Below are 113,201 nucleotides of genomic sequence, written 5' to 3' on the forward strand. Positions count from 1 at the left end.
CGCGCCTCAGTGCGGCCTGCCATGCGCCCGGGTAGCGGGCGCGAAGCCCCTCGCCCGCCCAGCGCGCGCGGTAGGGACTCCATGGATTGAGTGCGGCCAGCCAGAGCGTCCCGCCCGGCGCGAGCACGCGCTCGCACTCACCAAGCATGCGGTCGACTTCCAACCCGTCGTCCAAGGCATGCTGGATCAGCACTGCCCCCATGGATTCACTGGGCAACGGCAGCGGAAAGCCGCATCGCACGGCACCCGCAAGGCCCGCCTCCGCCCGGTGCAACAAAAGGCCACGGCGACTCTCATTGGGCGGCGGTTCGGCCGCCGCCACCCCGATCCAGGTCCAAGGCAGGGCCGGGCAGGCGGCCAGCACCTGTGATCCGGCCGAATACTCCGCCGCGAGCACCCCTTGGCCCGCCAGCGTGCTGAACCAGCTCAGGCCCCTGCGCTCATCCGGTTGACGTGACTGCGCGAGCAAAGGCATGGTCGGCGGCGCGTCCACATGGTTGGGGTTGAGTCCCCAGTCTAGACCGTGGCGACGATCGCCGTCCGCCGGCGCGCACCCGCCCAGGATCCCGCTGATGCACCTCCGCCCCCTGCCCGCCTTCAACGACAACTACATTTGGGCGCTGTCCGACGAAGTCGGCCGCACTCTGTTCGTGGATCCGGGCGACGTCGCGCCGGTGCTCGCGGCCGCGGCCGAAGGATGGGAGCCGGCGGGCATCCTGATCACGCACCACCACCACGATCACATCGGCGGGGTCGCCGCGCTGCGCCAACGCTGGCCCGGCCTGCCGGTCATCGCGCCCAGGGATGATCGCATTGCCGACGCCACCCGACGCGTGTGCGACGGGGAGCATGTCGACATCGCCGGCTGGGGATTCGACGTGATCGAGGTACCCGGCCACACGCGCAGCCACATTGCCTTCCACGGGCATGGCGTCCTGTTCTGCGGCGACACACTGTTCAGCCTGGGCTGCGGCCGGTTGTTCGAAGGCACGGCCGCACAGATGCACGCCTCGCTGGCCCGGCTGGCCGCCCTGCCCGACGCAACCAAGGTGTGCTGCGCCCACGAATACACCCTCGGCAATGCCGCCTTCGCCACGACCGTGGATCCGGACAACCCCGACCTGCAGCGACGCGTGGCCGAGGCCATCGCCCAGCGCCAACGCGGCGAGCCTACCCTGCCCTCCACCGTGGGCAGCGAGCGTGCCTGCAACCCCTTCCTGCGCGTCGAGGACGCCGCGATTCACGCAGCGGTCGCACGCCACCTGGGCCGTTCACCGGAGGGCGCGGTGGACACCTTCGCCGGGTTGCGGCAGTGGAAGGACGACTTTCGCGGATGACGTGCTTCCGCTTCTTCCGCATCGCGACCGGCGGCCTGCTGCTGGCGCTGACTTGGGTCGTCTCTGGGGCGTTTGCCGGCCCGATCTCACCCCGCGCTGCGGACAACGGGATCGACACCGATGCCGGCGATGCGAAAAGCCGCAACGCGATCAATGGACAGGACGTTTACCGGCGTTTCCGGGACGGCCTCGCTGACCGGACCTGCGAACCCGGCGCCAGCGCGCGCTGGAAGCAGCATTTTGCCCACGCCCCGAAACGCCTCGCCCACCGCGACGACGATGCGCTGCCCCTGCTGGGCTACGTCGTGGAGGCACTGGCACGGGCCCACCTGCCGACCGAATACGCGTTGATCCCGTTTGTCGAAAGCGGCTATCGGCCGGCTGCCCGCAGCCCGGCCGGTCCGACGGGCCTCTGGCAGATGGTGGCACCGACCGCACGCCATCACCGGGTTCCCATTCGCCCCGGCTATGACGGCCGCCTGTCACCCGTGGACTCGACTCGCGCCGCCGTGCGCTACCTGCGAACCCTCCACGGCCTCTTTGACGGCAACTGGAAGCTGGTGGTCATGGCCTACAACGCCGGTGAGCACCGCATCCTCGGCGCGGCAAAGCGCACCGGCCGCAAGCCGGCATCCATCGACCCGGACGACCTCACCGGACTGCCTGCCGTTAGCCGCGCCTACCCCCGGAAACTGCACGCCCTGTCGTGCCTGCTGGACCAGGCCGACGAGCGCGATGGTTGGCGGGCCGCACTCAACCGCCCTGTGCCTCACCTGGGGGACGTCACGCTGCCTGACAGCGCCACTGACCTGCGCGATTGGGCCCGCGCCAGCGGCCACGATCCGGAGCTGGTGGCCCGTCTCAATCCGGCCCACGCGGGAGGCCCGCTGCGAAGCAAAGATCGGCGTATCCTCGCCCCCGTTGCCCTCGACGCGGATCCAGACGCCAGCGAATAGGTAGCCCCCGACCCGCCGGCAGGGCAAACTAGAGTCTTTGCTCGACCGTGCTGACGGTCATCGCCCCACTACGAGGTAAGTCCATGGGTTTCCTGCAAGGCAAGCGTGCACTCATCACCGGCGTCGCCAGCCAGCGCTCCATCGCCACCGGCATTGCCGAGGCCATGCGCCGCGAGGGCGCCGAACTGGCGTTCACCTACCAGACCGAGAAGCTCAAGTCGCGCGTCGAAGACTGCGCGAAGGAAAACGGCTCGGACATCGTGATCCCGCTGGACGTGGCCTCCGATGAGCAGATCGACGCCTGCTTCGCCGAACTGGGCAAGCATTGGCCGGAAGGGTTCGACATCCTCGTGCATGCCATTGCCTACGCCCCGCGCGAAGCCATCGACGGCGAGTTCCTGGACGGCCTGACCCGCGAGAACTTCGCCATCGCGCATGACATCTCGGCGTACTCGCTGGCCGCGCTGGCCAAGGCCGCGCGCCCGATGATGAAGGACCGCCACGGCTCGGTCCTGACGCTGAGCTACCTGGGTGCCGAACGCGCGCTGCAGAACTACAACGTCATGGGCGTGGCCAAGGCCAGCCTCGAGGCCACCGTGCGCTACCTGGCGCTCAACCTCGGCCCGGAAGGCATCCGCGTCAATGCGATCTCCGCCGGTCCGATCAAGACCCTGGCCGCCGCGGGCATCGCCAACTTCCGTAAGATGCTGGGCCACTTCGAGAAGTACGCGCCGCTGCGTCGCACCGTCACCATCGAGGACGTGGGCAACACCGCCGCGTTCCTGTGCTCGGACCTGGCCGGCGGCATCACCGGTGAAGTCACCTACGTCGACTCGGGCTACAACATCCTGGGCATGACCGGCATCGGTGACGAAGACTGATCGCTTCGTCGGCGGGCGATCCTGCCGCCGATAGCGTCAATGCAAAGGCCCGCCCATTGGCGGGCCTTTGTTGTTCTGGCTGCCAGGCCAACGCTTTGACATCCATTGGCGAGCCACAGCTTGGCGCGGCGAATTCGGAATGACCGCGCGCGAAAGCGCTTCACTCAGAAAAGCAAAGGCCCGGCGATATGCCGGGCCTTCGCTTAACGCATATCGACGGCCATGCTCGTCAGAGATTGGCCTCGACCACTGTCACCTTCATCTGCTTGCGCAGCTGGCGGGACAGCGCGTCCGCGTCACCCATGCCACGCGCCGTCGACAGCTGCTGGCGCAGCATCGCGCGCTCCTGGGGCGAGGCTTCGGCCGGGTTGCCCGGCTTGACCGCCTGCACCGCGAACAGCGCGATACGCCCGTCATCCATCGCGAGCTTGCCCGGGGTCGTCGCGCCCGTCGCCGGCGCCTTGGCCGAGAAGATGGCGGCATTGACCTTGGGATCGGGAATCGGCATGCCGCGGCGCAGGCCCGGCAGCGCCTGCGGTGCCGGCAGTTGCTTCGAGGCAGCCACCGCCTCCAGCGTTTCACCGGCCGTGATGCGCGCCACCAGCGCGTCGGCTTCCTTCAGCGCCGCCTTCTGCGCACGGTCCGCACGGACGGCCGCAACCACCTGGTCGCGCACCTGCGCCAGCGGCAGGGCACGTTCCGGCGTGTGGTTGGTGACACGGATCAGGACGCTCTGGTTGGGGCCGATCTCGATCGGATCACTGACCGTGCCGTCCTGCACCAGCACCTCTGAAAATGCAGCGCGCTTCACGGCGGCGTGGACGAAGATGCCTTCACTGGAGGCATGCGACACGGGGCCGAGGGTCAGCACCGGCAGGCCCACTTCGCGCGCCGCTGGCGCCAGCGACGAGGGGTTCTTGTAGACCAGGTCCACCAGTCGCGTCGACAGTTCGTTGAACGCACGCTCACGATCGGCCTGCGCCTGTTCGGCGGCCAGGGTCTCGCGCACCGCTTCGAACGGCTGCTGCGCGCTGCCCTTCACCTCACGCAGCTGGATCACGTGCCAACCGAACGCGGACTTCACCGGGCCGCTGATCTCGCCCGCCTTCAGGCCAAACAACGCGCCCTCGAAGCTGGGGTCCATCATGCCCTTCGCCACCCAACCCAGGTCGCCACCGGTCGCCTTCGAACCCGTGTCGTCGCTGTTCGCCCGTGCAATCGCCGCGAAATCCGCACCCGCGGCCTTGGCCTGCGCAGCCAGCTGGGCGGCCTTGGCTTCAGCGGCCTTCTGCGTGGCTGCATCGGCGCCCTCGGCGACCTGCACCAGGATGTGCGACGCGAGACGCTCCTCGGCGCCCGCGAACTTGGCCTTTTCCTGCTCGTAGCGCTGGCGCAGCGTGGCCTCGTCGGCCGGCGCCGGGGCCGGCAACGTGGCGCCATCCAGCGTCACGTACTCCAGGCTCACCGTCTCTTGCGCGCGGTAGTCCGCACCATGCCCGTCGTACCACGCCTTGATCTCGGCATCGGTGACCGGCGCGGTGTCCGGAGCCGGCGGCGGCATGATCAGTACGCTTGCATCACGGGTTTCGCCCAGCACGCGCATGAAGCGGTCCAACTCGGCATCGGTCACGAAGTTGCTCTGGGCGATGCCCGCCACCACCAGCGACTGGCGCAGGCTTTCGCGCACCGTGTTCTCGAAGTCACGCGGCGTCTGCGCAGGCACGCCCGAGGCAAGTGCCAGCTGGTAGCGTTCGGGATTGAACTTGCCGTCCACCTGGAACGCGGACACTTCCTGGATCGCCTCGCGCACCTGGGCGTCACTGACCTCCAGGCCCGCGCGCTCGGACGCCATGCCACGCAGCTTCTCGTCGATCATCGACTCGAGAATCTCGCGCTTGTTGGCCACGCTCTCGAACGCCTTGGCATCGAACGCCTCGCCGTCCTGCTGGCGGCGGCGCTGGCGCTCCTGTTCGAAGCGCGCACGAAATTCCTCGGAGGTGATCTTGTCGTGGTGCCAGAACATCGACACCGGCCACCATGACGGCGCACTGGCCCACCACGTCGGCGGCACGTCGACCTTGGCCACGGCGTCGTCGGTGCGCTGGACCATGTAGTCCTGGAGGCCGAACAGGGCGAAGGGAATGATCAGCAGGCCAAGGATCACCGTGGCGAACCAGCCGGAAGTCTTGTCGCGGAGTGTTTGCAGCATGTCCGGGAAAGAGGAAGACGGAAGCCGGACAGTGTAACCCGGCTTAACCGCGGAATCTGGCGCGGCGCAAAAGGCGGTGCGACCGAGTCAATCGGGCGACGGCGGTGGGTGGCGGTGGAAATCCCGATCGAGCTGAAGGCGTGGGCATTTCCACCACGCAGGCTGACATTCGAGCCAGAAGAACGCGCAAAAACAAAGGCGCCCTTGCGGGCGCCTTTGGCGAAACTGGCGGAGTGGACGGGACTCGAACCCGCGACCTCCGGCGTGACAGGCCAGCATTCTAACCGACTGAACTACCACTCCGCGCTTCAAACTCGAGACCGATATTCTGCAGTACTTTTTCTGTTTTGGGAAGAGCCCGATTCAGAATTTTTTGCAGAAATTTTTCTGTGTACTGCCGGATGCTGTGGTGGGTGCTGAGGGTTTCGAACCCCCGACCCTCTCCGTGTAAAGGAGACGCTCTACCGCTGAGCTAAGCACCCAACTGACTGACCAGACCGAGGCCCGGTCAGCGAGCCGCTTAGTTTACAGCGTCCTTCAGTGCCTTACCAGCCTTGAACGACGGGTTCTTCGAGGCGCTGATCTTGATGGTCTCGCCCGTCTTCGGGTTGCGGCCCTGGCGGGCAGCGCGCTTGCGGACTTCAAAGGTGCCGAAGCCCACCAGCGTGACGGTCTCACCCTTCTTCAGGGTCTTGGTGATCACGCTGATGACTGCGTCGACAGCGCTGGCAGCGTCGGTCTTGGACAGCTCGGCAGCGTCAGCGACAGCAGCAACAAATTCGGCCTTGTTCATTCTTTTGGACTCCGTGTGCGGATGTGACCGCATTCTCTTGAGAACCGGGGCTGCCTGTCTCGACAGTGCAGTCCCCGATCGACCTTGCCGCGCAATAGGGACGCGCGGTTGCGCCCGTTATACCAGCGGCATATTGCCCCCGCAAGCCGCAAACCTAATAACGGCGCGGCTTCCAGAGGATTTTTCTCGCGCGCGACGCGCGGCGGGCGTCAGTGTTTGACGCTCGCCTGCGTACCCGACTTGCGTGCGCGCTTCACCGTCGCAGGCTTTTCGCCTGCGGGCTTGGTCGGCCCCACGGGGCGCTCCAGCGCGATGTCGAGCACCTCGTCGATCCAGCGCACCGGGATGATCTTCAGGCCCTGGGTCACCGCCTTGGGCAGGTCCGCCAGGTCCTTCTTGTTCTCATCCGGGATGACGACGGTGCGGATGCCGCCACGCAACGCGGCCAGCAGCTTTTCCTTGAGGCCACCGATGGGCAGCACGCGGCCGCGCAGGGTGATCTCGCCGGTCATCGCCACCTCGGCCTTGACCGGGTTCTTGGTCAGCATCGACACCAGCGCGGTGGCCATGGCGATACCCGCGCTTGGGCCGTCCTTGGGCGTGGCGCCTTCGGGCACGTGCACGTGCACGTCATGCTTCTGCAGGAAGTCCAGGTCGATGCCGAGGTGCTCGGTGCGCGCGCGCACCACGCTCAACGCCGCCGATGCCGACTCCTTCATCACGTCGCCCAACTGGCCGGTGAGCAGCAGTTGCCCCTTGCCCGGCACCAACGTGGATTCGATCTGCAGCAGGTCACCGCCAACCTCCGTCCACGCCAAACCGGTGACCAGGCCGATCTCGTTCTGCTCCTCGGCACGACCGAAGTCGAAGCGCTGCACGCCCAGGTACTTCTCGAGGTTCTTGGAGTTGACCTTGATCGCGGTGTCCTTGGCCTTCTTCGGCTTCGGGCCCGCGAGCGCGATCTCCTTCACCACCTTGCGGCAGACCTTGGCGATCTCACGCTCCAGGTTGCGCACGCCGGATTCGCGCGTGTAATAGCGCACGATGTCGCGCACCGCGCTTTCGTCCACCTTGAGTTCGCTTTCCTTCAGGCCATTGGCCTTGATCTGCTTGGGCAGCAGGTAGCGCATGGCGATGTTGAGCTTCTCATCCTCGGTGTAACCGGGGATGCGGATCACTTCCATGCGGTCGAGCAACGGGCCGGGGATGTTGAGCGAGTTGGAGGTCGCGACGAACATCACCTCGCTCAGGTCCAAGTCGACCTCGAGGTAGTGGTCGTTGAACGCGTTGTTCTGCTCAGGGTCGAGCACTTCCAGCAGCGCCGAGGACGGATCGCCGCGGAAGTCCATCGACATCTTGTCGATCTCGTCCAGCACGAACAGCGGATTGCGGCTGCCGACCTTGTTGAGGTTCTGGACGATGCGGCCCGGCATCGAGCCGACGTACGTGCGGCGATGGCCACGGATCTCGGCCTCGTCACGCACGCCGCCGAGTGACATGCGCACGAACTTGCGGTTGGTGGCCTTCGCGATGCTCTGCCCCAGCGAGGTCTTGCCCACGCCCGGCGGGCCGACCAGGCACAGGATCGCGCCCTTCATCTTGCTCACGCGCGACTGCACCGCGAGGTACTCAAGGATGCGCTCCTTGACCTTCTCCAGGCCAAAGTGGTCGGCATCGAGCACGTCCTGCGCGGCCTTGAGGTCCTTGCGGATCTTGGTGCGTTTCTTCCACGGCACGCCGAGCAGCCAGTCGAGGTAGTTGCGCACGACAGCGGCTTCGGCCGACATCGGCGACATCTGCTTGAGCTTGTTGAGCTCGGCCTTGGCCTTGGCCTCCACCGGCTTGGGCATGCCGGCCTCGGCGATCTTGCGGGTGAGCTCGTCGATGTCATTGGGCGCCTCGTCGCTCTCGCCGAGCTCCTTCTGGATCGCCTTCATCTGCTCGTTGAGGTAGTACTCGCGCTGGCTCTTCTCCATCTGCGACTTCACGCGGCCGCGGATGCGCTTTTCCAGCTGCTGCACGTCGATCTCGCCATCCACCAGGCCGACGAGCTGTTCCAGGCGCGCGCCGATGGCGTGCGTCTCCAGCAGCTTCTGCTTGTCGACCAGACGCACGCCCAGGTGCGCGGCGATGGTGTCCGCCAGCCGGCCCGGCTCCTCGATGCCCTGCAGGGTCTGCATGAGCTCGGGCGGCAACTTGCGATTGGTCTTCACGTACATCTCGAACTGACCCATCAACGCACGGGCGATGGCTTCCAGTTCACGTTCGGGGCGGTCGACCTCTGGCGCCACTTCGTGCGCGCGGCCGGTCAGCGTGCCGCGGGTCTCGCTGACCGCGTCGACCTGCACGCGCGAGACGCCCTCGACCAGCACCTTGATGGTGCCGTCGGGCAGCTTCAGCAGTTGCAGGACGTGCGCCAGGGTGCCGACGCGGTGCAGGTCGTCCGCACCCGGGTCGTCGGTCTCGGCGGCCTTCTGCGCGACCAGCAGGATGCGCTTGTCGGCCTCCATGGCCATGTCGAGCGCCTTGATGGACTTCTCGCGCCCGACGAACAACGGAATGACCATGTGCGGGAACACGACGACGTCGCGCAGGGGCAGCACCGGCAGGTCAAGCGTTGCGCCGGCAACGGGCTCACGGGGCGTGGATTCGGTCATGGTGCTCTCCGGGGGGACGGCAGGGTCGGACGGCGGGCGCCCTTCCACAGGAAAAACGAGGGGCGCTTCAGCCCTATGGCCTCGGTTATGGGGGCCTCGGCGCGGGTATGCAAGCGCGACGTTGAGTGACACCCCACCCCGACTGCAAACCCGTTCAGGAACATGGACTTGCAAACGAGGACGCCGCCCAGAAGGGCGGCGTCAGGACTGCGCAGGAACCCGTCCCGGCCCGCTTGCGCGAACCGGGCGGCCAGCCGGGCGGGTCAGTCGCCCGCAGCGGCCTTCGGCGCGGCGGCCGGCGGCGTCTGGTAAATCAGATACGGCTCGGACTTGTGGTCAATGACCGACTCGTCCACCACCACCTTGCTGACGTTCTCCAGGGACGGCAGGTCGTACATGGTGTCCAGCAGCACGCCTTCGACGATCGTGCGCAGGCCTCGTGCGCCGGTCTTGCGCTTGAGCGCCTTGCGGGCGATCGCGGTCAGCGCGTCCGGGCGGAACTCCAGCTCCACGCCTTCCATCTCGAACAGCTTCTTGAACTGCTTGGTGATGGCGTTCTTCGGCTCGGTCAGGATCTTGACCAGCGCAGTCTCGTCCAGCTCCTCCAACGTGGCGACCACCGGCAGGCGACCGACAAACTCGGGGATCAGGCCGAACTTGATCAGGTCTTCCGGCTCGACGTCGGCCAGGATCTTGCCGGTGTCGACCTTGCGCTCGGCGCTCTTGACCTTGGCGCCAAAACCAATACCGCCGGCCTCGGTGCTGCGCTGCTGGATCACCTTCTCCAGGCCGGCGAACGCGCCACCGACGATGAACAGGATGTTGCGCGTGTCGACCTGCAGGAACTCCTGCTGCGGGTGCTTGCGACCGCCCTGCGGCGGTACGCTGGCGATGGTGCCTTCGATCAGCTTCAGCAGCGCCTGCTGCACGCCCTCGCCCGACACGTCACGGGTGATGGACGGGTTGTCGCTCTTGCGCGAGATCTTGTCGATCTCGTCGATGTAGACGATGCCCTGCTGCGCCTTCTCGACGTCGTAGTCGCACTTCTGCAGCAGCTTCTGGATGATGTTTTCCACGTCCTCGCCCACGTAACCGGCTTCGGTCAGCGTGGTGGCGTCGGCCATGGTGAACGGCACGTTGAGCATGCGCGCCAGCGTCTCGGCCAGCAGCGTCTTGCCCGAGCCGGTCGGGCCCACCAGCAGGATGTTGGACTTGGCCAGTTCGACCTCGTCGTTCTTCTGCCGGCTCTCGATGCGCTTGTAGTGGTTGTAGACCGCCACCGCCAGGGTCTTCTTGGCGCGCGACTGCCCGATCACGTACTGGTCGAGGACCTCGAGGATCTCCTTGGGCTTGGGCAGGTGGCTCCGCGCCGACTGCGCCTTCTCCTCGAGTTCCTCGCGGATGATGTCGTTGCAGAGCTCGACGCATTCGTCACAGATGAACACGCTCGGGCCCGCGATCAGCTTGCGGACCTCATGCTGGCTCTTACCGCAGAACGAGCAGTAAAGGATCTTGTTGCTGTCGCCGGTACCGCGGCTTTGTCGCTCGTCGCTCATGCTTCTGCCTGTTGTTGCTCAAGTCCCCTGCCCGGCCCGTTCACGGGGCTGGGAGGGTGCTTCGGCCCGAGAATAGCACAGGGCCCCGGCCCGCCAAGGGGCCGGTTCCCGAACCGGGAAAACGGGGGAACGCCCGGTGTGACGGGGCGATAAAGGGGGCTTGCCGTGCCATCCAATCCGGGGGACCGGCCGGTGGATCAGGCCGCCTGGACCGACTCGTCCGGACGGCGCTCCAGCACCTGGTCGACCAGGCCGTACTCGCGGGCCGCCTCGGCGCTCTTGAAGTTGTCGCGCTCGGTGTCGCGCGCGATGGTCTCCAGCGGCTGGCCGGTGTGCTTGGACAGGGTCTCGTTGAGGCGCTGCTTCAGCGACAGGATCTCGCGGGCGTGGATGTCGATGTCTGTGGCCTGACCCTGGAAGCCGCCCAGCGGCTGGTGGATCATCACGCGCGAGTTCGGCAGCGCGTAGCGCTTGCCCGGGGCGCCCGACGCCAGCAGTAGCGCGCCCATCGAGGCGGCCTGGCCGACGCAGATGGTGCTCACGTCCGGCTTGATGTACTGCATGGTGTCGTAGATGGCCATGCCCGCAGTGACGATGCCGCCCGGCGAGTTGATGTACAGGCTGATGTCCTTCTCGGGGTTCTCGGCCTCGAGGAACAGCAGCTGGGCCACGATCACGTTGGCCATGTAGTCGTCGATCGGGCCGACGAGGAAGATCACCCGCTCCTTCAGCAGGCGCGAATAGATGTCATACGCGCGCTCGCCGCGGCTGGTCTGTTCGACCACCATCGGGACGAGGTTCAGGGCTTGGGTTCGGTAATCCATTCGATGGCACCTGTGGAAACTGTGGGGCGTTGCGACCAAATTGGGGCCGACGCGTCGAAAGCGCAAGTGGTGCCCTGCCATCCATGGGTTGTCCGCTTGGGCGGACGACCGGGGTGGGCAAGGACAAAGGGCGCCCCGGGGGCGCCCTTCCTGCCCATTCGCCCGGCGCGAAGCCAGGCGGGGAACGGGTGTTCCGGCGCGGCGCACGCCTTGAGGCGCGACCGCGTCGCGGCCGTTACTGGCGGATCGCCTCGCTGAACGACATCGCCTGCTCGGTGTGCTGGGCGCGCTCGGCGATCCAGTCGATCACCTGCTCTTCCATCACGCGGCTCTGCAGGCCAGCCATCAGCTGCTGGTCGTTGCGGTACAGCTCGATGACCTGCTGCGGCTCCTCATAGGTCGAGGCGATCAGCTGCAGGGTCTCGTTGACGCGCTTCGGGTCCAGGCGCAGCTCGTTGCGGCGGGCCACTTCGCCGACCAGCAGACCGACCAGCACGCGCTTGCGGGCGGCGTCCAGGTAGTTCTGGTACATGTCGGCCGGCACTTCGCCGACGTTGCGGCCGGCGCGCTGGGCCTGCTCGACCACCTGGGCGGCCATGCCGCGGGCTTCGTTCTCGACCAGCTTCGGCGGCAACTCAACGTGCGCGTAGGCGGCAATCAACTGCTCGCCGACTTCACGGCGCAGGCGGGTCATCAGCGCGCCCTTGAGCTCGCGCTCGAGGTTGCTGCGGATGTCCTTGCGGAACTGTTCGGCATCGCCGCTCTTCACGCCGAAGCTCTTGATGAAGGCCGCGTCCACTTCCGGCAGCACCGGCTCGGACACTTCCTTCACCTGCAGGGTCACGGCGACCTTCTTGCCGGCAAACTGCGGCACGCGCCAGTCGGCCGGGAAGTCCACGTCGACGGTCTTTTCGTCGCCGGCCTTCATGCCGGTCAGCGCGGTTTCAATGGCCGGGAACATCACGCCCGAGCCAATGGCAGTGGCGCCACGCTCGGCGCCTTCGGCCGGCAGGCGCTCGCCGTCGACCACGGAGAAGGTCTCCAGGCCGACCAGGTCGCCTTCCTTCGCCTCGCGCTCGACCTTGTTCCAGGTGCGGCGCTGCAGGCGCAGGTTTTCCATCATCGTGTCGATGTCGGCATCGGTGACTTCGGCGGTGTGGCGCAGGACCGTCAGCTTGCTGACGTCGACGTCGCCAAAGTCCGGAACCACTTCGAAGGTTGCGACGAAGTTGAGGTCGCCCTCGCCCTGCACGATCTGCGGGTTGCCAGCGATCTGCAGCGCGTTGTCGCGCACGGCATTGCCGAAGCTCTCGCGCAGCAGGCCATCCATCACCTCGGCGCGGACCTGCGGGCCAAAGCGCTGCTCGATCACGCTGGCCGGTACCTTGCCCTTGCGGAAGCCCTTAAGGTTGGCACCGCGCTGGATTTCTTTCAGGCGACCACCGACGACGGTCTCCAGACGGTCGGCCGGGAGGGTGAAGGTGAGGCGACGTTCGAGATTGCCCAGCGATTCGACCGAAACTTGCATATCCACTCCTGCAACCACGGCTGCCTGCCGCGGCACGATGTTGTTGATCTGGCGTCAGGGCCCGGGCACGGCATTGCGCCTCGGGGACCTGCGAACTTGGTAGTTTCGCTGATTCTGCGCCGGGGTGCCACCGTTGCCCCAGAGTCCCCGCTCGCAGGGCGGCGGGATGAGGGGAAATGCGTCCTGACGGAGCGGCTTTCCCTCGCGACGGCTCGCTTGGGCGGTATGGGCTATTTATTACTGAGTTTGCGTGGTGCGAAAGGGGGGACTCGAACCCCCACGCCTTGCGGCACTGGAACCTAAATCCAGGGCGTCTACCAATTCCGCCACTTTCGCAATGTCGAACCGATCCCATCGATCGCCCTGACCGCAATTCTAGGGCGGGCTTCCGCAAAGAAAAAAGGCACCTGTTGCCAGGTGCCTTTTCCGGGATTGGTGGGCCGTCAAGGATTCGAACCTTGGACCTATTGATTAAGAGTCAACTGCTCTACCAACTGAGCTAACGGCCCGGAACAACTTAGAAGCGAAACTTTACCAGAAAAATTTCGCTTCGCAAATAGGTGGGGTGGCTGAGGGGACTCGAACCCCCGACATCTGGAATCACAATCCAGTACTCTAACCAACTGAGCTACAGCCACCACATGAAACTGCCCTGCCGACTCTGGCGCGCCCGGCAGGAATCGAACCTGCAACCACCGGCTTAGAAGGCCGGTGCTCTATCCAGTTGAGCTACGGGCGCGTGGCGGACATCTTAGCCGAGGCGTGCAGCTCAATTGGTCGGGGCAGAGGGATTCGAACCCCCGACCCTCTGGTCCCAAACCAGATGCGCTACCAGACTGCGCTATGCCCCGGGCCAGCCTTCGAAGTGCGCCAGCACCGCGAAAGGTCGACTATTCTCGGTTGAGCCGGCCGCCGTGTCAATGCGGCTTTTCCGACCCGCCGGCGACAGTCGCCCTGTATGCTCGCGGCTGGACCGCCCTCGGGCAGACAAGGAGCAGACATGCGCAGTGGCAACCCCGCACTGAAGGACAGCACATTCCTCGACCTCGGCACCGGCAGCGTCGTCAGTGGCGCGCAGGATGCGATGACCCTGAACGGCACGGTCAACAAGACCGCGTTCCTGCTGGTGCTGACGCTGGCCGGCGCGATGTACACGTGGTCGCTGTTCTTCTCCAGCAACGGCACCGCCAACCTGATGCCCTATGTCCTGGTGGGCGGCCTGGGCGGCTTTGTCGTGTCGCTGGTGACGATCTTCAAGAAGACCTGGGCGCCGGTCACGGCCCCGCTCTACGCGGCACTGGAAGGCCTGTTCATCGGCGCGATCTCGGCGGTGTTCGAACTGAAGTTCCCGGGCATCGTGATGCAGGCCGTGGGCCTGACCTTCGGCACGCTGGCCGCGCTGTTGATGGCGTATCGCAGCGGCCTGATCAAGGCGACCGAGAACTTCAAGCTGGGCGTGGTGGCCGCGACCGGTGGCATCGCCCTGCTCTACCTGGTCAACATCGTGATGGGCTTCTTCGGCAAGTCGATGCCGTTCATCCACGACAGCGGGCTGATGGGTATCGCTTTCTCGGGCTTCGTGGTGGTGATTGCCGCGCTCAACCTGGTGCTGGATTTCGATTTCATCGAAAGCGGCGTCGAGCAGCGGGCGCCGAAGTACATGGAGTGGTACGCGGCATTTGGCCTGCTGGTGACGCTGGTGTGGCTGTACCTGGAGATCCTGCGCCTGCTGTCGAAGCTGCAGTCGCGCGACTGACGCCGACCCGAGGTCGAAATTGGAAAGGGCGCCCCGTGGGCGCCCTTTCTGTTTTCAGGTCGCAGCACGGCCCGCCTCGGCCTCACGCCCGCGGGATGGACTGGGCACAACGTCTGAAGGCGCTCCCATACGGAGTCAGGGGTGCGGTGCGGATCCTGGCGTCGTATCGGTGATGGCGGCCCCACGCCGCGACGGCAACAGCATGAACACCACGGCCGCCACCGCGAGCAGCCAGCAGTAATACACCTTGCCCGCAATCGCCAACGGTGACAGGCCCGCCAGCGACGCGGCCAGGAGGATCTGTGCGCCGTACGGCAGCAGGCCTTGGGTAACGCAGGAAAAGATGTCGAGCAGGCTGGCACTGCGACGGGGGCTGATGTCGTGACGCTCGGCGATGTCCTTGGCCAGGCTGCCGCTGACGAGGATGGCCACGGTGTTGTTGGCCGTGAGGGCGTCGGCTCCCACCGCGAGGGCGGCGATGCTGGCCTCGCCCGAGCGACGCCCCGTATGACCACGCGCGAACCTGGCAATGACCTGGGCCAGCCAGGCCAGTCCACCGGTGACCTTGATCAACTCGGCAAGACCGCCGATCAGGATCGACAGCAGTGTGATTTCAACCATGCTGTCGAAGCCGGCGTAGATGTCGCCGGCAAACGCGATGACATCGTAGCCGTCGCCCACGAACACGCCGAACAGGCCCGAGAGCAGCAGCCCGACGCCGAGCACGAGCACCACATCGAGGCCGGCCAGCGCCAGGCCCAGCACGAACACGTACGGCAATACCAGCCAGCCGCTGGCATCGGCCTCGGGCGGCGCTACGGGTGCGGTGTCGCCCAGCACGGCCATCAGGGCCACGGTGACGATGGCGGCCGGCAAGGCGATCTTGAAGTTCTCGCGGAACTTATCGCGCATGCGGCAGCCCTGGCTGCGGGTGGCGGCGATGGTGGTGTCGGAGATCACGGACAGGTTGTCGCCGAACATGGCGCCCCCTACCACCGCGCCCAGCACCAGTCCGGCATCCAGCCCGGCGGCGTCGGACACGCCCAGCGCAATGGGCACGACGGCGGCGATCGTCCCCATGGAGGTGCCGATGGCCAATGCCACGAAACTGGCGACCAGGAACAGCCCCGGCAGGATCAGCGCCGGCGGCAGACTGCCCAGCCCGATGGCGACCACGGCATCCACCGCGCCGATGGCCTTGGACACGGTGGCGAACGCACCCGCCAGCAGGAATACGAGGCACATCAACATGACGTTGGCATGGCCCATGCCAGCCAACAGGGTTTCAACCGGGCGCACGCCGCGGCGCCAAGCCAGCCAAGCGCCCAATGCCAGCGCCGGCAGGATCGCCACGGGCGCGCGCAGTTGGTAGAAGCCCATCGCCTCGCCTTGGGCCGTGAAGTAAAGGCCCGCCCCGAAAAACAGGGCCAGGAACAGCAGCAAGGGCGTCAGCGCCAATGCGCTTGGGCGGACGGCATCATTCATCGCTTCATCCGAATGAACATTACAAAGAGTGCCATTCTGGGCTGTGGCCATGCGCCTGTCGAGGCCGTCGGCAGAACAGTGAAGCGCGCGGCGTGCGCCGCTGTGGCGACTTGCGCCGCGCAATGCCGCTGCCCTTTTCGACGGCGTCACTTGCGCCATTCAGCCACGGCCAGGGGAGCATGACGCCTCCCACATCGCCCCACATCGAGCCCTCGAAACGAAACGGGGCACCCAAGGGCGCCCCGTTCGACAGGGGCCGCAGCCCCCGATTCTTCACTTGCCTCAGGCGATCGCGCGCTTGGCGATGGCTTCGGCAAAGGTCTGCGTGGTGCCGGTGCCGCCCAGGTCCGGGGTCAGGTTGTCCTTGGCTTCGAGCGTGGCAATGATCGCCTCGCGCAGCTTGGTCGCCTTCTCCGGCATGCCGAGGTGGTCGAGCATCTGCGCGGCGCCCAGCAGCAGCGCGCAGGGGTTGGCCTTGCCTTGGCCGGCGATGTCCGGGGCGGTGCCGTGCACGGCCTCGAAGATCGCGGCGTCGGTGCCGATGTTGGCGCCCGGCGCGAGGCCCAGGCCGCCGACGAGGCCGGCGCACAGGTCGGAGATGATGTCACCGAACAGGTTGGTGGTGACGATGATGTCGAACTGTTCCGGACGCATCACCAGCTGCATGCAGGTGTTGTCCACGATCATCTCGTTGCACTCGATGTCCGGGTACTCGGTGGCCACGGCGCGCGCGGTTTTGAGGAACAGGCCCGAGGTCGACTTCAGGATGTTGGCCTTGTGCACCACCGTGACCTTCTTGCGGCCGGTCTTGCGGGCCAGCTCGAAGGCGTAGCGCACGATGCGCTCGGAGCCGCGGCGGGTAATCTTCTGGGTCAGCGTGGCGACTTCGCCGTCCCCGGACAGGGTCTGGCCTTCACCGATGTAGGCGCCTTCGGTGTTCTCGCGGACGGTGATCAGATCCACGCCGGACGCGAAGCGCGACTTGGTGTTGGGGAACGACTTGGCCGGACGCACGTTGGCGTACAGATCGAAACGCTTGCGCAGCTCGACGTTGATCGACGAGAAGCCCTCGCCCACCGGGGTGGTCAGCGGCGACTTCAGGGCGATGCGGTTCTTGCGGATCGAGTCCATGGTGGCCTGCGGCAGCAGCTCACCGTGCTTCTCCAGCGCGACCAGGCCGGCGTCGGCGAACTCGTACTGCAGGCCGAGGTTCATGGCGTCGAGCACGTGCAGGGTGGCGTCCATGATCTCGGGGCCGATGCCGTCGCCACGGATGACCGTAATCGTCTGCGTCATAGGGGGTCTTCTTCCGACTGATGGGCGCCGCGGGGGAAGTACGGCGCCGGATGGTTAACCAGCGAATTATGCCCGAAACCGCACCTTCATTTCAGGCGCAACCATTGGCCAATGGTCGGAGGGGCGGCGGGAAGCCTTGCGGCGCAAGGGTTCCAGCCGCCCAGTAGCACCGGAGCCCGGGAAGGGGTTCAGCCGTGGTCGTGCCCGGCGGGTGCCTCGGATTCGCCCTGCTCCAGCCGGTCGAGGAAGTCGACGGCGCGGCGGAGGTGCGGGATCACGATCGAGCCGCCCACGACCAGGCCGACCGAGAACGTTTCGAACATCTCATCGCGGTTGACCCCGGCTTCCTTGCACTGGGCGACGTGGTAGCTGATGCAGTCGTCGCAGCGCAGCACCAGCGAGGCGACGAGCCCCAGCAACTCCTTGGTTTTCACGTCCAGCGCGCCGGCCTGGTACGTCTGGGTGTCGAGGGCGAAAAAGCGCCGCACCACCTGGTTGGGCTCGGCGAGGATGCGTTCATTCATGCGCTTCCGGAAGGCAGTGAATTCGGCTACGCGATCGCCAGCGGGGTCGTTGCTCATGGAGGCTTCCAGTTGGAGAGGGAAAGGAGGCGGCTGCCGTCCCTGAATGGTACGGGCAGGCGGGCGCGGGCCCTAGACCGGCCGCCCCCATGACATGGCTTCCTTGGGAGGGTGCCCGCGTCAGTGTCACCCGGCGAGCAGCGGCTCCAGTCCCCCGGCGCGGTGCAGCGCCATCATGTCGTCGTACCCGCCGACATGGGTCTCGCCGATGAAGATCTGCGGCACGCTGGTGCGCTTGGTCAGGGCCACCATCTTCTCCCGCTCGGTGGGCTCGAGGTCGATGCGGACTTCCGTCCAGGACTGACCCTTGCTCTTGAGGAAGTTCTTGGCCGCCACGCAGTACGGGCAGATGGCCGTGGAATAGATGGTGATCTGGGGGGCGCTGGTCTGGCTCAAGACGGACTCCGTGAACTCATGGGGAGGGCTGTGGTCGAATATGGGTCCGCGTTGGCGGACTTTCCATAACACCAGTAGAACACTGGGGTGCTTAACCGACGATTCACCCGCCTTGCCGCGAGGGACGGCATGCTGGTCTCGCCCCCATCGCGCCACACCCAAAAGGATGACCGCTTGCGCCGCATGTTACCGCTCACCGCCGCCCTGACCGTTGCGCTGGCCAGCCTGGCGGTCCCTGCGCAGGAGTCCCGGCTGCCGGACATCGGCTCGTCGGCCGGCGAGCTGCTGACGCCCTCCCAGCAGGAGCAGTACGGCGGAATGATGCTGGCGCAGCTGCGCCACTACGACTACATCCTCGACGACCCGCTGGTCGAAAGCTGGCTGGACACGCTGGGGACGCGATTGGGCGCCAGCAGCGACAACCCGCGCCAGTCCTACACGTTCTTCATGATGCGCCAGCGGCAGATCAACGCGTTCGCGACACTCGGCGGCTACGTCGGGGTGAATGCCGGCCTGGTGCTGGCGGCCGACCGCGAAGATGAGGTGGCCGGGGTGCTGGCCCACGAAATCGCGCACGTGACGCAGGACCATGTGCTGCGTGGTGTGGAGCGCGCGCAGAAGGACCAGCTCCCGATCCTGCTCGCCATGCTGGGGGCGATCGTCGCGGCGCAGGCGGCGGGCGGCAATTCCGCCGACGATGCCGCACAGGCGGCGATGGCGTCGGCCATGGGCCTGGCGCAGCAACGGCAGATTGACTACACCCGGTCCAACGAACACGAGGCCGACCGCCTGGGCATCCAGTCCTTGGCCCGCACCGGTTATGACCCGATGGCCATTGCCGACTTCTTCGGCAAGCTGCAGCAGCGCTCCCGGGCCAACGGCGCCAATTATTACGGTACCGAGGCGCCTGAATTTCTGATGACCCATCCGGTCACCATCACCCGCATCAGCGAGGCCAAGGACCGGGCACGGCTGATCGCCGGCAGTTCGCGCACCGCGGTGGCCGCGCCGACGGTCGGCAGCAACCCGTTGTTGCCGCCTGGGCTGCAGGTCATGGGCAGCGCCCTAAAGGCGGATGGCACCGGTCGCTTTGAGTTCGCGCGGGAGCGATTGCGCGTGCTGAGTGCCGACACGCCTCGGGACGCCCTGCGGGAGTACGAGCGTCTGGCCAAGGCCGGCAAACTCGACGCATCCCAGGGCTATGGCAAGGCCCTCGCTCACCTTGGCGCCAACGAACCTGCGGTAGCCATCCAGCTGCTACAAGGCTTGCTGGTCGGCCAGCCTGACCACGAGTGGCTGTTGCTGGCACTGGCGGAAGCCGAGGCCAAGGCGGGCCGCCATGCCGCCGCCGATGCCCGTTTCGAAGCGTTGCTGGAGCGCGCCCCCAACGACCGCGCCTTCGCCTTGACCTACGCCCGCACGCTGACCGAGCGCAACAACGCTGAGGCGGGCAAACGGGCACAAGCGCTCCTGCGCCCGCTGATGGCAAGTTCGGCCGAAGACCCGGTATTCCAGCGGACCTTTGCGCGGGCCAGCGAGATTGCGGGGGACCCCGTCCGAGCAGGCGAGGCGTATGCCGAGGCTGCCTACCTGGGCGGCAGGCCCGAGCAGGCCCTGGTGCAGCTCAACACGTTGAAGAAGCGTCCGGAACTCGACTATTACGCCCGGGCCCGCATCGAGTCGCGGATCGCGGCGATCACCCCCGTAGTACTGGAACTGCGCCGCCAGGGCGTGCGGGACGAGGAACTGCAGCGTCGATGACAGTCGTGCGACGCTGTCACAGTGACGTCACAAAACGGTAGTGTACTGGCACGGCTTCAGGAAGCCTGAGGAATCGGGCTTCCGCGGTACAGGACGTACCGCAGGCGATCGCACGCCGGACACGGTGCGCGCCCGCTGGAAGTCGTCACAGCCCAACCCCCCGGTGACCGCGTGCAGAAGCGCATCCTGATCGTCGAAGACGAACCCGCCATCCGAGACATGGTGTCCTTCGCCTTGCGCAAGGGCGAATACGAGCCGGTGCACGCCGGCGATGCACGCGAGGCGCAGGCGGCCATCGCCGACCATGTGCCCGACCTGATCCTGCTGGATTGGATGCTGCCCGGCACGAGCGGGCTGGAACTGGCGCGGCGTTGGCGCAAGGAATCGCTGACGCGCGAAATCCCGATCATCATGCTCACCGCGCGCGGCGAGGAGAACGATCGCGTGGGCGGTCTGGAGGCCGGCGTGGACGACTACGTCGTCAAGCCGTTCTCGGCGCGCGAGCTGCTGGCGCGCATCCGTGCGGTTTTGCGCCGCTCCCGCGAGGACGACGAGGACGGCAGCGTGGCGGTCGGCCCGCTGCGTATCGATGGCGCCGCGCACCGCGTGTTCGCCGGTGACCAGCCGGTGCAGATCGGCCCCACCGAGTACCGCCTGCTGCACTTCTTTATGACCCACCCCGAACGCGTGTACACCCGCACCCAGCTGCTGGACCACGTGTGGGGCGGCAGCGTCTACGTCGAGGAGCGCACGGTGGACGTGCACATCCGCCGCCTGCGCAAGACGCTGGAGCCGCACCAGATCGACGGTATGGTCCAGACCGTCCGCGGCGCCGGGTACCGGTTTTCCGCCTCGTTGGCCGTCTAGACTCGGGGCATGCCTCCTCGCACACGCTCTGCCTGGCTGAAGACACTGGGCCAACTCGCGCTGGTCCTGCTGGTGGCGGCGGCCCTCGGCACGGCGATCGGCCACCCGTGGCCCGTGATCACGTTGGCCGCGCTGGGCGTGGTGGCCTGGCATTACTGGCGACTGCGCAGCGTCCTGCTGCGGCTGACCGCGCGCCAGCGGTTGGCGCCGCCGCTGGGCGAAGGCGTCTGGAACGAGCTGGACCGGCTGCTGTACCGCAGCCAGTCCGAGATGCGGTCGCGCAAACGCCGGTTGATCGAGATGCTGCGCGCCTACCGCGCCGCGGCGGCGGCACTGCCTGACGCCATCGTGGTCGTGGATCGCTTGAGCCAGCGGGTCCTGTGGTTCAACGCGGCCTGCAAGCCGCTATTGGGCATGCACTATCCCGAGGACATGGGTGCACCACTGGTGCAGCGGCTGCAACCCTTGCCGCTGGCCCACTGGCTGGCGGCAGGGCGGCATGCGGAAACCCTGGAAGTGCAGTCGCCGGTGAACTCCTCGGTGACGTTGAGCCTGCGCCTGATCCCCTACTCCGAGAACCTGTGGCTGCTGGTCGCCCGCGACGTGAGCCGACTTCTGCACCTGGAGCAGATGCGCCGCGACTTCGTGGCCAACGTATCGCACGAACTGCGCACACCATTGACGGTGGTGCACGGTTACCTGGACATGCTCGACCCGGAAGAGCACCCCGATTGGGCGCCGATGCTGGCGGAGATGCAACGCCAGTCGCAGCGCATGACGCAGCTCGTCGAAGACCTGCTCACCCTGTCACGGCTGGAGTCGCAGGGCAGCCTGCCCGAGGAAGAGAGCATCGCCATGGGCGCCATGCTCAACACGCTGGCCCGGGAGGCCAATGCCCTGAGCCAGGGCAAGCACCAGGTTACCGTCGACGACACCGCGGGGGTGGACCTGTGGGGGGGCCACAAGGAACTGCACAGCGCATTCTCCAACCTAGTCAGCAATGCGATCCGCTACACACCGGCCGGGGGCAGCGTGCACATCCGCTTCAGGCGCGAAGGAACCGGAGCCGTGCTGGAGGTCAGCGACACGGGCTATGGCATCCCCGCCCATCACCTGCCCCGCTTGACCGAGCGCTTCTACCGGGTGTCGACCAGCCGCTCGCGCGAAAGTGGCGGCACTGGACTGGGGCTGGCGATCTGCAAGCATGTACTCAACCTGCACCAGGCCCGCCTGCAGGTTTCCAGCGAAGTGGGGCGCGGCAGCACGTTTTCGTGTCACTTTGGAAGTGAGCGCGTGCGTCCGCGCGAAGCCCTTGAGGTATTGCCATGAATGTCCAGATGCCACCAGCGGTTTCCGCCGAGTCGACCAAGGAACGCGACCCGCTGCGAGACCGCGCGCTGTACTTCAACCGCGAAGTGTCGCAACTGGACTTCAATTTCCGCGTGCTGGCGCAGGCGATGGACCCGCAAGTGCCCTTGCTGGAGCGGCTGCGTTACCTGTGCATCTCCTGCACCAACCTGGACGAATTCTTCGAGATCCGGGCCGGCACGCTGCACCATGCCCACGACCTTGGGCTGGCGCCGGGCGCGGACGGACTGGCACCGGCAACCGTGCTGACCCGCATCCACGATCGCGCGGCGGATCTGGTGCAGCAGCAGTACGCCTGCTGGAACGAAGTCCTGCGTCCGGCACTGGGCGAGGCCGGCGTGCGCGTGCTCGCGCGAGAAGCATGGAGCGAGCAGCAGACCGAATGGCTGCGGCAGTGCTTCCGTGACGAGATCATGCCGGTGCTGTCACCCCTGGGGCTGGATCCGGCACACCCGTTCCCGAAGATCCTCAACAAGTCACTCAACATCGTGGTGGTGCTGGAGGGCAAGGACGCGTTCGGGCGCGCCGGCAACCTCGCCATCGTCCGCGCTCCCCGCTCACTGCCCCGCATCATCCAGATCCCGCAGGACGTGTCCGGCGGCGAGCATGATTTCGTGTTCCTTTCGGCCATGTTGTCGGCCTTCGTTGACGAGCTGTTCCCGGGCATGCGCGTCAAGGGCGCGTACCAGTTCCGCGTGACCCGCAACTCCGAATTGCTGGTGGACGAAGAGGAAGTGGACAACATCGCGCTGGCGTTGCGCGATGAACTGGTGGGCCGTGGCTACCTGCGGGCGGTGCGACTGGAGATTGCCGAGCAGTGCCCGGATGCGATCGTGCGGATGCTGCTGGAGAACTTCGACCTGGCCGAGCACGCGGTCTACCGCATCAACGGGCCGGTCAACCTCAACCGCGTGATCCAGGTCTATGACCTGGTGCAACGGCCAGAGCTGAAATTCCTCCCGTTCCACCCGCGGGTACCCGCCGGCATCGAATCGATTTTCGACACGGTGGCGCAGGGGGACATGCTGCTGCACCACCCGTTTGAAGCCTTCACCCCGGTGCTGGAGCTGCTGCGGCAGGCGGCGGAGGACCCCAACGTATTGGCGATCAAGCAGACGCTGTACCGCGCCGGCAAGGACTCGCCCATCGTCGAGCATCTGGTGCAAGCCGCACGCAACGGCAAGGACGTGACCGCGGTGGTGGAGCTGCGCGCGCGCTTTGACGAGGAAGCCAACCTCGGCCTGGCCGACCGCCTGCAGGAGGCCGGCGTGCAGGTGGTGTATGGCGTGGTGGGCTACAAGACCCACGCGAAGATGCTGCTGATCGTGCGGCGCGAGGGCCGCAAGCTGCGTCGTTACGTGCACATGGGCACCGGCAATTACCACACGGGCACGGCGCGGGTGTACACGGACTTCGGCCTGATCACGGCCGATCCGGACATCGGCAACGACGTGCACCTGGTGTTCCAGCAGCTGTCGGGTCTGGCGCCGGCGATCAAGCTCAAATGCCTGCTGCAGTCGCCGTTCACGCTGCACTCGGGCGTGCTGAAGCGCATCGATCGCGAGACCAAGCTGGCCAAGGCCGGAAAGCCGGGGCGGATCATCGCCAAGATGAATGCGCTCAACGAGCCGCAGGTGGTGCGCGCGCTGTACCGCGCCTCGCAGGCGGGCGTGCAGATCGACCTCATCGTCCGTGGCGCCTGCACGTTGCGCCCGGGGGTGCCGGGGGTGTCGGACAACATCCGCGTACGCTCCATCGTGGGGCGTTTCCTGGAGCACCACCGTGTGTACTGGTTTGCCAACGACGGTGAGCCGGACCTGTACTGCTCCAGCGCCGACTGGCTGGAGCGCAACCTGCTGCGTCGGGTCGAGACGGGGTTCCCGGTCCGCGACTCAGCGCTGGCACAGCGCGTGTTCGACGAGGCGCTTGACAACTACCTGCGCGACAACGTTTCGGCCTGGACGCTCGAGTCCGACGGCCACTACAAGCGCCTGCAGCCTGCCGAAGGCGAGCTCCCCCATTCCGCTCAGGGCACCTTATTGGCGAAAATCTGCGGATGAATGCCGTCCTCCATGCCGCGCGCCTCCCCCTGAAGGACGGCGACCTGCTCGCCGCCGTTGACTTGGGATCCAACAGTTTCCACATGGTCGTGGCCCAGCAACTGCTGGGCCAGCTGCGCGTGGTGGACCGCCTGCGCGAGACGGTGCGCATGGCGGAGGGCCTGGATCGCAAGGGCGGCATGGCCCCGGAAGTGCGCGACCGCGCCCTGGAGTGCCTGGCCCGGTTTGGCCAGCGGCTGCGAGACGTGCCGCCGTCGCACGTGCGCGCCATTGCCACCAACACGGTGCGAAGGCTGGCGGTGCCGCAGGCCTTCCTGATGCCGGCCGAAAGCGCCTTGGGGCATGCCATCGAAGTGGTGGCCGGCCGCGAGGAGGCGCGCCTGATCTACCTTGGCGTGGCGCACGCGCAGCCGCCCAAGGACGGCCAGTTGCGCCTGGTGATCGACATCGGCGGCGGCTCGACGGAATGCATCATCGGCCGCGGCTTTGACGCGCTGGAACGCGAAAGCCTGCAGCTGGGCTGCATCGCCACGACCCGTCGCTTCTTCGACAACGGAAAGCTGTCACGCAAGCGCTGGAAGGACGCGCTGGCGGAAGTCACGGCCGAGTTCCAGCAGTTTGCGAGCACCTACCGGGCGTTGGGCTGGCAGGAAGCCTTGGGCGCCTCGGGCACCAACAAGGCCATCGGCGAGATCTGCGCGGCCATGAAGCTGACCAAGGGTGCGGTAACCGCGCAGGCGCTGCCGGTACTGCGGGACCGCCTGCTGCAGGCCGACCGCATCGACGCCATCGAGCTGCCAGGCCTCTCGGCGGAACGCCGCCCGATCATTGCCGGTGGCGTGCTCATCCTCGAAGCTGCCTTCAATGCATTGGGCCTGGAGCGCATGGCCGTGAGCAAAGCGGCGATGCGCGAGGGCGTGCTGTACGACATGGTGGGCCGCGGTGGCGCGCATGACCCGCGCGACGCGGCCGTCGCCGCGCTCATGGAGCGCTACGGTATCGACCGGCCGCAGGCGTCGCGCGTGGAGGCGACGCTCATGCAGCTGTTCGACCAAGTGGCAGAAGCCTGGCAGCTGGACGAGGACGACCGCGTGTTGCTGCGCCGTGCGGCGATGCTGCACGAGCTGGGCCTGGTCATCGCGCATAGTCAGTACCACGTGCATGGCTCCTACGTGCTGGAACACTCGGACATCGCGGGGTTCTCGCGGCAACAGCAGCAGTTCCTGGCTGCGTTGGTGCGCACCCATCGGCGCAAGGTGCCCAAGAGCGCATTCGATGCCCTGCCCGACCGCTTGCTGTCGGCGGCACGCCGGAGTGCGGCCCTGTTGCGCTTGGCGGTACTGATCCACCGCGCGCACGAGGCAACCCCGATTCCCAAACTGGAAGCGGAGGCGTCGGCCGCCGGCTTGACCCTGACCCTGTCCAAGCGCTGGCTCGATGCGCGCCCGCTGTTGAAGGCCGACCTGATGGGCGAGACCGAGGACATGGCCGGATTGGGCATCGCGCTCAAGGTCGAAATGACCTGAAGGCGTGACCCGGCCGCGACGTTGGTCACCTGGCGGTCACGCGGCTGACACCACCGATTAACCCTCACGCGCGAGGCTTTCCCAAACCGGGAGCCGCGCATGCGCTACGCCATCGTCACCGAGACCTACCCGCCGGAAGTGAACGGCGTGGCACTCACCGTGCAGGGTCTGGAGCGTGGGCTGCGCGCACGCGGGCATGCGGTGGACGTGGTGCGCCCCCGGCAGGGGACCGAGCGCATCGGCGAGGAGCACGAACTCCTCGGGCCGGGGCTGCCCATCCCCCGGTATCCGGGGTTGCGCTTCGGCCTGCCGATCACGGGCCGACTGATCCGGCACTGGCGCCGGCATCGCCCGGATGCAATCTACGTTGCCACGGAAGGTCCCTTGGGGTGGTCCGCCCTGCGCGCGGCGCGCCGCTTGGGCATACCCGCGGCCACCGGTTTCCACACCCGCTTCGACGAGTACATGCGGGACTACGGCGTCGGATTCCTGGAAGGGACGGCCCTGGGATGGATGCGGCGATTCCACAACACCGGCCACGCCACGCTGGTGCCCACGCGGGAACTGGCTGAATTCCTGAAATGCCAACGCTTTGCCAATGTGGTGCGCCTGCCGCGTGCGGTCGATACCTCGCTATTCGATCCCGCACATCGTGATGATGAACTCCGTGCGCGCTGGGGGGCGGGGCCGGATTCCCTGGTGGTGGTGTACGTGGGCCGCATCGCGCCTGAAAAGAACCTCGACCTGGCCGTGCGGGCATTCCGCGCCCTGCAGGCTCAGCAGCCCGATGCGCGTTTCGTTTGGGTAGGGGGCGGCCCGGCGCAGTCTCGCGTGCAGGCCGCCAATCCTGATTTTGTTTTTGCCGGGGTGCTGCGGGGAGAACCGCTGGCCCGACACTTCGCCAGTGGCGACCTGTTCCTGTTCCCCAGTCACAGCGAAACGTTCGGAAACGTCACGCTGGAGGCCATGGCCAGCGGCGTGGCCACCGTCGCATTCGACTATGGCGCGGCCCGCGAGCACCTGCACGATGGGGTGCATGGCGCCGCCGTCGCCCGTGGTGATGACGAGCGATTCATCCGCGAGGCAGTCCGTATCGCCACGGATGACGAAGCACGCCATGCGATGGCCGCGGCCGCCCGTCGCGCGGTGGAGGGGCTGCGCCCCGAACAGGTGGCCTCCGATTTCGACGACATCCTGCAAAACCTGCGGGCGGGAGGACGTGATGCATCGACTGCCATGGCGTGAACGGTTTGTTGCCGGCGAGTCCGGCTGGTGCCTGCGGGTCAACCGCCTGTGCGCGCGCGGGGCCTCACGTGTGTACTTCGCCGCGGTCAGCCGGCTGGGCGACGGGGTGTTCTGGTATGTGCTGATGGGCGTACTGGTCGCCATCGATGGCATCAACGGGCTCGCGGCGTCCGCGCACCTGGCGGCCACCGGCGTCATTGCCCTGGCGCTCTACCGGGCGCTGAAGCACTGGACCAAGCGCCCGCGTCCGTTCGCCTCCGACCAGCGCATCCAGGCCTGGGTGGCGCCGCTGGACGAGTTCAGCTTCCCCTCCGGACACACGCTGCACGCGGTGGCATTCACCCTGGTGGCGATGGCGCACTACCCGGCCCTGGGCTGGGTGCTGGTGCCGTTCACGGCCAGTGTGGCGGCCTCGCGCGTGGCGCTGGGGCTGCACTACCCCAGCGACGTGCTGGCGGCCACGGGCATCGGCTCAGTACTGGCCGGCATGTCGCTCTGGCTGGTGCCTGGCGTGTCGCTTTTTGGCTGAGGGCCGAAGGCCAATGACCATCAATGACGATGGGCGGCTTTCGGCAATCGGTGTTGCCCAGCCTTCGCGCAGGCCAGCCTCCAACTCACGCCCCGGACGCGTTCAACCGGAAAACTTCACGATGCGGGCGCGTGCAACGTCGGGACGCAATTGCCCCGGCCAGTCTCGATCGACCGCCACCTGGGCTTGATCGCGGGTCGCGAACAGCCGTGCGAAGTCCACTTCGCCAACCGCCCAGCGCTGCGCCCCCTCAGTGCGTGCCAGCACGCCATCCGGGGGCAGCCCGACATCCATCGGGGCGTAGACCGCGGCCTCCCCGGTATTGGTGTCGAGCGCCGGACTCCACGGAGCCTCTCCCGCCGTCACCGATTGCGCGACGAAACAGCGGTTCTCCAGCGCACGCGCCATGCAGCCCACGCGCACCCGAGTGGCCCCCGCCTCGGTGTCGGTGCAACTGGGCACCAGCAGCAGGCGCGCCCCTGCCTCGCACTGGGCACGCACCGGCAACGGGAACTCGCTGTCGTAACAGATGGCGGTGGCAGCACGGATGCCCCCGCCCAATTCGAACACCCTCAACGCATCACCCGACTCAATGACGCCGGTCTGTTTCTCAAAGCTGGTGAGTTGCAGCTTGTCCTGCCACACATGGTTCCCGTCTGGGGCGAACAGGTAGCTGCGATTGCGATAGCGGGCCAGGCCGGTGTCCAGCAGGAAGCTGCCTGCAACGACATGCATGCCGGTGCGGCGGGCCTCTCCGGCAAAGAAGTCCATCCAATGCGGGTAGTACTGCTGCGTGGCAGCCAGCGACGCCAGCAGGTTGCCCTGGACATCGGCTTGGAACGTCGCGGCCAATTCCAGCGACAGGTACTCCGGCAGCACGGCCACCTCGGCGCCGGTGGCACGTGCCTCGTCCAGCCAGGCGGACTGCTTGCGGGCAAACGCCTCGAAATCGGCCGGGGCATCGATGGTGTACTTGGCAACGGCGACTTTCACCAGAATGTCTCCAACGGACGGACCCAGCAGCTCAGGGTGTGCGGCACCTCGCCATCGCGTTCTACTTCCGGCCACGGCAGCGTGACCTGCATGCCGGGCACGGGCGTGTAGCCCCGCTTGCGCCAGAACACGTCGTTGTCACGGTGTGCGGCAGGACGGCGCGGGTCGGCCGGATCCCGGTCGACTGAACAGAACGCCGTCCATGCAAAGCCGCCGAGGGCGCGCGCGTGGGCTTCGCGCTCATCGAAGAACCGGTGCCCCAGTCCTTGCCCGCGGTACGCAGGCAGCAGCACGGACTCTCCGCAGTAAAACACCGTCTCGGGGCGATAGCCCGCCACCGCGAACGGGGTGATGAAGGCTTCCGATTCTTCTGAAAGCGGCAGGCCGGTCGACGCACCCACCACCTGCGTACCATCGAATGCCAGCACCGCGACACTGCGTTTGCTACCGGTGTAGACGCGCAGATATTCAGATTCGTATGCCACGCTGCCCTCATACAGGTAGGGCCATTCGCGGAACACCTGGATGCGCAGTCGCGCGAGGTCGTCCACGAAGGGGGCGATGGCGTCGCCCACCAGCGTATGCACCATGATGGATCGCTTGCTCATGGGCACGATTCTAGGCCACGCGGCCATCGGCCGGTGCCAGGGCGCCAGCGCCATACCAGTCCACCTTGCGGGTGGCGACCATAATGCCGGCCAGAATGCCGAACAGCAGCAGCGACCCCATGAGCAGCGCGTTGTCCTCGGAGATCAACAGGCCGTACAGCGCGGCAAACAGCGCGCCCAGTGTCATCGCGAATCCGATACCTCGCCAGAGACTGCCCAGCACGTGGCACAGGTAGTAGCCGATCAAACCCACGCAGGCGGTGCTCGCAAAGAGGTACGCCAGCCAGAACGCAACGTGCTCGCTGAGACTGACCAGCAACAAGAAGAAAATCGAAAGCGCCAATCCCACTAGCCCGTACTGGATGGGGTGGATGCGCAACTGCAGTAGCAGTTCCAGCATGAAGAAGCCGGTGAAGGTCAGCAGCACGAACAGGATGCCGTACTTGATGGCGCGGTCCGCCTGCGAGTACGGATTGACCGGATCGACCAGCGATACGTTGGCGGCGTCGATCTCGCCAAGCGCGCGCCCGCCGCGGTATTGCCGCTGGGCGTCGGCCGCCAGTGCGGGAATCTCCCACTGGGCGGCAAAGCCGTCGGCTCCTATGCGCGGCTGGCGCGCGGGGAATTTCCCGGCCAGACGCGGATGCGGCCAACTGGAATTGAGCGCGAAGCGGTTCTGCTGCCCCAACGGCACCAGCGCCAACGATTCCGTGCCACCCAGCACCAGGTCGAGCCGGGTGGATACCGTCATCCGCGACCCCGCCAGAGGTGCTGGCAAGCGCGCGTGGACGCCTGCGCCATCGCGGCTCCCCTGGCCCTGCAACACAGGGGCTCGCCTGCCGTTAATCATCAGTTTCGGGGTACCCATCAGGCCCCTGACATCCGCGATGCCATAGCTCAGCCAAGGTTGGCCGACGCGACGATTGGCCTGCGCGTCCCGGGCGGTGGGAATGTCGATGGTGAAGCGCGCATCCGCCCGCCCATTCCACTCATACATCCGCACCGCGTGCAGTCCCAACCGACGCATGGACGGCGTCAATGGACCGCTCACGTCCAGGGACTGGGGGAAATACGTCCAGGTGAACTGCTGGTCGCGGCGCACTTTGCGAGTCGCGCCGCCGGCGTCGGCAACGTCCACTTCCACCGAATCGGTGTAGGGCACCACGAGCACCGGTCCGCCAAAAACCTGCGCGCCGGCGAAGGTCGCGGCGATCTGCTCCACCGCCTGCGCCCGATTGCGTTGCCGGTCATCGATCACGCCGTCGATCAACCCCAACGGCACCAGGATCGCCAAGGTCATGGCGAACACGAAAGCCAACTTGATCCAGAACCGCATCTCCCGCTCCCTGCAAGGACTCGGCGGTCAGGATGGGCACCCCCGGTGCGGGGACGATGTCGCGACAGTGAAGCGGCGGTGAAGTGGACGGTGTCAGCCGCGCCCGCCATGGGCCAATGGCAACTCAAGCGTGGCGACGGCGCCCCCGCCGTCGCGGTTTTCCAGCGTCGCTCGTCCGCCATGCAGGGCCGCCACCTCTGCGACGAAGCACAACCCGAGGCCACTGCTTCGGCTGCCGCCACCGGGGCGCGGCAGGGAGTAGAACCGCTCGAACACCCGCTCGCGCGCGTAGTCGGGGACACCGGGGCCACGGTCCAGGACCTCAAGGCGCGCGTGGCTTCCGACCACGTGGAGGGTCACCTCGACGTCGCCTGTTGAGGGGGAAAAATCCAACGCATTTTCAATCAGGTTTGTCAGGGCCTGCCGCAACAGGAAAGCATCGCCGACGACCACCACGTCGTCGGCAGGCAGCAACGGGCGAATTCGGCCTTCGCCCTTCGCGCCACGCGCATCGCACAGTGCCAGCGCGTCGCGCACGACCTCGGCCAGCCTGACGGGCTCCGGACGCTCTAATTGCTGGCGATGTTCGACCGCGGCAAGTGCGAGCAGCTTGTCGATCATCTGCGCCATGCGTTCGCCTTGCGCGCGGATGTTACCGACGAATCGGGCCCGGTCCTCGTCCGCCATCGGCGATTCCAGCAATTCCGCACTGCCACGGATGGCCGCCAGCGGCGATTTGAGCTCGTGGGTCAGGGCGTGTACGTATTGCTCGATGTACTGCTTGCCCTCCAGCCGCACACGCATGGTCTCCAGCGCGCGACCGAGCTCACCGAATTCGCCCCGCACCGCGGGTAGCACCACGCGCTCGCCCGCCGTGACAGCCTGGGCGTAGCGACGCAGCCGGCCCAACTGCCTCGACAGCCATCCAGCCGCCAGCACACCCACCAGCAGGGAGACGCCCATCAGCACCAGTCCCCAGCGCAGCACCTTCGACTGGCTACGCTCGATGAACGGCGCGATCGTGCGATTGGGCTTGGCTACGGTCAGCACGCCCGCAATCCGGCCTTCCGCGTCGCGGATGGGCGCGGCCACGTGCATCACGCTCGAGTCGGGGTCGCTGGGGTCGGCCAAGGTCGAGCGCGCCCCGTAGCGCCCCCGCAGCGTGAGGTGCACGTCGTTCCAGCGCGAGTAATCCTGGCCGAGCGCGCCGCCATGTCCGGCGCGCGCATCGGTGTCGAACACGACCCTGCCCCTCGCGTCGGTCACGTAGACCCGGTACTGGCTGGCGCGCTTTTGGAAACCCCAGATCTGCGCGCCAAAGTCCCGCTCGGCCAAGGCCCGCATCCGGGTCGCGAACCCGCCCTCGTTGATGCGACCGGCCAGCAGGTCATCGGTGGCCAATTCCGCCAGCACATTGGCGGTGTCCACCAGGGTGTCCTCCATCGCCTGGCGCACCCCGGGCTTCACTTCGGCAACAAACACGCGCCCCAGCAACAGCGCCGCCATCGCCACGACGAGGAAGTACCCGAGGAAGATCCGCAGCCCGATCTTCACGGCCGTCTCAGTCCACCGCCAGCGAATAGCCCAACCCGCGGTGCGTACGGATCGGATCCGGCGCGTCGGTCGCGGTGGCGCGCAACTTGGCCCGCAATGTCTTGATGTGGGTGTCGACCGTGCGATCGCCACTTTCGAGCGCATCGCCCCACACGCGGTCCATCAGCTGCGCGCGGGACAGCACCGCGCCGGGGCGCTGCAGCAGTTGCGCGAGCAGGCCGTACTCATACCGCGTCAGGTCCAGTGCCCGGCCCCGGTAACGAATGCGGTGCCCCTCCGCGTCCAGCTCGAAACCGGCCACCGCCTGCGGCGCGGCCGCCGCCGGCTGCGTCCGGCGCAGCACGACCCGCACCCGCGCGACCAGCTCACGCAGCGAGAACGGCTTGGCGACGTAGTCATCGGCACCGATTTCCAGCCCGAGGACCCGATCGGCCTCGGCCGCCTGTGCCGTCAGGAAGATCACCGGCAGGTCCCGTGCCCGTCGCAACTCGCGGCACAGGGCGAACCCGCCCATGTCCGGCAGCCCGACATCGAGGATCGCCAGGTCGAAGCCTTCCTGCGCCGCCAACCGCAGCGCATCGCTGGCCGTCAGGCAATGGCTCACCGCCAGGCCATCGGCACGCAGCGCGTACACCACGGCCTCGGCAATCGCCACCTCGTCTTCGACCAGCAGGATCCGCGGCATCGCGTCCACACCCATGGGGATGCCGCATTAGAGCAAGGCGGGCGGGCGACGGGCTACCCTATGCACATGAATTACCGCCATGCCTTCCACGCCGGCAACCACGCCGACGTCATCAAGCACCTCACCGCGCTGGCCCTGTGCGACGCACTGGTGGCCAAGCCGGCCCCCGTCTTCGCGCTGGACACCCACGCGGGGCGAGGCCTGTACGCGTTGGACAGCAATTCCGCCCAGCGCACCGGCGAGGCCCAGGGCGGCATTGGCCGACTGATGGCCGAGGAGCCCAGGGACCCACTGATCCAGCGCTACCTGCAGGCGGTACGCGCCTGCCGCAATCAGCACGGCACGACCGCCTACCCCGGCTCGCCCTGGCTGCTCGCCCACGCCCTGCGCGAACAGGACCGCATTGCCGCCTGCGAACTGCACCCCGAGGAAGCCGGACAGCTGAAGGCCAACTTCGCCCGCGAGCCGCGCATGGCCGTGCATGAGCGCGACGGCTACGCCGCGATCAAGGCCCTGCTGCCGCCCCGTATCGGCGAGACCAAGTTTGCGCGTGGCCTGGTGCTCGTGGACCCACCGTACGAGGCCCAGCTGGAAGAGTTCGACGCGGTCCTCTCCAGTGTGCGCGACGGCCTGACGCGCTGGCCGCAGGGCATGTTCGCCGTGTGGTACCCGATCAAGTTGCGCCGCTCGCTGCAGCCGTTCTTCCGCCGCGCCGCCACCCTGCCGGCCAAGTCGGCACTGGTGGCCGAGCTGATGGTGCGCGAAGACGACTCGCCGCTGCGCATGAATGGCAGCGGCATGCTGGTGCTCAACGCGCCGTGGCAGTTGGACCAACAGCTCAAACCCGCGCTGACCAAGGTGGCGAAAGCACTGGCGGAGACGGCAGGCGCCAGCGCTCGCGTGGAGTGGCTCAAGGCGCCGGAGTGACCAGCCTAGGGGCGCGTGTGCGACCACTCGTTCCAGACAGGTCAGCAGCACTGCGTCGCCTACCGGCAAAGATGCGGGACAACGCCGCCACCACGCCCCGCCGCCTGACGCCCGCCAGCGACGCAGCCCAAGTCCACAGGTTCAAGTAGTGAACCGCCGGGGCCGAGGCAGGGGCGGGCGCCCCACCCGGGATCGTTGGTCCAGCGGATTGGATGTGTAAGCACCGGATGAAGATCGGATTAACCGTTAGTGTGCCAATATCCGGCCATGGCCGCGCGAGACCGACTCCCTCCCTGGCACGAAATGCTCGTGCTCCCCAACCGTCGCGAAGTGCTCATCCGTCCGATCCGCCCGGAGGACGCCGAGCCGATTCGCGCCAGCTTCGGGCTGCTTCAGCCGGAAGAGGTGCGTCAGCGCTTCCTGTATTCGATGAAGGAGCTGACGGCGGAAATGGCCGAGCGCCTGACCCGCCTGAACCCCAAGACCGAATTCGCGCTGGTCGCGGCCGAACCCCTGCCACCGGGCGAAGCGCTGGTGGGCGCGGTGGCCCGCATTGCCATTGACGACAATGGCACGGACGCGGAATTCGCCATCCTGGTGAGCCACTTCATCTCGCACATGGGCCTGGGTCGCTACCTGATGACCCGGCTGGTGAAGTGGGCGCGCGGCAAGAAGGTCGAGCGGATCTATGGCGATGTGTTCGAGCACAACCTGCCGATGCTGGAACTGGCGGAGACGATGGGCTTCGAACGGGAGTTCCAGCAGGATGCCCAGGGACTGGTCCGGGTGATCCTCACCCTGAAGGACGTCAAGGACGACTGAGCGTCGCCCGCGCGGCACACGGGTGGCAGCCGGCGCCGCAACGCGCGGCGGGTACCCGTCCGTGCCCATCACGAAGCGCCCCGAACGCACTCGCGTAAACTTGAGCCTTTCGCGCTGACGGTCTGCTTGTCGGCGCTGTCGACGTTGTCCCGGGATTACACCTGATGTCCATGCCGCGGTTCCCTTCTCCGCCCCTGCCCCGCCCGGGCCAGTCCCGCGCCTGGTGGAAGCAGCCGGCCTCGCCATCGGCACTCGCGTTCCATCTGGCGACCGCTGCCGCGGCGCACGCGGGCCCGTTGCTGGTGGTCGCCAAGGACAACCATGGCGCCCACCAATTGGAGACCGACCTGCACACCCTGCTGGGAGCGCAGGCGGACATTCCGGTGTTGGCCTTTCCGGATTGGGAAACCCTGCCCTACGACGTCTTCAGCCCGCACCCGGACATCGTCTCGCAGCGCTTGGCCGCGCTGCACCGCCTGCCCACGCTCAAGCGCGGCATCGTCGTGGTGCCCGTGCAGACGCTGCTTCAGCGCTTGGCGCCGGTGCGTCATGTGGTGGGCGGCAGTTTCGACGTACGCGTCGGCCAGCGCCTGGACCTGGACGCCGAGAAGCGCCGGCTGGAATCCGCCGGCTACCGCAACGTGCCGCAGGTACTGGACCCGGGCGACTTTGCCGTGCGCGGCGGCCTGCTCGACGTGTACCCGATGGGCGCGGACACGCCGTTCCGCGTGGAGTTGCTGGACGACGAGATCGACACCATTCGCGGCTTCGACCCGGAGTCCCAGCGTTCGCTGGACAAGATCGACGAGGTCAGGCTGCTGCCTGGCCGCGAAGTGCCGCTCGACGACGCCGCGCTCAAGCGCGCGATGGACGGGCTGCGCGACCGCTTCGACCTGGATACCCGCCGCAGCGCGCTGTACCAGGACCTGAAGGCCGGCGCGGCACCCGCCGGCATCGAGTACTACCTGCCGTTGTTCTTCGAGCAGACGTCGACCCTGTTCGATTACTTGGCTGACACGGCGCTGCCGGTGATCGCAGATGGCGCCATGGACGCCGCCGACCAGTTCTGGCATCAGACGGGCGAGCGCTACGAGCAGCGTCGCCACGACATCGAGCGCCCCATCCTGCCGCCGGATGCGCTGTACCTGTCGCCCCAGCAGTTGCGCGAACGCCTCAACGAAGGCGAGCGGATCGAGCTGTGCGGCGAAGGCCACCCGCAGCGTGAGCGCGCGCAGGCCTTGGGTGACCAGCCGGCCCCCGCGCTGCCCATTGCCGCCAAGGATGTCGCGCCCGGTGCGGCGCTGAAGTCGTTCCTGGGCAATTATCCCGGCCGCGTGCTGGTGGCCGCAGACTCACCTGGCCGCCGCGAGGCGCTGCTGGAGCTGCTGGCCGCCGCCGAGTTGCGCCCTGCCGTGGTCGCCGACTGGGCCGGCTTTGCGGCGGCCATGCCGTTCACTGGCGAGGGTATTGGCGACCGCACGCGTCCGGGTCCCCATGGAACCGGTGACGTGGGCGCGCGCGACGCAACCGGCCAACCGTCCCCCCGCTTCGCCATCGCCGTCGCCCCGTTCGACGACGGCTTCGCCATCGACGCGCCCGCCATCGCGGTGCTCACCGAGCGCCAGCTGTTTCCGGAGCGCGCATCGCAGCCGCGTCGGCGCAAGCGCGCCGGCCGCGAACCCGAGGCCATCATCCGTGACCTGGGCGAGTTGAGCGAAGGTGCGCCCATCGTCCACGAGGACCACGGTGTCGGTCGTTACCGCGGCCTGATCGTGCTGGAAGCCGGCGGCGAAAAGGGCGAATACCTCGAGATCGAATACGCAAAGGGCGACCGCCTGTACGTGCCGGTCGCGCAGTTGCACCTGATCAACCGCTACTCCGGCGCCTCGCCGGAGACCGCGCCGCTGCACTCGCTGGGCGGCGAGCAGTGGACCAAGGCCAAGCGCAAGGCGGCGGAGAAGGTGCGCGACGTGGCCGCCGAGCTGCTGGAGATCCAGGCCAAGCGCCAGGCCCGCGCCGGCCTCGCCATCGACGTCGACCGCGCGATGTACGAACCCTTTGCCGCGGCATTCCCGTTCGAGGAAACCCCCGACCAGCACGCCGCCATCGAAGCGGTGATCCGTGACCTTGCCTCCAGCCAGCCGATGGACCGCGTGGTCTGCGGCGACGTGGGCTTCGGCAAGACCGAAGTCGCGGTGCGCGCCGCGTTCACCGCGGCGGCAGGCGGCAAGCAGGTCGCGGTGCTGGTGCCCACCACGCTGCTGGCCGAGCAGCACTACCGCAACTTCCGCGACCGATTCGCCGACTGGCCGTTGAAGGTGGAGGTGCTGTCGCGCTTCAAGTCCAAGAAGGAGATCGAGGCCGAACTGGCCAAGGTTGCCGAAGGCAAGATCGACGTCATCGTCGGCACCCACCGCCTGCTGCAACCGGACGTGCGCTTCAAGGACTTGGGCCTGGTGATCGTCGACGAAGAACAGCGCTTCGGCGTGCGCCAGAAGGAGGCGTTGAAGGCACTGCGCGCCAACGTGCACCTGCTGACCCTGACCGCCACGCCGATCCCGCGCACGCTCAACATGGCGATGGCTGGCCTGCGCGACCTGAGCATCATTGCCACGCCGCCTGCCCATCGATTGGCGGTGCAGACCTTCGTGGTCCAGTGGGATGACGCCCAACTGCGCGAGGCCTTCCAGCGTGAGCTGTCGCGCGGCGGCCAGCTGTACTTCCTGCACAACGACGTGGAGAGCATCGGCCGCATGCAGCGCCAGCTCGAGGAACTGGTGCCGGAGGCGCGCATCGGCGTGGCCCACGGCCAGATGCCGGAGCGCGAGCTGGAGCGGGTGATGCTCGACTTCCACAAGCAGCGCTTCAACGTGCTGCTGGCCTCGACCATCATCGAGTCGGGCATCGACATCCCCAACGCCAACACCATCATCATCAACCGCGCCGACAAGTTCGGCCTGGCGCAGTTGCACCAGCTGCGCGGCCGCGTCGGCCGCAGCCACCACCGCGCCTATGCCTACCTGGTGGTGCCCGACAAGAAGTCCATCACCGCCGACGCGAAGAAGCGCCTGGACGCCATTTCGGCCATGGACGAACTGGGTGCGGGCTTCACCCTGGCCACCCATGACCTGGAGATCCGCGGCGCCGGCGAGTTGCTGGGCGAGGACCAGAGCGGCCAGATGGCCGAGGTCGGGTTCAGCCTGTACACCGAACTGCTGGAGCGCGCGGTCAAGTCGATCCGGCAGGGCAAGCTGCCCGACGTGGACGCGCACGAGGCGCGCGGTGCCGAGGTGGAATTGCATGTCCCGGCGCTGATCCCCGATGACTACCTCCCGGACGTGCACACCCGCCTGACCCTGTACAAGCGGATCAGCGGCGCCCGCAATGCCGAGGAACTGCGCGAGCTGCAGGTGGAAATGATCGATCGCTTCGGCCTGCTGCCCGACCCGGCCAAGCACCTCTTCGCCGTGGCCGAACTGAAGCTGCTGGCCACCGACCTGGGGATCCGCAAGCTGGACATCGGCGCCGGTGGCGGCCGTATCCAGTTCGTGGAAAAGCCGAACGTCGACCCTATGGCCATCATCAGGATGATCCAGGGACAGCCCAAGCTGTACCAGATGGACGGACCGGACAAGCTGAAGCTGAAGCTGGAACTCCCGGACGCGACGGCACGGATCAACGCCGCGCGCGGGCTGTTCACCACACTTCGTCCTGGCTGAGCGGTCCATCCGGACCGCCCTGCCGTCGCAGGCCAGCCGTCGCTCCGGCCGTGCGCGCGCCGTATGCTGTCCGGCGACCCCGACGGAGTCCCTGCCTTGATGCCGATCACCACCGAACGCCTTCGCCTGCGCCCCATCACGCTGGACGATGCGCCCTTCATCCTGGACCTGGTGAACCAGCCCTCGTGGCTGGAGAACATCGGCGACAAGGGCGTCCGCAACCTGGACGATGCGCGCGACTACATCCGCAAGGGCCCGCTGGAAATGTATGCGCGGCACGGCTTTGGGCTGTACTGCGTCGAACGCGACGCGGATGGCGCCGTGATGGGCCTGTGCGGCCTGATCAAGCGCGACACGCTCGACGACGTGGACATCGGCTATGCGCTGCTGCCGCAGTACTGGGGCCATGGCTATGCGCGCGAGGCGGCCCGGGCCACGCTTGAACATGGCCAGCGCGAACACCGCCTGCAACGCGTCGTGGCGATCACGTCGCCCGGCAATGCCAGTTCGGCACGCCTGCTCGAGAGCCTGGGGTTCCGCTTCGAGCGCATGCTGCCGCTTACGCGCGACGACGAGGTGAAGCTGTTCGCTTGGAGCGCCGCGTAGGATCGGATCGCCGACGACACCCGCCGCGGTGCCAGCGGCGTCCACCCACATGGAGTGTCCTTGCCGATGATCCACACCCCGCATTGCCGCACGGCGCGTCGAAACCGCCTGCCCCTTGCCGCCACACTCCTGGCGATGGCATTGACGGCCTGCGCCAGCACCTCGATGCGCGCGCGGCCCGGCGCCTCCTTCCAGCTTGCACCGGGACAACAGGTCGTCCTTCCCGATGACGCAACGCTGACCTACGTACACGTCGCGCAGGACTCTCGCTGCCCGCCCAACGTCCAGTGCATTCGCGCAGGAGACGCCGACGTCGTGTTCGAACACCGCCCCGCAGGCGGTGAACCCCGGCGCCTGACGCTCAACCTGCCCGAGGCGCCGGCTGCACGAATTGACGGCTTCACGCTGCGAATCCTCGCACTGGAGTTTGGCGAGCGCCCCAAGGCCACTTTGCGGATCAACGCGACCACGCAGTGAGCAGGCCCGGACGATCGGAGGCGGTGGAACAACCCGTTCCCGCCCTGCCGCCCGCCACTTGGGCGGGACGGTGGCATCCTGTAGGCCTCTCCAACGGAGCACGGCCATGACCACGATCGTCGCCCCCCGCGTGCATGACATCGGCGGCCTGCAGGTGCGGCGCGCGGTTCCCACCCTGCAAGCGCGATCCGTTGGCCCCTTCGTCTTCGTAGACCACATGGGCCCTGCCGTGTTCGAACCCGGCCGGGGCATCGACGTGCGCCCGCACCCGCACATCGGCCTGGCCACGGTGACGTTCCTTTGGTCCGGCACGATCACCCACCGCGATACGCTGGGCAGCCTGCAGGACATCAATCCTGGCGACGTGAACTGGATGACGGCGGGCCGCGGCATCGCCCACTCCGAGCGCACGCCTGCCGCCCTGCGCGAGGGCGAGCACCCGCTGCACGGCATGCAGACCTGGGTGGCGCTGCCCAAGTCGCAGGAAGAGACCGCTCCGGCGTTCTTCCACCATTCGGCCGAGACCCTGCCGCACCTGCGGCGCGATGGCGCCTGGCTGCGCATCGTCGCGGGCCGCGCCTACGGCGAAGAGGCGCCGGTGAAGGTGTTCAACGACACCCTGTACGTCGCCATCGACCTGGACGTGGACGCCGAAGTCGACCTGGACGCAGGCCACGCCGAGCGTGCGCTGTATGTGCTGGACGGTGACGCCCAACTGGATGGCGCCGACATTCCCGAGCGCCACCTGATCGTTCTGGACCCGGGCGTACGCCACTGCCTGAGGGCACGAACCCCGCTCAAAGCCATGCTGCTGGGCGGGGAACCGCTGGATGGGCCGCGCCACCTGTGGTGGAACTTCGTCTCATCATCCCGTGAGAGGATCGAACAAGCCAAGCTCGACTGGGCCGAAGGCCGCTTCGGCAAAGTTCCGGGCGATGACGAATTCATCCCCCTCCCCGACCGTTGACGCTGCCGGGGCCCCGTCCGGGCGGTTACACGCGCAACCTATTGTTAACCATTTGTCAATGACCCCATTTGTGCTTTATGGTCGAAACCGCAACCACGCCGTGGTTGCGACCTGGGGGAACAACCATGATCAAGCGAGTCCTTTGTCTGTCTTTGTTGGCTGCGGCGGGAGCCGCGCAGGCGCAGGATGCCGCCGGCTGTCCGAAACTTCCTGATGGCGCGGTCCTCGCCTGGGAGCACCGCACCACCGCTGATACCGACTTCTGCCGGGCCCTTCGCCCGGACGGCACGGAGGCGTTTGGCGTTTACATCGCGCGCAAGGCACCGTTCGAGCCCAAGCGCGGCAACCGTGTCGAGGAAGACACCATCGATGGCCAGGCCATCTATTGGTATCGCAGCGAGGTGGCGGGCCGCCCCAACGTGGAAACGCGCGAAACGGTTGTGAAACTGACCGACGGCCGCGTCGCCCATATCTGGCTGCAGGCCAGTTCGCCCGAGCGGCTCAAGGAAGAAATCGCCACCGCCCGCGGCATGCGATTCCAGGCCGAGCGGCTCAGCAGCAATTGATGCCCGTGGGCGCCACGGTCGCACCGCGGGTGCGACCGTGCGACCGTGTGGGCGCGCGACGCGCACCGTACGGGTTTCAGCGCGTGTAAACGTACACGGTTGCGGGCGGCATGTTCCGCAGCACGAAGGCGCCGCGCCGAACCTGCAGGTCCAACTCCATCGCGACCTCCCCTGCCACCGGCGGGGACGGACCGTACGTGAACTGCACGAAATGCCCGCCGGGGCGGAGGCACGCGAACGCCGCCGCCATCAGGTCCCGCTGCATGTCCCGCGGCATGGACAACAGCCCCAGGCCGGACACGATGGCATCCGCAGGTCCGGCCGCCAGATAGTCGCCCGCAATGCGCGGCAACTCGCGCGCATCGCCGCGCACGATCCACACGCCAGGGAACAGGGCGTGCAGGTGGGCGTGCAGTTCCTCGTTCAACTCGACGACCAGCAGGCCATCACCGCCCAAGCCGGCTTCCAGCAGCGCAGCCGTGACCGCGCCCGTGCCACCACCCAATTCGATTACCCGCCGCGCGCCATCGGGCAGCTCCTGCAGCATCGCCTTCGCCAGCTCAGCGCTGGAGGGCACCACCGCCGCCGTCCGGCGCGGGTTGCGGAGCCACTGGCGGAAGAACGTCCACCAGTGCGCCCGATGCAACCGCGGCCGGCCGCGCGTCATCTCATCCGGCTCCCGGATGGCGCAACCGCCAGCAGCGGTGGATGCGCGCATCGCGCTCGAAATCGAGGGGAATGGTGCGGGGCGTGATCTCCACGCAGTCGGCAAAAGCAGACACCGCCGCCTCGTCCAACTTGAAACGCCGGAAGTTGTTGGAGAAGTACAGCACGCCACCGGGCGCCAGGCGGGCCATCGCGCCCCGCAGCAGCGGCACGTGCGCCGCCTGCACGTCGAAGTCGTCGGCCCGCTTGGAGTTGGAGAAGGTGGGCGGGTCACAGAAGATCAGGTCGTAAGTACCCTCGTCCTCATCCAGCCAACGCATGACGTCGGCCTGCACCAGGCGGTGACGGTTCCCGCCGATGCCGTTCTCCTGCAGGTTGTCGGCGCACCACTGCAGGTAGGTCCCGGACAGGTCCACCGTGGTGGTCGAGCGCGCGCTGCCCACTGCGGCGTGCACGGTGGCCGCGCCGGTATAGGCGAACAGGTTGAGGAAGCGCGTGTCCTCGGCTTCCTCGGCCAAGCGCAGGCGCATCGGTCGGTGGTCGAGGAAGAGCCCGGTATCGAGGTAATCGAACAGGTTCACGCGCAGCCGCGCGTCGCCTTCGCGCACGGTGATGAATTCGCCGCGGCTGTCGAAGTGGCCGTATTTGCTGCCGCCCTTGCCACGCGAGCGCGTTTTCAGCGCCACCTGTTCGCGGGCGACGCCAAACACCTCACGCGCGGCGGCGAGCAGTTCGTTGAGGCGACGTCGCTGCACGGGCTCGGGAATGGTCGCCGGCGCGGCATATTCCTGCACGTGCAGGAACGTGCGGGGCGACGCTTCGTCCGTCGTGTAGACGTCGATGGCAGCCGCATACTCCGGCAGGTCCGCATCGTACGCGCGGTAGCAGGTGACGTGCTCGCGTTCGCGCCACGCCTTGAGCTTGCGAAGATTCTTGCGCAGCCGGTTGGCCACCATCTGCGCGCCTTCCGACAACGGGCGTGCTTCCAGCGTTCCTTCGGCGATGGCTGCCTCACGCGCCACGTCACGCGCGGATCGAATGGGGTCGACCACGATCAACGCGCACTCGATGGCGCCGTTGAACAGTTGGTACGTCTTGCCCGCGCGCAGGCCGGTCGCGCGCGCCAACTCGGCATCACCGCACAGCAGGCTGGCACGCCAGTCGGGCACGGCGGCCTTGAGTGCGTCGCCCAACGCGCGGTACAGCGCCGGGTCGGCGGCCAGTCGCGCATCGTACGGAGGATTGCAGACCACGAGTCCCGTCGACGGCAGCGCGACAACACCCGCCGGCACATCGACACCGGCCGTTGCCGGCACCGCTGCTTCGGTCATCGTGGGTTCGGCAGCCTCGTCGCAGCCGGAGTCGCTCTCGCCGCCCACCGGCTTCGCTGCCGCTACCACGCGCACGCGCGAAGGCAACTGCGCGACATCCGCCACCGCCCAGTGGATGACCCCCACCAGCCCCGCCATCACCTCGTTGTCGCGTGCGGCACGGATGGCATGCGGGTCGAGGTCGCTGCCAAAGAACACCGGCTTCAGTGCTGCGCGGCCGGCGACTTCACGCTGGCGTGCGGCATTGACCAGCGACTGCCACGCGGCGGCATCAAAGCCACGCCAGCGCGTGGGCACGCGCCCTTCGTGGCGCAACAGCCCGGGCGCCACGTCGGCCGCCATCAGCGCGCCCTCGATCAACAGCGTGCCGCTGCCGCACATCGGGTCCAGCAGCGCGCCACCTTCGGCATACCGCTTGGGCCACTGGCCGCGCATCAGCACCGCCGCCGCCAGGTTCTCCTTCAGCGGGGCTTCGCCCTGCTTCAGGCGCCAGCCCCGCCGATGCAGCGGGCCGCCCCCCAAGTCCACCGACAGGATGGCGCGGCCTTTGCGCACCACCAGGTTGAGGCGCAGATCCGGCGATTCCACGTCCACGTCGGGACGTGCGCCCGTCCGCGCCCGCATCACGTCCACCACGGCGTCCTTGACGCGCTGGGCGGCATAACGCGCATGGGTGATCGCGGTGCCGGACACATGCGCGTCCACGGCGAGGGTATCCCCTGCGCCCAGGTGATCGGGCCAGGCCACGGCGGCGACGCCGCCATACAGCGCGAGTTCGTCGGCGCAGTCGAATTCCGAAAGCGGCCACAGCACGCGGCTGGCCAACCGGGACCACATCACCGCGCGCTGCGCGTCCTGCAGCGAGCCTTCCACGTTGACGCCGGCCATGGTGGCCGTGGCGCGCGTGCAACCCAGCGCGGTCAGCTCATCGGCCAGAAGGTACTCAAGACCCTTGCCGCAACTGGCGAAGAATTTCATCGCAGCTGCTCCAAAAGGGCGGAAAACTCGCTCGCGCTCGTTTCCACATGTTCGGACAGGCGGTGACCGTCGTTGACCAGCAGCAGGCGATCGGCCCGCGGTGCCGCCCACTCCACCACGTGCGCGGCGGGGATCAGTTCGTCATGCCACCCATGGATGATCCCGGTGGGCACGCTGGCGGCCACCAGCGGCTGCGCCTGGCCCATCCGGATCGGTGGCGCCATCAGGAACAGGCCGGCCACGGGCACCTGCAACGAGACCAGCCCGGAGATGTAGGCGCCCAGGCTGGAGCCCGCCAGCACCACCGGACCGCGTGCAGCCGCCGCACGCGCCAGTTCCAGCAACCGTGCGAAGCGCGCGCGTACGTCACCCAGTTCGGTCACCTCACGCCTGGCATCCAGGTCCGTGTAATCCGGACGCTCGTGGGTCCACCCCGCACGCGCGGCCGCCTCCGCCAGCGCCGTCACCTTGGTGGCGTCGGGGCCGCTTTCGAAACCGTGGGAAAGGATGCAGTGTCCGCGCATGGAGGATCCGGCTGGATGACGGGGTCGGGTCTGCGGCGCGGGCAGCGGGCTGGGGGGCGCCGCGTCGCGGCAGGCTCCGGTGCAGGGGCGAATGGTAGCATCCAGGCCATGCTGCCCGACCTGCCGCCGCTGGCCCTCCACGTCGACCCTCTGCCCTACGAAGGCCAACTGGAGGCCCGCCCGCGCGAGCAGGTGGACCTGGTGGTGATCCACTGCACCGAATTGCCCGACTTGGCCATGGCCCGCCGCTTTGGTGAGGAGGTGCTGTACGCCACTTCAGCCACCGGCAACAGTGGCCATTACTACATCGACCGCGACGGCAGCGTGCACCAGTACGTGTCGGTGGAGCGTGTAGCCCACCACACCCGTGGCTACAACCCGCGCTCGATCGGCATCGAACTGGTCAATCGCGGCCGCTATCCCGACTGGCTGGCGGCCGACCACCAGACCATGGACGAACCCTATGCGGCGGCGCAGATCGAAGCGCTGGTGGGGCTGCTGCATCGCCTGCGTGCCGAGAACCCTGGCTTGCGGTTGATTGCCGGCCACGAGGACCTGGACACCACCGAAGTGGAGGCCAGCGACGATCCGTCGCGCAAGGTTCGCCGCAAGCGTGATCCGGGACCCTGGTTCCCGTGGGACGAGGTCCTGCAGGCGGTGCCACTGGAGCGGCTGCAGCCCGACGTGCTGCTGCCCTGAGGCGCTCGGACCGGGCGCGTCGCCCCGGGGTCACGGGAGCCGGACCGGTATACTGGCGAGCCTGCTGCCAAGTCCCCCACGCCCATGACTTCCCACGTCTCCGAGCTGATCGAACTGCTGTCGCTCGAGCGCCTCGAGGACAACCTGTTCCGCGGCCAGAGCCGCGACATCGGCACCAAGTACGTGTTCGGTGGCCAGGTGCTGGGCCAGGCACTGTCGGCCGCGCAGGCCACCATGCTCGACCCGCGCGCGGCGCACTCGCTGCACGCGTATTTCCTCAAGGCCGGCGACATCGAAGCGCCCATCGTCTACCAGGTGGACCGCACCCGCGACGGCGGCAGCTTCTCGGTGCGCCGCGTCACCGCCATCCAGCACGGCCAGCCGATCTTCTTCCTGGCCGCCTCGTTCCAGAAGGACGAGGAAGGCGGCGAACACCAGCTGTCGATGCCGGAGGTGCCCAAGCCCGAGGACATCGAGCCCGCCGCCGCCGTGCCCCCGGAAGTGATGGCCACCCTGCCGATCAAGGTGCAGCGCTGGCTCACGCGCCAGGGCCCGTTCGAGTTCCGCCACGTGTACCCGCGCGATGAGCTCAACCCGCCCAAGCGTCCGCCTTACCAGCAGGTCTGGTTCCGCCTGACCGAGCCGGTCGGTGACGCGCCCGAACTGCACCGCGCCCTGCTCGCGTACGCCTCGGACTTCCACCTGCTGGGCACGGCGACCTTCCCGCACGGCATCAGCTACTACCAGCCCAACGTGTTGATGGCGTCGCTGGACCATGCGCTGTGGTTCCACCGCCCGTTCCGTGCCGACGACTGGCTGCTGTACTCCATCGACAGCCCCAGCGCGCAGGGTGGCCGCGGCCTGGCCCGGGGCCAGGTCTTCGACCGCCACGGCCGCCTGGTGGCCAGCACCGCGCAGGAAGGCCTGATCCGCGTCGTGCAGAAGTCCGCCGCCCCCGGCGCCAAGGGCTGATCCGTGCGGCAGGTCTTCAGCAGCCCCCGCATCGAGAATGTCGAAGCCGTAGCCAAGCTGCTGGCCGACGAAGGCATCGAAGTACGCATCAGCGACGGTCGCTCCTACAAGGGCAACCGCCGCGGCACCTTCAGCTACAGCGACGACAACGCCAAGCGCCCCGCCGTGTGGGTGGTGCAGTCCGAGGACCAGGTGCGCGCACGCGAACTGCTGCGCCAGGCGGGCCTGCTCGACTCCACGCGTCCGGGTGAGTCGAGTTTCCTCGCCCCCGCCTTCCGCAGCGAGGAAACGCGCTACAGCAAGACGTCGGCGCAAAAGCGCGCCTGGCGGATCAAGGCCGGCCTGATGCTCGGCATCGCGGTCATCCTGGGCCTGGCGATGGTGAATTCGCTCAAGCAGGTGGCCACCCCCTCGCCCGAACTGGCCACGCCGCCGTTCAATGGCCAAGTCGCGCCGATGTTGAATGGTGTCGCGATTGCCGTGCTCAACGCCGAGATTCCCAAGACCGTCATGCCGGTCGTGTGCGTCTCGGTGGCGGGCCAGAAGCCGCCACAGGACGTGATGCGCGCCGTCGGCAGCCCGGACCACCTGATCGTGCCCGCCAACCACTGCGTCCGTCAGCCGGACGTGGAAAAGGGCAGCTACCACGGCACGTCTGGTAAGGATGCCGAAATCCTTGATGTCACCGCCTTCCGCCCGAGCGCGCCGGACGCTGGCACGGTCGAGTTCAGTGCGTACCACCACCGCATGTGGGCGCGTTACAAGACCTTCGAGGTGCGGCGCGTCGACGGGCAGTGGAAGGTGGTGAAGACACTGCGCCACGTCTCGACCTGAGCAACGGCGCGGCTGTCTGAACACGGCGACCGTGCGGCCCCGCGACGCCGTGGCGACAATGCCGCAGCGACGTGGCCGCCCTCCCGTGATTTGCCCTCCATCGGGTAGCGCCACGCCTTCCGCGCAGCGCTATGCTGCTGGCATGCGCGACAACCCCGTGCCGCCGCCCGACGACCTCCGCCTGTTCCACACCGGCGAGCACCCGTGCGGCTACTGGCCCAACCGCATCGCCCGCGACCTGGTGTTCGATCCGCGCGACCCCCGCATGGCCGCGCACTACCCGTTGGCGCTGGGCTGGGGATTCCGTCGTTCCGGCGACATCGTGTACCGGCCCCATTGCCCCGGCTGCCGGGCATGCGTCGCGGTGCGCATTCCGGTGGCCCGCTTCGCGCCCGACCGAAGCCAGCGCCGCTGCTTGGCACGCAATGACCGCGTGGAGATGCGCGTGTGCCCGGCCGAGCGCACCGACGAACAGTTCGCGCTTTACCGCCGATACCTCACCGCACGCCACCGCGATGGCGGCATGGACACCCACGGCGCCGTCGAGTTCGACCAGTTCCTGGTGGGAAGCTGGAACGAGGGCCGCTTCATCGAACTGCGCGAAGAGGGCCGCCTGCTCGCCGTCGCGGTCACGGATGTCATCACCCACGCGCTGTCGGCGGTGTATACGTTCTATGACCCGGACCTGCACGACCGTGGTCTGGGCACGCTGGCGATCCTCAAACAACTGGAATGGGCGCGGCGCGATCATCGCACCCACCTGTACCTGGGCTACTGGATCGCCGGACACCCCAAGATGGATTACAAACGCCGCTTCCGCCCGCTCGAAGGTTTCGACGGTCGCAGGTGGCGCGACCTTGATTTCGGAGACTGTGCATGACCCCACCCCCCTTTCGCCACGACCGCCGACGTTGGTGGCTGGCGCTGGCGATCCTTCTGGCAGCCACGGGCTGCGTGCGGGTCAACATCCAGGGCAACCCTGAGGCATGGGCAGGCAGCATGGCGGAACAGTTCGGCGCGGCGGTGCCCGTGCGGGTGGCGACCTACAACACCTCGCTGTACGACGAAGAGACCGGGGGGCTGATCCGCCGACTGGATGCCGGCGACGCCCGTGCGCGGAACATTGCCGCGGTGCTGCAGCGCGTGCGCCCCGACATCGTCCTGCTCAACGAGTTTGATTACGACGCCGCCCACCGTGCGGCCGACCTGTTCCAGCGCCAATACCTCGAAACCGCCCAGGCCGGTGGCGCACCCCTGCACTATCCCTACCGTTACCTCGCGCCGGTCAACACCGGCGTGCCCAGCGGACTGGACCTGGACAACAACGGCGCCACCGGTGGCGCCGGTCGCGACCGCGGCAACGACGCGTGGGGCTACGGCCTGCACCCCGGCCAGTACGGCATGCTCGTGCTGTCGCGCCACCCCATCGACACCGAATCGGTGCGCACGTTCCAGCACCTGCGCTGGAGCCTGCTGCCCGGCGCCTTGCAGCCACAGGATCCGCGTACCGGCCGTCCCTGGTACCCGCCGGCCACGTGGTCAAAGTTGCGGCTGTCCTCGAAGTCCCATTGGGACGTGCCGATCCGCACCCCGGGCGGCATCATCCATCTGCTGGCCGCACACCCGACTCCGCCCGTGTTCGATGGCCCTGAAAATAGGAACGGCGCGCGCAACTTCGACGAGATCCGGCTGTGGAAGGAGTACGTGTCAGGCGAAAGCCAGCCGTGGCTGTGCGATGACAACGGGCGCTGCGGGGGCCTGGCGCCAAGTGCGCAATTCGTGATCGTGGGCGACTACAACGCCGACCCCGACGACGGCAATGGCGTGCCCGGCGCAATCCAGCAACTGCTCGACCACCCCCGCGTGCAGGCGAGCCGCGCGCCGCGCAGCGCCGGCGCGGTGGAACGTGCCACCCAACTGGCGCTGCCACGCAAGGGTGACACCGCGACGCACACCGGCGACTTCGGACCGCGAACGGGGACGCTGCGGCTGGATTACGTGTTGCCATCCCGCGGGTTGCAGCTGCGGGAAAGCGGCGTGTTCTGGCCCGCGGGCCAGGACCCGGACGCCGCCCTTGCCGGCGCCAGCGACCACCACCTGGTCTGGACCGACGTGTCCTGGTCGCAGGACTGACGCGAAGCGGCTGCGCCTCAGTCCGGCTTGGGCGCGTCGCCCAGGATTTCCGGCGGCCCCGACGGCGGCTCATGCGAGGGCATCGCGGGCGTCGCAGGAGCAGGCACGGCCTGCGGTGGCGCGCTCGCCGGTTCGGCGGTCGGCCCCACGGGCGGCAGCATCGGGACCGGCGCCTCGGCGCGCGGGCCAAACCCGAAGGCAGCCTCGCCCCGCGCGGACGCGATCAACCGCACCATGCTCACCGGCACCATCAGCTGCAGCTCGACCGTCTTGCCCTCCGTGTCACGGCCCTCGATGGTCATCTCGATCAGCGACCCGCCGGTATCGATCTCATTGCACAGGATGTGCGGTCCAGCCGGACCCTCCTGCAAATACGGTTTGATCGCCTCGCCCAGCACGTCCAGCGCCTGGGGGAAGAAGAACACCGCGAACCCGCTCACCTCGCTCATGTCGCCTCCGCTCAGCGCAGGTCAATGTGCAACGCCGCCGCGGCGTCACGCGCAATGGCACGCGCGCGGTCCACGTCGTCGCCCAACGCAAGGGTCACGGCAACACGCCGCGAACCCTCGACGCGTGGCTTGCCGAACAGCCGCAACTGCGTGTCTTCGTGCGCCAATGCCTTGTCCACGCCGCTGAATACCGGCACGCCATAGCCCTCGGCCAGCACTGCGCACGAGGCCGCCGCCCCCTTCTGCCGGATCACCGGGATCGGCAAGCCAAGGATTGCGCGCGCATGCAGCGCGAATTCACTCAGGTCCTGCGACACCAGCGTCACCAGCCCCGTGTCGTGCGGTCGCGGCGACACTTCGCTGAACCACACGTCGTCACCCTTCACGAACAGCTCGACGCCAAACACGCCCCAGCCCCCGAGGTCGTCGGTGACCTTGCGCGAAATCTCCTGCGCACGCTCCAGCGCCAACGGCGACATCGGCTGCGGCTGCCAGCTCTCGCGGTAGTCGCCGTCCCGCTGCAGGTGGCCGATCGGGTCGCAGAACGTGGTGCCACCGGCATGGCGCACAGTCAGCAGGGTGATCTCGTAATCGAAATCGACGAAGCCCTCGACGATGGCGCGCCCCGCACCGGCGCGGCCACCCGTCTGCGCATAGTCCCACGCGGCATCGATGGCATCGGCGCTGCGGACCAGGCTCTGGCCCTTGCCCGAGGAGGACATGACCGGCTTGACCACGCACGGCAGGCCCACGGCTTCGATCGCGGCGAGGTATTCCTCCCGCGTATCGACAAATCGGTAGGGCGAGGTCGGCACGCCCAGCGTCTCCGCCGCCAGTCGCCGGATGCCTTCGCGGTCCATCGTCAGGCGCGCAGCCCGCGCCGTCGGAATCACGCGGCAGTGGCTGCCGCGACCGGTGAATTCCTGCTCCAACTGCACCAGCGTCTCGGTGTGGATGGCCTCGATCTCGGGCACGATCAGGTGCGGGCGCTCCTTGGCGACCAGCTCACGGATGGCGGTGCCGTCGAGCATGTCCAGCACATGGCTGCGGTGGGCGACCTGCATCGCCGGGGCATCGGCATAGCGGTCGGCCGCGATCACTTCCACGCCGAAGCGCTGCAACTCGATCACCACTTCCTTGCCCAGCTCGCCGGACCCTAGCAGCAGCACTCGGAAGGCGGAAGAGGACAGCGGCGTACCGATCGTGATCATGGCGTCAGGAACTGTGGACAGAGGCGGCATTGTACCGCCCGCCCATCAACGCACGGTTGCGGTCGCCCCAGGGACCCATGCGATGCTCTGCCCATGCCATTGCTCCGCGTCCCCACTGCAGGGTTGCGCGCCCTGCCGGGCGCAGCTCATGCCACGCCCACGCCCATGCGGGCATGTCGGCGCATGCGCGCGATCCTGTCATCGCTGGGCCTCGCGTCGTGCGTGGCCCTGGTGGCGGCCTGCGCACCGGCGGACGAAGCGCCCGCACGCACCGCCGTTTCCGGCGTCCTGCTCGATCCGCAGTTGGACGAAATCAGCGGCCTTGCGGCGTCCCGGCGGCATCCTGGCACGTTGTGGCTGCATGACGATGGCGGCAACCCGCCAAGGCTGTTTGCCGTCAGCACGCACGGACTTCGCCGCGCCACCTTCCGCGTCGAAGGCGTCAGCAAGACGGATTGGGAGGACATCGCTGCGTTCCGGCTCGATGGCCGCAACTACCTCCTGATCGCGGATACCGGCGACAACGGCGGTTTGCGCCGCACGCTGCAACTGCACGTCATCGAAGAACCCAAGGCCCTGGAGAACGGACGCCTGACGCCGGTCTGGTCGATCGCCTTCCGCTGGCCCGACGGCGCCCGCGATTGCGAGGCGGTCGCCGTCGACACGCGGCGCCGGCAGATCCTGCTGGTGTCGAAGAAGCGACATCCGCCGGAATTGTTCGCGCTGCCTCTGCGGCCCTCGGGCAAGGACGTGGTGACCGCCCGCCCGCTGGGCCGGCTGGCCGGCGTTCCCAAGCCAACGCCCGAGGATTTGCGCCAGCGACCCCAGCGCGCCCGCTACGACGCCCAGGTCACCGCCGCGGACGTGTCGCCCGACGGCCGCATGCTGGCGGTGATGACTTACCGATACCTGTTGTTCTACCCGGCGCTGCCAGCCCAGGGCTGGGGCCAGTCGGTCACCCGGCCGCCTGACATCCGGGTCCTGCCATGGCTCCCGCAGGCCGAGGCGATGGGCTGGTCTGTCAATGGCCAAGCCGTCTACGCCACGGGCGAATTCGTGCCGGCGCCCTTGTATCGGATTCGGCGATAGCGGCACACCGCGGACTGGAGCTCGTGAGAGGGGGCAGTTGACGTGATATCAAATTGATATCACACTGCTGAAAACTCAAGGAGCACGGCCATGAAAGAGAACCCCATTCGTTCCCTCCCCGGCATTCCCATGCTGCTGGCCCTCCTCGCCGCCATGCTCGCCGGTATCTGGATCGTCATCACCGGTGCGGCGGTCGGTCCCGTCCAGATTGTCGGCGGCGTGCTCCTCACGTCCGCAGCCGGCTTCGGTCTCGCGGGGCTGTACATGGTCGAACCCAACCAGGCCGCCGTCCTGAGCCTGTTCGGCAAGTACGTGGGCACGGTCAAGGACAACGGCCTGCGCTGGAACAATCCCTTCTTCGCCAAGCGCAAGGTCAGCCTGCGCGTGCGCAACTTCGAAAGCGGCAAGCTCAAGGTCAACGAGCTGGATGGCAGCCCCATCGAGATCGCCGCCGTCATCGTCTGGCAGGTGGTCGACAGCGCCGAGGCCGTCTACAACGTCGACGACTACGAAAGCTTCGTGCACATCCAGTCCGAGTCGGCGTTGCGCGCCATGGCCACCAGCTACCCCTACGACCAGCACGAGGAAGGCCAGTTGGCCCTGCGCAGCCACGCCACCGAAATCAGCGCCCACCTTCAGAGCGAACTGGCCGAACGCCTCGCCGATGCCGGTGTGCAGGTGATCGACGCGCGCATCAGCCACCTCGCCTACGCACCGGAAATCGCCCAGGCCATGCTGCAGCGCCAGCAGGCCAACGCCATCATTGCGGCGCGCACGCGCATCGTCGCCGGCGCAGTCGGCATGGTCGAAATGGCGCTCGCCGAGCTTGAGAAGAAGGGCACCGTGCAGTTGGACGAAGAGCGCAAGGCCGCCATGGTCAGCAACCTGCTGGTGGTGCTGTGCGGCGAGCGGGCCACCCAGCCCATCGTCAACGCCGGCACGCTGTACTGAGGTCGCGCCATGATCGCCACGCTGATCATCGTGCTGACCATCGCCATCGGCGTGGGTATGGCCCGCCGTCGCCAGGACTGACATGGCCGAGAAGAAAGCCTATCCGCTGCGCATCAACGGCGAGATCCTCGCGGCGGCGCAGCGCTGGGCCGACGACGAACTGCGCAGCCTCAACGCCCAGATCGAATATGTACTGCGCGACGCGCTCCGCAAGGCCGGGCGCCTGCCTGGCCCCACGCACCCCACACCCGAGCAGGAGGAGGACACCCCATGACCCAACGCTGGCAATACCACGTGGTGGATCTGCCGCCGCGCATGTTCGAAACCATGCCCGAGCGCCTGCAGGCCGAACTCGACCGCCTCGGCGAAGACGGCTGGGAACTGGTGAGCGTGGTGCAGGTTCCCACGCTGACCGACTACGCCAGGCTGTTCTTCAAGAAACCGGCATGACTGCTGCCGGCGGTGCCGGCATACGACAAGGAGTGGTTATGACCCGTCCCTCATTGCGGCTCGTGCCCGCGCTCGTGGCCCTGCTGAGCGCCAGCGCGCTGCTGCCCGTCCTGGCCGGCCCTTCGCAAGCGCCGACCGCGCCGGTCACCGCAGGACCCGCACAGGGCGCCATCGCGCTGGCCACCACTTTGCTCGACCATCTCGATGCAGGCCGTTTCGCCCAGGCCGAGGCGTTGTTCTCGCCCGAGATGCGCGCCGCCGTGCCGGCGAACAAACTGCAGCAGGTCTGGGCGTCCCTCGCCCAAAGCGTGGGCCCGGCCGGCCCGCGGGGCACCCCTGCCACAACCGTCCAGGGCGACATGACCGTGGTGTCCGTGCCGCTGCCCTTTACCAAGGCACACCTGGTAGCCCGCGTCACCGCCGATGCCAACGGCCAGATCGCTGGCTTCCTGGTCCAGCCGGCACCCCCGCCCGCCGCGGCCCCAACGACCTCGGCTGCCTATGTCGAGCGCGAAATGACCGTGGGGAACGGCGATCGTGCCCTGCCCGCCACCCTGACGTTGCCAAAGGGCGCGTCCGCGAAGGTCCCTGTACCGGCCGTGGTACTGGTGCATGGCTCTGGACCGCACGACCGAGACGAGACCATCGGCCCCAACCGTCCATTCCTCGACATTGCCCGCGGCCTTGCGGAGAAAGGCATCGCGGTATTGCGCTATGACAAACGCACCAAGGCGCGACCGCAGGATCTGGCCGGCACGGACTTCACCGTGGATGACGAGGTGACGCGCGATGCCGTCGACGCGATTGCGTCGCTGCGCGCGGTGGACGCCATCGACCGCAAACGGGTCTTCGTGCTCGGGCACAGCTTGGGCGGCATGCTGGCCCCGCGCATCGCGGGCCAGTCCGGCCAGGTTGCCGGTGCGGTGCTGATGGCGGCCCCGGCGCGCTCCGTGCTCGACCTGCTGCTTGAGCAGAACCAACGGCTTGCCAACCGCGACGGCTCAGTCAATGCACAGGAGCAAGCGGCCCTGGATGACCTCCAGGCGCGCGTGCATCGGATTCGCACGGTGACCGACGTCGCTGCGCGCGAAACCCCACTGGGGCTGCCCGCAGGCTACTGGCGCAGCCTTGAGCGTATCGACCCTGTCGCGGATGCGAAGGCACTCGACCTTCCCCTCCTGGTGCTCCACGGTGGCCGGGACATTCAAGTAGTCGACGCGGACTGGCAGCGCTGGCAGCGCGAACTCTCGCAGACACCGAATGCACGACTTCGCCTTTACCCGGGGCTCAACCACCTCGGCATCGCCGGGACTGGACCCGGAAATGTCGAGGAGTATTTCGTTGCAGGCAACGTGGAGCCGCAACTCATCGACGACATCGCCGGGTGGATCCACCGGCCCTGACCGGAACGACATGAACGGGGTTCCCCGATGACACCTACGTTTGCCGTGCCCCCACCGCCGTCCCACGCCCGCTGGTTGCTCGCTGGGTTGCTGGCCATCCCGGCCGGAATCATCGTCGCGACGATGTCGCCGGGACTGGCCAAAAGCGATCAGGCGGCGGCGATGCCCGCCCTCGCCTTTGGCCTCGTGATGATTGCTGCCGTTGCCGCGCTCGCGTTCTGGGGACTGGGCCGGCGAGCAGTGGAGCTCGACGGACGCTCCTTGCGGGTGAAGGCCGCCATGTTCAGTCATCGCGTCGATGCCTCGGAACTCGAGCTGGGGAATGCGCGCATCGTGGACCTGGACGAGCGTATCGAATACAGGCCGGTGCTGAAGACGTTCGGCATGGCCTTGCCCGGCTACCAGGCCGGCTGGTTCCGGCTGCGTGACCTTAGCAGTGGCTTCTGCCTGCTGACCTCGCACCGGCGGGTTCTGTGGCTGCCCATGCGCTCAGGCAAGTCGCTGCTCCTGTCGCTGGAACGGCCAGAGTCGCTGCTGGATGCGCTACGCCAAGTCCCCCGGCCGGACGTCCGACACACGTGACTTGGAACCTGCCCGGGTCTACCCTGCCTGCATGCGCGGCCTCCCCCTACGCCTGATCAACACGCCGGACATCGAGATCTGGCCGGCCCGCCTGCTCAAGGCGCGCGGAAACCACGACGCGAGGGCCATCGCGCGGGCGCGGCATGTTCTGCGCCGCAAGCGCGACGGCCGCTACTTGGCGGCCGACCTGCCCGAAGGCCTGCAACCGCTGGTCTGGCAGTTGCGGCTGGAACCCGGCCTGGGTGCGGCCCTCGACGCCATGGAGTCGGAGGTCATGCACCGCCGCCCCGGCCTGGAGCACGTCCGGACGCTGCCGCTGGATCGCCTGCATGAGCGGCTGGACCAGTTGGGGTTGGCCGAGGAGAGCTATGCGGATCGCACCGGCTTGTCACTGGTGGCCGAACCGGACTGGCTGGCCTTCGCCGGCTTTGACCGCTACCGCCGCCCGCTGTGGCTGCACAACGACGCTGCGCGCGCGTGGTCGCACCTGCGTGACGGCGCGCTGCGCGATGGCGTGGTGCTCGAGGCGATCTCGGGCTACCGCAGCCACGACTACCAGCTCGGCATCTTCGAACGCAAACGCGCCCGCGGCCTGTCGGTGGAGGAAATCCTCAACGTCAACGCCGCGCCGGGCTTCAGCGAGCACCACTCCGGGCTGGCGCTCGACATTGGCGCGCCCGGCGAGCCCCCCGCCGAGGAATCGTTCGAACACACCGCCGCGTTTGCCTGGCTACGCAGCCAGGCCGGGGCCTACGGTTTCCAGATGAGTTATCCGCGCGATAATCCCCACGGCATCGTTTACGAACCCTGGCATTGGGCATGGCGCCCACACGACACGACGAAATGACACGCACAATCGGCATTGCCTGGGACAGCGGCACAAACCAGTTCCATCTCATCCGTCTCATCGCTGCTTGGCTAGTGATCTACAGCCACGCCTGGCCCATCACCGGGGCACCGGGCAGTGATTTGCTGGGCCAATTGACGGGCATGCGTACGGCAGGGGCGTTGGCCGTGGACGTGTTTTTCGTCATCAGTGGCTTTCTGGTCGCCGCCAGCCTGTCGCGGCACACCGTACGTGACTTCGTGCTTGCCCGCGCGCTACGGATCTACCCTGCGCTGATTGTGTGCGTCGCGCTCACGGTGTTCCTGATGGCACCGCTGCTCACCACCGCGCCGAAGTACTGGGGCGATCACACCACATGGCGCTACCTCCTCTCCAACATTACCCTCTGGCGTGCGGAATTCTGGCTGCCAGGGGTGTTTGAGGCGCTACCGCGCACGGCCATCAATGGCTCGCTCTGGACGCTACCGATCGAAGCCCGCCTGTACGTGTGCCTACTTGTGGCGGGCCTGCTTGGAATGCTTACCCCACGCCGCTACCTGCCCGCATGGGCATTGGCCCTGGGTGGCGCCGCGGCATACGCGTGGCGATCGGCCCCACTGCCGGAACACCTGATCTACTTGTTGTGGGTGACTTCGTTCTTCATCACCGGCACCCTGCTCTGGGTAATGCGATCCAGGGTGCGGCTGCATGGCGGGGCAGTTGTGGTGCTGCTGGCCTTGACCGCAGTGACGCGCGGCAGTGTTGCATTCATACCCACCTACTTCGTCCTGGTCGCGTATGGCACGTTCTGGCTCGCGTTTCTCGGCCAACGAGCGATTATCCGCCGCACCGACCTTTCCTACGGCCTGTATTTGTACGGCTGGCCTGCGCAACAGCTCGCATTTATGGCGGGAGCCACGGGCGTTGCCAGCAACATCTTCCTTGCCACCATGATTGCGCTGGCATGCGCGGGAGCATCCTGGCGTTGGATCGAAGCGCCCGCCCTTGCGCTCAAGCGACGCAGCCCTTCGACAAGCGCCCCACTGCCGGCCACGGACACGCCCCTATAGCCGGCCTGTCACCGCGGGGCGACCCGAGACACGCCTCATTCCTGTGAACGCTTGACCGGCGCCTGGGGGTTCACGCCCGCATCCGCGATGCGCCACAGGTACAGGCTCGCGTAGGTGCGGTACGGGCCCCACTTCTCGCCACGCTCGGCCAACTCCTTCGGCTTCAGCATTTCATCGCGCCGATCCACGGCCTGCGCGCCCTTGCGGATGCCCAGGTCATCCACCGGCAGCACGTCCGGGCGACCGAGGCGGAACATCAGCATCATCTCCACCGTCCAGCGGCCGATGCCGCGTACCGGCACCAGTGAGGCAATGATGGCGGCGTTGTCCATCGTGGCCATGCGGCGCAGGTCGGGTATCTCGCCACGCGATTCGCGCAACGCAAGGTCACGCAAGGCCAGCAGCTTGTTGCCCGACACACCGCAGGCACGGATCGTGGCGTCATCGCACCGCGTCAGGGTGTCGCAGTGGAAACGGTCACTGTCGATGGCAGCCTCGACGCGCGCGACGATGGTCGCGGCGGCCTTGCCGCTCAGTTGCTGGTACAGGATGGCGCGCGCGAGCGCATCCACCGGGTCGAACGGTTTGCGCCAGCGCGGATCGGCCGGAATCGGCCCCATGCGCCGCATCCACGCGCCCAGTTTGCGGTCGCGCCGCGCCAGGTGTTCGAACGCGGCCTCGGTATCAAATCCGCGAGCAATGCGCGCCATGCCCTAACCTCACTGTCGGACGGCCGCTATGGCCCAGGCCAGCCAGCTCGCCATCATCACGGTGCCGCCCATGGGGGCCAGCGCCGTAGGCCACTGCAGGAAGACGTGCAGGATCAGACTGCCCGAAAACAGCAGCGTTCCGAGCAGCAATCCGGACAATGCCAGCACCCGCCACAGGCGCCCGGCTGCGAGCGGGGCCAAAGCCGCTAGCGCCACACCGTGACCGAACAGAAACAGGGCCGCCGACTGCAGCCGCGACTGCATCTCGCCGTCGGCTCCATGCGAGGCGTAAGCCGCGAGCCCCACGGCCAAGGCCGCCATCACGCCCCCCGCGGCGGCCAGCCAACGGCCTGCCACCACGCGCGCTGGCGCCATCGCCGCGTTCCGGTTTGCGTGCATCGCGTCCACTCCCGATGAATTCTCCTGCCACGATAACAAGTGGCGCGCACTTTCCGTCGCCCAAAACAAAACGCGCCGCGGAGTGCGCGGCGCGTTCTGATTCCGGAAGCCGGAGGGTTGGGCTTACTTGACCGCCCAGACCACTTCGAACTCGCCTTCCTCGGTGAAGCCCTTGTCCAGGCCGCCGATCCAGTTCTCGTACGGACGCTCGGTGGTCTCGTAGCCGCGGGTCATCGCCCAGCCACGCAGCGCGTCGCGGATACGGTTCAAGTTGGCCATGTGGCCCTTGAAGCGGGTCACGGCGATCTTGGTCGGCTCGGTGTAGTTCGTGGTCACCGGGCCTTCGATCTTGATGTCCAGCTTGCCAGTGGCACCGGCCTTGCGGACCGGCTGCACCACGTCGAACGAGTAGGTCTGCGAGCCGAACTCGTTGGTCACGATGCGGACCGGGCCTGCAGCCTCAAGGCCATTGGCAGCCATCACCTTGCTGATCCACTGCATGTTGTTGTTCATGGTGGACTGGACCTTCTCGTTGTTGCGCTCGACGGCGGCAGTCACGACAAGGACATTCTCAGCGCCGCGATCAGCCAGCTTCGGAGCGGCCGCCGGGTCGGTCTTCGCCAACTCGTTGTAGTCGTAGTTGGGAACGGTCGCCAGCATGTTGCCGAGGCGAGCCAGGCCCATCTTGATGTCTTCGCCGACGTTGCTGCTGACGTACATGCCGGCGTAGCGGCCCAGCAGGTTCCAGCCGTAGTCGATGTCGAAGGTCTGGGTGATCTGCACGTTGCGGTTGTTGCGGCCGGTCGGCTGCAGCAGGAACTCCATGCGCTTGTTGCGGCCCGGCTCGACGGTCTCGAGGTCATAGGCGATGCGCTTGTTCTTTTCGCTCTCGACCAGGGTCCAGCTGCCGTTGCCGATGCCGCGCTCCTGCGACTCGTAGTCCAGGCGGGCGCCGACGCCGGCTTCCGGGCCGGACAGCGACAGCTTCACGGCCGGATCGCGCAGCACCAGCGGGTTCCAGTCCTTGAAGCGGCGCAAGCTGTTGAGCGTGTCATACACGATCGTCATCTTGCGGTTGGTTTCCACCGAATGCTCAAGGTGGCGGCTCGACGGCAGCACGATGCCGACAATCAGGAACAGCGCGGCGACGATCGCCAGCGAAATCAGAATCTCAAGCAGACGGGTCATTCAGGTTCTCCAGGGCCGTTGCCCGGGGCGGGTCTGGGCACAGACCTGCCATCGTATCAAGCGCGGGCCGGCGAGGCGAGATGCCAGAGTGCGGCGCCGGTTCACGTTCCATCCGGCGGGCCGGCCCTGCTGGCAAATCACACCAGTTGCAGCTCGAACGCCTTGAGCACGGCGCGCGTACGGTCCCGTACGCCCAGCTTGCTGAGAATGTTGGACACGTGGTTCTTGATCGTGCCCTCCGCCACGCCCAGCGAATTGGCGATCTCCTTGTTGGAGAAGCCCCCGGCCATCAGCCGCAGGATCTCGGTCTCGCGCTCGGTCAGCGGGTCCGGACGGTCCAAGCTGACGAACTCATTGCGCATGTGCTCCAGCCCCGACAGCAGCCGCTGCGTCATGGCCGGCTGCACCAGCGAGCCGCCGTCGGCCACGGTCTGGATGGCGCCCACCAGTTGCTCCAGCGACACGTCCTTGAGCAGGTAGCCCTTCGCACCTGCCTTCAGGCCGGCCAGCACCAGCTGGTCGTCGTCGAAGGTGGTGAGGATGATGGTTGGCGGCAGCTGCCCAAGCCGCGCCAGCGCCTGCAATGCCTCCAGGCCGGACATCACCGGCATGCGCATGTCCATCAGCACCACGTCGGGCTTGGCCTGGGGAATCACTTCCACCGCCTGCTTGCCATCGCTGGCTTCGCCGATCACCTCGATGCCATCGGCCAGCGCGAGCAGCGAGCGCACGCCCTGCCGCACCAGGGTCTGGTCGTCCACCAAATACACGCGAATCATCCACTGACTCCTTCACAGGCAGCGACCTGCGTCGCCGAGGCCGGCAACCGGAGGTCCAGGCGGAAGCCTGCCCCGGGCCGGGTTTCAATTTCGATCGTGCCACCGTATTGGGCCAAGCGCTCGCGCATGCCGCGCAGGCCATTGCCCGCGACCAGCGCATCGGCGCCGCGCCCGTCGTCGCGGGACTTGATCTGCACGCAGCCGTCGTTGCGACGCGCTTCGATCCACAGATGGCGCGCACCGGAGTGGCGCACGGTATTGGTGATGATTTCCTGGGTGCAGCGCAGCAGTACGTGGGCGCGCTCCGGATCGTCCAGGGTCAGCGGAGACTCGATGTCCATGTGGATGTCCAGCGCCGGCACATTCTCGGCCAGTGGCCGCAGCGCAGCGGACAGGTCGATGGCGCCGCTCTCGCGCAGGGTGCTGACGGCCTCGCGGACGTCGGTCAGCAGCAAGCGCGCCAGGGTGTGGGCCTGCTGGACGTGCTCCTTGACCCGCCCTTCCGACAGGTGCCCGGCGACCTCCAGGTTCAGGCTCAGCGCGGTGAGGTGGTGGCCCAGCAGGTCGTGCAATTCGCGGGAGATGCGGGTGCGCTCGTTGATGCGCGCGCTTTCGGCCAGCAGCAGGCGGGTGGCGCGCAGTTCGGCATTGAGGCGGCGCTGGTCCTCGCGGGCCTCGGCCTGCTGCTTGGCCACCAGCGCGGTGACGAACACGAAGCTGGAAAAGCCCATGTAGAGCATCGACTGGATCACCGCGATCAGCAGCGGGAAATCCAGTGCTTCGACGAATACGGGGATGATGGCGAGGTTGCTCGCCACCAACCACACGATCGCCACGCGCAGGGTGAGCAGCCAGGGAAGGAGGCCGGCCATGACCATCAGCAGCGCGCTGCCCAGGCCCGAGCCCGAGAAGAAACCCACGGCGATGGCGCAGACGGTCAGCACCAGCAGCAGCAGGTGGTCGACGTAGCCGGAGACCCGCTGTCCCAGCGACCGGGTCATCCACCAGTACACGCCGCCGAAGGCCAAATAGGCAGCCACCCAGCGCAACACCCGACCCCGGGGATCGAACACCGGCTCACCCGGCTCGGCCAGTTCGGGCGAGAAGAAGGCGGGGTCCAGCCAGACGGACAACAGCCACCAGCCCACCATGGCCCAGGTGAAGAGGCCGGCGTAGCGCAGCAGTCGGGAATGGTTCAGGCGGGCGAGCATGTCCGCATCGTAGCGGCATCCAGGGTACGCCGTGCCGCCCGAAAGTCATGCCTGAACGGGGAAATATTCCCCCCTGGCGCCATCCGGGCCGGGTCGCCCGTCGCCAGCGACCATGCGATAATCGCCGGCGGTGGGCTGCCACATCGCCCCGCCCCACGAAACACTGGAGCCCGGAATGTCGATCGTCGTCCGCGACGTGCGCGAGCACGAGCTGGATTCCGTCCTAGCACTGAACAACGCCGCCGGACCCGCGATCCTGCCGCTGGATGCCGCAAGACTCCGTCACCTCTATGAGAATGCCGAGTACTTCCGCGTCGCCGAGCGCGATGGCACCCTGGCCGGCTTCCTGATCGGCTTTGGCAGCCACGCGAACCACGACAGCAGCAATTTCCGCTGGTTCCGCGAACGGTACCCCGAGTTCTTCTACATCGACCGCATCGTGGTGGCCAGCCGCCGCCGCGGCGGCGGCGTGGGCCGGGCGTTCTATGCCGACGCCCAGAGCTACGCCGAACTGCGTTACCCGCAGATGGCCTGCGAGGTGTTCCTCGAAGGCACCAACGACCCGGTGCTGCTGTTCCATGGCAGCTTCGGGTTCCGCGAAGTTGGCCAGCACGTCATGGAGGAAACGGGCGTGCGCGCCGCGATGCTGATGAAACCCCTGTGCAGCTACGCCTGGGTGCGCGACACCTACGGCGACGCCCTTCCCCATGAGCCCTGGATCACCCAGCCCCGCAGTGCGGCCGCCGACCGCCGGCTCACGGGGACGTGCCCATGAGTGCAAACGTATTCGATTACGAACAGGCAGGTGAACTCAAGATCGGCCAGGTGGGCATCGCCAACCTGCGCATCCGGACGCTGGACGTGCCGCGCCTGGTCGAGGAGATGCGCAGCCGGGTGCAGCGCGCGCCCAAGCTGTTCCAGCGCGCCGCGGTGGTGCTGGACTTTGGCGGACTGACCCAGGTTCCGCTGGCGTCAACGGTCCAGGCCCTGATCGACGGCCTGCGCGAGGCCGGTGTGCTGCCGGTGGCCATCGCGTACGGCACCAGCGAAACCGAGCGCCTGGCCGAATCGCTGGGCCTGCCGCTTCTGGCCAAGTTCCGCGCACAGTACGAACGCGCCGAAGGCGAGGCCGCGGCGGCCGTCGAGCCCCCCGCGCCCTCGCGCCGGGCGCCCGATCCCGAGCCGCAGCCAGCGCGCACCGCGCCCGCCCCCCATGCAGGCCAGCCCGGCTTGATGCATGCTGCACCGGTGCGCTCGGGCCAGCAGGTCTATGCCGACAACCGCGACCTCACCGTGCTCAGCACCGTGGGTGCGGGTGCGGAAGTGATCGCCGACGGCTCGGTGCACATCTATGGCCCGCTGCGCGGTCGCGCGCTCGCCGGGGCACAGGGCAACGACAAGGCGCGGATCTTCTGCCGCGAGTTCCATGCGGAACTCGTCGCCGTGGCCGGGCATTACAAGGTTTTGGACGACATTCCCAAGGACCTGTACGGCAAGGCTGTGCAGGTCTGGCTCGAAGACGGGCAACTCAAACTCGCGGCGTTGGATTGACGCCGCACCACCGGAGGAACATCACTTGGCCGAAATCATCGTAGTCACGTCGGGCAAAGGCGGCGTCGGCAAGACCACCAGCAGCGCCAGCATCGCCTGTGGCCTCGCGCGCCGCGGACACAAGGTCGCCGTCATCGATTTCGACGTGGGCCTGCGCAACCTCGACCTGATCATGGGCTGCGAGCGCCGCGTGGTGTACGACTTCGTCAATGTCGTCAACGGCGAGGCTTCGCTGAAGCAGGCGCTGATCAAGGACAAGCGCTTCGAGAACCTGTTCGTGCTGGCCGCGTCGCAGACGCGCGACAAGGACGCGCTGACCAAGGAAGGCGTGGAGAAGGTGCTCAAGGACCTGGCCGACGACGGTTTCGACTACATCCTGTGCGACTCGCCTGCCGGCATCGAGAAGGGTGCGTTCCTGGCGATGTACTACGCCGACCAGGCCGTGGTGGTGGTGAACCCGGAAGTATCCTCGGTGCGCGACTCCGACCGCATCCTGGGCCTGCTCTCGTCCAAGACCCGCAGGGCCGAGAACGGCGAACGCATCAAGGAACACCTGCTGCTGACCCGCTACAGCCCCAAGCGCGTGGAAACCGGCGAGATGCTCAGCATCGCCGACGTCGAGGAAATCCTGGGTCTCAAGACCATCGGCGTCATCCCCGAATCCGGCGACGTGCTCAACGCCTCCAACAAGGGCGAGCCGGTCATCCTGGAAACCACGTCCGACGCCGCGCAGGCCTACGACGACGCGGTGGCCCGCCTGTTGGGCGACAACCGTCCGATGCGCTTCACCACCGTCGAGAAGAAGGGTTTCCTCAGCAAGATTTTCGGAGGTTGATCCGTGGGTATCTTTGATTTCCTCAAGCCCAGGCAACAGTCCGCCAGCGCCGCCAAGAACCGGCTGCAGGTCATCATCGCCGAACAGCGCGGTTCGGCCGGCGCGCCGGACTACCTGCCGCGCATGCGGCAGGAGATCCTCGAGGTGATCCGCAAGTACGTGCACGTGCCGGAAGACGCGATCAAGGTCTCCAAGGAAAAGCACGGCGACTACGACGTGCTGGACATCTCGATCGAGTTGCCCGAGAACGTGGCGCAGGCCTGATCGATTCGGCGGCGGCCACGACCGCCGCCCGTTCCACGATGCTGACCCTCGCCGACATTGGCTTCGAGGCGCCCACCGCCCTGCTCGCCCGCTATGGCCTGGCGCTGAACCGCGTCCCGGATGGCGACGCCATTCCTGGCAGCTACTGGGGCGAATGCGAGGCAGGAATCATCGGCACGCAGGTTTATGCGCGCGGTGACACCCCGGTGCACTCGCTGTTGCACGAGGCCTGCCACCTGATCGTGCTGCCGCCCGAGAAGCGGGCGCAGGTACACACCGATGCCACCGACTCCATCGAAGAGGAAGATGCGGTGTGCGTGCTGCAGGCGCTTCTGGGCGATGAATTGCCCGGCGTCGGCCGCGAGCGCGTGCTGGCCGACATGGACGGATGGGGCTACACCTTCCGGTTGGGCTCGGCGTCGGCGTACTTCCACGAAGACGCCCACGCGGCATGGGCTTGGCTGCACGAACGCGGCCTTGCCGACTGCGAGACGCGTCGCGCCCGCCTGCCGTCCGGCGCCTGATCCGCGACGCCCGGATAGCGGGTCTTCACGCGAGGAACCGGGGCGGAGATCCGTTTGGTCCGTCAGGGGCCATGCCGACCATCCCTGCCGCGCCGCGACTTGCGCCACCCTCCGGCGCCCACTAGCCTTCGCGGACCAGCGCCTCCGCGCGCCCGCACCCTGAGGAACCATGCGCATGACCCCGATCCGTACGCTGCTCGCACTGGGCGTCACCGCCGCCGTGCTTGGCATGGCCGGCTGCAAGAAGGAGCCCACGCCCGCCACCGGCACCGCCTCCACCGCGCCGGCCGGCGAGACCGCCGACCAGTTCATCGCCCGGGTCAATGCCGAGTACCTCGCCATGTACCCCGAGCTGACCGCCGCGCAGTGGCTGTCCTCGACCTACATCAATGACGACAGCCAGCTGCTGTCGGCGAAGGCCAACGAGCGTTACCTGACCCAGCTCAACAGCTGGATCGAGCAGGCGCGCCAGTACGAAGGCAAGGAGATGTCGCCGGAGACCGCGCGCGCCATCCACCTGCTGAAGCTGGCGACCGCCATGCCGGCACCGAAGGACCCGGCCAAGCTGGCCGAGCTGACCAAGATCGCCACGAAGATGGAAGGCATGTACGGCGCAGGCACCTACTGCACCGGAGAAGGCGAGGCCAAGCAGTGCCGTCAGCTGGGCGAGCTGGAGGACGTGCTCCGCAACAGCCGTGACTACAACGCGCAGCTGGACGCGTGGCAGGGCTGGCACACCATTGCCCAGCCGATGCGCAAGGACTACACCCGCTTCGTCGAGCTGGTGAACGAAGGCGCCAAGGAAATGGGCTTCGCCGACGCCGGCGAGATGTGGCGTTCGGGCTACGACATGACCCCGACCGAAATCGCCGCGGAAACGGACCGCCTGTGGGGCCAGGTGAAGCCGCTGTACGAACAGTTGCACTGCTATGCCGGTACGCGCCTGGACGCCAAGTACGGCGCCGACAAGGGCCACGCGGCTGGCGGCATGCTGCCCGCGCACCTGATGGGCAACATGTGGCAGCAGGACTGGGGCAACCTGTGGGACATCCTGGCGCCCTACCCCAACGCCGGCAGCCTGGACATCACCAGCGCGCTGGCCGCGCAGTACCGCACCGCCTACGACGCCGAGCTGGCCAAGCGCCCCGGCGAACGCTCGCCGACCGACCTGGCGGAGATCGAGCACGCGGCGCAGACGGCGGTCGCCCGCTCGATGACCGAGCGCGCGCAGGACTTCTACACGTCCCTCGGCATGCCGAAGCTGCCGGAGAGCTACTGGACCAAGACCCAGTTCATCAAGCCGCGTGACCGTGACGTGGTCTGCCACGCCAGCGCGTGGGACATGAACATGACCGGCGACGTGCGCACCAAGATGTGCATCAAGCCAAACGAGGAAGACTTCACCACCATCTACCACGAGCTGGGCCACGTGTATTACTACACGGCCTACAACAAGCTGCCGCCGCTGTTCCAGCAGGGCGCGCACGATGGCTTCCACGAGGCCATCGGCGACACCATCGTGCTGTCGATGACGCCCAAGTACCTGCAGTCGATTGGCCTGGTGGGCGAGCAGCAGCAGAGCAACGAAGCGCTGGTCAACGCGCAGATGCGCATGGCGCTGGCCAAGGTGTCGTTCCTGCCGTTCGGCCTGATGATCGACCGCTGGCGCTGGGGCGTGTTCGACGGCTCGATCAAGCCGGGCGACTACAACAAGGCGTGGTGGGAGCTGAAGGCCAAGTACCAGGGCGTGGCGCCGGCCTCCGCGCGCGGCGAGGACTTCTTCGATCCGGGCGCCAAGTACCACGTGCCGGGTAACACGCCCTACACCCGCTACTTCCTGGCGCACGTGCTGCAGTTCCAGTTCTACAAGTCGCTGTGCGATGCGGCCGGCTACAAGGGCCCGCTGCACGAGTGCTCTTTCTATGGCAACCCGGAGGCGGGCAAGCGCTTCCAGGCGATGCTGGCCAAGGGCGCCAGCCAGCCGTGGCAGAAGACGATGAAGGAGCTGACCGGCGGCGAGAAGATGGACGCCTCGGCGGTGCTGGAATACTTCGCGCCGCTGCAGGACTGGCTGAAGCAGCAGAACGAAGGCCGTACCTGCGGCTGGCAGGCTTCTGCCACCGCCACGACCGTGGCACCGGCGAAGGCAGTCACGCCGGCTCCGGCCGCGCCCGCCAAGCAGGGGTGATCACCCTGTGTCGTACCGGAGGGCCGGCCCTGTGCCGGCCCTCCGCGTTTCTGGGGCCAACCACGGCCGTGCGGGTCCACGCTAGGCTAGGCGCATGACGCGAATGCCCCGCCCGGCCACGACGGATCCTGCCTGGCACCAGACCCCCACTTCCGATCCCCGCTACTGGGGGTATGGCCTTGCCGTCTTCGTCGGCATGGGCGCGCTTTACCTGGTCCTGATGCAGGTCGGTTTCTTCCATTGGATGGTCGCCAACGGCGTGCTTTTCGCCGCGCAATGGTGGCTGCCACGGCGCTGGTGGCCATGGTTGTGCGTTGCCACGATCGGCGCCCGGCACGTGAATGGCGCCCTGGTCGCGCTGCACACGGGGGACATCGTGGACGGCTTCCTGGGCTACTGGCCGGGGCCGCTGCAATACGTGCTCGGCAACCTCTTGGAGCCGTGCCTCGTCATGTCCGGCGTGCTGGTGGTGCGACGGCTGTCGTTGCCTCCTGATGGCCCCATGCCCCCGGAGCGATTTGTATCGCTGGTGCTGGGCAGCCTCGTTTCAGGCCTGATGGTGGCGGCAAAGGACCTGGCCTTCGTGGTGTCCGAAGGCCGCGTCGGCGACATCCGCGGCAGCGTGCGCGGCGACTACGTCGCACTCGGCGGACCCGACGATGCAGCGATCCTGGGCTCCTTCACCATCAGCCACGCGCTGGGCACGTCCCTCGCGATCCTGCTGATCGCCCCCTTAGTGCCCTGGCTGGCTTCGGCCGAGCACCGGCGGGGATCGGCGCGCATCCTGCGGGGCGGGCTGCAATGGCTGTTGCCGGCGGTGGCGCTCTACCTGCTGGTCGCGCTGCGGGTCCCGGGCAGCAATCTGTCGGAACTGCTGCGCGTGGTGCTGCTGGTCGCGACCGTCGTGTTTGCGATGCGGCACGGCTGGCGCGGCGCGTTGCTGTCCACGTTGGCCACCAGTGCGGTCATTGCAATGGAGGACCACTTGGGCCAGCCGGCCTACAACCCGATTCGCATGCAGGCCTACCTGGGCATCACCGGCATGATGGGGCTGTTGCTCGGCGCAAGCATGGACACATTCCGGCAGCAGGCCGAAACGCTGCGGGAGGCACGTGAACGCAGCGACCAGCTCGCGCGCGACCTGTACCTGGCCGCCGCGCGCAACCTGTATACCGAAGAACGCGAGCGCCGGCGGCTGGCCAGTGAGCTCCACGATGAGTTCGGACAGAACCTCACCGCCTTGCAGACGCATCTGAAAGTGGCCGAACGCGACGTCGAGGCTACGGGTCGCCCGGCGCTTGCTCCGTTGTTCCATCTGACCGATGCCATGCGCCAAAACATTTCCGGGGTGCTGGAGTCGTTGCGCCCGGCCGCCCTGGACCAGATGGGGCTCTATGCGGCCATTGAACGCGGTGCGGTACGGCGACTGGCCGAGGATGCGGGCCTTGAGTTCGAAACCGTGCTTGAAGGGGATGCCCGGCTCCTCGGAGCCTTCAACGACACGCAGCTGATCGCGGCATACCGGCTGGTGCAGGAAGCCGTGACCAACGTCGTGCGCCACGCGCAAGCATCGCAGTGCAGTGTCCGCCTGCGGGCAGACACGCGGCGCGGCATGCTGTGGCTGTTCATTGACGTCCGCGACGACGGCATCGGCGGCGCGGACTGCTTCCTGCAAGGACGAGGCCTGACCAACATGCGGGACCGCGTCTTGGCGCTGGGCGGCAGCCTGCACGTGGCCGACCTCCGACCGGGTTCGCGGATCCATGCCTTGCTCCTGCAGGTGGCGGCCTGACGGGGCGTTGAAACGGGCGCTGGACGCACGTGTGGGCACCACGGAATCGTTAAATTAAGTGACGCGGGTCGCACTTTTTCGCACGCATCGACAAGCATCGCATCACGCGGCGTCAACGCCGCCCTCACGACCACCCGCGTAATTTCACGTCCCTGAACAACCGTGTTGTATCCAGGGGACGTCTGTGACTCAAACCGCCACACCCCGCCGCGCAACGCGGCCCCGCAGCACCGCTTCCCAGCCCCCGCAGGATCCGTTGCCGATGATCCTCGCCGCCATGCAGGCGGTGCGGCGGGGCGACTTTTCGGTGCAACTCCCCGCGCACTGGGACGGGATCGAGGGCAAGCTGGCGGAGGCCTTCAATGACATCGCGCTGGCGAACCGTCGCCTGGCCGCGGAACTCGACCGGGTAGGCCAGAAGGTCGGCCGCGAAGGCCAGACCCGGCAACGCATTGCGCTTAACCACCGCGAAGGCGCGTGGGGCGGGATGGAGCACTCGGTCAACGAACTCGTCGACGACCTGCTGCGCCCAGTGGAAACGATCACCGAGGCGATCGCCGGCGTGGCCAAGGGAGACCTCACCCGCACAGTCCCGCTGGAATCAAACGGTCGTCCGCTGCAGGGCGAGTTCCTGCGTTCGGCCACGATCGTCAATCGCATGATCGACCAGATGGGCGAGTTCAGTTCCGAGGTCACACGCGTGGCGCTGGAAGTGGGCACGGCCGGCCTGCTCGGTGGCCAGGCCAAGGTGAAGGGCGTGTCCGGTGTGTGGCGCGAGTTGACCGAGTCGGTCAACCAGATGGCGTCCAACCTGACGGCCCAGGTCCGCAACATCGCCGAAGTGACCATTGCCGTGGCCAACGGCGACCTGTCGCGCAAGATCACCGTGGACGTGCGCGGCGAAATTCTGCAACTGAAGGAAGCCATCAACACGATGGTGGACCAGCTGCGTGGCTTCGCCTCGGAAGTGACCCGCGTGGCCCGCGAGGTGGGCACCGAAGGCAAGCTGGGCGGCCAGGCCATCGTGCCCGGCGTGGCCGGCACCTGGAAAGACCTGACCGACTCCGTCAATTCACTCGCATCCAACCTCACCAGCCAGGTGCGCAACATCGCCGAGGTGACCACCGCGGTGGCCAAGGGCGACCTTTCTCGCAAGATCACGGTGGACGTGCGCGGCGAGATCCTCGAACTGAAGGACACCATCAACACGATGGTGGACCAGCTCAACGGCTTCGCCTCGGAAGTGACGCGCGTGGCGCGTGAAGTGGGTACAGAAGGTCGCCTCGGCGGCCAGGCACAGGTGCCCGACGTGGCCGGCACGTGGAAGGACCTCACCGACCACGTCAATTCGATGGCCTCCAACCTCACGCTTCAGGTGCGCAACATCGCCGACGTGACCACGGCCGTGGCGCGCGGAGACCTCTCCCGCAAGATCACCGTGGACGTGCGCGGCGAGATCCTGGAGCTGAAGAACACCATCAACACCATGGTGGACCAGCTCAACGGCTTTGCCGCGGAAGTGACGCGCGTGGCGCGCGAAGTGGGCACCGAGGGCCGCCTCGGTGGCCAGGCCGTGGTGCCCGGCGTGGACGGCACGTGGAAGGATCTGACCGACTCGGTCAACGCGATGGCGTCCAACCTGACCACGCAGGTGCGCGCGATCGCCGAGGTCACCACCGCCGTGGCCAAGGGCGACCTGTCGCGCAAGATCACGGTGGACGTGCGCGGCGAGATCCAGGAGCTGAAGAGCACGATCAACATGCTCGTGGACCAGCTCAACGGCTTCGCTTCCGAGGTGACGCGCGTGGCGCGCGAAGTCGGCACCGAAGGCCGTCTTGGCGGCCAGGCCGAGGTCCCGGGCGTGGCCGGCACCTGGAAGGACTTGACCGACTCCGTCAACCAGATGGCCTCCAACCTGACCGCGCAGGTCCGCAACATCGCCGAGGTGACCACCGCGGTGGCGAAGGGCGACCTGTCGCGCAAGATCGGCGTGGACGTAAAGGGCGAGATCCTGGAGCTCAAGGACACCATCAACACGATGGTGGACCAGCTCAACGGTTTCGCCTCGGAAGTGACGCGCGTGGCGCGCGAGGTGGGTACCGAGGGCAAGCTCGGCGGCCAGGCCGAAGTGCCCGGTGCGGCAGGCACCTGGCGCGACCTGACGGACAACGTCAACTCGATGGCGTCCAACCTCACCACGCAGGTGCGCAACATCGCCGAAGTGGCCACCGCGGTGGCGCGCGGCGACCTGTCGCGCAAGATCGCCGTGGACGCCAAGGGCGAGATCCTGGAGCTGAAGAACACCCTCAACACGATGGTGGACCAGCTCAACGGCTTCGCGGCGGAAGTGACGCGTGTGGCGCGCGAGGTCGGTACCGAGGGCAAGCTGGGCGGCCAGGCACGCGTGCCTGGCGTCGCGGGTACCTGGAAGGACCTCACCGACAACGTCAACTCGATGGCGACCAACCTCACCACCCAGGTGCGCGGCATCGCCAAGGTGGTGACCGCGGTGGCCAACGGCGACCTGCACCAGAAGCTGACGGTGGAGGCCAAGGGCGAAATTGCCGCACTGGCCGACACCATCAACTCGATGACCGACACGCTGGCCATTTTCGCGGACCAGGTGACGTCGGTGGCGCGTGAAGTGGGCGTGGAAGGCCGCCTGGGCGGGCAGGCCAACGTGCCGGGTACCGCCGGCATCTGGAAAGACCTCACCGCCAACGTGAACCAGCTGGCCGCCAACCTCACCACGCAGGTGCGCGCGATCGCCGAGGTGGCCACGGCGGTGACGCAGGGCGACCTCACACGCTCCATCACGGTCGACGTCCGCGGCGAGTTGTCCGACCTCAAGGACAACATGAACCTCATGATCGGCACCCTGCGCGCCACCACCGAGAGCGGGCGCGAACAGGACTGGTTGAAATCCAACCTCGCCCGTTTCAGCGACATGATGCAAGGCCAGCGCGACATGATCACGCTGGGCCGCATGCTGCTCTCCGAACTCGCACCGCTGGTCAACGCCCAGCAGGGCGTGATGTACGTGGTCGAAGGCGACGGTGGTTCGCACACCCCTTACCTGCGCCAACTCGCAGGCTACGCGGACGCCGCCAGTTCGCCCGCGCAACGCACACTGCGAATCGGTGAGGGACTGATTGGGCAGTGCGCCGCCGAGGGCCGCCTGATCCTCGTGAATGACGTGCCGCCCGGCACGGTGCAGATCGAGTCCGGCTTGCTCAGCGCCGTGCCGCGCAGCGTCATCGTGCTCCCCGTGCTCTTCGAGGACCAGGTGAAGGCGGTCCTCGAGTTGGCCTCGCTGGGCGAATTCACGCGCTCGCAGCGGGCGTTCCTTGAACAGCTCTCCGGCAGCATCGGCATCGTGCTCAACACCATCGAAGCCACGATGCGCACGGAGCACCTGCTGGCCCAGTCGCAGCAGCTCGCCAAGGAACTGCAGTCGCAGCAGACCGAGCTGCAGCAGACCAACGAGGAGATCGCGCTCAAGGCCACCCTGCTGGCCGAACAGAAGGCCGAGGTGGAGCAGAAGAACCTGCAGATCGAGCACGCCCGCCGTGCACTGGAGGAGAAGGCCGCGGAGCTGGCGCTTACCTCGCGCTACAAGTCCGAGTTCTTGGCCAACATGTCGCACGAGCTGCGCACGCCGCTCAATTCGATCCTCATCCTGGGCCAGCAGCTGGCGGAGAACCCCGAAAGCAACCTCACCAACCGCCAGATCGAATTCGCGAAGACCATCCATGCCGCCGGCACCGACCTGCTGCACCTGATCAGCGACATCCTCGATCTGTCCAAGATCGAGTCCGGCACGGTCACGGTCGAAAGCGAGGAACTCCGGTTCTCGCACCTGCGCGAAAACCTCGTGCGCGGCTTCCGCCACGAAGCCGAACGACGCCAGCTCGACTTCAGCGTGGAGATCGACCCGGCCCTGGGCAACTCACTCAGCACCGATCCCAAACGCCTGCAGCAGATCCTGAAGAACCTGCTGTCGAATGCCTTCAAGTTCACCGACCATGGCAGCGTGCGTTTGCGCGCCTATCCAGCCACGCGGGGCTGGCACCCCGACCACAACATCCTGTCGCAGGTACCGATGGTGGTCGCATTCGAGGTCATCGACACCGGCATCGGCATCTCGCCGGAAAAACAGAAGATCGTGTTCGAGGCGTTCCAGCAGGCGGATGCGGGCACGTCGCGCAAGTACGGCGGCACCGGCCTGGGCCTGGCCATCAGCCGCGAAATTGCCGGGCTGCTTGGGGGTGAGCTGACGCTGACCAGCAAGGTCGGCGAAGGCAGCACCTTCACCCTGTACTTGCCCCTGAACTACGTCGGCGCGGACCACACGCACAGCGTGCGCGCAGCCAATGCACAGGCTTCGTCGCCCCTTCCGGAGCTGCCGCCTGCGCCCCCGCGCGAAGCGGTGCCGGATGATCGCGAATTCGTCACCCAGGGCGAGCCAACGCTGCTGATCGTCGAGGACGACACGCGCTACGCCACGGTGCTTAGGGACCTTGCGCGCAATAGCGGCTTTCGCGTGCTGGTCGCCCATAGCGGCGCCGAGGCGCTGCAACTCGTGCGCGACTACCATCCCACCGCGATCTCCCTCGACATCTTCCTGCCCGACATGCTGGGCTGGACGGTGCTGGCCAAACTCAAGCAGGACTCCAGCACACGCCACATCCCGGTGCAGATCGTCACCGTTGAGGAAGAGCGGCATCAGGGCATCGAGCGCGGTGCGTTCTCGTACCTGGCCAAACCGGCCACGCCGGAGACCATCAGCGCGGCCCTGGAGCGCATCCGTCAGTTCACCCTGCCCCGGGTCAAGAAGCTGCTGGTCGTGGAAGACGATGCCGGCGAGCGCTTGAGCATCGAGGAACTGGTCCGCCATGACGACATCTCGGTGGACACCGTCGGCACCGGCACGGAAGCGCTCGATCGCCTGGTCCACGGCCACTATGACTGCGCCGTCCTGGACCTGCGCCTGCCTGACATGGACGGTTTTGAACTGATCGACAAGATCCAGGCGCAGCCGCAACTGCATGATCTCCCGATCGTCGTGTTCACCGGCAAGGACTTGACCGCAGACGAGGACCGCCGCCTGCGCAAGGCCGCCCGCAGCGTCGTGATCAAGGGTGTCGAATCGCCCGAGCGTCTATTGGACGAGACCGCGTTGTTCCTCCACCGCGTCATCGCCGACCTGCCACCCGGCAAGCAGAAGATGGTGCAGCGCCTGCACGATTCCGACGAAGCCCTGACCGACAAACGCGTGCTGGTCGTGGACGATGACGTGCGCAACATCTTCGCGCTCTCCAGCGTGCTGGAGCGGCACGGCATGCACGTGGTGAGCGCCGGTAATGGCCAGGAGGCAATCGACAAGGTGACGCAGGATGGCGACATCGACCTGGTCCTGATGGACATCATGATGCCGGGCATGGACGGGTACGACACCATGCGCGAGATCCGCCGCAACCCCGACCTGCGCGCACTGCCCATCGTGGCGCTGACCGCGAAGGCCATGTCGGGCGACCGGGAAAAATGCCTTGAAGCTGGTGCCTCCGACTACCTCGCCAAACCGGTTGTCACCGACCAATTGCTGGGAGTGCTGCGTCAATGGCTGCATCGCTGAGCCACGTCGACGCGGGCGACACGGCGACGCCCCAGGCCCCGGTGAAGATCCTGCTGGTCGATGACCAGCCGGGACGGTTGCTGACGTACCGCGCAATTCTCGAGCCACTGAACGAAACGCTGGTGTCGGTCAACTCCGGCGTCGAAGCGCTCAAGCGGCTGATGGATGACGATTTCGCCGTGATCCTGCTCGACGTGAACATGCCGGAGATGGACGGCTTTGAAACCGCCAGCCTGATCCACCAGCACCCGCGCTTCGAAAAGACCCCGATCATCTTCGTGACCGCGGTCAACGTCACCGACATGGACCGCCTGCGTGGCTACAAGCTGGGCGCGGTCGACTACGTGATGGTGCCGGTCATCCCGGAGATCCTGCGCAGCAAGGTCGAAGTGCTGGCCGAACTGCACCGCAAGCGCCGGGAATTGCAGGCCCTCAACGAGAGCCTGGCGGCCGACAACCAGGCCCTGCAACGCGAGAAGGCCGCGCAGCTCGAGACGCTCAACCAGTCGCTGCGCGAAGCCAATGACGCGCTGGCCATGCGCAACGCCGAGCTCCAGGTGGAAGTAGCGGAGCGCCAGCGCATGGAGCAGCAGCTGCGCGAAGCCGACCAGCGCAAGGATGAATTCCTGGCCACGTTGGCCCACGAACTGCGCAATCCGCTGGCGCCGCTCCAGAACGCGCTGTCGATCAAGCGCATGGAGCTGGACGGGCGCGACGACCTGCTGCAGGACACCATGGAGCGCCAGATGCACCACCTGGTGCGGCTGATCGACGACCTGCTCGACGTGGCCCGTGTCACGCGAGGCAAGTTGGTGCTGCGACCCCGCGATACCGCATTGGCCGACGTGCTGGCCACCGCCATCGAGATCGCGACACCGGCCATCGCGGCCGGCCACCACCGGTTCACGTCAGCGCTGCCCTCCGAGCCGTTGCCGCTGCATGCCGACCCCGAGCGCCTGGCCCAGGTATTCGCCAACGTGCTCAACAACGCCGCCAAGTACTCCGACGAAGGCGGGGAAATCCACCTGGAGGCCCACCGCGACGACGGCACCGCCACCGTGCGCATCAGCGACAAGGGCATCGGGTTGAGTGCGGACCAGCTCGACACGGTGTTCGAACTCTTCCGTCAGGTGGACACGGGCGTGGAGCGCACGCGCGGGGGACTGGGCATCGGTTTGACGCTGGTGCGCCAGCTCACCGAAATGCACGGCGGCCAGGTCAGCGTGACCAGCCCCGGCCCCGGCCAAGGCACCACGTTCGAAGTGCGCCTGCCGCTGGCCGCCGCAGCCCCCAGGGCCGCGCCCCCGGCACCGCCCCCGATCGCACGCCCCCCGAAGCAGCGCGTGCTGGTGGTGGACGACAACCGCGACTCCGCCGATACGCTGGCGATGATGCTGCGCGTGCTGGGACAGGACGCCACCGCGCTTTACGACCCGCAATCCGTCGAAGCGGCGGTGGAGGCGCATGCGCCATCCGTGGTCTTCCTGGACATCGGCATGCCCGGCCGCAGCGGCTATGACGTCGCCCGTGCCCTGCGCGAGCGTCATGGCGACGCCGTGCGCCTGGTGGCCATCACCGGCTGGGGCCAACCCGAGGACCGCGCCCGCACCCAGGAGGCCGGTTTCGAGGCGCATGTGGTGAAACCACCCGACGTTGACGCCATCCGCCGGATCCTTGCCGGACAGCCCTTGCCTGAATGAGCCCAATTTTCCGATGAGTCCCGAACGATCCGCCTGGATGGACCGGCTGGCCCACGACCTGCGCGGTCCCCTGTCGCCGCTCAGTACAGCGGCCAAGCTGCTGCGCGATCCCGCGTTGGGTGAGGCCGACCGACAGGAACTGCTCGACGTCGTCGATCGCCAGTGCGCGCGTCTGGGCCGCATGATCGAAGAGGTCAGCGACTGGATGCGCGCCGAAAAAGGCCGCCTGATCGTCCGCCAGGAAGCCCACGAACTGCAGGTGTTGCTGGCCAACGTCACCCTGGGCCTGCGCGCCCCCATGCCCACGGTCGTGGTGGCGCCCGAGGCGGAAACGGCCCGGGTGTGCGGCGACTCGCTGCGCCTCGCGCAGCTGTTCCGCATCCTGCTGACCCAGCAACTGGAGCCCACGCCTCTCCCGGTTCAGTTAGAGGTCACGGCCCCCTCCCCCGACCGGGTGCGGCTCGCCCGGCGCGTCCCATTCAGGAATGCAGGCCAATTGGACTGCGGCCAACTGCTGCTGCACCCGTGGCCCGAGCCGGGCGACGGCGGCCTGGGCCTGGCCTGGCCCATCGCCCGCGCCATCGCCGAAGTCCACGGCGGCACCCTGACCTGCCGTACGGACGGCGAAGACGCCATCGAGTTCGCCGTCGAGCTTCCCACGGTCCCGGCCGGGGTATAATCGACGGGCTCCATGCACGCGGTGGGAGAAGCGGCACCCCGGTCTGACCGGGCCGGCCGCTGCCGAAGGCGTAACGCCCGTAATCGCTCAGGCCCCCGTACCACTCCGTGCGAGCAACTCTGGAGAGACCGGTTCAACCCGGCGCCGAAGGTGCACGCAGCGTCTCTACCCTCCCCCGGGTGCTGCAAACTCTCAGGCAAAAGGACAGAGGGGCGCCTCGCGTGCGGCACCGCACGTATGCCTTCGGACGCCCTTCCATGAGCCAGACCCACTCCCTGCGCGCGCTTGAGCACCACCACGCCTTCATCGAGCGCCACATCGGCCCCAACGACGCCGAGATCGCCACCATGCTGTCCGTGGTCGGCCACGACTCGCTGGAAGCGCTGACCGACGCCATCGTCCCGGGCTCCATCAAGTCCGCCAATCCGCTGGACCTGCCGTCCGCCGTCACCGAAGTCGAAGCGCTGGCCAAGATCCGCGCCGTCGCCGACAAGAACCAGGTGTTCCGCAGCTTCATCGGCCAGGGCTACTACGGCACCCACACCCCCAACGTCATCCTGCGCAACATCCTCGAGAACCCCGCGTGGTACACGGCCTACACGCCGTACCAGGCCGAGATCTCGCAGGGCCGCATGGAGGCGCTGATCAACTTCCAGACCATGTGCGCCGACCTGACGGGCATGGAGATCGCCAACGCCTCGCTGCTGGACGAAGCCACCGCCGCCGCCGAGGCGATGACGCTGGCCAAGCGCTCGTGCAAGAGCAAGTCCAATGTGTTCTTCGTCTCCAACGGCGTGCACCCGCAGACGCTGGAAGTGCTGAAGACCCGCGCCGAGCCGCTGGAGATCGAACTGGTCATCGGTGACGACGCCGACGCCATCACCACCGACGCATTCGGCGTCCTGCTGCAGTACCCGAATACCTTCGGCCAGATCAACGACTACAAGGCGCTGGCCGATGCCGTGCACGCGCGCGGCGGTCTGGTCGCCGTGTCCACCGACATCCTCGCCCTGACCCTGATCGCCGCACCGGGCGAATGGGGTGCCGACATCGTGGTCGGCAATACCCAGCGCTTTGGCGTGCCGTTCGGCTTCGGCGGCCCGCACGCCGCGTTCATGGCCTGCCGCGACGCCTACAAGCGCTCCATGCCGGGCCGCCTGATCGGCGTGTCGGTGGACACCGAAGGCAAGCCGGCCTACCGCCTGACCCTGCAGACCCGCGAGCAGCACATCCGCCGCGAGAAGGCCACCTCCAACATCTGCACCGCGCAGGTGCTGCTGGCGGTGATGGCCTCGATGTACGCCGTGTACCACGGCCCGGACGGCCTGGTCCGCATCGCCCGCCGCACCCACCGCCTGGCCAGCATCCTCGCCAGCGCGCTGCGCTTTGCCGGCGTGACCGTCGGCCCGGACTTCTTCGATACCCTGCACGTGCTGGGCGTCGACGCCGACGCAATCCACGCCAAGGCCAAGGCCGCGCGCATCAACCTGCGCCGCATCGACGCGGGCAGCGTCGGCATCAGCCTCGACGAGACCACCACGCGTGACGACATCGTCGCCCTCGCCGGCCTGTTCGGCGCGACCATCGCCGACATCGACGTGATGGACGCCAACACCGCCGACGAACTGCCGGCCGGCCTGCTACGCACCAGCGCGTTCCTGACGCACCCGGTGTTCAACACGCACCACAGCGAGCACGAGCTGCTGCGCTACCTGCGTTCGCTGGCCGACAAGGACCTGGCGATGGACCGCACGATGATCCCGCTGGGCTCGTGCACCATGAAGCTCAACGCCACCGCCGAAATGATCCCGATCACCTGGCCGGAGTTCGGCAACATCCACCCGCTGGCCCCGGCCGAGCAGACCCAGGGCTACTTCGAGCTGATCGACGGCCTGGAAAAGATGCTGGTCGAGTGCACCGGCTACGACAACGTCAGCCTGCAGCCCAACTCCGGCGCACAGGGTGAGTACGCCGGCCTGCTGGCCATCCGCGGCTACCACCAGGCCAACGGCCAGGCCCAGCGCGACATCTGCCTGATCCCGGAATCGGCGCACGGCACCAACCCGGCCTCCGCCCAGATGTGCGGCATGACCGTGGTCGTGACCAAGTGCGACAGCAACGGCAACGTGGACGTGGAAGACATCCGCGCCAAGGCCGAGAAGTACAGCGACCGCCTGGCCGCGATCATGATGACCTACCCGTCCACGCACGGCGTCTTCGAGGAGGACGTGGTCGAGATCTGCGAGATCATCCACCAGCACGGCGGCCAGGTGTACACCGACGGCGCCAACATGAATGCGCTGGTCGGCGTCGCCAAGCCCGGCAAGTGGGGCTCGGACGTCTCGCACCTCAACCTGCACAAGACCTTCTGCATCCCGCACGGCGGCGGCGGCCCGGGCGTCGGCCCGTGCGCGGTGAAGTCGCACCTGGCTCCGTACCTGCCGAAGGCATTCGGCGGCGACGGCGTGCGCACCGAGGGCGTGGGCAACGGCGCGATGGTGTCGGCGGCCACCTTCGGCAGCGCCAGCATCCTGCCGATCAGCTGGATGTACGTGACCATGATGGGCCGCGAAGGCCTGCGCAAGGCCACGCAGGTCGCACTGCTCAATGCCAACTACATCGCCAAGCGCCTCGCCCCGCACTACGAGACCCTGTACACCGGCCGTAACGGCCTGGTGGCCCACGAGTGCATCCTCGACCTGCGCCCGCTCAAGGACGCCACCGGCATCGGTGCCGAGGACGTGGCCAAGCGCCTGATCGACTTCGGCTTCCACGCCCCCACCCTGAGCTTCCCGGTGTCGGGCACGCTGATGGTGGAGCCGACCGAGAGCGAATCGCAGTACGAGCTGGACCGCTTCATCGACGCGATGATCCAGATCCGCGACGAGATCCGCGCCGTGGAGGAAGGCAAGCTCGACCGCGAGGACAACCCGCTGAAGAACGCCCCGCACACCGCCACCATGGTGATGGGCGCCGAGTGGCACCACGGCTACAGCCGCGAGGCCGCCGTGTTCCCGCTGGCCACGCTGAAGCAGCAGAAGTACTGGCCGCCGGTGTCGCGCGTGGACAACGTGTACGGCGACAAGAACGTCATGTGCGCGTGCATCCCGGTGGATGCGTACAAGGACGAAGTGGAGGCGTAAGCCACCGCTGCAGCGTTCACGAGAAAGGCGCCTTCGGGCGCCTTTTTCATTGGGACAAGCGGCCGGTCTGGAGGATGGAATCGCGCGCCATCCGATGGCCCCGGCCAACGCGCCCCACGCCTGCGCAGCAATGCGTTCCGGGTCTACGCGGGGCGCTCGAATGAGAACAGCCGCTGCAACGGGTGCTTGCGCCTTTCGATCATCGCACGTAACAGCCCGGCGCCCAGCATCGAGTAGGTGATGCCGTTGCCCCCGTAGGCCATCGCGAACAGCACGTGCCGGCCGTGGTCGCGGTGCGGGCCAAAGAAGGGCAATCCGTCAGGCGTCTCCGCGAACGTCCCCGCCCACGAGAACACCGGCTCGACCGGCATTCCGGGGAAAAGCTCCGCCACACGCTTCGCCAGACGCCGCGCTTTGCCCTCCACCCGCGCATCGCGCCGTGCGGGGATGTCCACGGCATCGTCCTCGCCGCCCACCAGCAGGCGCCCGTCCCCCGTGGTGCGCATGTAGAGATAGGGCCGCGCGGACTCCCACAGCATCGTGGAGGCCAGCATGCCCAGCTGCGACGACGGGATCGGGTCGGTGACAAACGCGTAACTGCTGCGGTTGCGTGCCACGCGATGCCCCAGTTGCCCCTGCGCCGCGTAACCGGTGGCCAGCACCAGGTGGCGGGCGCGCACGGTGCAACCCTCTTCCGTGGTGAGCTCCGCGCTGCGCGGCGAGACCTGGATACGCGTCACGCGCGTTCGGTCATGCACCACGGCCCCGCGCGCCTGCACGCGTTGCAGCAGGCGATAGGCGAAGCGGTACGGATCCACGCTGGCCGCCAACCGGCTGAGAATCGCGGCTGGGGTATCGAAGCCAAACGTCTCCTGCACCTCGCCCCGCTCCAGCCACCGGACATCGAAACCGTGGCGAAGGCGCATCTCATACTCGTCGCGCAGCGCGCGCGCATGGCGCTTCCGGCTTGCGAAATACAGGCTCTCGTGCCGGGCGAACTCCACGTCACGCACCTCGCGCGCCTTGTCCCGCAACAGGTCGATGGCCTCCGCACAGGCGCGGTATGCGAGCAGCGCATCGGCTTCACCGTATTGTTTGGCCAAGTCCACCATGTGGGTGTCGATTTCGTACTGCAGCAGCGCCGTACTCGCGGCCGTGCTGCCCCAAGCCACGTCCCGCTGCTCCAGTACTGCCACGGCATGGCCATGGGCCACCAGCTCATCGGCAATCAACGCCCCGGTAATGCCGCCACCGAGCACGGCCACGTCGCAGCGCAGGTCCCCGCGCAACGGCGGAAACGCGTGGAGCAATCCGTTCTTCACCGCCCAGAACGGGTATCCGCTCTTCAGGTCCATGAATGTTGGTTGAGTGGTGTGGCCATGCGTCCAATGTAAACAGGCACATGCGAAAGCCTTTTCACGGCCGTTGCATCCGGCAGCGGCCATCGTTGTCCTCTCCCCCGCAACGATGAGGCAGACCCATGGCCCGACACGACAACAGCAACAAGCAGCTGGCCGAGCTTCTCTACCAGATGCTGGAAACCGAACTGGGCGGCGAGCAGGTCTACCAGATGGCCATCCGCTGCGCCGTCAATGACGACCTGAAGAAGGAGTGGCAGGAATACCTGGACCAGACCCGCCACCACCAGGAGGTGGTCCTGCGCCTGTTCGAGCACTTCGGCCTCGACCCCAAAGCCACCACACCGGGCCGGGAGGTCGTGGGCCACATCGGCCGTTCGCTGGTGCAGGCCATGGAGATGGCCAAGGCCAATGCCACCAAGGGGGCCGCGGAGCTGGTGGCCTGTGAGTGCGTGGTCATGGCGGAAACCAAGGACCACAGCAACTGGGAGCTGCTGGGCCGCGTTGCCCAGAAGGCCACCGGCGAGGACGGCCGCGTCCTGCGCGCCGCCCACGAGGAGGTGGAACAGGAAGAGGACCACCACCTCTACCACTCGGCCGGCTGGCTGCGCGAGCTGTGGATCGACAACCTGGGCATGCCCGCCGTGCTGCCGCCGCCTGAGGAGGTCAAGCAGGTGGAAACCGCGATCGGCGCCTCGCGTGCCGAGCAGGCGCGGAGCAAGATGCTCTGAGCCTCCGCATGCGGCTCGGTTCCCGCACAGGCGGGTTTCACCCCAGCCGGGATCAGGAAAGGCGCCTACGGGCGCCTTTCTCTTGCCTGGTTTACGGCAACACGACAATCCGGCCGTAGCCCAAGCCGCAGTACGCTGGGACCGCATGGGCGGTACGCCCTGGATCGCCTTGAAAAAGGCACGGGGGCACCTACTTTCTAGGCCAGTATCCAACCCCGCCCCAAAGGCCATGACCACCCAGACCGAAACCCACCGCTTCCAGGCCGAGGTCCAGCAAGTCCTGCACCTGGTCACCCACTCCCTGTACTCCAACAAGGACGTGTTCCTGCGCGAGCTGGCGTCCAACGCTGCCGACGCCTGCGACAAGCTGCGCTTCGAGGCGCTGCAGGACGCCACGCTCTACGGCGACCAGCCGGACCTGGCCATCGACATCACCTGGGACAAGGACGCGCGCACCCTCACCATTGCCGACAGCGGCATCGGCATGAGCCGCGACGAACTGATCGGCAACCTCGGCACCATCGCCCGCTCCGGCACCCGTAAGTTCATCGAGGCGCTGTCGGCGCAGCAGAAGGCCGACGCGCAGCTGATCGGCCAGTTTGGCGTGGGCTTCTACTCCGCGTTCGTGGTGGCCGACAAGGTGTCGGTGGAAAGCCGCCGCGCCGGCACGGACGACGCCTGGCGCTGGACCTCGGATGGCGAAGGCGAGTTCACACTGGAGCCGGTTGAACGCGCCGGCCGCGGCACCACCGTCACCCTGCACCTGAAGGACGGCGAGGACGAGTACCTCGATGGCTGGCGCCTGCGCGAGCTGGTGCGCCGCTACTCCGACCACATCGGCTTCCCGATCCGCATGCCGAAGGAGAAGTGGGGCGAAGACGCCGCCGCCGATGGCGACAAGCCGGACCAAACCGCGCCGGAACTGGAGCCCGTCAACCAGGCCTCCGCGCTGTGGACCCGCCCCAAGGCCGAGTTGACCGACGCCGACTACCAGGCGTTCTACAAGCACATCAGCCACGACTTCAACGAAGCGCTGGCGTGGTCGCACAACCGCGTCGAGGGCAACCAGAACTTCACCTCGCTGGTGTACCTCCCGAGCAAGGCGCCTTTCGACTTCCAGTACAACCGCGACGAACGCCGCGGCCTGAAGCTGTACGTCAAGCGCGTCTTCATCATGGACGCCGCCGAGCAGATGCTGCCGGCGTACCTGCGCTTCGTCCACGGCGTGCTCGACTCCGACGACCTGCCGCTCAACGTCTCGCGCGAGCTGCTGCAGGGCAACCGGCAGTTGGACAGGCTGAAGACCGCCCTGACCAAGCGCGTGCTGGACCTGCTGGACAAGACCGCGCGCGACGACGCCGACAAGTACCTCGGTTTCTGGCACGAGTTCGGCAACGTGCTGAAGGAAGGCCTGGCCGAGGACCACGGCAACCGCGAGCGCATCGCCAAACTGCTGCGCTTCGCCTCCACTCGCAGCGAAAAGGTCGATGACCTGACCGCGCTGGACGACTACGTCGAGCGGATGAAGGCCGGCCAGAAGGCCATCTACTACGTCACCGCCGATGGCTGGAACGCCGCACGCAACAGCCCGCAACTGGAAGCACTGCGCGCCCGCGACATCGAGGTGCTGCTGCTGCACGAGCGCATCGACGACTGGGCCATCGGCCACCTGCACGAGTACGCCGGCAAGCCGCTGCGCCATATTGGCAAGGGCGACCTGGACCTGGGCGACCTGGACACGCCGGCCGACAAGGAAAAGCGCGAGGCCGACGCCAAGGCCGCCGCACCGCTGGTGGACGCGGTCAAGGGCCTGCTGGGTGAGCGCGTGAAGGACGTGCGCGTCTCGGCACGCCTGACCGACTCGCCGGCATGCGTGGTGCTGGAGGAATACGACGTGTCCCTGCACCTGCAGCGCCTGCTGCGTGCCGCCGGCCAGCCCGTCCCCGAATCCAAGCCCGTGCTGGAGATCAATCCCGGCCATCCGCTGCTGAAGCGGCTGGACGGCGAGCAGGACAGCGGACGCCGGGAAGACCTCGCACTGCTGTTGCTCGAGCAGGCGCAGGTAGCCGAGGGCACGGCACTGGAAGACCCGGCCGCCTTCATCCAGCGCGTGAATCGGCTGCTGGTGCAATAAGCGCCTCGGCGGAGACAAAACCGCAGATGCGCTGCAAAGCAAAAGCCCCGGAACTCCGGGGCTTTTGCTATTGGGCTACCACTGTGCGACGGGACGACCCGTGGCGCGTGTCATCGCGCGTGGGGGGGGAGCTCGATCGCCTGTCGCACGTGTGCGATCAGCGGCCGTCGCGGTCCGCATCACCCGGCATCGCGCGCTCCAGCATGTGCCAGCCATCGCGCACGGCTTCCTTCGCTTCGTTCCAGGCCAGGCGGGAGTTGGCGCGCGCCTTGTCCCAGCCGCGCTCCAGGTCGTTCTCGATCTGGTCGAACGTGCGGCCCGAGCGCGTGCTGTAGCTGTTCTCGGCGTAGCGGTAGGCCGGCTCGTAGTCGTCCCACGCCATGTCCTTACGGTAGTACGGCGTGTTGTTGTAAGTCTTCTGGAAATGCTCGGTATAGGTGTTGTGCTTCATCGGGTCATACTCCTTGTTGAGCCGCAACGGGGCGACGCGGATCAGGTTACGGAGCACGATGACAACATCCGGTGATATGAACACGCGACGCATCGCGACCGTGCATTAACAATTGCCGCGGTTCATCCGCGTGAAAGCAACTGCACGGTGCGTGGGTCTCTCTCGCCCCGATAGAACCGCTCCAGGGCCTGCCCGAATTCAGGCACCTGCGGCGCTACCTGCATGAACAGGGTCAGGCACGACCGCAGTTTCATTGCGTCGATGCTGCCGAGGATGTCCTCCGCGCTGCTGGTGCGATGCGCCAGCAGCGCCCTTACGCACTCGATCAGGCGCGGCCCCAACACCGGGTGCGCCACGTACGCCATCGCTTCATTCGCATCGGCCAATCCAAAGCGTTGCGCCATCGCGCTGTGTCCCAACCCGCGCAGCTGCGGCAGGATGAACCACATCCAGTGCGTGCGCTTCCGCCCTTCGCGCAACTCATCCAGCGCGGCGTCGTACGCGTCCTGTTGGGCGTCGACAAAGCGCTGCAGATCATCCGACGTTGGCATGGCCGCTGGGTTCCGTGAACGTGGTTTCCGCGACGCTGCACGTGTGGCTGTGGAAGCACAACGCCTCGGGGATGTTCGCCGACTTTAACCCGGCCGTGACCTGCGGGTGACCGCCACGGCACGTCCCGCCCCCATCGGGGGCGGGACCTGTTGCCGGTCGCGTGACTGCGCGATCAGCGCTTGAGATCGAAACGGTCGTTGTCCATGACCTTCGCCCACGCACGAGCAAAGTCCTGTACGAACCTTTCCTTCGAATCGTTCTGCGCGTAGAACTCGGACATCGCACGCAACTCCGAGTTGGACCCGAAAATCAGATCGACGGTGGTACCGGTCCACTTGAGCGCACCGGTCTTGCGATCACGGCCTTCGTACAGGCCTTCCTTGTCCGACTTCGACCACGCCGTGGACATGTCCACCAGGTTCACGAAGAAGTCGTTGGACAGCACGCCCGGACGGCTGGTGAACACACCGTGCTTCGAACCATCGGCATTGGTGCCCAGCATGCGCATGCCGCCGACCAGCGCGGTCATCTCCGGCACCGACAGGCCCAGGGTGTCGGCCTTGTCCACCAGCGCTTCGGCCGGCGTATAGAACGACGACGCGCTGTAATAGTTGCGGAAGGCATCGGCGCGCGGCTCCAGAAAAGCAAACGAACGCACGTCGGTCTGCTCCTGCGTCGCGTCCATGCGGCCCGGATTGAAGGGAATCGAAACCTTCACGCCACCCTTGGCCGCCGCGGCCTCGACTGCCGCATTGCCGCCCAGCACGACCAGGTCGGCCACCGAGACCTTCTTGCCCGACTTGGCGTTGGCCTGATTGAACTCGGCCTGGATCTGCCTGAGCTTGGCGATCACTGTGGCGAGCTCGGCCGGCCGGTTCACGGCCCAGTCCTTCTGCGGCGCCAGCGCGACGCGGGCACCGTTGGCGCCACCACGCATGTCGGTGTTGCGGAAGCTGGCGGCGGCCGCCCAGGCGGCACCGACGAGATCGCTGTGCGACAGGCCGGACGCCATGATCTTGCCCTTGAGCGCCGCCACGTCATTGGCGCTGACCAGCGCATGGTCAACCGCCGGGACCGGGTCTTGCCAGATCAGCGCTTCCGCCGGCACCTCCTTGCCCAGGTAACGGGCACGCGGGCCCAGGTCACGGTGGGTCAGCTTGAACCACGCCTTGGCGAACGCGAGGTCGAATTCCTGCGGATTCTCCATGAAGCGCCGGACAATCTTCGCGTACTCCGGGTCGGTCTTCAGCGCGATGTCGGTGGTGAACATGATCGGCGCATGGCGCTTGCCTGGGATGTGCGCGTCAGGAACGATCTGCACCTCGGCGGCATTCTTGGGCACCCACTGCACGGCCCCGGCCGGGCTTTTGGTCTGAACCCAGTCAAACGTGAGCAGGTTGGCCAGGTACTGGACACCCCAGGCGGTCGGCGTGGAAGTCCATGCCCCTTCCAGGCCGGAGGTGATGGTGTCCTCCGCGTTGCCCTTGCCGCATTTGTTTTTCCAGCCGTAGCCCTGCTCCTCGATCGCCGCGCCCGCGGGATCGGCGCTCAGGCACTCATCGGGCTTGTGCGCACCGTGCGCCTTGCCAAAGGTATGGCCACCGGCGATCAGCGCGACGGTCTCCTCGTCGTTCATTGCCATGCGGCCGAAGGTGTCGCGGATGTCCTTCGCGGCCGCCATCGGGTCCGGGTTGCCGCCGGGCCCTTCGGGATTGACGTAGATCAGGCCCATCTGCACCGCGGCCAGCGGGTTCTGCAACGTCTTGGCGCCTGCCTTGCGCTCGCCCTCTCCGTGATAGCGCGACTCGTCGCTCAGCCACTTCTTTTCAGCACCCCAGTAAACGGTGTCGGCCTCCCACTGGTCCACGCGACCACCGGCATACCCGTAGGTCTTGAAGCCCATGTTGTCCATCGCAACGGTGCCCGCGAGCACCATCAGGTCACCCCAGGAAATGCTGTTGCCATACTTCTGCTTGATGGGCAGCAGCAGGCGGCGCGCCTTGTCCAGGCTCACGTTGTCGGGCCAGCTGTTGAGCGGCTCGAAGCGCTGCTGCGCACCGTCGGCACCACCGCGGCCATCGAGGGTGCGGTAGGTGCCGGCGGCGTGCCACGCCATGCGGATGAAGAGCGGGCCGTAGTTGCCCCAGTCCGCCGGCCACCAGTCCTGCGAGGTGGTCATCACCTTCTTGATGTCGGCCTTGACCGCCGCGAGGTCGAGGCTGTTGAACGCCTTGGCGTAATCGAAGTCCGCGCCATACGGATTGGACGTGGCGCCATGCGCACGTAGCGGGGAGAGATCGAGTCGCTCCGGCCACCAATGCTGGTTGGTCAACATGTTGCGTGTGCCCATGGACGCGGCGCCGGTGTTGGCGGCTTGCGACGGGGCGGCAATGGCGAGCGTCAGGGCGATCGCCAGGGAGATGGGCTTCATGCGCATGTGCGGGATCCTTTTGCCTGTGAAAGAGGGACGGAGCAGGCCGAATCTAGGTACCCGTGAACGCAATGTGAAGTTGATTGAATTGATTGCTTTGATAGGGCCGCCCAATGGGTCGGCCGCGAGCCCTCAGCGCAACACGTAACTGGCCAGCACGCTCTGCACCTCGTAGATGCTCAGGTGCTTGTTGAACTGCTTCTGGATCGGCGCGGCGGTGCTGGAGACCCAGATCTTCAACTCGGCATCGAGATCGAACGTGCCTCCGGTCTCGATGCTGAAGTGGGTGATGCTGCGGTACGGGATGGAGTGGTACTCGGTCTTGCTGCCAGTGATGCCTTCCTTGCCGACCATGACGAAGCGCTTGTCGGTAAAGACGAAGTAGTCGCGGATCAGCTTGTAGGCGTGCTCCACCTTCTCGCCGGGCGCGAGGATGCGGGCGAATTCTTCCTGGACCTTGGCGGGGTCGATCTTGGAGGCGTTGCCGAGGAGGCCGTCGATGAGTCCCATGGGGTTTCCTTTGTCGAGATATGAAATTTTGCCGCCGACTGACGAAGATTACTCGTGATCAATCGCGGCGCACGCCAACCGATTTCGGCCGTGGCACATGAACTACATGCTTGCGGAAGTTGAGCACGGTGCCCGAGGTTGCATTGGTCACCACGAATGCGATGGGCAACGCCGGCTCCGCGTCCAGCACCACCTGGGCCTCAAAGTCTCGCGCCCTCAGGAACTCTGCCGCGTCCCTTGCACTGGCCGCCGGATCTTCGGCGACCAGGCCGATGCTGACGGCGGCGTGACCCAGCTTTTTGCGATGAGCCACATGGGCAGGAACATGGGCTTCGCTCCTACTTCTTGAGGAAGGTCGGCGGAGGGAACGATGCAATCTTGGCCTCCTCCAATGCAGCGCGCTCAGGGGTCCAGCCTTTCTGTAGATAGCCGTGAACGGCCGCCACCTCCTCATCGGTGAGGTGCGACAGCTGCTCACGCGCGACTATCCCCATGATGCTGCCCTGTGCATACATGTCACGCCCATCGCGGGTGACCCCTGTTGCCAGCAGCTTCCTGAACTCAGGAAGCGAGTAGCCCTGCACCACCTGCAGGGGTGGCGCGTTGAGTATTTCCTTGGGGGTCTGGTGGTGGCAGTTGACGCAGCCCACGACGTAAGCAAGACGCTCGCCAGAGGGAGGGGTCGGTACGGAGGCAGCAGCCGTCTCGATCGGGACAGCCGTTTCGAATGAGCAGGAAGACACAAATGCCAAGGACGCGAGAAGCAGGAACAGTCGGTGCATGTCGATCTCCGGTGACCCATCACTGCGTGCCGAATTGCCCGCAGCCATTCAAACGAAAGCGGTGCAGGATTGGCGGCCAGCGGTGCGGCGAAGCCGCTCCGGTAACTCATGTCTCTGGCGTGCTCTCCAGCAGAGCCCTCATGGCAGCATCGTCGCGGGCGTGTGGCCCGGAAGACTGATTGGCGCGATGCTGGCGGCGGATCTCCGGGTCAACCACGTTCAGTTGCCGCGGGCGATGCAGGAAGGCCCTGTCACCGGGCGCGAGCTGACAGTTGCGTCTCTGCACCTCAAGTTCATCTCCGGTGCGCGCGGCGCCATTCTGCAAGTTGACCACCACCGCCAGCGTGTCATGACGGCGCCGGTTGCCGAGCCGGCCTGAGCGGGCGGCGGATAAAGCCCGCCCTGCCGCGTGCCCGGCCCCATCCGCGACACCTCCGGCACCGCGCCCCGGACAAGAAGCCGCAGCAATGCGGCTTTTTGTTTGCTCGCTCTCCCATCAGGCGCTGGGCGTTCCGCTCATCTCGCGGCGGACGCGACCCATTGCGCCGCACGCCGCCCTTTGGGGGCCACCCGCCACGCTCCGGGTGCGGAATTTGGCGAAAAAAGCGCCAACGCCGACGCCGCAACCGCCGGGCCTCCCGCTCAGTTCGCCGCCTGCCGGACATCCACGCCCGCAGATCCTGTCGGGCCACCCTCCGCAGGGTCGGCAACTGGGCCCTGCCGGCCCGCACTCCACCTCCACCTGCTCTATACGCCGCTGGCGCGATGGTGGTCCCCCACCCCACGACGGAATCGCCATGACCACGCCCGCCCCCACCAACCCCGGTTCCACTCGCCCCGCCAACGACCCGGACGCCCACTGGCGCAACGCGCTGGAACACGCGCCGTACTACATGGCCGGCTACACCTTCGACGACTACGCGCCGGCGTACCGTGCCGGACGCGAGGCGTATGCAAAAGCCGGCGGCAAGAGCTGGGCCGAAGCCGAGAACGCCTTGCGCGCCGACTGGCACCGCCTTAAGGGCGGGTCACGCCTGAGCTGGGAGGAAGCGTCCGCGGCCTGTCAGGCGGCGTGGTATCACGAGACGGAGGCGTTGGTGCCGCCGTCGGCCACGTAAGCCGCTGCGTCTCCGGCCAGGCATGGCTGGAGGCGTATTTGTCGCGCTCCCACCGCACGCGCGATTGCTGGCGCTTGTGCTCCCAGCGCAGCGCGTCGCGGCTGGCGGCATCGGTGGGAGGGCTGTGTTGGAAGTGGGCCATGGCGCACCTGCGCGTCGGAAACCGCCCAGAGGCTACCCGTCACGATGTAACGCATCGGTGATGGCGCCACCGATGCGCATGGCGCGGTCACGGGGACCGTGGCCGGCTCCGCCGGGGCCTTACACCTTCTTCAGGTAGCACGCCTTCAGCATGAAGTTGCCGGCATCCATGCGGCAGTCGACTTCGTGGTCGCCGCTGCCGACCAGGCGGATGCTCTTCACCTTGGTGCCCTGCTTGAGCACGGTGGAGGAGCCCTTCACCTTCAGGTCCTTGATCAGCACGACCGCATCGCCGTCGGCCAGCACGGTGCCGTTGGCGTCCTTCACCACCGCGTCGTCGTCGGCAGTGGCCGCGCTTTCGCCCGCCATCGGCCACTCATGGCCACAGTCAGCGCAGACGTAGTTGTCGCCGTCCGGATAGGTGTTTTCCATGGCGCACTGCGGGCACGGGGGAAGTGTGGGCATGGGGCGCTCCGGCAAGGTGGGGGTGAAAAGTATAGGTGCGCCCCGCCAGGCGGGCAGAATGATCCTCATTACCGCAAGGAGGCTGTATGCCATCCATGACTGCCCTGCCCCCCAACGCCGTGTTCGCCGCGGTCGTGTGTGCCCTCGCCGTGCTGGGCCTGCTGTGGGCGGAGCACCGCGAGGCGCGCACGGTGCGCGCGGTGTGCAAGACGGTGGCCAGTACCGCGTTCGTCGCGGTCGCGCTCGCGGCAGGGAACGTCGAGACAACGTATGCCAGGTGGGTGTTGCTCGCGCTGGCCCTGAGCTGGCTGGGCGACGTGCTGCTGCTCGCACAACGCAGCGCGGTGTTCCTCGCGGGGCTGGGTGCGTTCCTGCTGGCGCACGTGGCTTATGCGACGGCGTTCGCCGGTTGGCCGCTGCACGGCGGCGCGTTGCTGGTGGGTGCGGTGTTGATGGTGGGCGTGGGTGCGTTGGTACTGGGCGTGTTCTGGCCCAGGCTCAAGCCGCTCTACCGCGTGGCCGTGCCGGCGTATGTCGTCGCCATCGGCGCGATGTGCACGCTGGCCATCGGCGCGGGCGCGGGCAGCAGCGCGTGGTGGCTGCCGGTGGCGGCACTGGCGTTCGCCGCCTCGGACATCTCGGTGGCACGCGACCGCTTCATCGGCCACGCCTTCGCCAACAAGTTGTGGGGCCTGCCGTTGTACTACGCGGCGCAACTGGTGCTGGCCGCATCGGTGCTCTGGCGGCCGTAGGCGCGGCCCACCCCGAAGGGGGCACTTCGGCGCGGGCGGCGATCAGACACGGCCCATGATCCGCACGTCCACTTCCCCGCGTGTGCGGATTCGTCTTTGGCTTCGTTCTCGGCTTTGCTTTCGGCTTTGTGCGCGCCTTTTTTTCCGGCCTTGTCCAGCCGCAGGAACCGCGCCGCGTTGTTGTAGAAGATGTCGCGCTTCTGCGCCTCACTGAGGAAGTCCGCCGAGGCCACGCCCTCCACCGCCAGCCCGATGGACTCCGGCCAGATCATCTGGTCCGAACCGAACATCAACCGGTCGCCGAAGCCGGCGGTCACCAGCTCACGCAGGTACTGGTGGAACTCCGCGCGCGGGATGATCCAGTTGATCACCGCCACGTCGGCGTACACCTGCGGGTACATGTACAGGATCGCCTTGGTTTCCTGCAGGTACGGCCAGCCGGCGTGCATGATCCACACGCGCAGCTTCGGGTGCTTCTTCAGCATCGGCTCCAGTAACGCCGGGTTGCCCAGGTGGACGCTGAACTTCGGGCAGCACGTGTAGGGCGAGGCCGGCGGCCCCAGCCCGGTGTGCACGCCAACGGGAATGTCGAGCTCTTCCGCCAGCGCCAGGTACGGCTCGAACCACGGATCGCTGAGGTTCAGGCCGTGGTACTGCGCGCCAATCTCGGCCATCACCTTCAACTCGCCACTGGCGAACGCCTTGCGGAGCGTGTCCGGCGGCGGGAGCAGCGTGCGGCCGTCATCCAGGAAGGCACCCGCCCAGATCCGCTCGCCACCGGCGCGGCGCATGCTGCCCATCGCCGCATCCGGTCCGCTCACCAGGCCCAGCACGATGTTGTGCTGGCGCATCTGCTCCAGCGTCAGCCGCTCGCGCTCGACGTCCGTGCTGGCGGTGGTCGGCTTGCCGGTGGCCGGGTTGATCGCGCCCGGAGCGGCCTCGCCCACGTGCAGGTGCACGTCGATGATGGGCAGTGGCTCCGCGGCGCGCAGCGGGATGACGCTGGCGGCGGCCAGGACGAGCGAGGCAATCCATCGGTGCATGCGACCTTCTCCGGGGTGACGGTGATGGCTACGACGGGGCGCGCCTTCGGGAAAGCGCGACCACACGCAGCGTGTCCCGGACAGGTCAACGGGCGCATCGCCGGCCAGAGGCCAGCACGCGGCTGGCCCATCGCCACCGGGGCGTAGAATGCAGGCCTCTCCGTCCATTTATCGCGCGCCGCAGTGGGCGTCGCTGCATGCCCATGGCCCCCTCACCCGCCCTGCCCCCCGCGCCTCCGGCCCCGCCCGCGCCGTCGCTCCGCGGCATGGTGCGCGGCCTGTTCGTGATGCGCGGGCTACCGACGCGGCGCTGGCCCTTCGCCCTGCGCTGCGGCGTGGCGATGGGCCTGCCGATGCTGCTGGGCGTGCTGGCCGGTGACCCCAGTGCCGGCCTGATGGCCGCCACCGGCGGCTTCACCGCGCTGTATGGCAGCGGCCGTCCCTACCTGCGCCGCGCCACGGAACTGGCGCTGATCGCGTTGGCGTTCGCCGTGGCCGTGGGGGTGGGCATCGCCATCGCGCCGCACGCGTGGCTGGTGGTGCCGGTCGTCGCGATGATGGCGATGCTCGCCACGTGGATCGGCAACGCCCTGCGCATCGGGCCACCGGGGGCCTACATGTTCCTGCTCGCCTGCGCGGCGGGCACCGCCATGCATGCGCCGCATCTGAACGCATGGCATGCCGGACTGCTGGTGCTCGGCGGTGGCGCGATCGCGTGGCTGCTGCACATGGGCGGCGTGCTGTTCTGGCCGCGCGGACCTGAAAAATCCGCCGTCACGGCTGCAGCCAGGTCGGTCGGTGATTTCGTCGAAGCCGTCGGCACGCAGGCTGAAAACAGCGCCCGCCATCGAGCGGCCATGGCCCTGCATGACGCGTGGGAAGCGCTGGTGAGTTTCCAACCGGCGTCGGCACGTGCCGACGGCACACTGGGACGATTGCGTGCGCTCAATCGCGAACTGCACCTGCTGTTCGCAGATGCCGTGGGCGCGGCCAGCCGCGGGGAGCCGATTTCGCCGCAGGCATTGGTGCGGGCGCGCGAACTGACCGCCCAAGTGGCGCGCCCCTCGGTCACCGGGGAGCCGCTGGGGCGCGTCGAAGTGCCGCTGGGCCATCCCGACGCGCTCGCCGCGCTGCGCGATGCGCTGCTGCCGGGCACGCCGTCGCGTGGCGTCATCCTGCGTGTGGGCGTGGCGGCGCTCGCCGCCGGCGCATTGGGTGCGGTGTTCCACCTGGAGCGTTCGTACTGGGCGGTGGCGGCCGCGGTGTTGATGCTGCACACCGGCTTGGACTGGACGCGGATGCTCCACCGCAGCGTGGAGCGCCTGACCGGCACCTGGATCGGCCTGCTGCTCGCGGGCGCGATCCTGTCGCTGCATCCGCAGGGCGTGTGGCTGGTCGCCACCGTGGTGGCGCTGCAGTTCACCATCGAGATGCTGGTGATGCGCAACTATGCGCTTGCCGTGATTTTCATCACCAGCGCCGCGCTGACCATTGCCAGCGGCGGCCATCGCATCGACGACCTGGGTGGCTACTTGCTCGCGCGCGGCGTGGACACGCTGGTGGGCTGCGCGATCGCGTTGCTGGTGTTCCGCCTGCTGGCGCCACGCCGCGCGGCCGAGCGCATTCCCGCCCAAATCGCGCATGCCTTTGTGGAGGTGGGCGAGGTCGTGCGCCACCTGGCCCACGCCGAAGTGACCACGCCCGCCGCCCGTGTGGCCCGCCGCGACCTGCAACGCCGCAGCTTCGCCTTGGCGCAGGCGTACGACGACGCGCTGGTCGCCACGCAGGAGCAGCGGCGCCGCGCGGAGGAACTCTGGCCTGCGTTGGCCGCCACCGAGCGGCTGGTCTACCGCACGCTGTCGGCCGCATGGGCATTGGAAAAACTCGGCGGCCCGGCGGCGCGCGATGCCGCCACCACGATGCTCAACGCCGACGACGCCGCGCACGTGCGCAGCGCCCTGGCCGCCCTGGCCAGCGCCGTCCACGGCGGCGCGCCCGTCAAGACCCTGCCGCCCTTGCCCGCGGTGCTGGCGCCCGAACTGCACGCCGTGCACGACAGCCTTCTGGCACGGGCCGTGCCGCCGCGGGACCCGCTCGCCCGCCACGCCTGATCCGCCGCCCTGCGTCCACTTGGCGTGCACAGGGCGACAGGCACGCTGTCCAGGTCCCGTTGCCGCGCAATGACCATGCCCGAGACCATCTACGACGCCCTCCACGAAAGCCACGAGCGCCAGCGCTCGCTGTGCCGCAAGTTGCTGCGCAGCAAGCCGCACACGGCGGCCCGGCAGGCGATCTTCACCGACCTGCGGATCGAACTGGCCGCGCATGCCGCCGCCGAGGAACGCTTCCTTTACGCGCCCATCCTGATGGACGACCTCGGCTTGTCGCCTTCGCGCCACGCGCTGCACGAGCACCACGAGATCGACGAAATCGTCGAGGAAATGCGCAGCAACGACATCTCGGGTCGCGGCTGGATGGCGCGCGCCAAAGCCCTGTCGCACGAAGTGCACCACCACCTGCGCGAAGAAGAAAAGAAGTTCTTCCAGTTGTCGGGCAAGGTGCTGTCCCAGGCGCAGAAACTGAAGTTGGCGAAGAGCTACCGCCGCGACTATGCGCGGATGCTGGCGGTGCTGCGGGGGGAATAAGGAGGCCGCGGACGGCGGGGCGTTACAATCGCGGCCCCTCTGACAGCGCCTTACCCTCCAGGAGCCCCTGATGACGTCGCCGACCAAGGCCCTGGGCATGACCGCCGCCACCGCCCTGGTGGTGGGCAGCATGATCGGCTCGGGCGCGTTCCTGCTGCCGGCCACGCTGGCCCCCTTCGGCGCGGCCAGCCTGCTTGGCTGGGGCATCACCCTAGGCGGCGCGCTGCTGCTGGCACTGACCTTCGCCCGGCTCGCCATGCGCTGGCCCGAGACCGGCGGCCCGTACGTGTATGCCCGCAACGCCTTTGGCCCGCTGGCCGGCTTCGTGGTGGCGTGGAGTTACTGGGTGTCGATGTGGTGCGCCACGGCCGCGATTGCGGTGGCCTTTGCGGGCAGCGTCGGCGCGGTCTTCCCGGAGGCCACTGCCACCACCATGCGCGCCGCGCTGTGTGCGCTGGGCGCGCTCTGGCTGGTCACCGGCATCAACCTGCTGGGCGTGCGCGAGGCGGGCCGCATGCAGGTGCTCACCACCGTACTGAAGCTGCTGCCGCTGGCGCTGTTCGGGCTGGTCGCGCTGTGGTGGGTGGACACCCGCAACTACGTGCCCTTCAACCCCAGTGAGGCGTCCTTGCCCAGCGTTGCCAATGCCACGGTCGCGCTGACGCTGTGGGCCTTCATCGGTCTGGAAGCCAGCACCGTGCCTGCCGGACGCATCGACAATCCGCGCAAGGTGATCCCCCGCGCTACGGTGTTGGGCACCTTGATTGCGGGCGTTGCCACGATCCTCGGGTGCACCGTGGTGCTGGGTGTCCTGCCGGCGGAAGAGGCCGCCCATTCGGCCGCCCCGATGGCCGACGCCGCCACCGCACTGTGGGGCCCCGCAGCGGGCATCGGCCTGGCCCTGGTCATGGCCGTGTCCTGCCTGGGCGCCCTCAACGGCTGGGTGCTGCTCTCCGCGCAGTTGCCGATGGCGCCCGCGCGCGACGGGCTGTTTCCCGCACTGTTCGCCCGCGAGGATGCGCGCGGCACGCCGGCCTTCGGCCTCCTGATGAGCACCGGGCTGGCCACCGCACTGGTCGTGAGCAACTACAGCGGCTCGTTGGTGCAGTTGTTCACCTTTTCTGCCCTGCTCTCGACGGCGGCCACGCTGGTGCCTTACGTGGCGAGCAGCGCGGCGTGGCTGTGGCGTGGCACTGGCATCGCCAGCCGGGTGATGGCGGGGCTGGCCTTGGCCTACAGCATCTACGCCCTGATGGGCATTGGGGGCGAAGCGCTGGCGTGGGGTGCCGCATTGGTCGGCGCCGGCCTGCTGCTGCACGGCTGGAGGCGCTGGCAGGCGGCCTGAAGCCGCGTCCGTGGGGGATTACGCATCGTCCGTCAACGACGACCGTCCGTCGGCGGATGTCCGCCACCGCCCAATTCAGGTTTGCAACGACTTTGTGACGCAAGGCACGCTTCACCTCCTCGTCCTGCAAGGAGCCGCACCGTGCCGACCTCCCTGTATACGCTCGACCGCGCCAGCCTCCTGGACGAAATGGACGATATGGCGACCCGGTGGTCCAGCAACGTCCGGTTGTCACTCAGCGAGGAGGAACTGGCTCGCTACGCCTCACTGAAGGAAGCATTGCGCGAACAGGGTCACTACGACTGCCGCATTGTCCGGGCCCCAAACGCAGCGGGTCAGTACACCGTTGAGTTCGACCCGCTCTGACCCACGTGCAATTCCGATTGGTGTCGCACCGACTACGCCACCAGTGCGGCCAGACAGGCAGTGCGATCGGGTAGCCCAAGGGGACCGCGCACGAGGTGCATTTTTGAAAGTCGCACGTTGCATGCGTGGCTCATGCGACAGGATCCACAGGTACATGCGCGAGGAGCCGGTGGCTCACCCGCTGACGCAGTCCGCGGCAATGACCCGGTGATCCGACGGCCCGCCCGCCGAGCCGCTTACCTTCACCCTGCGCGGGATTGCGCTATGGGCTGCCTTGCGGGCGCACTGGAATGGGCCGCCGCATCGCCGCCACCTCCCAGCGCCAGAAGCCCCAGCCCAGCGCCAGGAACAACGTGGCGGTGGCGACCAGCGCCATGCCATTGGCACTGATCAAGGGCGACAGCACCCCGGCAATCAGCGCGTTGAGTACCAGGCTTGTGAATGCCTGCAACGACGACGCCGAACCGCGCTGGCGCGGGAACATGTCCAGGATGGCCAGCGTGATCACCGGGAACACCAGCGCAATGCCGAAGGCATTGAGGCTCATCGGCAGCACGGCCCATGGCACGCGGGGTATATCCACCAGCCACGTGTACGCCAGGTTGTATGCCATCGCGAGCGCACTGGCGGCAAAGCCCAAGCCGATCAGCCGCGCCCCGCCCACCCGGCCCGCGCTGCGTCCCGAAACCCAGGCCCCCACGGCCATACCCCCGATCGTCGGCACGAAAAACCACGCAAACTGCTGCTCGCTGAGCTTGAGCATGTCGAGCACGAACGCCGGCGCTGACGCGATGTACAGGAACAGCGCGCCGAAGTTGAAGGCCGACGCCGCGGCCAACCGCTGGAAACGCGGATTGAGGAAGATGCCCACGTAGTCGTGCAGCAGCTGGCGCGGCACCAGCGGCAGGCGCGACTCAGGCAGGTGCGTCTCCGGCAGCAGGCGCCACGTCGCCAGCCACAATGCCGCGGAAAACAGCACCAGGAACCAGAAGATGGCCGGCCAGGCACTCCAGCCGAGGATCCAGCCGCCGATCACCGGCGCGATGGCCGGCGCCACGCTGAAGATCATCGACACCTGACTCATCAGCCGCTGCGCATCGTCGCCGTGCAGTACGTCGCGGATCACCGCGCGCCCCACGATCAATCCAACACCGGCCGACAGCCCTTGCAGCGCGCGGAACGCCAGCAGCGTGCCCATGTCACGCGCCAACGCACACCCCACCGATGCCAGCGTGAACACCGCCAGCCCGGAGAGGATTACCTTGCGGCGCCCGATGGCGTCCGACAACGGTCCATGCACCAGGCTCATGAGCGCATACGCCGCGAGATAGACGCTGATCGTCTGCTGCATCGCGACCTTGTCCGCGCCCAACGCCGCGCCCATGGCTGGAAACGCCGGGAAGATCGTGTCGATGGAAAACGGCCCGAACATCGCCAAGCCGCCCAACAGGAGGGCAAGCGTGCGGATGGAGATCGGCAACCCGGGGGGGGCGCCCGACGCGGCGGACGGCGTGGAAGGCATCAAGAGGACTTCGTCATCGGCAGGGCGGCTTCTTGCGTGCGAAGCTGCCACAAGGCTTACAGGATAGCGTCTGGGGCGCCGCTGGACCGTCTCACCTCTGCAATGCCGTATTGCACCGGCAACTCGATCACACGGGCGATTCAGCGCCCAACGCCGCCCGGACGAGAAAGCCCCGCACGGGGCGGGGCTTTTTGTCTCACGTCAATCGCGGGCCAATCAGGCCCACGGATCCTGCAGCACCATCGTGTGCTGGCGGTCCGGACCGGTCGACACGATCGCCAGCGGGCAACCCGACAGCTCTTCCAGCGCACGCAGGTAGGCGCGCGCGGCCGGCGGCAGCTTGTCCCACTCGGTGACGCCATGGGTGTTCTCGGTCCAACCCGGGAACTCCAGGTACACGGGCTCGCACTCCTCCCAGCCCGCCGCGTCCAGCGGCGCGTACTCGGTGGTCTTGCCGCCGTACTTGTAGCCGATGCACACCTTCAGCTTGTCCATGCCGTCCAGCACGTCCAGCTTGGTGATGCACAGGCCGGTGATGCCGTTGATGGCGACGGCGCGCTTGAGCGCGACGATGTCCATCCAACCGCAGCGGCGCGGACGTCCGGTGGTGGCGCCGTACTCGGCGCCACGGTCACGGATGCCCTGGCCCACCTCGTCGTTGAGCTCGGTCGGGAACGGACCACCGCCCACGCGCGTGGCGTACGCCTTGCAGATGCCCAGCACGTAGTCGATCGCATCCGCGCCCACGCCGGTTCCGGCATACGCGCCGCCCACCGTGGTGTTGGACGAGGTCACGTACGGGTAGGTGCCGTGGTCGATGTCCAGCAGCGAACCCTGCGCGCCTTCGAACAGCACGCGCTTGCCCTGCTTGCGCAGGTCATGGAGGATACCGGCCACGTCGGACTTCATCGGCTCGACGTACTCACCGAAGGCCAGCGCTTCGTCCAGCGTCTTCTGGAAGTCCACGGCCTCGACGCCCAGGTACTTGGTCAGGACGAAGTTGTGGTAGTCCATGGTGCTGCGCAGCTTCTCGGCCAGCTCCTTGGGGTAATGCAGGTCGGCCACGCGGATGCCGCGGCGCGCCACCTTGTCTTCGTAGGCCGGGCCGATGCCGCGGCCGGTGGTGCCAATGGCATCCTTGCCGGCAGCCTTCTCGCGGGCCTGATCCAGCGCGATGTGGTACGGCATGATCAGCGGGGTGGCCGGGCTGATCTTCAGGCGCGAACGCACGTCCACGCCGGTGGCTTCCAGCTCGTCGATCTCCTTGCGCAGCGCGGCCGGGCTCAGCACCACGCCGTTGCCGATCAGGCACAGCGCGCCTTCGCGCAGGATGCCCGACGGGATCAGGTGCAGCACGGTCTTCTTGCCGCCGATGACCAGGGTGTGGCCGGCGTTGTGGCCACCCTGGAAGCGCACCACGGCACCGATTTCCTCGGTGAGCAGATCGACGATCTTGCCCTTGCCTTCATCGCCCCACTGGGCACCCAACACCACGACAGACTGACCCATGACTCACTCCAATCAGGTTCCGCCGGGCCGATAGCTTGGGGGGGAAGGCCGGGCAGAAAAGGTGAAGGGCCTGATGGCCCCCCAGACACGGAAAAAGCCGGCGGGGATTCCCCCGGCCGGCTTTTGTGCATTATCCGGGTTTTGGGCCCCGGGGGCCAGTCCTTTCCCAGCCGAATTCCCCGCCTCCGGAGGTCCCTGCCTCGGGTCAGAACCGGTGCCGCACCCACATCAGCGACAGCAGGCCCAGGATGACCACCACCCCGCCAATGGCCCGAAGCCGCCGGTTGGGCATCGCATACAGCTGCTCGGCCGCCCGCTTCCAACCCTGGGGGGCGGCGAACAGCACCAGCCCCTCCAGCACCGCCACCAGGCACAGTGCCGACCACAACTCCTCGGACACGATCAGCGGTCTTTGTTCAGGTATTGCAGGAACGGGTCATTGCGGTCCAGCACGATCACGCCCTGCCCGTCGGCGAACGACTTGCGATAGGCCTCCAGGCTGCGCTGGAAGGCATAGAAGCTCGGATCCTTGTTGGCGGCTGCCGCATACGCCTTGGCCGCCTGCGCATCGCCCTCACCGCGCAGGCGCTGCGCATCGCGCTCGGCCTCGGCGGCGATGACCGCCTGCTCACGGTCCGCCTCGGCGCGCACGGTGTTGGCCTGCTCGGCGCCTTCGGCACGCAGGCGGCTGGCCACCTGCTGGCGCTGGGCGCGCATGCGGCGGTAGACGTCCTGGATCACCTGGCTGTCAGTGGGCAGGTCGATCTGCTTGATGCGCATGTCCACAATGCGGATGCCCATCGTGGCCGCGCCTTCGTTGATCGCCTTCAACTGCTTGCCGATCACTTCCTGGCGATTGCCGGACACCACCTGCTGCAGCGTGCGGGCGTTGATCTCGTTGCGCAGCGAGTCCTTGATGATCGGCGCAAGGCGCGCCACGGCCACCGACTCGTCGCCGCCGGTCGCGCGGTAGAACGCGCGCGAATCTTCGATCATGCCCACGGCGAAGAAGTCCACGCTGACGTCCTTGCGCTCGGAGGTCAGGTAGCGCTCGGGCTCGGCGTCCAGCACCTGCAGGCGGCGGTCGAACACGCGTGCGGTTTCCACCAGCGGGAACTTGAAGTGCAGCCCCGGCCCGATGTCACTGCGGACCACGCGGCCGAACTGCAGCACCATGCCGGTCTGCCCTTCGTTGACGATGTACAGCGAGCCCATCAGCGCCAGCAGCACGGCCACCGCGGTGGCGACCCAGAACGAGACCTTCATCGGGTGACCTCCTCACGGCCGGTGGGGCGTGGCGTGCGGCCACTGCGGGTGGATTGCTCGGCTGCCTGTTCAATGGCGGTCACGGTCGGTGCCAGGGTTTCCGGCGACAGCGAACCGCTGGCAGCGGTGCCGCCCTTCGCGGGCTCCATCGGCACGTAGATCAGCTGGCGCGAGTCGCCGCCTACGACCTTGCGGTTGTCGGCCAGCACTTCCTGCACGGTCTCCAGCCACAGGCGCTTGCGGGTGACCTCGGGCGCGGCCTGGTACTGGTCGACCAGCAGCGAGAAGCGGTCGGCGTCACCCTGCGCCCGCGCGATCGTCGCGGTCTTGTAGCCCTCGGCGACGGTGCGCACGCGCGCGGCCTGGCCGCGGGCTTCCGGCACCACCTGCGCGGCGTACGCGCGGGCTTCGCTGATCAGGCGGTCCTTGTCCTGCTGGGCGCTGTTGACGTCGTCGAAGGCCGGCTTGACCTCCTCCGGCGGACGCGCGTTGGGCAGGTTGAGTTCGGTAACAGCGAGACCCGTGCGGTAGGCCTCCAGCGACTTCTGCAGCTGGTCACGCGCGGACACGGCCAGCGCGTTGCGCGCGCCCAGCACGGTGTCCAGCGTGGAGCGGCCGACCTGCTCGCGCACGGTGCTCAGCGCGGCCTGCGCCAGCATGGCGTCGCCGTCGCGGGTGCCGAACAGGTACAGCTGCGGGTCGCTGACCCGGTACTGCACGTTGATCTCGACCAGCACGATGTTCTCGTCGGCGGTCAGCACCGGCACGTTTTCGCTGAAGGTCTTGATCTGGGTGGCGTTGATCTTGGTCACGCGCTCGATCGGCCACGGCAGCTTGAAGTGCGGGCCGGGCTGCATCACGCGCGCGAACTGGCCAAAGCGCAGCACCACGCCGCGCTGCTGTTCGGTGATCAGCACGAAGCAGTTGAAGACCAGCCACAGGCCAATGACGATGGCCACCCAGCGCAGGATGCTGCCGCTGCCGCCACCGCCGTCGAACAGGCCGCGCAGGGGGTCCAGAAGGGCGTCCAGACCGCGTCCGCCGGGACCGCGACGCGGCGAACGGCCGTTCGAGCCGCCCGAATTGCTACTGCCAGGGGTGTTCCAGGCCATGCCTGCTCCATGTAGTGAAACGAACCGGCAGGCGCGGCGGAGCCGTCCTGCAGGCGCGGGTCGATTCTAGGTGGGGGCTCCGGCGGCCTCAAGCAAGGGCCGCAGCGGCTCGCCGTGCGGCTGGGCGAACAGGCGCTGCGCATCGGCCAGCGCGATGTCCACCTGCAGGCGCCAGCCATGCTCGTCGCCGTGCTCGCTGCGCACCGCCCCCAGCTCGTGCAGGCGCGTCCGCAACCTTGCCGCTTGTGGCGGAATGCGCACCTCGCCGCGTACGTGGCGCAGTTCCAGCGCCTCCGCCATGGCGGTGTGCAGCAGGTCCAGGCCGACGCCGTCGCGCGCGGACAGCCAGACCCGCATCGGACCCTCGCCCGGCTGGTCCAGCCGTGGCGCGGTGCCTTCGAGCCGGTCGATCTTGTTGAACACCAGCACCTGCGGGATGTCGCCGGCGCCGATTTCGGCCAGCACCGAGTTGACCTGGGCGATGCGCTCATCGCGCAGCGGGTCCGCGGCGTCGATGACGTGCAGCAGCAGGTCCGCCTCGCGCGATTCGGACAAGGTGGAGCGGAACGCCGCCACCAGCGCGTGCGGCAGGTCTCGCACGAAACCCACGGTGTCGGCCAGGGTCACGCTGCCGCCGGACAGGTTGATGCGCCGCACCGTCGGGTCCAGCGTGGCGAACAACTGGTCCGCGGCGTAGGCCTCCGCACCCGTCAGTGCATTGAACAGGGTCGATTTGCCGGCATTGGTGTAACCCACCAGCGCCACCCGCGGCATCTCGCTGCGCAGGCGCGCACGGCGCATCTGCGTACGCTGCACCTCGACCTTTTCCAGCCGCCGCTGCAAAGACTCCAGCCGCGCCTGAAGCATGCGGCGGTCCAGCTCCAGCTGCGTTTCGCCCGGGCCGCGCAGGCCGATGGCACCGCCGCGCTGGCGCTCCAGGTGGGTCCAGCCACGGACCAGCCGCGTGGACATGTGGCGCAGTTGTGCCAACTCCACCTGCAACTTGCCTTCATGGCTGTGCGCACGCTGGGCAAAGATGTCCAGGATCAGACCGGTACGGTCCACCACGCGCCGCTGCAGCGCACGCTCCAGGTTGCGCTCCTGGGTGGGCGTCAGCGCGAAATTGACCAGGATGAGGTCGGCGCCGGTGGCCTCGACCGCCGCCTTGATCTCTTCCAGCTTGCCGCTGCCGATCAACGTGGCGGCATTGGGCCGATCGACGCGCGCGGTCATGACCGCCGCGATCGTCGCGCCGGCCGACCGCGCCAGGTCGGTGAATTCCTCCAGCAACCCTTCGTCGGGCGGTCCGCCGGCGTGCGGCTGGATCAGCAGCGCGTGCTCGCCCTTGCGGGATCTCTCAAAAAACACGCGTGCTCACTTCCCGGAACGGCCAGACAGGCCGTTATTCTGCCTCGTCGGCGTCCTCGCCGCCTTCACCCGGGTGCACCTGGCCACCGCCCGGCCCCACGCGCACGTTGCGCGCCGGCACCACGGTGGAAATGGCGTGCTTGTAGACCATCTGGCTGACCGTGTTGCGCAGCAGCACCACGAACTGGTCGAAGGACTCGATGGTGCCCTGCAGCTTGATGCCGTTGACCAGGTAAACCGAGACGGGCACGCGTTCGCGGCGCAGAGCGTTCAGGAAAGGATCCTGCAAGGACTGTCCCTTGGACATCAGAGTGTTCCCCAACAAATAGAGTTCTAGTTATGGGCGGGGCCTCCCTGGCCATCCGCGTCGCCGGTAGCTGTCCCCACAGCGGCGATGGGCCGATGGTAACGCAAACCCGGGGGTTGGGAAGTTGCCTGCCGGGATGAATTGCGCGACGGCGGTCGCACTCGCGTGGTCAATGCGGTCGAGATGCCGGCAGGAACATCGCCAGTGCTTGCTCCAGCCCTTCGCGCTGCGTGGCCGGATCGAACCAGCGGGCGTCCAGCTCCCCGCGCAGCCAGGTGAGCTGGCGCTTGGCCAGCTGTCGGGTGGCGAAGATGCCGCGATCGCGAAACTCCGACGCGCTGTTGCGGCCGTCCAGATGCTCCCACGCCTGCCGGTACCCCACGGCGCGCAGGGCGGGCAGCTCCAGCGGCGCCGGGTGGGCCTGCAGTTCCGGCAGGGCCCGCAGCGACCGCACTTCATCCAGGAAGCCTGCCGCCAGCATGGCGTCGAACCGTTGTTCGATGCGCGCGTGCAGCACGGACCGCTCGGCCGGGGCCAGCACCAATTTGAGCACGCGGAATGGCAGGCGCGGCATCGCCAGGCCCTCGCGCCGCCATTCCGTGATGGTGCGACCGGACAGGCGGTAGACCTCCAGGGCTCGCTGGATGCGCTGGGCGTCGGTGGCATGGATTCGGCGGGCGGCCTCGGGATCAATCGCCGCCAATTCGGCGTGCAGTTCGGCCCAACCCCGCTCGGACGCCTCTTGTTCCAACTGGGTCCGCATGGCCGGGTCGGCCTCAGGCATCGGCGACAGCCCGTGCAGCAGGGCGTGGAAGTACAGACCCGTGCCCCCGGCCAGCACCGGGACGCGGCCGCGCGAGGCGATGTCATCCATCGCCTGCCGGGCATCCTGGGCGAAATCGGCTGCCGAATACGGCTGCCACGGGTCGCGCACGTCGATCAGGTGGTGCGGCACCCGCTGTTGCTCGGCGCCTGTGGGCTTGGCCGAGCCGATGTCCAGCCCCCGGTACACCAGCGCCGAATCGACGCTGACGATTTCCCCGCCCAGTCGTTCGGCCCAGTCGAGGGCAAGCGCGGTCTTGCCCGAGGCGGTCGGCCCCATCAGGGCAATGGCAACGGGTCGGTGATCCAGATGCTCGACGGTCATGGCAGGCAGATCATGCGGCATCGCGTTCCGGCGCGTGATGGGGCAACGGCACGGTGATCGTTGCACTCAGTGTGGGTTCTCACGCAACGACGCCCGCACCTGCTGGTGCGTCACCTGCACTTCGTGCGGCGGCGCCTTGTCGAGCAGGCTGACCACCACGATCGCCAGCGTCGCCACGATGAAGCCGGGCACGATTTCGTACATGGCGCTGCCAGTCTGTTTCCACAGGATCACAGTCAGCGCACCTGCCACCATGCCCGCAAGCGCGCCATTGCGGGTCATCCGCTGCCAAACCAGCGACAGGATCACCACCGGCCCGAATGCCGCGCCGAAGCCGGCCCAGGCATAACTCACCAGGCCCAGCACGCGGCTGTCAGGGTTGCGGGCAATAGCAATTGCCAACAGCGCCACCGCCAGCACGGCGGCGCGCCCGACCCAGACCAGCTCACGCTGCCCCGCCTGCGGTCGCAGGAAGCCCCGGTAGAAATCCTCGGTGATGGCGCTGGAACAGACCAGCAACTGGCACGACAGCGTGCTCATCACCGCCGCCAGGATGGCCGACAGCAGCACGCCGGCGATCCACGGGTTGAACAACTGCTCGGACAGGGTGATGAACACCCGCTCCGGGTTCTGGGTGACCGGACCGGCCGCCTCCGGGTGCGCGGCGTAATGCGCGATGCCGAAGAAGCCCACCGCGATCGCGCCGGCCAGGCACAGCACCATCCAGGTCATGCCGATGCGCCGCGCCTTGGGAATCGAACTCACGTGGTCGGCCGCCATGAAGCGCGCCAGGATGTGCGGCTGGCCGAAGTACCCCAGGCCCCACGCGGCCGCGGACACCACGGCGATCAGACCTCCCGACCCCACCCAGTCCAGGCGGGTCGGGTCGACCTGCTCGATCAGCGCCAGGCTGGGCTGCAAACCGCCATTGCTGAGCACCACGATGATCGGGGTCAGCACCAGCGCGAAGATCATCAGCGAGGCCTGCACGGTGTCGGTCCAGCTCACCGCCAGGAAGCCGCCGATCAGCGTGTACGCAATCGTCGCCGCCGCGCCATACCACAACGCCTGCGCATACGGCACGCCGAACACCGTCTCGAACAGCCGCGCGCCCGCCACGATGCCCGAGGCGCAATACACCGCGAAGAACACCAGGATCACCAGCGCCGAGAAGATGCGCAGCAGCCGACGGTCGTCGGCGAATCGGTGGGTGAAATAGTCCGGCAGGGTCAGTGCGTTGCGGGTGCGTTCGGTGTAGACCCGCAGCGGCCCGGCGACGTAGCGCCAGTTGAGGTACGCGCCCACGGTCAGGCCGATGGCGATCCACGCCTCCGACAGGCCGGTCAGGTACAACGCGCCGGGCAGGCCCATCAGCAGCCAGCCGCTCATGTCCGATGCACCGGCCGACAGCGCGGTGACAAAGCTGCCCAGCGAACGGCCACCCAGGATGTAGTCGTCGAAGTTGCGCGTGGACCGCCAGGCAATGAACCCGATCATGACCATGGCAATGAGGTACAGCCCGAAGGTCACGAGCAGCGGCGTGCTGGCGGTCATCTGGTTACTTCCCCTGGATCAGCCCGGGAGCTTACCTCAGCGCGGACGCGCTGCGCCGTCCATGGCCGGGATGATCGATGCGGCGATGCACAACCCGGCAGCGTCGCCCCGCGCGTCCACGGCGGTTGTGCACAATGCCTGTGGACAACCGCCGGGATAAGCTTGGGGACCAAACGCCACGGCCCAGCAACCACGGGGTGTGCAATAGGTTTGGCGAAAATTTCACCACACGAAAAATCAGTATTTTCGAATCGCATCCGGTTGTGCACACAGCCTGTGGACAACCATTTGGATGACGATGTGGGCAACGGCGTGCGGCCCTTGCAGGACGGGCGTGTCAACAGGTTTGGCTAATTTTTAGCCACACAAAAACACAACGAAATTGCTTGACATGCGCGAGGAAAACCGCGCCCCGTCACTCATCGTCCGGCCAGCGGATCGCAGGTGCTCCGCCGCGTGCACGCGGCATCGGCTGTGCTGCCACGGCATTCCAGACCTTCAGCGCATCCACGGTTTCGGCCACGTCGTGCACGCGCAGCAGCATCGCTCCGCGTTGCGCCGCGATCAGGTGCGCGGCCACGGAACCGGCGACGCGCTCTCGCGGCACGTCGCGTCCGGTGATCTCGCCGATGCTGCGCTTGCGCGACAGACCGGCCAGCACGGGCACGCCCAGGTCGACGAAGCGCTCCAGTTGCGCCAGCAGCGCCAGGTTGTGTTGCGTGTCCTTGCCGAAGCCGAAACCCGGGTCGACGATCAGGTGCTTCTTGGGGATCCCTGCCATTTCCGCAGCGAACAGGCGTTCGGCCAGGAAGCGGTGCACCTCCGCCACGACGTCATCGTAGAGCGGCGCGCCCTGCATTGAACGCGGCTCGCCCTGCATGTGCATCAGCACCACTGGGACGCCCAGTGACGCCGCGGCATCCAACGCACCCTCCTGCCGGAGGCCGTAGACGTCGTTGATCATGCCCGCACCGGCTTCCACCGCCGCGCGCATGACCTCGGGCTTGTAGGTGTCCACGCTGATTGGCAGCGAGGTGGCCTCGCGCAGGCGCTGGACCAGCGGCACCACCCGTCGCAGTTCCTCGTCGAGCGATACGGCCGCGGCCCCCGGGCGCGTGGATTCGCCGCCCACGTCCAGGATGTCCGCACCCTCCTCGGCCAGGCGGATGCCGTGCGCGACCGCCGCCTCTAGCGTGTCGTGCTCGCCGCCGTCCGAGAATGAGTCCGGCGTGATGTTGACGATGCCCATCACCCGCGGGCGGTCGAGGACCAGCCTGCGGCCGTTGCAGTCCAGCGAAGGCGCAATGTCGAACATGGGCGTCATCCAGCAAGCAGGGGTACGCAGACTACCAACAGCGGCGGCACAAGCGGTACGGCCGTGAGCGACCGGACCCGCCGCACGTCAGTGTGAGGCTGGCACCACGGTCCAGCAGCAAGCGGCGTGATCAAGGCGGCGGCTTCGGATCGCGGGACCGCAATACCGCGCCCTGAGAGTCCCCGCATGTCACTGCCGGGCCTCGATCACCGTCAGGACGCGGCCCGCCGGAAAAGCAGAAGGCCGGGACAAGCCCGGCCTTCCACGTATCGATCCGCGCGGCAGGAATCAGGTCTGCGCCGCCGCGCCGCCAATCGCGCCGCCGGGCGTTTCCGCATCGTCCTTCGTCGAGCGGCCGGACTTGGTCCACTCCGCCGGCGGGCCCGGTACACGCCCGGCCATGATGTCGTCGATCTGGCGCGCGTCGATGGTTTCGTACTGCAGCAGCGCGTCCGCCATCACGTGCAGCTTGTCCAGGTTGTCCTGGAGGATGTGCGTGGTGCGCGCGTAGGCCTTGTCCAGGATGTCGCGCACCACTTCATCGATGCGGCGCGCGGTTTCGTTGGACACGTTCTTGTGCTGGGTCACCGAGCGGCCGAGGAACACTTCGTCCTCTTCCTCGCCATAGGCAATCGGGCCCATGGCGTCGCTGAGGCCCCACTTGGTGACCATGTTGCGGGCCATCTTGGTGGCGCGCTCGATGTCGTTGGAGGCACCGGTGGTGACCTTGTCGGTACCGAAGATGAGTTCCTCGGCAACGCGCCCGCCGTACAGCGAGCACAACTGCGACTCGATTGCGACCTTGTTCATCGAGTACTTGTCACCTTCCGGCAGGTACATCGTCACGCCCAGCGCGCGCCCGCGCGGAATGATCGTGACCTTGTAGACCGGGTCGTGCTCGGGGACGATGCGGCCGACGATGGCATGGCCGGCCTCGTGGTAGGCGGTGAGCTTCTTCTCTTCCTCGCTCATCGCCATCGAGCGGCGCTCGGCGCCCATCAGGATCTTGTCGCGGGCACGGTCGAAGTGGTCCATGCGGACTTCCTTCGCGTTCTCGCGCGCGGCGAACAGGGCCGCCTCGTTGCACAGGTTGGCCAGGTCGGCGCCGGAGAAACCGGGGGTGCCGCGGGCGATGGTCATCGGCTCCACGTCCTCGTCCAGCGGCAGCTTGCGCATGTGCACGCGCAGGATCTGCTCGCGGCCCTTCACGTCGGGCAGGCCCACGACAACCTGGCGGTCGAAGCGGCCCGGACGCAACAGCGCCGGGTCCAGAACGTCCGGACGGTTGGTCGCGGCGATCACGATTACGCCCTCGCCTCCTTCGAAGCCGTCCATCTCGACCAGTAACTGGTTGAGGGTCTGCTCGCGCTCGTCGTGGCCGCCGCCCAGGCCGGCACCGCGATGGCGGCCGACGGCGTCGATCTCGTCGATGAAGATGATGCACGGCGCGTGCTTCTTGGCCGTCTCGAACATGTCGCGCACGCGGCTGGCGCCCACGCCCACGAACATCTCGACGAAGTCCGAACCGGAGATGCTGAAGAACGGCACCTTGGCCTCGCCGGCGATGGCGCGGGCGAGCAGGGTCTTGCCGGTGCCCGGCGGGCCGACCATCAGCACGCCGCGCGGGATCTTGCCGCCCAGCTTCTGGAACTTGGAGGGGTCGCGCAGGAACTCGACCAGCTCGCCGACCTCCTCCTTGGCCTCGTCGCAGCCGGCCACGTCGGCGAAGGTCACCTTCACCTCGTTCTCGCCTTGCATCTTGGCCCGCGACTTGCCGAAGCTCATCGCGCCCTTGCCGCCGCCCTGCTGCATCTGGCGCATGAAATACACCCAGATGCCAATGAACAGCAGCCACGGCAGGATGTTGATCAGGATGTACATCAGCGACGGGCCGCTGGCCGGCGGGGTCTGCTCGATGGCGACCTTGTGCTGGATCAGGTCGTTGACCAGGTCCTTGTCGCCCGGGTTGTACGTGGTGAAGGACTTGCCGTCCTTGAACTGGCCACTGATGGTGGTCCGGTCCTCGGCAATCGTCACCTTGGCGACGCGGTCGTTCTGCACCTGCTGCACGAACTGGTCATACGCCAGCGTCTCGCTGACGGCAGTGCGCGGACCGAATGCCTGGAACACCACCATCAATACGACGGCGACGATCACCCAGAGCAGCAGATTCTTGGCCAAATCGTTCATGTGCCTACCTTACGCGCAACCGTCCGCCGAAACATTGTCAAAACCCGCCATTCGCTGAACGGCGCCACTGTACCCTCGCGCAGGGATGCCCTACTTCGGCACGGCCCGCTTGCCCTGTGCCAGCGCGTACACCTCGGGCGACCGCTTGCGCGACGCCTCCGGCTTGCGGATCGCGACCTTGTCGTAGCGCTTGCGCAGCTCACGTACGTAGTCGTCGAACCCCACACCCTGGAACAGCTTGATCAGGAACGTACCGCCGGTGCGCAGGTGCTTGTCGGCGAAGTCCATGGCCAGCTCCGACAGGTACAGCGCCCGCGGCATGTCCACCGCGTCCACTCCGCTCTTATTGGGGGCCATGTCCGAAAGCACAAGGTCCACCGGTTTGTCGCCCACCATGGTCTCAAGCTGGGCGAGGACTTCATCGTCCCGAAAGTCACCCTGCAGGAACTCCACCCCCGCCATGGGCGCCATGGGCAGGATGTCGATGGCGATGACCCGGCCACTGCCTGCCAGGCGCGCCTGCACCAGCTGCGACCAGCTGCCCGGGGCCGAGCCCAGGTCGACCACGGTCATGCCCGGCTTGAGCAGACGGTCGCGGTCGATCAGCTCTTCGAGCTTGTAGATGGCGCGCGAACGGGCGCCCTCCTTCTTGGCCTTCTTCACGAAGGGGTCGGAGACGTGCTCCTGCAACCATCGCTGACTGCTTTTGCTGCGGGTGGCCATGGCGATGCGGGTGGGGGAAGGCCGTCATGATACCCTGAGCGCCCCGCCACACCCCTTTTGCGTGCCTCGATGTCGACCGTGCTCACTTCTGCCCAGACCCGCTTCCTGCGTGGCCAGGCCCATGACCTGAAGGCGATGTTGCAGGTGGGAGGCAAGGGCATCACGGACGCGCTGGTGGCGGAAGTGGACCTGGCGCTGGAGCACCATGAGCTGATCAAGGTGAAGGTCGGCGCGGCGGACCGCGAGGCCCGTGACACCATGATCGACGAGCTGGCCGAGCGGACGGGTGCCGCGCTGGTACAGCGTATCGGCCACACCGCCGTGCTGTACCGCCCGAGCAAGGACCGACGCCAGATCGTGCTGCCCCGCTCCTGAGCCGGGCCGCCGGAGCGCGCCGTGCAGCTCACGCTTGAACATCCCGACCACGCGTTCTTCCTGCGCGCGGCCGATGGCACGTCGGCGCTGGTCAACGACCGCACCCTGACCGCCAGTTTCCTGCTGGCACCGGATACGCTGGTCGAGGCGTGGCCCGTGCGCGACGCCAGGTCCCTCACCGTCGACGACCTGGCACCGCTGATGGCGCTGGCACCGGAAGTGGTGATCCTGGGCACCGGGCCCGCACAGGTATTCCCACCTGCGGCGGTCATGGCAGCCTGCCTCTCGCGCCGCGTGGGCCTGGAAGTCATGTCCAACGCCGCGGCGGCGCGCACGTTCAACGTGCTCGCGGGAGAGAACCGCAAAGTGGCGGTCGGCTTCATCCTGCCGGGCTGAGGCCCGGCACCCGACGGCTCAGCGCTTGGGCAGGTACTGCAGCGGGTCGACCGCCTTGCCGTTGTAACGCACCTCGAAATGCAGCATCTCACGCGGCGCGCCACTCCGGCCCATCTCCGCGATCTGCTGACCCAACTTCACCACCTGGCCTTCGTTGACCAGACGGTTGCGGTTGTGGCCATAGGCCGACAGCCATTCGTCGTTGTGCTTGATGATGATCAGCTCGCCGTAGCCCACCAGGCCCGAGCCCGAGTACACCACGACGCCGTCGGCCGCGGCGCGCACCGGGGCGCCACTGCTGCCGGCGATGCCGATGCCCTGCCGGGTGGGCTCGCCCGCCACATAGCGGCTGATCAGTTCGCCGTCGGCCGGCCAGCGCCAGGTGACGTTGCTTACGGCAGGCACGGGCGAGGGCTTGGGTGCCGCCGGCTTCGGGGTCGTGGCCACGGTGGCCGGCTTCGACACCGGCGCCCGGGGTCTGCTCGGCACGGCGCTGGCGGGTCGCGCAGCACTCGTCCCAGACGGCCGGGACGCCACGGTGCCGACGCCCCGGTAGAGCTTCAGGCGTTGCCCCGGGTAAATCGTGTACGGCTCGGCGAGGCCATTCCAGGCGGCCAGATCACGGACCTGGAGACCGTTGGCGCTCGCAATCGCATAGAGCGTGTCGCCCCGCTTGACCACCGTCGTCGCGCCGACCTTTCCCGTGGAAGGGGCGGCCGGTTCGCGGACCACCGTCGTCTTGGCACACCCGACCAGCCACAGGGCAGCGGCGAGTCCCAAGGCTGCAGCCCGGGCGGTGGAGGAATTCGGAATGAACCTGATGGTCATGCGCCTCGTGAGTTGTTCCCTGTCTTCGTGCGCGTCCGCCAATCCAACGCGATGGTCCGTGCGACGGTCGACCGTCAACCGGAAAACCGTTGCCAGAGTTCGCGCAACGCGACGCCGCCGCCACCAATCAGCACGCTGAAATACACGACGGTGCCAATGTTGGACAAATGCCCCAGCAACATCGCCCCGCCGTCGCGTTGCACCAGGCCCACAGCGTAAAACAGCAATGCCAGGGCTGGGAGCGTGTTGCTGAACGGCACGAAACCGAAGGGCGCCATCAACAGTAGCGCCGCGAATATGAAGGCCAGGTTGTTGAACATGTCCTGCGCGCGCCCATCGACGAAGGCGCGCAGCCGGTGCGGGCGACTGATTTTTTCCAGGCGGCGCACCCAGTCGAGGCCACCGGAAAGTCCGGGGCGCAGTTTGTCCGCCGGCAAGGCGCGGTCGCGCACGCGGGCGGGCAGCCACAGCGGTCGGCCGCTGAGCCGGCTGATGCCTACCAACAGGATCGCAGCACCGAACACCGTGCTCACGCCCGGAATCGAGACTGGAATCAGGAAGACCAGCGTCAGCAACATCGTCAGCAGCAGCAGGCCTTCATCACCGAACACTTCCAGCAACTCGCCGAGCGTGAGCTTGTCCTCGGGCAGGTTGCGGATGATGGTGGCCAGTTGTTCGCCCAGCGAGGCAGCAGACGGCGGCGTGCCGCCCACGGAGATGTCCGGTTGGCTCATGCTCAGTCGACCATGCCCGAAAGCAACGGCACGAATACCACCGCACCCAGCGTCTGCTGGGTGATCCGGCCGTCGGCGTCGCGTTGCAGGCACAAAAGGGATTGGGAGTTGGCGGCGCCGACCGGCGCGACCAGGATGCCGCCGACCGCCAATTGCTCGGTCAGTGCATCGACCAGGGCGGGGCCCGCGGCGGTGACGATGATGGCGTCGAAGGGGCCGTTCTCGGCCCAACCGATGCGCCCGTCGTCGTGCTTGCTGCGGATGTTCAGCCCCAGCTGCCGGAATCGCTTGCGGGCGGTGCGCAGCAGCTCGCCGATGCGCTCGACGGTGTGCACTTCCAGCCCCAGTGCCGCCAGCACGGCGGCCTGGTAGCCGGAGCCGGTGCCGATTTCCA

Annotated in this window: 103 protein-coding genes, 7 tRNA genes and 1 riboswitch (2 of these 111 only partly in view); of the genes, 53 read left to right on the forward strand and 57 right to left on the reverse strand. The window is 67.4% G+C overall.

What is annotated here, in order from left to right:
• Positions 1-475, reverse strand: the 5' portion of a protein-coding gene (locus tag ACYVBS_RS00300) for a methyltransferase domain-containing protein (protein WP_460821069.1). 236 nt of this gene lie to the left of the window's left edge; 475 of the gene's 711 nt are visible here — the first part of the coding sequence; it begins with the start codon at positions 473-475; the stop codon falls past the left edge of the window.
• Between the two features lie 97 nt (positions 476-572).
• Here ACYVBS_RS00300 and gloB point away from each other — a divergent pair, with 97 nt between their 5' ends.
• The 3 genes from gloB (at position 573) to ACYVBS_RS00315 (ending at position 3,174) form a co-directional block, all read left to right on the forward strand.
• On the forward strand, positions 573-1,337 hold the full coding sequence (gloB, locus tag ACYVBS_RS00305; protein WP_460821070.1) for a hydroxyacylglutathione hydrolase: 765 nt from the start codon (positions 573-575) through the stop codon (positions 1,335-1,337).
• Positions 1,334-2,293: a lytic transglycosylase domain-containing protein gene (locus tag ACYVBS_RS00310; protein WP_460821072.1), complete on the forward strand. Its 960-nt coding sequence runs from the start codon at positions 1,334-1,336 to the stop codon at positions 2,291-2,293. The genes gloB and ACYVBS_RS00310 overlap by 4 nt, the downstream gene beginning before the upstream one ends.
• 83 nt (positions 2,294-2,376) lie before the next feature.
• On the forward strand, positions 2,377-3,174 hold the full coding sequence (locus ACYVBS_RS00315; RefSeq protein ID WP_460821073.1) for an enoyl-ACP reductase FabI: 798 nt from the start codon (positions 2,377-2,379) through the stop codon (positions 3,172-3,174).
• Between the two features lie 229 nt (positions 3,175-3,403).
• On the opposite strand, the gene ACYVBS_RS00320 is transcribed toward ACYVBS_RS00315, so the two are convergent.
• The 13 genes from ACYVBS_RS00320 to ACYVBS_RS00380 all read right to left on the reverse strand — a co-directional run bounded on the left by ACYVBS_RS00320 (position 3,404) and on the right by ACYVBS_RS00380 (position 13,592).
• The gene (locus ACYVBS_RS00320) at positions 3,404-5,383 is read right to left on the reverse strand and encodes a SurA N-terminal domain-containing protein (RefSeq protein WP_460821074.1); all 1,980 of its coding nucleotides are present in this window, start codon (positions 5,381-5,383) and stop codon (positions 3,404-3,406) included.
• Between the two features lie 226 nt (positions 5,384-5,609).
• Positions 5,610-5,686 (reverse strand) — tRNA-Asp (locus ACYVBS_RS00325).
• Between the two features lie 104 nt (positions 5,687-5,790).
• Positions 5,791-5,865, reverse strand: a tRNA-Val gene (locus ACYVBS_RS00330).
• 38 nt (positions 5,866-5,903) lie between these two features.
• Positions 5,904-6,176 carry an HU family DNA-binding protein gene (locus ACYVBS_RS00335; protein ID WP_460821075.1) on the reverse strand — a complete coding sequence of 91 codons (273 nt, stop codon included), beginning with the start codon at positions 6,174-6,176 and terminating at the stop codon, positions 5,904-5,906.
• A 209-nt stretch (positions 6,177-6,385) separates the two neighbouring features.
• A complete protein-coding gene (gene lon / locus ACYVBS_RS00340) occupies positions 6,386-8,833 on the reverse strand; it encodes an endopeptidase La (RefSeq protein WP_460821077.1) in 2,448 nt (815 codons plus the stop codon).
• A 263-nt stretch (positions 8,834-9,096) separates the two neighbouring features.
• Positions 9,097-10,389 (reverse strand): ATP-dependent Clp protease ATP-binding subunit ClpX, encoded by a 1,293-nt coding sequence (clpX, locus tag ACYVBS_RS00345; protein WP_460821079.1) that lies wholly within the window; start codon positions 10,387-10,389, stop codon positions 9,097-9,099.
• Positions 10,390-10,586: 197 nt separating this feature from the next.
• Positions 10,587-11,213, reverse strand: coding sequence for an ATP-dependent Clp endopeptidase proteolytic subunit ClpP (gene clpP / locus ACYVBS_RS00350; protein WP_460821080.1), 627 nt, complete (start codon positions 11,211-11,213; stop codon positions 10,587-10,589).
• 235 nt (positions 11,214-11,448) lie between these two features.
• Positions 11,449-12,741: a trigger factor gene (tig, locus tag ACYVBS_RS00355; protein WP_460821081.1), complete on the reverse strand. Its 1,293-nt coding sequence runs from the start codon at positions 12,739-12,741 to the stop codon at positions 11,449-11,451.
• A 251-nt stretch (positions 12,742-12,992) separates the two neighbouring features.
• A tRNA-Leu gene (locus tag ACYVBS_RS00360) sits at positions 12,993-13,077 on the reverse strand.
• 97 nt (positions 13,078-13,174) lie between these two features.
• Positions 13,175-13,250 (reverse strand) — tRNA-Lys (locus tag ACYVBS_RS00365).
• Positions 13,251-13,302: 52 nt separating this feature from the next.
• Positions 13,303-13,379 (reverse strand) — tRNA-His (locus tag ACYVBS_RS00370).
• 24 nt (positions 13,380-13,403) lie between these two features.
• A tRNA-Arg gene (locus ACYVBS_RS00375) sits at positions 13,404-13,480 on the reverse strand.
• A 35-nt stretch (positions 13,481-13,515) separates the two neighbouring features.
• Positions 13,516-13,592, reverse strand: a tRNA-Pro gene (locus ACYVBS_RS00380).
• 149 nt (positions 13,593-13,741) lie between these two features.
• Here ACYVBS_RS00380 and ACYVBS_RS00385 point away from each other — a divergent pair.
• Complete coding sequence (locus tag ACYVBS_RS00385; protein WP_460821082.1) at positions 13,742-14,497, forward strand: Bax inhibitor-1/YccA family protein; 756 nt, start codon at positions 13,742-13,744, stop codon at positions 14,495-14,497.
• Between the two features lie 135 nt (positions 14,498-14,632).
• On the opposite strand, the gene ACYVBS_RS00390 is transcribed toward ACYVBS_RS00385, so the two are convergent.
• The 4 genes from ACYVBS_RS00390 to grxC form a co-directional block, all read right to left on the reverse strand.
• Complete coding sequence (locus tag ACYVBS_RS00390) at positions 14,633-15,982, reverse strand: Na+/H+ antiporter NhaC family protein (protein ID WP_460821084.1); 1,350 nt, start codon at positions 15,980-15,982, stop codon at positions 14,633-14,635.
• Positions 15,983-16,264: 282 nt separating this feature from the next.
• Entirely contained in the window at positions 16,265-17,278 is a 1,014-nt protein-coding gene (locus ACYVBS_RS00395) for an isocitrate dehydrogenase (RefSeq protein ID WP_460821085.1), read from the reverse strand.
• Between the two features lie 188 nt (positions 17,279-17,466).
• The gene (locus ACYVBS_RS00400) at positions 17,467-17,859 is read right to left on the reverse strand and encodes a carboxymuconolactone decarboxylase family protein (protein WP_460821086.1); all 393 of its coding nucleotides are present in this window, start codon (positions 17,857-17,859) and stop codon (positions 17,467-17,469) included.
• Between the two features lie 126 nt (positions 17,860-17,985).
• Positions 17,986-18,255, reverse strand: a complete 270-nt coding sequence (gene grxC / locus ACYVBS_RS00405; protein ID WP_460821087.1) for a glutaredoxin 3 — start codon at positions 18,253-18,255, stop codon at positions 17,986-17,988.
• 183 nt (positions 18,256-18,438) lie between these two features.
• Between grxC and ACYVBS_RS00410 the strand changes: the two genes are divergently transcribed.
• The 7 genes from ACYVBS_RS00410 (at position 18,439) to ACYVBS_RS00440 (ending at position 27,611) form a co-directional block, all read left to right on the forward strand.
• The gene (locus ACYVBS_RS00410; protein ID WP_460821590.1) at positions 18,439-20,016 is read left to right on the forward strand and encodes a M48 family metalloprotease; all 1,578 of its coding nucleotides are present in this window, start codon (positions 18,439-18,441) and stop codon (positions 20,014-20,016) included.
• Between the two features lie 171 nt (positions 20,017-20,187).
• On the forward strand, positions 20,188-20,883 hold the full coding sequence (gene phoB, locus ACYVBS_RS00415; RefSeq protein WP_460821088.1) for a phosphate regulon transcriptional regulator PhoB: 696 nt from the start codon (positions 20,188-20,190) through the stop codon (positions 20,881-20,883).
• 9 nt (positions 20,884-20,892) lie between these two features.
• Complete coding sequence (gene phoR / locus ACYVBS_RS00420; RefSeq protein WP_460821089.1) at positions 20,893-22,212, forward strand: phosphate regulon sensor histidine kinase PhoR; 1,320 nt, start codon at positions 20,893-20,895, stop codon at positions 22,210-22,212.
• Positions 22,209-24,311, forward strand: a complete 2,103-nt coding sequence (gene ppk1, locus ACYVBS_RS00425) for a polyphosphate kinase 1 (RefSeq protein ID WP_460821090.1) — start codon at positions 22,209-22,211, stop codon at positions 24,309-24,311. Before phoR ends, ppk1 begins: the two co-directional genes overlap by 4 nt.
• Entirely contained in the window at positions 24,308-25,837 is a 1,530-nt protein-coding gene (ppx, locus tag ACYVBS_RS00430) for an exopolyphosphatase (protein WP_460821091.1), read from the forward strand. Before ppk1 ends, ppx begins: the two co-directional genes overlap by 4 nt.
• A 99-nt stretch (positions 25,838-25,936) precedes the next feature.
• Positions 25,937-27,082, forward strand: a complete 1,146-nt coding sequence (locus ACYVBS_RS00435) for a glycosyltransferase family 4 protein (RefSeq protein ID WP_460821093.1) — start codon at positions 25,937-25,939, stop codon at positions 27,080-27,082.
• Positions 27,060-27,611 carry a phosphatase PAP2 family protein gene (locus ACYVBS_RS00440; protein ID WP_460821094.1) on the forward strand — a complete coding sequence of 184 codons (552 nt, stop codon included), beginning with the start codon at positions 27,060-27,062 and terminating at the stop codon, positions 27,609-27,611. The genes ACYVBS_RS00435 and ACYVBS_RS00440 overlap by 23 nt, the downstream gene beginning before the upstream one ends.
• A gap of 102 nt (positions 27,612-27,713) precedes the next feature.
• Here ACYVBS_RS00440 and ACYVBS_RS00445 read toward each other — a convergent pair whose 3' ends face one another.
• The 5 genes from ACYVBS_RS00445 to creB all read right to left on the reverse strand — a co-directional run bounded on the left by ACYVBS_RS00445 (position 27,714) and on the right by creB (position 32,802).
• Positions 27,714-28,604, reverse strand: coding sequence for a carbon-nitrogen hydrolase family protein (locus ACYVBS_RS00445; protein ID WP_460821095.1), 891 nt, complete (start codon positions 28,602-28,604; stop codon positions 27,714-27,716).
• Positions 28,601-29,194 carry a GNAT family N-acetyltransferase gene (locus tag ACYVBS_RS00450; protein ID WP_460821592.1) on the reverse strand — a complete coding sequence of 198 codons (594 nt, stop codon included), beginning with the start codon at positions 29,192-29,194 and terminating at the stop codon, positions 28,601-28,603. The genes ACYVBS_RS00445 and ACYVBS_RS00450 overlap by 4 nt, the downstream gene beginning before the upstream one ends.
• 28 nt (positions 29,195-29,222) lie before the next feature.
• Complete coding sequence (creD, locus tag ACYVBS_RS00455) at positions 29,223-30,548, reverse strand: cell envelope integrity protein CreD (protein WP_460821096.1); 1,326 nt, start codon at positions 30,546-30,548, stop codon at positions 29,223-29,225.
• Between the two features lie 93 nt (positions 30,549-30,641).
• Positions 30,642-32,102 (reverse strand): two-component system sensor histidine kinase CreC, encoded by a 1,461-nt coding sequence (gene creC, locus ACYVBS_RS00460; protein ID WP_460821097.1) that lies wholly within the window; start codon positions 32,100-32,102, stop codon positions 30,642-30,644.
• 7 nt (positions 32,103-32,109) lie between these two features.
• Complete coding sequence (creB, locus tag ACYVBS_RS00465; RefSeq protein WP_460821098.1) at positions 32,110-32,802, reverse strand: two-component system response regulator CreB; 693 nt, start codon at positions 32,800-32,802, stop codon at positions 32,110-32,112.
• Between the two features lie 51 nt (positions 32,803-32,853).
• Between creB and ACYVBS_RS00470 the strand changes: the two genes are divergently transcribed.
• The 7 genes from ACYVBS_RS00470 to ACYVBS_RS00500 all read left to right on the forward strand — a co-directional run bounded on the left by ACYVBS_RS00470 (position 32,854) and on the right by ACYVBS_RS00500 (position 40,871).
• Positions 32,854-33,714, forward strand: a complete 861-nt coding sequence (locus ACYVBS_RS00470; protein WP_460821594.1) for a 23S rRNA (adenine(2030)-N(6))-methyltransferase RlmJ — start codon at positions 32,854-32,856, stop codon at positions 33,712-33,714.
• A 267-nt stretch (positions 33,715-33,981) separates the two neighbouring features.
• Complete coding sequence (locus tag ACYVBS_RS00475; protein WP_460821099.1) at positions 33,982-34,536, forward strand: GNAT family N-acetyltransferase; 555 nt, start codon at positions 33,982-33,984, stop codon at positions 34,534-34,536.
• A 164-nt stretch (positions 34,537-34,700) separates the two neighbouring features.
• Entirely contained in the window at positions 34,701-38,255 is a 3,555-nt protein-coding gene (gene mfd / locus ACYVBS_RS00480; protein ID WP_460821100.1) for a transcription-repair coupling factor, read from the forward strand.
• 99 nt (positions 38,256-38,354) lie between these two features.
• The gene (locus tag ACYVBS_RS00485) at positions 38,355-38,861 is read left to right on the forward strand and encodes a GNAT family N-acetyltransferase (RefSeq protein WP_460821101.1); all 507 of its coding nucleotides are present in this window, start codon (positions 38,355-38,357) and stop codon (positions 38,859-38,861) included.
• A 66-nt stretch (positions 38,862-38,927) separates the two neighbouring features.
• Positions 38,928-39,338 carry a hypothetical protein gene (locus tag ACYVBS_RS00490; RefSeq protein WP_460821102.1) on the forward strand — a complete coding sequence of 137 codons (411 nt, stop codon included), beginning with the start codon at positions 38,928-38,930 and terminating at the stop codon, positions 39,336-39,338.
• Positions 39,339-39,444: 106 nt separating this feature from the next.
• Complete coding sequence (locus tag ACYVBS_RS00495) at positions 39,445-40,305, forward strand: pirin family protein (RefSeq protein WP_460821103.1); 861 nt, start codon at positions 39,445-39,447, stop codon at positions 40,303-40,305.
• 125 nt (positions 40,306-40,430) lie between these two features.
• Positions 40,431-40,871 carry a hypothetical protein gene (locus tag ACYVBS_RS00500; protein ID WP_460821105.1) on the forward strand — a complete coding sequence of 147 codons (441 nt, stop codon included), beginning with the start codon at positions 40,431-40,433 and terminating at the stop codon, positions 40,869-40,871.
• Positions 40,872-40,947: 76 nt separating this feature from the next.
• Here ACYVBS_RS00500 and ACYVBS_RS00505 read toward each other — a convergent pair whose 3' ends face one another.
• The 3 genes from ACYVBS_RS00505 to ACYVBS_RS00515 are packed head-to-tail and all read right to left on the reverse strand — an operon-like array spanning position 40,948 to position 44,370.
• Entirely contained in the window at positions 40,948-41,589 is a 642-nt protein-coding gene (locus ACYVBS_RS00505; protein ID WP_460821106.1) for a class I SAM-dependent methyltransferase, read from the reverse strand.
• The gene (rlmKL, locus tag ACYVBS_RS00510) at positions 41,540-43,846 is read right to left on the reverse strand and encodes a bifunctional 23S rRNA (guanine(2069)-N(7))-methyltransferase RlmK/23S rRNA (guanine(2445)-N(2))-methyltransferase RlmL (protein ID WP_460821107.1); all 2,307 of its coding nucleotides are present in this window, start codon (positions 43,844-43,846) and stop codon (positions 41,540-41,542) included. The genes ACYVBS_RS00505 and rlmKL overlap by 50 nt, the downstream gene beginning before the upstream one ends.
• Positions 43,843-44,370 (reverse strand): hypothetical protein, encoded by a 528-nt coding sequence (locus ACYVBS_RS00515; RefSeq protein ID WP_460821109.1) that lies wholly within the window; start codon positions 44,368-44,370, stop codon positions 43,843-43,845. Before ACYVBS_RS00515 ends, rlmKL begins: the two co-directional genes overlap by 4 nt.
• Positions 44,371-44,481: 111 nt before the next feature.
• Here ACYVBS_RS00515 and ACYVBS_RS00520 point away from each other — a divergent pair, with 111 nt between their 5' ends.
• From ACYVBS_RS00520 to ACYVBS_RS00540, 5 genes are all read left to right on the forward strand, one after another.
• Positions 44,482-45,069 (forward strand): N-acetylmuramoyl-L-alanine amidase, encoded by a 588-nt coding sequence (locus ACYVBS_RS00520; protein WP_460821596.1) that lies wholly within the window; start codon positions 44,482-44,484, stop codon positions 45,067-45,069.
• A gap of 84 nt (positions 45,070-45,153) precedes the next feature.
• Positions 45,154-46,041 (forward strand): acyl-CoA thioesterase II, encoded by an 888-nt coding sequence (tesB, locus tag ACYVBS_RS00525; RefSeq protein WP_460821110.1) that lies wholly within the window; start codon positions 45,154-45,156, stop codon positions 46,039-46,041.
• Positions 46,042-46,044: 3 nt separating this feature from the next.
• Positions 46,045-46,875, forward strand: a complete 831-nt coding sequence (locus ACYVBS_RS00530; protein WP_460821111.1) for a hypothetical protein — start codon at positions 46,045-46,047, stop codon at positions 46,873-46,875.
• A gap of 58 nt (positions 46,876-46,933) precedes the next feature.
• Complete coding sequence (locus tag ACYVBS_RS00535; RefSeq protein ID WP_460821112.1) at positions 46,934-47,755, forward strand: arginyltransferase; 822 nt, start codon at positions 46,934-46,936, stop codon at positions 47,753-47,755.
• Complete coding sequence (locus ACYVBS_RS00540; protein WP_460821113.1) at positions 47,752-49,008, forward strand: endonuclease/exonuclease/phosphatase family protein; 1,257 nt, start codon at positions 47,752-47,754, stop codon at positions 49,006-49,008. Before ACYVBS_RS00535 ends, ACYVBS_RS00540 begins: the two co-directional genes overlap by 4 nt.
• 17 nt (positions 49,009-49,025) lie before the next feature.
• Here ACYVBS_RS00540 and ACYVBS_RS00545 read toward each other — a convergent pair whose 3' ends face one another.
• Together ACYVBS_RS00545 and purT are read right to left on the reverse strand one after the other, a co-directional pair.
• Positions 49,026-49,457, reverse strand: a complete 432-nt coding sequence (locus tag ACYVBS_RS00545; RefSeq protein ID WP_460821114.1) for a hypothetical protein — start codon at positions 49,455-49,457, stop codon at positions 49,026-49,028.
• An 11-nt stretch (positions 49,458-49,468) separates the two neighbouring features.
• Positions 49,469-50,668 (reverse strand): formate-dependent phosphoribosylglycinamide formyltransferase, encoded by a 1,200-nt coding sequence (purT, locus tag ACYVBS_RS00550; RefSeq protein WP_460821115.1) that lies wholly within the window; start codon positions 50,666-50,668, stop codon positions 49,469-49,471.
• A 183-nt stretch (positions 50,669-50,851) separates the two neighbouring features.
• On the opposite strand from purT, the gene ACYVBS_RS00555 reads away from it, so the two are divergent.
• The 8 genes from ACYVBS_RS00555 to ACYVBS_RS00590 all read left to right on the forward strand — a co-directional run bounded on the left by ACYVBS_RS00555 (position 50,852) and on the right by ACYVBS_RS00590 (position 57,039).
• Complete coding sequence (locus tag ACYVBS_RS00555; protein ID WP_460821117.1) at positions 50,852-51,757, forward strand: hypothetical protein; 906 nt, start codon at positions 50,852-50,854, stop codon at positions 51,755-51,757.
• Between the two features lie 90 nt (positions 51,758-51,847).
• A complete protein-coding gene (locus ACYVBS_RS00560) occupies positions 51,848-52,708 on the forward strand; it encodes an SPFH domain-containing protein (protein ID WP_460821119.1) in 861 nt (286 codons plus the stop codon).
• 82 nt (positions 52,709-52,790) lie between these two features.
• The gene (locus ACYVBS_RS00565; protein ID WP_460821121.1) at positions 52,791-52,982 is read left to right on the forward strand and encodes a type II toxin-antitoxin system antitoxin; all 192 of its coding nucleotides are present in this window, start codon (positions 52,791-52,793) and stop codon (positions 52,980-52,982) included.
• The gene (locus ACYVBS_RS00570) at positions 52,979-53,158 is read left to right on the forward strand and encodes a DUF4177 domain-containing protein (protein ID WP_460821122.1); all 180 of its coding nucleotides are present in this window, start codon (positions 52,979-52,981) and stop codon (positions 53,156-53,158) included. Before ACYVBS_RS00565 ends, ACYVBS_RS00570 begins: the two co-directional genes overlap by 4 nt.
• Before the next feature lie 38 nt (positions 53,159-53,196).
• Positions 53,197-54,561 carry an alpha/beta hydrolase gene (locus ACYVBS_RS00575; protein ID WP_460821123.1) on the forward strand — a complete coding sequence of 455 codons (1,365 nt, stop codon included), beginning with the start codon at positions 53,197-53,199 and terminating at the stop codon, positions 54,559-54,561.
• A gap of 87 nt (positions 54,562-54,648) precedes the next feature.
• Positions 54,649-55,143, forward strand: coding sequence for a PH domain-containing protein (locus ACYVBS_RS00580; protein ID WP_460821125.1), 495 nt, complete (start codon positions 54,649-54,651; stop codon positions 55,141-55,143).
• A gap of 31 nt (positions 55,144-55,174) precedes the next feature.
• Entirely contained in the window at positions 55,175-55,990 is an 816-nt protein-coding gene (locus ACYVBS_RS00585; RefSeq protein ID WP_460821126.1) for a M15 family metallopeptidase, read from the forward strand.
• The gene (locus ACYVBS_RS00590) at positions 55,987-57,039 is read left to right on the forward strand and encodes an acyltransferase family protein (protein WP_460821128.1); all 1,053 of its coding nucleotides are present in this window, start codon (positions 55,987-55,989) and stop codon (positions 57,037-57,039) included. Before ACYVBS_RS00585 ends, ACYVBS_RS00590 begins: the two co-directional genes overlap by 4 nt.
• Before the next feature lie 35 nt (positions 57,040-57,074).
• On the opposite strand, the gene ACYVBS_RS00595 is transcribed toward ACYVBS_RS00590, so the two are convergent.
• From ACYVBS_RS00595 to ACYVBS_RS00615, 5 genes are all read right to left on the reverse strand, one after another.
• Positions 57,075-57,749 carry a DNA-3-methyladenine glycosylase family protein gene (locus ACYVBS_RS00595; RefSeq protein WP_460821129.1) on the reverse strand — a complete coding sequence of 225 codons (675 nt, stop codon included), beginning with the start codon at positions 57,747-57,749 and terminating at the stop codon, positions 57,075-57,077.
• 9 nt (positions 57,750-57,758) lie between these two features.
• Positions 57,759-58,148 carry a DUF423 domain-containing protein gene (locus ACYVBS_RS00600; RefSeq protein WP_460821131.1) on the reverse strand — a complete coding sequence of 130 codons (390 nt, stop codon included), beginning with the start codon at positions 58,146-58,148 and terminating at the stop codon, positions 57,759-57,761.
• A gap of 123 nt (positions 58,149-58,271) precedes the next feature.
• The gene (locus tag ACYVBS_RS00605; protein ID WP_460821132.1) at positions 58,272-59,336 is read right to left on the reverse strand and encodes an SRPBCC family protein; all 1,065 of its coding nucleotides are present in this window, start codon (positions 59,334-59,336) and stop codon (positions 58,272-58,274) included.
• A 137-nt stretch (positions 59,337-59,473) separates the two neighbouring features.
• The gene (locus ACYVBS_RS00610) at positions 59,474-60,115 is read right to left on the reverse strand and encodes a response regulator (protein WP_460821133.1); all 642 of its coding nucleotides are present in this window, start codon (positions 60,113-60,115) and stop codon (positions 59,474-59,476) included.
• The gene (locus ACYVBS_RS00615) at positions 60,112-61,326 is read right to left on the reverse strand and encodes a sensor histidine kinase (protein ID WP_460821134.1); all 1,215 of its coding nucleotides are present in this window, start codon (positions 61,324-61,326) and stop codon (positions 60,112-60,114) included. The genes ACYVBS_RS00610 and ACYVBS_RS00615 overlap by 4 nt, the downstream gene beginning before the upstream one ends.
• Positions 61,327-61,501: 175 nt before the next feature.
• Between ACYVBS_RS00615 and ACYVBS_RS00620 the strand changes: the two genes are divergently transcribed.
• The 11 genes from ACYVBS_RS00620 to gcvP all read left to right on the forward strand — a co-directional run bounded on the left by ACYVBS_RS00620 (position 61,502) and on the right by gcvP (position 79,637).
• Positions 61,502-62,101: a GNAT family N-acetyltransferase gene (locus tag ACYVBS_RS00620; protein WP_460821135.1), complete on the forward strand. Its 600-nt coding sequence runs from the start codon at positions 61,502-61,504 to the stop codon at positions 62,099-62,101.
• A complete protein-coding gene (minC, locus tag ACYVBS_RS00625) occupies positions 62,098-62,877 on the forward strand; it encodes a septum site-determining protein MinC (RefSeq protein ID WP_460821136.1) in 780 nt (259 codons plus the stop codon). Before ACYVBS_RS00620 ends, minC begins: the two co-directional genes overlap by 4 nt.
• A 25-nt stretch (positions 62,878-62,902) precedes the next feature.
• A complete protein-coding gene (gene minD, locus ACYVBS_RS00630; protein ID WP_460821137.1) occupies positions 62,903-63,712 on the forward strand; it encodes a septum site-determining protein MinD in 810 nt (269 codons plus the stop codon).
• 3 nt (positions 63,713-63,715) lie between these two features.
• On the forward strand, positions 63,716-63,976 hold the full coding sequence (gene minE / locus ACYVBS_RS00635) for a cell division topological specificity factor MinE (RefSeq protein ID WP_460821138.1): 261 nt from the start codon (positions 63,716-63,718) through the stop codon (positions 63,974-63,976).
• A 38-nt stretch (positions 63,977-64,014) separates the two neighbouring features.
• Positions 64,015-64,500, forward strand: coding sequence for a hypothetical protein (locus tag ACYVBS_RS00640; protein WP_460821139.1), 486 nt, complete (start codon positions 64,015-64,017; stop codon positions 64,498-64,500).
• Positions 64,501-64,675: 175 nt separating this feature from the next.
• Positions 64,676-66,688 carry a M2 family metallopeptidase gene (locus ACYVBS_RS00645; RefSeq protein WP_460821140.1) on the forward strand — a complete coding sequence of 671 codons (2,013 nt, stop codon included), beginning with the start codon at positions 64,676-64,678 and terminating at the stop codon, positions 66,686-66,688.
• 94 nt (positions 66,689-66,782) lie between these two features.
• Positions 66,783-68,480 carry a histidine kinase gene (locus ACYVBS_RS00650; protein WP_460821141.1) on the forward strand — a complete coding sequence of 566 codons (1,698 nt, stop codon included), beginning with the start codon at positions 66,783-66,785 and terminating at the stop codon, positions 68,478-68,480.
• Positions 68,481-68,742: 262 nt separating this feature from the next.
• A complete protein-coding gene (locus ACYVBS_RS00655) occupies positions 68,743-74,115 on the forward strand; it encodes a HAMP domain-containing protein (protein ID WP_460821142.1) in 5,373 nt (1,790 codons plus the stop codon).
• On the forward strand, positions 74,100-75,815 hold the full coding sequence (locus ACYVBS_RS00660; RefSeq protein ID WP_460821143.1) for a response regulator: 1,716 nt from the start codon (positions 74,100-74,102) through the stop codon (positions 75,813-75,815). Before ACYVBS_RS00655 ends, ACYVBS_RS00660 begins: the two co-directional genes overlap by 16 nt.
• Before the next feature lie 13 nt (positions 75,816-75,828).
• Positions 75,829-76,494 (forward strand): sensor histidine kinase, encoded by a 666-nt coding sequence (locus ACYVBS_RS00665; protein ID WP_460821144.1) that lies wholly within the window; start codon positions 75,829-75,831, stop codon positions 76,492-76,494.
• A gap of 109 nt (positions 76,495-76,603) precedes the next feature.
• Positions 76,604-76,712, forward strand: a riboswitch (glycine riboswitch).
• Between the two features lie 39 nt (positions 76,713-76,751).
• Complete coding sequence (gene gcvP / locus ACYVBS_RS00670) at positions 76,752-79,637, forward strand: aminomethyl-transferring glycine dehydrogenase (RefSeq protein ID WP_460821145.1); 2,886 nt, start codon at positions 76,752-76,754, stop codon at positions 79,635-79,637.
• Positions 79,638-79,780: 143 nt separating this feature from the next.
• Here the strand turns inward: gcvP and ACYVBS_RS00675 are convergent, their stop codons facing one another.
• Positions 79,781-80,992, reverse strand: coding sequence for an NAD(P)/FAD-dependent oxidoreductase (locus ACYVBS_RS00675; RefSeq protein WP_460821146.1), 1,212 nt, complete (start codon positions 80,990-80,992; stop codon positions 79,781-79,783).
• Between the two features lie 125 nt (positions 80,993-81,117).
• Here ACYVBS_RS00675 and ACYVBS_RS00680 point away from each other — a divergent pair, with 125 nt between their 5' ends.
• Both ACYVBS_RS00680 and htpG read left to right on the forward strand, forming a co-directional pair.
• Positions 81,118-81,726, forward strand: a complete 609-nt coding sequence (locus tag ACYVBS_RS00680) for a hypothetical protein (RefSeq protein ID WP_460821147.1) — start codon at positions 81,118-81,120, stop codon at positions 81,724-81,726.
• A gap of 229 nt (positions 81,727-81,955) precedes the next feature.
• A complete protein-coding gene (gene htpG, locus ACYVBS_RS00685) occupies positions 81,956-83,860 on the forward strand; it encodes a molecular chaperone HtpG (protein WP_460821148.1) in 1,905 nt (634 codons plus the stop codon).
• 157 nt (positions 83,861-84,017) lie between these two features.
• Here htpG and ACYVBS_RS00690 read toward each other — a convergent pair whose 3' ends face one another.
• The 6 genes from ACYVBS_RS00690 to ACYVBS_RS00715 all read right to left on the reverse strand — a co-directional run bounded on the left by ACYVBS_RS00690 (position 84,018) and on the right by ACYVBS_RS00715 (position 88,586).
• Positions 84,018-84,368, reverse strand: coding sequence for a hypothetical protein (locus ACYVBS_RS00690; RefSeq protein ID WP_460821149.1), 351 nt, complete (start codon positions 84,366-84,368; stop codon positions 84,018-84,020).
• Positions 84,369-84,433: 65 nt separating this feature from the next.
• Positions 84,434-84,862 carry a DUF1810 domain-containing protein gene (locus tag ACYVBS_RS00695; RefSeq protein ID WP_460821150.1) on the reverse strand — a complete coding sequence of 143 codons (429 nt, stop codon included), beginning with the start codon at positions 84,860-84,862 and terminating at the stop codon, positions 84,434-84,436.
• Between the two features lie 173 nt (positions 84,863-85,035).
• Positions 85,036-87,213, reverse strand: coding sequence for a catalase/peroxidase HPI (gene katG, locus ACYVBS_RS00700; RefSeq protein ID WP_460821597.1), 2,178 nt, complete (start codon positions 87,211-87,213; stop codon positions 85,036-85,038).
• Positions 87,214-87,426: 213 nt separating this feature from the next.
• Positions 87,427-87,804, reverse strand: a complete 378-nt coding sequence (locus ACYVBS_RS00705) for a PH domain-containing protein (protein ID WP_460821151.1) — start codon at positions 87,802-87,804, stop codon at positions 87,427-87,429.
• 58 nt (positions 87,805-87,862) lie between these two features.
• The gene (locus tag ACYVBS_RS00710; RefSeq protein ID WP_460821152.1) at positions 87,863-88,117 is read right to left on the reverse strand and encodes a hypothetical protein; all 255 of its coding nucleotides are present in this window, start codon (positions 88,115-88,117) and stop codon (positions 87,863-87,865) included.
• 25 nt (positions 88,118-88,142) lie between these two features.
• Positions 88,143-88,586 (reverse strand): hypothetical protein, encoded by a 444-nt coding sequence (locus ACYVBS_RS00715; protein WP_460821153.1) that lies wholly within the window; start codon positions 88,584-88,586, stop codon positions 88,143-88,145.
• On the opposite strand from ACYVBS_RS00715, the gene ACYVBS_RS00720 reads away from it, so the two are divergent.
• The gene (locus tag ACYVBS_RS00720) at positions 88,585-88,965 is read left to right on the forward strand and encodes a hypothetical protein (RefSeq protein WP_460821155.1); all 381 of its coding nucleotides are present in this window, start codon (positions 88,585-88,587) and stop codon (positions 88,963-88,965) included. The genes ACYVBS_RS00715 and ACYVBS_RS00720 overlap by 2 nt on opposite strands.
• Before the next feature lie 418 nt (positions 88,966-89,383).
• Complete coding sequence (locus tag ACYVBS_RS00725; RefSeq protein ID WP_460821156.1) at positions 89,384-89,704, forward strand: hypothetical protein; 321 nt, start codon at positions 89,384-89,386, stop codon at positions 89,702-89,704.
• 261 nt (positions 89,705-89,965) lie between these two features.
• Here ACYVBS_RS00725 and ACYVBS_RS00730 read toward each other — a convergent pair whose 3' ends face one another.
• Positions 89,966-90,310, reverse strand: coding sequence for a zinc ribbon domain-containing protein YjdM (locus ACYVBS_RS00730; protein ID WP_460821157.1), 345 nt, complete (start codon positions 90,308-90,310; stop codon positions 89,966-89,968).
• 95 nt (positions 90,311-90,405) lie between these two features.
• Here ACYVBS_RS00730 and ACYVBS_RS00735 point away from each other — a divergent pair, with 95 nt between their 5' ends.
• A complete protein-coding gene (locus tag ACYVBS_RS00735; RefSeq protein ID WP_460821158.1) occupies positions 90,406-91,062 on the forward strand; it encodes a lysoplasmalogenase in 657 nt (218 codons plus the stop codon).
• Here the strand turns inward: ACYVBS_RS00735 and ACYVBS_RS00740 are convergent.
• Positions 91,014-92,105 carry an amidohydrolase family protein gene (locus ACYVBS_RS00740; RefSeq protein ID WP_460821159.1) on the reverse strand — a complete coding sequence of 364 codons (1,092 nt, stop codon included), beginning with the start codon at positions 92,103-92,105 and terminating at the stop codon, positions 91,014-91,016. The two genes, ACYVBS_RS00735 and ACYVBS_RS00740, sit on opposite strands and share 49 nt — an antisense overlap.
• A gap of 197 nt (positions 92,106-92,302) precedes the next feature.
• On the opposite strand from ACYVBS_RS00740, the gene ACYVBS_RS00745 reads away from it, so the two are divergent.
• From ACYVBS_RS00745 to ACYVBS_RS00760, 4 genes are all read left to right on the forward strand, one after another.
• Positions 92,303-94,216 carry an FUSC family protein gene (locus tag ACYVBS_RS00745; protein WP_460821161.1) on the forward strand — a complete coding sequence of 638 codons (1,914 nt, stop codon included), beginning with the start codon at positions 92,303-92,305 and terminating at the stop codon, positions 94,214-94,216.
• Positions 94,217-94,291: 75 nt separating this feature from the next.
• A complete protein-coding gene (locus ACYVBS_RS00750) occupies positions 94,292-94,750 on the forward strand; it encodes a hemerythrin domain-containing protein (RefSeq protein ID WP_460821162.1) in 459 nt (152 codons plus the stop codon).
• Positions 94,751-94,820: 70 nt separating this feature from the next.
• The gene (locus tag ACYVBS_RS00755; RefSeq protein WP_460821163.1) at positions 94,821-96,095 is read left to right on the forward strand and encodes an amino acid permease; all 1,275 of its coding nucleotides are present in this window, start codon (positions 94,821-94,823) and stop codon (positions 96,093-96,095) included.
• 141 nt (positions 96,096-96,236) lie between these two features.
• A complete protein-coding gene (locus ACYVBS_RS00760; protein ID WP_460821164.1) occupies positions 96,237-96,461 on the forward strand; it encodes a hypothetical protein in 225 nt (74 codons plus the stop codon).
• Between the two features lie 262 nt (positions 96,462-96,723).
• Here the strand turns inward: ACYVBS_RS00760 and ACYVBS_RS00765 are convergent, their stop codons facing one another.
• The 12 genes from ACYVBS_RS00765 to rlmE form a co-directional block, all read right to left on the reverse strand.
• A complete protein-coding gene (locus ACYVBS_RS00765) occupies positions 96,724-97,983 on the reverse strand; it encodes a multidrug effflux MFS transporter (protein ID WP_460821165.1) in 1,260 nt (419 codons plus the stop codon).
• Between the two features lie 216 nt (positions 97,984-98,199).
• Positions 98,200-99,492: an adenylosuccinate synthase gene (locus tag ACYVBS_RS00770; RefSeq protein ID WP_460821166.1), complete on the reverse strand. Its 1,293-nt coding sequence runs from the start codon at positions 99,490-99,492 to the stop codon at positions 98,200-98,202.
• A 205-nt stretch (positions 99,493-99,697) separates the two neighbouring features.
• Entirely contained in the window at positions 99,698-99,892 is a 195-nt protein-coding gene (locus ACYVBS_RS00775) for a DUF2065 domain-containing protein (RefSeq protein WP_460821168.1), read from the reverse strand.
• A 2-nt stretch (positions 99,893-99,894) separates the two neighbouring features.
• The gene (hflC, locus tag ACYVBS_RS00780; protein ID WP_460821169.1) at positions 99,895-100,758 is read right to left on the reverse strand and encodes a protease modulator HflC; all 864 of its coding nucleotides are present in this window, start codon (positions 100,756-100,758) and stop codon (positions 99,895-99,897) included.
• On the reverse strand, positions 100,755-101,870 hold the full coding sequence (gene hflK / locus ACYVBS_RS00785) for an FtsH protease activity modulator HflK (protein ID WP_460821171.1): 1,116 nt from the start codon (positions 101,868-101,870) through the stop codon (positions 100,755-100,757). The genes hflC and hflK overlap by 4 nt, the downstream gene beginning before the upstream one ends.
• Positions 101,871-101,936: 66 nt before the next feature.
• Positions 101,937-103,238: a ribosome rescue GTPase HflX gene (gene hflX, locus ACYVBS_RS00790; protein WP_460821172.1), complete on the reverse strand. Its 1,302-nt coding sequence runs from the start codon at positions 103,236-103,238 to the stop codon at positions 101,937-101,939.
• A 34-nt stretch (positions 103,239-103,272) separates the two neighbouring features.
• Positions 103,273-103,545 carry an RNA chaperone Hfq gene (gene hfq, locus ACYVBS_RS00795; RefSeq protein ID WP_460821173.1) on the reverse strand — a complete coding sequence of 91 codons (273 nt, stop codon included), beginning with the start codon at positions 103,543-103,545 and terminating at the stop codon, positions 103,273-103,275.
• A gap of 169 nt (positions 103,546-103,714) precedes the next feature.
• Positions 103,715-104,692 (reverse strand): tRNA (adenosine(37)-N6)-dimethylallyltransferase MiaA, encoded by a 978-nt coding sequence (gene miaA, locus ACYVBS_RS00800; RefSeq protein ID WP_460821174.1) that lies wholly within the window; start codon positions 104,690-104,692, stop codon positions 103,715-103,717.
• 66 nt (positions 104,693-104,758) lie between these two features.
• Positions 104,759-106,246 (reverse strand): sodium/proline symporter PutP, encoded by a 1,488-nt coding sequence (putP, locus tag ACYVBS_RS00805; RefSeq protein WP_460821176.1) that lies wholly within the window; start codon positions 106,244-106,246, stop codon positions 104,759-104,761.
• Between the two features lie 415 nt (positions 106,247-106,661).
• Complete coding sequence (gene folP, locus ACYVBS_RS00810; RefSeq protein ID WP_460821178.1) at positions 106,662-107,561, reverse strand: dihydropteroate synthase; 900 nt, start codon at positions 107,559-107,561, stop codon at positions 106,662-106,664.
• A gap of 288 nt (positions 107,562-107,849) precedes the next feature.
• Positions 107,850-109,751 (reverse strand): ATP-dependent zinc metalloprotease FtsH, encoded by a 1,902-nt coding sequence (gene ftsH / locus ACYVBS_RS00815; protein ID WP_460821179.1) that lies wholly within the window; start codon positions 109,749-109,751, stop codon positions 107,850-107,852.
• Between the two features lie 90 nt (positions 109,752-109,841).
• Positions 109,842-110,474, reverse strand: a complete 633-nt coding sequence (gene rlmE / locus ACYVBS_RS00820; RefSeq protein ID WP_460821181.1) for a 23S rRNA (uridine(2552)-2'-O)-methyltransferase RlmE — start codon at positions 110,472-110,474, stop codon at positions 109,842-109,844.
• A 69-nt stretch (positions 110,475-110,543) separates the two neighbouring features.
• Here rlmE and yhbY point away from each other — a divergent pair, with 69 nt between their 5' ends.
• Entirely contained in the window at positions 110,544-110,849 is a 306-nt protein-coding gene (gene yhbY / locus ACYVBS_RS00825) for a ribosome assembly RNA-binding protein YhbY (protein WP_460821182.1), read from the forward strand.
• A 21-nt stretch (positions 110,850-110,870) separates the two neighbouring features.
• The gene (locus ACYVBS_RS00830) at positions 110,871-111,245 is read left to right on the forward strand and encodes an Mth938-like domain-containing protein (RefSeq protein WP_460821183.1); all 375 of its coding nucleotides are present in this window, start codon (positions 110,871-110,873) and stop codon (positions 111,243-111,245) included.
• An 18-nt stretch (positions 111,246-111,263) separates the two neighbouring features.
• On the opposite strand, the gene ACYVBS_RS00835 is transcribed toward ACYVBS_RS00830, so the two are convergent.
• The 3 genes from ACYVBS_RS00835 to ACYVBS_RS00845 all read right to left on the reverse strand — a co-directional run.
• On the reverse strand, positions 111,264-112,073 hold the full coding sequence (locus ACYVBS_RS00835) for a peptidoglycan DD-metalloendopeptidase family protein (protein WP_460821184.1): 810 nt from the start codon (positions 112,071-112,073) through the stop codon (positions 111,264-111,266).
• A gap of 74 nt (positions 112,074-112,147) precedes the next feature.
• Complete coding sequence (locus ACYVBS_RS00840) at positions 112,148-112,807, reverse strand: exopolysaccharide biosynthesis protein (protein WP_460821185.1); 660 nt, start codon at positions 112,805-112,807, stop codon at positions 112,148-112,150.
• 2 nt (positions 112,808-112,809) lie between these two features.
• A protein-coding gene (locus ACYVBS_RS00845; RefSeq protein ID WP_460821186.1) for a protein-L-isoaspartate(D-aspartate) O-methyltransferase crosses the window boundary here: on the reverse strand, positions 112,810-113,201 show its 3' portion. 286 nt of this gene lie beyond the right edge of the window; the window shows 392 of its 678 coding nt (coding positions 287-678); its start codon lies off the right edge, out of view — the gene reads right to left on this strand; it ends in the stop codon at positions 112,810-112,812.

The sequence above is a fragment of the Lysobacter olei genome (assembly GCF_054777355.1).

Coding starts and splice junctions, on each gene's coding strand:
- gloB (WP_460821070.1), top strand. CDS start 573: ATGCACCTCCGCCCCCTGCCCGCCTTCAACGACAACTACATTTGGGCG.
- ACYVBS_RS00310 (WP_460821072.1), top strand. CDS start 1,334: ATGACGTGCTTCCGCTTCTTCCGCATCGCGACCGGCGGCCTGCTGCTG.
- ACYVBS_RS00315 (WP_460821073.1), top strand. CDS start 2,377: ATGGGTTTCCTGCAAGGCAAGCGTGCACTCATCACCGGCGTCGCCAGC.
- ACYVBS_RS00320 (WP_460821074.1), bottom strand. CDS start 5,383: ATGCTGCAAACACTCCGCGACAAGACTTCCGGCTGGTTCGCCACGGTG.
- ACYVBS_RS00335 (WP_460821075.1), bottom strand. CDS start 6,176: ATGAACAAGGCCGAATTTGTTGCTGCTGTCGCTGACGCTGCCGAGCTG.
- lon (WP_460821077.1), bottom strand. CDS start 8,833: ATGACCGAATCCACGCCCCGTGAGCCCGTTGCCGGCGCAACGCTTGAC.
- clpX (WP_460821079.1), bottom strand. CDS start 10,389: ATGAGCGACGAGCGACAAAGCCGCGGTACCGGCGACAGCAACAAGATC.
- clpP (WP_460821080.1), bottom strand. CDS start 11,213: ATGGATTACCGAACCCAAGCCCTGAACCTCGTCCCGATGGTGGTCGAA.
- tig (WP_460821081.1), bottom strand. CDS start 12,741: ATGCAAGTTTCGGTCGAATCGCTGGGCAATCTCGAACGTCGCCTCACC.
- ACYVBS_RS00385 (WP_460821082.1), top strand. CDS start 13,742: ATGCGCAGTGGCAACCCCGCACTGAAGGACAGCACATTCCTCGACCTC.
- ACYVBS_RS00390 (WP_460821084.1), bottom strand. CDS start 15,982: ATGAATGATGCCGTCCGCCCAAGCGCATTGGCGCTGACGCCCTTGCTG.
- ACYVBS_RS00395 (WP_460821085.1), bottom strand. CDS start 17,278: ATGACGCAGACGATTACGGTCATCCGTGGCGACGGCATCGGCCCCGAG.
- ACYVBS_RS00400 (WP_460821086.1), bottom strand. CDS start 17,859: ATGAGCAACGACCCCGCTGGCGATCGCGTAGCCGAATTCACTGCCTTC.
- ACYVBS_RS00410 (WP_460821590.1), top strand. CDS start 18,439: ATGTTACCGCTCACCGCCGCCCTGACCGTTGCGCTGGCCAGCCTGGCG.
- phoR (WP_460821089.1), top strand. CDS start 20,893: ATGCCTCCTCGCACACGCTCTGCCTGGCTGAAGACACTGGGCCAACTC.
- ppk1 (WP_460821090.1), top strand. CDS start 22,209: ATGAATGTCCAGATGCCACCAGCGGTTTCCGCCGAGTCGACCAAGGAA.
- ppx (WP_460821091.1), top strand. CDS start 24,308: ATGAATGCCGTCCTCCATGCCGCGCGCCTCCCCCTGAAGGACGGCGAC.
- ACYVBS_RS00435 (WP_460821093.1), top strand. CDS start 25,937: ATGCGCTACGCCATCGTCACCGAGACCTACCCGCCGGAAGTGAACGGC.
- ACYVBS_RS00440 (WP_460821094.1), top strand. CDS start 27,060: ATGCATCGACTGCCATGGCGTGAACGGTTTGTTGCCGGCGAGTCCGGC.
- ACYVBS_RS00450 (WP_460821592.1), bottom strand. CDS start 29,194: ATGGTGCATACGCTGGTGGGCGACGCCATCGCCCCCTTCGTGGACGAC.
- creD (WP_460821096.1), bottom strand. CDS start 30,548: ATGCGGTTCTGGATCAAGTTGGCTTTCGTGTTCGCCATGACCTTGGCG.
- creB (WP_460821098.1), bottom strand. CDS start 32,802: ATGGGTGTGGACGCGATGCCGCGGATCCTGCTGGTCGAAGACGAGGTG.
- ACYVBS_RS00470 (WP_460821594.1), top strand. CDS start 32,854: ATGAATTACCGCCATGCCTTCCACGCCGGCAACCACGCCGACGTCATC.
- ACYVBS_RS00475 (WP_460821099.1), top strand. CDS start 33,982: ATGGCCGCGCGAGACCGACTCCCTCCCTGGCACGAAATGCTCGTGCTC.
- mfd (WP_460821100.1), top strand. CDS start 34,701: ATGTCCATGCCGCGGTTCCCTTCTCCGCCCCTGCCCCGCCCGGGCCAG.
- ACYVBS_RS00485 (WP_460821101.1), top strand. CDS start 38,355: ATGCCGATCACCACCGAACGCCTTCGCCTGCGCCCCATCACGCTGGAC.
- ACYVBS_RS00490 (WP_460821102.1), top strand. CDS start 38,928: ATGATCCACACCCCGCATTGCCGCACGGCGCGTCGAAACCGCCTGCCC.
- ACYVBS_RS00495 (WP_460821103.1), top strand. CDS start 39,445: ATGACCACGATCGTCGCCCCCCGCGTGCATGACATCGGCGGCCTGCAG.
- ACYVBS_RS00500 (WP_460821105.1), top strand. CDS start 40,431: ATGATCAAGCGAGTCCTTTGTCTGTCTTTGTTGGCTGCGGCGGGAGCC.
- ACYVBS_RS00505 (WP_460821106.1), bottom strand. CDS start 41,589: ATGCGCGCATCCACCGCTGCTGGCGGTTGCGCCATCCGGGAGCCGGAT.
- rlmKL (WP_460821107.1), bottom strand. CDS start 43,846: ATGAAATTCTTCGCCAGTTGCGGCAAGGGTCTTGAGTACCTTCTGGCC.
- ACYVBS_RS00515 (WP_460821109.1), bottom strand. CDS start 44,370: ATGCGCGGACACTGCATCCTTTCCCACGGTTTCGAAAGCGGCCCCGAC.
- tesB (WP_460821110.1), top strand. CDS start 45,154: ATGACTTCCCACGTCTCCGAGCTGATCGAACTGCTGTCGCTCGAGCGC.
- ACYVBS_RS00535 (WP_460821112.1), top strand. CDS start 46,934: ATGCCGCAGCGACGTGGCCGCCCTCCCGTGATTTGCCCTCCATCGGGT.
- ACYVBS_RS00540 (WP_460821113.1), top strand. CDS start 47,752: ATGACCCCACCCCCCTTTCGCCACGACCGCCGACGTTGGTGGCTGGCG.
- ACYVBS_RS00545 (WP_460821114.1), bottom strand. CDS start 49,457: ATGAGCGAGGTGAGCGGGTTCGCGGTGTTCTTCTTCCCCCAGGCGCTG.
- purT (WP_460821115.1), bottom strand. CDS start 50,668: ATGATCACGATCGGTACGCCGCTGTCCTCTTCCGCCTTCCGAGTGCTG.
- ACYVBS_RS00555 (WP_460821117.1), top strand. CDS start 50,852: ATGCGCGCGATCCTGTCATCGCTGGGCCTCGCGTCGTGCGTGGCCCTG.
- ACYVBS_RS00560 (WP_460821119.1), top strand. CDS start 51,848: ATGAAAGAGAACCCCATTCGTTCCCTCCCCGGCATTCCCATGCTGCTG.
- ACYVBS_RS00565 (WP_460821121.1), top strand. CDS start 52,791: ATGGCCGAGAAGAAAGCCTATCCGCTGCGCATCAACGGCGAGATCCTC.
- ACYVBS_RS00570 (WP_460821122.1), top strand. CDS start 52,979: ATGACCCAACGCTGGCAATACCACGTGGTGGATCTGCCGCCGCGCATG.
- ACYVBS_RS00575 (WP_460821123.1), top strand. CDS start 53,197: ATGACCCGTCCCTCATTGCGGCTCGTGCCCGCGCTCGTGGCCCTGCTG.
- ACYVBS_RS00585 (WP_460821126.1), top strand. CDS start 55,175: ATGCGCGGCCTCCCCCTACGCCTGATCAACACGCCGGACATCGAGATC.
- ACYVBS_RS00590 (WP_460821128.1), top strand. CDS start 55,987: ATGACACGCACAATCGGCATTGCCTGGGACAGCGGCACAAACCAGTTC.
- ACYVBS_RS00595 (WP_460821129.1), bottom strand. CDS start 57,749: ATGGCGCGCATTGCTCGCGGATTTGATACCGAGGCCGCGTTCGAACAC.
- ACYVBS_RS00600 (WP_460821131.1), bottom strand. CDS start 58,148: ATGCACGCAAACCGGAACGCGGCGATGGCGCCAGCGCGCGTGGTGGCA.
- ACYVBS_RS00605 (WP_460821132.1), bottom strand. CDS start 59,336: ATGACCCGTCTGCTTGAGATTCTGATTTCGCTGGCGATCGTCGCCGCG.
- ACYVBS_RS00610 (WP_460821133.1), bottom strand. CDS start 60,115: ATGATTCGCGTGTATTTGGTGGACGACCAGACCCTGGTGCGGCAGGGC.
- ACYVBS_RS00615 (WP_460821134.1), bottom strand. CDS start 61,326: ATGCTCGCCCGCCTGAACCATTCCCGACTGCTGCGCTACGCCGGCCTC.
- ACYVBS_RS00620 (WP_460821135.1), top strand. CDS start 61,502: ATGTCGATCGTCGTCCGCGACGTGCGCGAGCACGAGCTGGATTCCGTC.
- minC (WP_460821136.1), top strand. CDS start 62,098: ATGAGTGCAAACGTATTCGATTACGAACAGGCAGGTGAACTCAAGATC.
- ACYVBS_RS00640 (WP_460821139.1), top strand. CDS start 64,015: ATGCTGACCCTCGCCGACATTGGCTTCGAGGCGCCCACCGCCCTGCTC.
- ACYVBS_RS00645 (WP_460821140.1), top strand. CDS start 64,676: ATGACCCCGATCCGTACGCTGCTCGCACTGGGCGTCACCGCCGCCGTG.
- ACYVBS_RS00650 (WP_460821141.1), top strand. CDS start 66,783: ATGACGCGAATGCCCCGCCCGGCCACGACGGATCCTGCCTGGCACCAG.
- ACYVBS_RS00655 (WP_460821142.1), top strand. CDS start 68,743: ATGATCCTCGCCGCCATGCAGGCGGTGCGGCGGGGCGACTTTTCGGTG.
- ACYVBS_RS00660 (WP_460821143.1), top strand. CDS start 74,100: ATGGCTGCATCGCTGAGCCACGTCGACGCGGGCGACACGGCGACGCCC.
- ACYVBS_RS00665 (WP_460821144.1), top strand. CDS start 75,829: ATGAGTCCCGAACGATCCGCCTGGATGGACCGGCTGGCCCACGACCTG.
- gcvP (WP_460821145.1), top strand. CDS start 76,752: ATGAGCCAGACCCACTCCCTGCGCGCGCTTGAGCACCACCACGCCTTC.
- ACYVBS_RS00675 (WP_460821146.1), bottom strand. CDS start 80,992: ATGGACCTGAAGAGCGGATACCCGTTCTGGGCGGTGAAGAACGGATTG.
- ACYVBS_RS00680 (WP_460821147.1), top strand. CDS start 81,118: ATGGCCCGACACGACAACAGCAACAAGCAGCTGGCCGAGCTTCTCTAC.
- htpG (WP_460821148.1), top strand. CDS start 81,956: ATGACCACCCAGACCGAAACCCACCGCTTCCAGGCCGAGGTCCAGCAA.
- ACYVBS_RS00695 (WP_460821150.1), bottom strand. CDS start 84,862: ATGCCAACGTCGGATGATCTGCAGCGCTTTGTCGACGCCCAACAGGAC.
- katG (WP_460821597.1), bottom strand. CDS start 87,213: ATGGGCACACGCAACATGTTGACCAACCAGCATTGGTGGCCGGAGCGA.
- ACYVBS_RS00705 (WP_460821151.1), bottom strand. CDS start 87,804: ATGGGACTCATCGACGGCCTCCTCGGCAACGCCTCCAAGATCGACCCC.
- ACYVBS_RS00720 (WP_460821155.1), top strand. CDS start 88,585: ATGTCGATCTCCGGTGACCCATCACTGCGTGCCGAATTGCCCGCAGCC.
- ACYVBS_RS00715 (WP_460821153.1), bottom strand. CDS start 88,586: ATGCACCGACTGTTCCTGCTTCTCGCGTCCTTGGCATTTGTGTCTTCC.
- ACYVBS_RS00725 (WP_460821156.1), top strand. CDS start 89,384: ATGACCACGCCCGCCCCCACCAACCCCGGTTCCACTCGCCCCGCCAAC.
- ACYVBS_RS00730 (WP_460821157.1), bottom strand. CDS start 90,310: ATGCCCACACTTCCCCCGTGCCCGCAGTGCGCCATGGAAAACACCTAT.
- ACYVBS_RS00735 (WP_460821158.1), top strand. CDS start 90,406: ATGACTGCCCTGCCCCCCAACGCCGTGTTCGCCGCGGTCGTGTGTGCC.
- ACYVBS_RS00740 (WP_460821159.1), bottom strand. CDS start 92,105: ATGCACCGATGGATTGCCTCGCTCGTCCTGGCCGCCGCCAGCGTCATC.
- ACYVBS_RS00745 (WP_460821161.1), top strand. CDS start 92,303: ATGCCCATGGCCCCCTCACCCGCCCTGCCCCCCGCGCCTCCGGCCCCG.
- ACYVBS_RS00750 (WP_460821162.1), top strand. CDS start 94,292: ATGCCCGAGACCATCTACGACGCCCTCCACGAAAGCCACGAGCGCCAG.
- ACYVBS_RS00755 (WP_460821163.1), top strand. CDS start 94,821: ATGACGTCGCCGACCAAGGCCCTGGGCATGACCGCCGCCACCGCCCTG.
- ACYVBS_RS00765 (WP_460821165.1), bottom strand. CDS start 97,983: ATGCCTTCCACGCCGTCCGCCGCGTCGGGCGCCCCCCCCGGGTTGCCG.
- ACYVBS_RS00770 (WP_460821166.1), bottom strand. CDS start 99,492: ATGGGTCAGTCTGTCGTGGTGTTGGGTGCCCAGTGGGGCGATGAAGGC.
- hflC (WP_460821169.1), bottom strand. CDS start 100,758: ATGAAGGTCTCGTTCTGGGTCGCCACCGCGGTGGCCGTGCTGCTGGCG.
- hflK (WP_460821171.1), bottom strand. CDS start 101,870: ATGGCCTGGAACACCCCTGGCAGTAGCAATTCGGGCGGCTCGAACGGC.
- hfq (WP_460821173.1), bottom strand. CDS start 103,545: ATGTCCAAGGGACAGTCCTTGCAGGATCCTTTCCTGAACGCTCTGCGC.
- miaA (WP_460821174.1), bottom strand. CDS start 104,692: ATGACCGTCGAGCATCTGGATCACCGACCCGTTGCCATTGCCCTGATG.
- putP (WP_460821176.1), bottom strand. CDS start 106,246: ATGACCGCCAGCACGCCGCTGCTCGTGACCTTCGGGCTGTACCTCATT.
- folP (WP_460821178.1), bottom strand. CDS start 107,561: ATGTTCGACATTGCGCCTTCGCTGGACTGCAACGGCCGCAGGCTGGTC.
- ftsH (WP_460821179.1), bottom strand. CDS start 109,751: ATGAACGATTTGGCCAAGAATCTGCTGCTCTGGGTGATCGTCGCCGTC.
- rlmE (WP_460821181.1), bottom strand. CDS start 110,474: ATGGCCACCCGCAGCAAAAGCAGTCAGCGATGGTTGCAGGAGCACGTC.
- yhbY (WP_460821182.1), top strand. CDS start 110,544: ATGTCGACCGTGCTCACTTCTGCCCAGACCCGCTTCCTGCGTGGCCAG.
- ACYVBS_RS00835 (WP_460821184.1), bottom strand. CDS start 112,073: ATGACCATCAGGTTCATTCCGAATTCCTCCACCGCCCGGGCTGCAGCC.
- ACYVBS_RS00840 (WP_460821185.1), bottom strand. CDS start 112,807: ATGAGCCAACCGGACATCTCCGTGGGCGGCACGCCGCCGTCTGCTGCC.